This window comes from Flavicella marina, assembly GCF_009193215.1.
GTDB lineage: Bacteria > Bacteroidota > Bacteroidia > Flavobacteriales > Flavobacteriaceae > Flavicella > Flavicella marina.
Genome location: NZ_VYVA01000003.1, coordinates 288,358 through 403,700 on the forward strand (window position 1 = coordinate 288,358; position 115,343 = coordinate 403,700).

The 115,343-nt window shown below is 34.1% G+C and carries 116 protein-coding genes and 2 tRNA genes (2 of these 118 only partly in view); 67 read left to right on the forward strand and 51 right to left on the reverse strand.

The window, feature by feature from the left end:
* The 4 genes from F6P99_RS08220 to F6P99_RS08235 form a co-directional block, all read right to left on the reverse strand.
* A protein-coding gene (locus F6P99_RS08220; protein ID WP_152286990.1) for an SDR family NAD(P)-dependent oxidoreductase crosses the window boundary here: on the reverse strand, positions 1 to 211 show its 5' portion. Its footprint begins 752 nt before the window's first position; only the first 211 of its 963 coding nucleotides appear in the window; the start codon lies at positions 209 to 211; the stop codon falls past the left edge of the window.
* A 344-nt stretch (positions 212 to 555) separates the two neighbouring features.
* The gene (locus F6P99_RS08225; RefSeq protein WP_152286991.1) at positions 556 to 1,146 is read right to left on the reverse strand and encodes an SRPBCC family protein; all 591 of its coding nucleotides are present in this window, start codon (positions 1,144 to 1,146) and stop codon (positions 556 to 558) included.
* A 55-nt stretch (positions 1,147 to 1,201) separates the two neighbouring features.
* Positions 1,202 to 1,813, reverse strand: coding sequence for a TetR/AcrR family transcriptional regulator (locus tag F6P99_RS08230; RefSeq protein WP_152286992.1), 612 nt, complete (start codon positions 1,811 to 1,813; stop codon positions 1,202 to 1,204).
* A gap of 76 nt (positions 1,814 to 1,889) precedes the next feature.
* The gene (locus F6P99_RS08235) at positions 1,890 to 2,198 is read right to left on the reverse strand and encodes an EthD family reductase (protein ID WP_226913048.1); all 309 of its coding nucleotides are present in this window, start codon (positions 2,196 to 2,198) and stop codon (positions 1,890 to 1,892) included.
* Positions 2,199 to 2,470: 272 nt separating this feature from the next.
* Between F6P99_RS08235 and F6P99_RS08240 the strand changes: the two genes are divergently transcribed.
* Both F6P99_RS08240 and F6P99_RS08245 read left to right on the forward strand, forming a co-directional pair.
* Positions 2,471 to 3,322 carry a UDP-2,3-diacylglucosamine diphosphatase gene (locus F6P99_RS08240; protein WP_152286993.1) on the forward strand — a complete coding sequence of 284 codons (852 nt, stop codon included), beginning with the start codon at positions 2,471 to 2,473 and terminating at the stop codon, positions 3,320 to 3,322.
* Between the two features lie 8 nt (positions 3,323 to 3,330).
* Positions 3,331 to 4,356, forward strand: coding sequence for a glycosyltransferase family protein (locus F6P99_RS08245; protein WP_152286994.1), 1,026 nt, complete (start codon positions 3,331 to 3,333; stop codon positions 4,354 to 4,356).
* Between the two features lie 82 nt (positions 4,357 to 4,438).
* Here F6P99_RS08245 and F6P99_RS08250 read toward each other — a convergent pair whose 3' ends face one another.
* The 7 genes from F6P99_RS08250 to F6P99_RS08280 form a co-directional block, all read right to left on the reverse strand.
* Positions 4,439 to 6,835, reverse strand: a complete 2,397-nt coding sequence (locus tag F6P99_RS08250; protein WP_152286995.1) for a glycoside hydrolase family 31 protein — start codon at positions 6,833 to 6,835, stop codon at positions 4,439 to 4,441.
* 173 nt (positions 6,836 to 7,008) lie between these two features.
* Positions 7,009 to 8,922 carry a 1,4-alpha-glucan branching protein GlgB gene (glgB, locus tag F6P99_RS08255; protein ID WP_152286996.1) on the reverse strand — a complete coding sequence of 638 codons (1,914 nt, stop codon included), beginning with the start codon at positions 8,920 to 8,922 and terminating at the stop codon, positions 7,009 to 7,011.
* A 64-nt stretch (positions 8,923 to 8,986) separates the two neighbouring features.
* The gene (locus F6P99_RS08260; RefSeq protein ID WP_152287159.1) at positions 8,987 to 10,258 is read right to left on the reverse strand and encodes a glucose-1-phosphate adenylyltransferase; all 1,272 of its coding nucleotides are present in this window, start codon (positions 10,256 to 10,258) and stop codon (positions 8,987 to 8,989) included.
* On the reverse strand, positions 10,258 to 11,679 hold the full coding sequence (locus F6P99_RS08265; protein WP_152286997.1) for a glycogen synthase: 1,422 nt from the start codon (positions 11,677 to 11,679) through the stop codon (positions 10,258 to 10,260). The genes F6P99_RS08260 and F6P99_RS08265 overlap by 1 nt, the downstream gene beginning before the upstream one ends.
* A 300-nt stretch (positions 11,680 to 11,979) precedes the next feature.
* On the reverse strand, positions 11,980 to 12,723 hold the full coding sequence (locus tag F6P99_RS08270) for an energy transducer TonB (protein ID WP_152286998.1): 744 nt from the start codon (positions 12,721 to 12,723) through the stop codon (positions 11,980 to 11,982).
* 153 nt (positions 12,724 to 12,876) lie between these two features.
* Positions 12,877 to 14,673: a translation elongation factor 4 gene (gene lepA, locus F6P99_RS08275; RefSeq protein ID WP_152286999.1), complete on the reverse strand. Its 1,797-nt coding sequence runs from the start codon at positions 14,671 to 14,673 to the stop codon at positions 12,877 to 12,879.
* Between the two features lie 113 nt (positions 14,674 to 14,786).
* Positions 14,787 to 15,767, reverse strand: a complete 981-nt coding sequence (locus F6P99_RS08280) for a Gfo/Idh/MocA family protein (RefSeq protein WP_152287000.1) — start codon at positions 15,765 to 15,767, stop codon at positions 14,787 to 14,789.
* A gap of 116 nt (positions 15,768 to 15,883) precedes the next feature.
* On the opposite strand from F6P99_RS08280, the gene dusB reads away from it, so the two are divergent.
* Both dusB and F6P99_RS08290 read left to right on the forward strand, forming a co-directional pair.
* Positions 15,884 to 16,879 carry a tRNA dihydrouridine synthase DusB gene (dusB, locus tag F6P99_RS08285; protein WP_152287001.1) on the forward strand — a complete coding sequence of 332 codons (996 nt, stop codon included), beginning with the start codon at positions 15,884 to 15,886 and terminating at the stop codon, positions 16,877 to 16,879.
* Complete coding sequence (locus F6P99_RS08290) at positions 16,872 to 17,594, forward strand: SdiA-regulated domain-containing protein (protein ID WP_193316038.1); 723 nt, start codon at positions 16,872 to 16,874, stop codon at positions 17,592 to 17,594. The genes dusB and F6P99_RS08290 overlap by 8 nt, the downstream gene beginning before the upstream one ends.
* Here F6P99_RS08290 and F6P99_RS08295 read toward each other — a convergent pair whose 3' ends face one another.
* Both F6P99_RS08295 and rbfA read right to left on the reverse strand, forming a co-directional pair.
* The gene (locus F6P99_RS08295; RefSeq protein WP_152287003.1) at positions 17,595 to 18,791 is read right to left on the reverse strand and encodes an ABC transporter permease; all 1,197 of its coding nucleotides are present in this window, start codon (positions 18,789 to 18,791) and stop codon (positions 17,595 to 17,597) included.
* Between the two features lies 1 nt (position 18,792).
* Positions 18,793 to 19,188, reverse strand: coding sequence for a 30S ribosome-binding factor RbfA (rbfA, locus tag F6P99_RS08300; RefSeq protein WP_152287004.1), 396 nt, complete (start codon positions 19,186 to 19,188; stop codon positions 18,793 to 18,795).
* A gap of 152 nt (positions 19,189 to 19,340) precedes the next feature.
* Here rbfA and F6P99_RS08305 point away from each other — a divergent pair, with 152 nt between their 5' ends.
* From F6P99_RS08305 to truB, 4 genes are read left to right on the forward strand one after another with little or no spacing between them, the layout of a single operon-like run.
* Positions 19,341 to 20,219 (forward strand): cell division protein FtsX, encoded by an 879-nt coding sequence (locus F6P99_RS08305; RefSeq protein WP_152287005.1) that lies wholly within the window; start codon positions 19,341 to 19,343, stop codon positions 20,217 to 20,219.
* 23 nt (positions 20,220 to 20,242) lie between these two features.
* Positions 20,243 to 20,482, forward strand: coding sequence for a DUF3098 domain-containing protein (locus tag F6P99_RS08310; RefSeq protein WP_152287006.1), 240 nt, complete (start codon positions 20,243 to 20,245; stop codon positions 20,480 to 20,482).
* Between the two features lie 12 nt (positions 20,483 to 20,494).
* Positions 20,495 to 21,286: an undecaprenyl-diphosphate phosphatase gene (locus F6P99_RS08315; protein WP_152287007.1), complete on the forward strand. Its 792-nt coding sequence runs from the start codon at positions 20,495 to 20,497 to the stop codon at positions 21,284 to 21,286.
* A 1-nt stretch (position 21,287) separates the two neighbouring features.
* Entirely contained in the window at positions 21,288 to 21,983 is a 696-nt protein-coding gene (gene truB / locus F6P99_RS08320; RefSeq protein WP_152287008.1) for a tRNA pseudouridine(55) synthase TruB, read from the forward strand.
* Position 21,984: 1 nt separating this feature from the next.
* On the opposite strand, the gene F6P99_RS08325 is transcribed toward truB, so the two are convergent.
* Positions 21,985 to 22,488 carry an ABC transporter ATPase gene (locus F6P99_RS08325; RefSeq protein WP_226913049.1) on the reverse strand — a complete coding sequence of 168 codons (504 nt, stop codon included), beginning with the start codon at positions 22,486 to 22,488 and terminating at the stop codon, positions 21,985 to 21,987.
* An 85-nt stretch (positions 22,489 to 22,573) separates the two neighbouring features.
* On the opposite strand from F6P99_RS08325, the gene F6P99_RS08330 reads away from it, so the two are divergent.
* Entirely contained in the window at positions 22,574 to 23,227 is a 654-nt protein-coding gene (locus F6P99_RS08330) for a hypothetical protein (RefSeq protein ID WP_152287010.1), read from the forward strand.
* Here F6P99_RS08330 and F6P99_RS08335 read toward each other — a convergent pair.
* From F6P99_RS08335 to F6P99_RS08355, 5 genes are all read right to left on the reverse strand, one after another.
* The gene (locus F6P99_RS08335; RefSeq protein WP_152287011.1) at positions 23,193 to 23,666 is read right to left on the reverse strand and encodes a regulatory protein RecX; all 474 of its coding nucleotides are present in this window, start codon (positions 23,664 to 23,666) and stop codon (positions 23,193 to 23,195) included. The genes F6P99_RS08330 and F6P99_RS08335 overlap by 35 nt on opposite strands.
* An 86-nt stretch (positions 23,667 to 23,752) precedes the next feature.
* On the reverse strand, positions 23,753 to 27,220 hold the full coding sequence (locus tag F6P99_RS08340) for an efflux RND transporter permease subunit (protein ID WP_152287012.1): 3,468 nt from the start codon (positions 27,218 to 27,220) through the stop codon (positions 23,753 to 23,755).
* A gap of 28 nt (positions 27,221 to 27,248) precedes the next feature.
* Complete coding sequence (locus tag F6P99_RS08345) at positions 27,249 to 28,436, reverse strand: efflux RND transporter periplasmic adaptor subunit (protein ID WP_152287013.1); 1,188 nt, start codon at positions 28,434 to 28,436, stop codon at positions 27,249 to 27,251.
* 18 nt (positions 28,437 to 28,454) lie between these two features.
* Positions 28,455 to 29,792, reverse strand: coding sequence for a TolC family protein (locus F6P99_RS08350; RefSeq protein WP_152287014.1), 1,338 nt, complete (start codon positions 29,790 to 29,792; stop codon positions 28,455 to 28,457).
* Positions 29,793 to 29,794: 2 nt separating this feature from the next.
* A complete protein-coding gene (locus tag F6P99_RS08355) occupies positions 29,795 to 30,397 on the reverse strand; it encodes a TetR/AcrR family transcriptional regulator (RefSeq protein ID WP_152287015.1) in 603 nt (200 codons plus the stop codon).
* A 152-nt stretch (positions 30,398 to 30,549) separates the two neighbouring features.
* Here F6P99_RS08355 and F6P99_RS08360 point away from each other — a divergent pair, with 152 nt between their 5' ends.
* Together F6P99_RS08360 and F6P99_RS08365 are read left to right on the forward strand one after the other, a co-directional pair.
* Positions 30,550 to 31,524, forward strand: coding sequence for a polyprenyl synthetase family protein (locus F6P99_RS08360; RefSeq protein WP_152287016.1), 975 nt, complete (start codon positions 30,550 to 30,552; stop codon positions 31,522 to 31,524).
* Between the two features lie 76 nt (positions 31,525 to 31,600).
* Positions 31,601 to 31,674: transfer RNA gene (locus F6P99_RS08365), tRNA-Ile, on the forward strand.
* Between the two features lie 43 nt (positions 31,675 to 31,717).
* On the opposite strand, the gene F6P99_RS13405 is transcribed toward F6P99_RS08365, so the two are convergent.
* Positions 31,718 to 31,861, reverse strand: a complete 144-nt coding sequence (locus F6P99_RS13405; RefSeq protein ID WP_193316039.1) for a hypothetical protein — start codon at positions 31,859 to 31,861, stop codon at positions 31,718 to 31,720.
* Positions 31,862 to 31,980: 119 nt separating this feature from the next.
* On the reverse strand, positions 31,981 to 32,565 hold the full coding sequence (locus F6P99_RS08370; RefSeq protein WP_152287017.1) for a riboflavin synthase: 585 nt from the start codon (positions 32,563 to 32,565) through the stop codon (positions 31,981 to 31,983).
* 62 nt (positions 32,566 to 32,627) lie between these two features.
* On the opposite strand from F6P99_RS08370, the gene pdxA reads away from it, so the two are divergent.
* From pdxA to F6P99_RS08430, 12 genes are all read left to right on the forward strand, one after another.
* A complete protein-coding gene (pdxA, locus tag F6P99_RS08375; protein ID WP_152287018.1) occupies positions 32,628 to 33,671 on the forward strand; it encodes a 4-hydroxythreonine-4-phosphate dehydrogenase PdxA in 1,044 nt (347 codons plus the stop codon).
* A gap of 75 nt (positions 33,672 to 33,746) precedes the next feature.
* The gene (locus tag F6P99_RS08380) at positions 33,747 to 34,319 is read left to right on the forward strand and encodes a YceD family protein (RefSeq protein WP_152287019.1); all 573 of its coding nucleotides are present in this window, start codon (positions 33,747 to 33,749) and stop codon (positions 34,317 to 34,319) included.
* Positions 34,291 to 34,485: a 50S ribosomal protein L32 gene (gene rpmF, locus F6P99_RS08385; RefSeq protein WP_152287020.1), complete on the forward strand. Its 195-nt coding sequence runs from the start codon at positions 34,291 to 34,293 to the stop codon at positions 34,483 to 34,485. The genes F6P99_RS08380 and rpmF overlap by 29 nt, the downstream gene beginning before the upstream one ends.
* Positions 34,486 to 34,663: 178 nt before the next feature.
* Positions 34,664 to 35,659 (forward strand): beta-ketoacyl-ACP synthase III, encoded by a 996-nt coding sequence (locus F6P99_RS08390; protein ID WP_152287021.1) that lies wholly within the window; start codon positions 34,664 to 34,666, stop codon positions 35,657 to 35,659.
* 35 nt (positions 35,660 to 35,694) lie between these two features.
* Positions 35,695 to 36,186, forward strand: coding sequence for an acetyl-CoA carboxylase biotin carboxyl carrier protein (accB, locus tag F6P99_RS08395; protein WP_152287022.1), 492 nt, complete (start codon positions 35,695 to 35,697; stop codon positions 36,184 to 36,186).
* A gap of 70 nt (positions 36,187 to 36,256) precedes the next feature.
* The gene (gene accC / locus F6P99_RS08400) at positions 36,257 to 37,597 is read left to right on the forward strand and encodes an acetyl-CoA carboxylase biotin carboxylase subunit (RefSeq protein ID WP_152287023.1); all 1,341 of its coding nucleotides are present in this window, start codon (positions 36,257 to 36,259) and stop codon (positions 37,595 to 37,597) included.
* Between the two features lie 264 nt (positions 37,598 to 37,861).
* A tRNA-Ser gene (locus F6P99_RS08405) sits at positions 37,862 to 37,948 on the forward strand.
* 63 nt (positions 37,949 to 38,011) lie between these two features.
* Positions 38,012 to 38,737, forward strand: a complete 726-nt coding sequence (locus F6P99_RS08410) for a MotA/TolQ/ExbB proton channel family protein (RefSeq protein WP_152287024.1) — start codon at positions 38,012 to 38,014, stop codon at positions 38,735 to 38,737.
* A gap of 5 nt (positions 38,738 to 38,742) precedes the next feature.
* Positions 38,743 to 39,201 carry a hypothetical protein gene (locus F6P99_RS08415; protein ID WP_152287025.1) on the forward strand — a complete coding sequence of 153 codons (459 nt, stop codon included), beginning with the start codon at positions 38,743 to 38,745 and terminating at the stop codon, positions 39,199 to 39,201.
* A 6-nt stretch (positions 39,202 to 39,207) separates the two neighbouring features.
* A complete protein-coding gene (locus F6P99_RS08420; RefSeq protein WP_152287026.1) occupies positions 39,208 to 39,843 on the forward strand; it encodes an ExbD/TolR family protein in 636 nt (211 codons plus the stop codon).
* 8 nt (positions 39,844 to 39,851) lie between these two features.
* Complete coding sequence (locus tag F6P99_RS08425; protein ID WP_152287027.1) at positions 39,852 to 40,334, forward strand: ExbD/TolR family protein; 483 nt, start codon at positions 39,852 to 39,854, stop codon at positions 40,332 to 40,334.
* A gap of 101 nt (positions 40,335 to 40,435) precedes the next feature.
* Complete coding sequence (locus F6P99_RS08430) at positions 40,436 to 41,095, forward strand: porin family protein (RefSeq protein WP_152287028.1); 660 nt, start codon at positions 40,436 to 40,438, stop codon at positions 41,093 to 41,095.
* On the opposite strand, the gene F6P99_RS08435 is transcribed toward F6P99_RS08430, so the two are convergent.
* Positions 41,092 to 41,697: a hypothetical protein gene (locus tag F6P99_RS08435; protein WP_152287029.1), complete on the reverse strand. Its 606-nt coding sequence runs from the start codon at positions 41,695 to 41,697 to the stop codon at positions 41,092 to 41,094. The genes F6P99_RS08430 and F6P99_RS08435 overlap by 4 nt on opposite strands.
* Positions 41,698 to 41,700: 3 nt before the next feature.
* Positions 41,701 to 43,158 carry an RNA polymerase factor sigma-54 gene (gene rpoN / locus F6P99_RS08440; protein ID WP_152287030.1) on the reverse strand — a complete coding sequence of 486 codons (1,458 nt, stop codon included), beginning with the start codon at positions 43,156 to 43,158 and terminating at the stop codon, positions 41,701 to 41,703.
* A 173-nt stretch (positions 43,159 to 43,331) separates the two neighbouring features.
* On the opposite strand from rpoN, the gene F6P99_RS08445 reads away from it, so the two are divergent.
* On the forward strand, positions 43,332 to 44,456 hold the full coding sequence (locus tag F6P99_RS08445) for a sterol desaturase family protein (RefSeq protein WP_152287031.1): 1,125 nt from the start codon (positions 43,332 to 43,334) through the stop codon (positions 44,454 to 44,456).
* Positions 44,457 to 44,567: 111 nt separating this feature from the next.
* On the opposite strand, the gene F6P99_RS08450 is transcribed toward F6P99_RS08445, so the two are convergent.
* From F6P99_RS08450 to F6P99_RS08495, 10 genes are all read right to left on the reverse strand, one after another.
* Positions 44,568 to 46,904, reverse strand: coding sequence for an efflux RND transporter permease subunit (locus F6P99_RS08450; RefSeq protein WP_152287032.1), 2,337 nt, complete (start codon positions 46,902 to 46,904; stop codon positions 44,568 to 44,570).
* 79 nt (positions 46,905 to 46,983) lie between these two features.
* Positions 46,984 to 47,904 carry a sensor histidine kinase gene (locus tag F6P99_RS08455; protein WP_152287033.1) on the reverse strand — a complete coding sequence of 307 codons (921 nt, stop codon included), beginning with the start codon at positions 47,902 to 47,904 and terminating at the stop codon, positions 46,984 to 46,986.
* 49 nt (positions 47,905 to 47,953) lie between these two features.
* Positions 47,954 to 48,673: a sulfite exporter TauE/SafE family protein gene (locus tag F6P99_RS08460; protein ID WP_152287034.1), complete on the reverse strand. Its 720-nt coding sequence runs from the start codon at positions 48,671 to 48,673 to the stop codon at positions 47,954 to 47,956.
* 3 nt (positions 48,674 to 48,676) lie between these two features.
* Positions 48,677 to 49,132: a FixH family protein gene (locus F6P99_RS08465; RefSeq protein WP_226913050.1), complete on the reverse strand. Its 456-nt coding sequence runs from the start codon at positions 49,130 to 49,132 to the stop codon at positions 48,677 to 48,679.
* Between the two features lie 25 nt (positions 49,133 to 49,157).
* A complete protein-coding gene (ccoG, locus tag F6P99_RS08470; protein ID WP_152287035.1) occupies positions 49,158 to 50,576 on the reverse strand; it encodes a cytochrome c oxidase accessory protein CcoG in 1,419 nt (472 codons plus the stop codon).
* Between the two features lie 60 nt (positions 50,577 to 50,636).
* The gene (locus F6P99_RS08475) at positions 50,637 to 51,503 is read right to left on the reverse strand and encodes a cbb3-type cytochrome c oxidase N-terminal domain-containing protein (RefSeq protein ID WP_152287036.1); all 867 of its coding nucleotides are present in this window, start codon (positions 51,501 to 51,503) and stop codon (positions 50,637 to 50,639) included.
* Positions 51,493 to 51,699: a CcoQ/FixQ family Cbb3-type cytochrome c oxidase assembly chaperone gene (locus F6P99_RS08480; RefSeq protein ID WP_152287037.1), complete on the reverse strand. Its 207-nt coding sequence runs from the start codon at positions 51,697 to 51,699 to the stop codon at positions 51,493 to 51,495. The genes F6P99_RS08475 and F6P99_RS08480 overlap by 11 nt, the downstream gene beginning before the upstream one ends.
* Before the next feature lie 10 nt (positions 51,700 to 51,709).
* Positions 51,710 to 53,893 (reverse strand): cytochrome-c oxidase, cbb3-type subunit I, encoded by a 2,184-nt coding sequence (gene ccoN, locus F6P99_RS08485; protein ID WP_152287038.1) that lies wholly within the window; start codon positions 53,891 to 53,893, stop codon positions 51,710 to 51,712.
* Between the two features lie 3 nt (positions 53,894 to 53,896).
* Entirely contained in the window at positions 53,897 to 54,094 is a 198-nt protein-coding gene (gene ccoS / locus F6P99_RS08490; protein WP_152287039.1) for a cbb3-type cytochrome oxidase assembly protein CcoS, read from the reverse strand.
* Positions 54,095 to 54,294: 200 nt separating this feature from the next.
* Positions 54,295 to 56,691, reverse strand: coding sequence for a heavy metal translocating P-type ATPase (locus F6P99_RS08495; protein WP_152287040.1), 2,397 nt, complete (start codon positions 56,689 to 56,691; stop codon positions 54,295 to 54,297).
* Between the two features lie 188 nt (positions 56,692 to 56,879).
* On the opposite strand from F6P99_RS08495, the gene F6P99_RS08500 reads away from it, so the two are divergent.
* Positions 56,880 to 57,566, forward strand: a complete 687-nt coding sequence (locus F6P99_RS08500; RefSeq protein WP_152287041.1) for a Crp/Fnr family transcriptional regulator — start codon at positions 56,880 to 56,882, stop codon at positions 57,564 to 57,566.
* A gap of 69 nt (positions 57,567 to 57,635) precedes the next feature.
* Here F6P99_RS08500 and F6P99_RS08505 read toward each other — a convergent pair whose 3' ends face one another.
* Together F6P99_RS08505 and F6P99_RS08510 are read right to left on the reverse strand one after the other, a co-directional pair.
* Positions 57,636 to 60,227 (reverse strand): phosphoenolpyruvate carboxylase, encoded by a 2,592-nt coding sequence (locus F6P99_RS08505; RefSeq protein WP_152287042.1) that lies wholly within the window; start codon positions 60,225 to 60,227, stop codon positions 57,636 to 57,638.
* Between the two features lie 118 nt (positions 60,228 to 60,345).
* Positions 60,346 to 60,921 carry a 5-formyltetrahydrofolate cyclo-ligase gene (locus F6P99_RS08510; RefSeq protein WP_152287043.1) on the reverse strand — a complete coding sequence of 192 codons (576 nt, stop codon included), beginning with the start codon at positions 60,919 to 60,921 and terminating at the stop codon, positions 60,346 to 60,348.
* 94 nt (positions 60,922 to 61,015) lie between these two features.
* Here F6P99_RS08510 and uvrC point away from each other — a divergent pair, with 94 nt between their 5' ends.
* From uvrC to F6P99_RS08545, 7 genes are all read left to right on the forward strand, one after another.
* The gene (gene uvrC, locus F6P99_RS08515; protein ID WP_152287044.1) at positions 61,016 to 62,809 is read left to right on the forward strand and encodes an excinuclease ABC subunit UvrC; all 1,794 of its coding nucleotides are present in this window, start codon (positions 61,016 to 61,018) and stop codon (positions 62,807 to 62,809) included.
* On the forward strand, positions 62,787 to 65,081 hold the full coding sequence (locus F6P99_RS08520) for a patatin-like phospholipase family protein (protein ID WP_152287045.1): 2,295 nt from the start codon (positions 62,787 to 62,789) through the stop codon (positions 65,079 to 65,081). The genes uvrC and F6P99_RS08520 overlap by 23 nt, the downstream gene beginning before the upstream one ends.
* 122 nt (positions 65,082 to 65,203) lie before the next feature.
* The gene (locus F6P99_RS08525; RefSeq protein ID WP_152287046.1) at positions 65,204 to 65,572 is read left to right on the forward strand and encodes a toxin-antitoxin system YwqK family antitoxin; all 369 of its coding nucleotides are present in this window, start codon (positions 65,204 to 65,206) and stop codon (positions 65,570 to 65,572) included.
* 206 nt (positions 65,573 to 65,778) lie between these two features.
* The gene (locus F6P99_RS08530) at positions 65,779 to 66,906 is read left to right on the forward strand and encodes a DegT/DnrJ/EryC1/StrS family aminotransferase (protein WP_152287047.1); all 1,128 of its coding nucleotides are present in this window, start codon (positions 65,779 to 65,781) and stop codon (positions 66,904 to 66,906) included.
* Between the two features lie 4 nt (positions 66,907 to 66,910).
* The gene (galE, locus tag F6P99_RS08535) at positions 66,911 to 67,921 is read left to right on the forward strand and encodes a UDP-glucose 4-epimerase GalE (protein ID WP_152287048.1); all 1,011 of its coding nucleotides are present in this window, start codon (positions 66,911 to 66,913) and stop codon (positions 67,919 to 67,921) included.
* A 219-nt stretch (positions 67,922 to 68,140) separates the two neighbouring features.
* Positions 68,141 to 69,112 (forward strand): LamG domain-containing protein, encoded by a 972-nt coding sequence (locus F6P99_RS08540; protein ID WP_152287049.1) that lies wholly within the window; start codon positions 68,141 to 68,143, stop codon positions 69,110 to 69,112.
* 97 nt (positions 69,113 to 69,209) lie between these two features.
* Positions 69,210 to 71,312, forward strand: coding sequence for a thioredoxin domain-containing protein (locus F6P99_RS08545; RefSeq protein ID WP_152287050.1), 2,103 nt, complete (start codon positions 69,210 to 69,212; stop codon positions 71,310 to 71,312).
* Between the two features lie 60 nt (positions 71,313 to 71,372).
* On the opposite strand, the gene fabD is transcribed toward F6P99_RS08545, so the two are convergent.
* The gene (gene fabD / locus F6P99_RS08550; RefSeq protein WP_152287051.1) at positions 71,373 to 72,254 is read right to left on the reverse strand and encodes an ACP S-malonyltransferase; all 882 of its coding nucleotides are present in this window, start codon (positions 72,252 to 72,254) and stop codon (positions 71,373 to 71,375) included.
* Positions 72,255 to 72,377: 123 nt separating this feature from the next.
* On the opposite strand from fabD, the gene F6P99_RS08555 reads away from it, so the two are divergent.
* The 12 genes from F6P99_RS08555 to F6P99_RS08610 all read left to right on the forward strand — a co-directional run bounded on the left by F6P99_RS08555 (position 72,378) and on the right by F6P99_RS08610 (position 81,665).
* Complete coding sequence (locus tag F6P99_RS08555) at positions 72,378 to 73,070, forward strand: queuosine precursor transporter (RefSeq protein WP_152287052.1); 693 nt, start codon at positions 72,378 to 72,380, stop codon at positions 73,068 to 73,070.
* Between the two features lie 48 nt (positions 73,071 to 73,118).
* Complete coding sequence (locus F6P99_RS08560; protein ID WP_152287053.1) at positions 73,119 to 73,820, forward strand: DUF547 domain-containing protein; 702 nt, start codon at positions 73,119 to 73,121, stop codon at positions 73,818 to 73,820.
* A gap of 27 nt (positions 73,821 to 73,847) precedes the next feature.
* The gene (arsS, locus tag F6P99_RS08565) at positions 73,848 to 74,945 is read left to right on the forward strand and encodes an arsenosugar biosynthesis radical SAM (seleno)protein ArsS (RefSeq protein ID WP_152287054.1); all 1,098 of its coding nucleotides are present in this window, start codon (positions 73,848 to 73,850) and stop codon (positions 74,943 to 74,945) included.
* A 111-nt stretch (positions 74,946 to 75,056) separates the two neighbouring features.
* The gene (locus tag F6P99_RS08570) at positions 75,057 to 75,452 is read left to right on the forward strand and encodes a rhodanese-like domain-containing protein (RefSeq protein WP_317162574.1); all 396 of its coding nucleotides are present in this window, start codon (positions 75,057 to 75,059) and stop codon (positions 75,450 to 75,452) included.
* On the forward strand, positions 75,442 to 76,047 hold the full coding sequence (locus tag F6P99_RS08575; protein WP_152287056.1) for a TIGR04282 family arsenosugar biosynthesis glycosyltransferase: 606 nt from the start codon (positions 75,442 to 75,444) through the stop codon (positions 76,045 to 76,047). Before F6P99_RS08570 ends, F6P99_RS08575 begins: the two co-directional genes overlap by 11 nt.
* Before the next feature lies 1 nt (position 76,048).
* The gene (locus F6P99_RS08580) at positions 76,049 to 76,756 is read left to right on the forward strand and encodes a DM13 domain-containing protein (protein ID WP_152287057.1); all 708 of its coding nucleotides are present in this window, start codon (positions 76,049 to 76,051) and stop codon (positions 76,754 to 76,756) included.
* Positions 76,757 to 77,569 (forward strand): purine-nucleoside phosphorylase, encoded by an 813-nt coding sequence (locus tag F6P99_RS08585; RefSeq protein WP_152287058.1) that lies wholly within the window; start codon positions 76,757 to 76,759, stop codon positions 77,567 to 77,569.
* A 75-nt stretch (positions 77,570 to 77,644) separates the two neighbouring features.
* Positions 77,645 to 78,613 (forward strand): arsenosugar biosynthesis arsenite methyltransferase ArsM, encoded by a 969-nt coding sequence (gene arsM / locus F6P99_RS08590; RefSeq protein WP_152287059.1) that lies wholly within the window; start codon positions 77,645 to 77,647, stop codon positions 78,611 to 78,613.
* A gap of 9 nt (positions 78,614 to 78,622) precedes the next feature.
* Positions 78,623 to 79,183 (forward strand): Crp/Fnr family transcriptional regulator, encoded by a 561-nt coding sequence (locus tag F6P99_RS08595; protein ID WP_152287060.1) that lies wholly within the window; start codon positions 78,623 to 78,625, stop codon positions 79,181 to 79,183.
* 63 nt (positions 79,184 to 79,246) lie between these two features.
* A complete protein-coding gene (locus F6P99_RS08600; RefSeq protein WP_152287061.1) occupies positions 79,247 to 79,831 on the forward strand; it encodes an NAD(P)H-dependent oxidoreductase in 585 nt (194 codons plus the stop codon).
* A 25-nt stretch (positions 79,832 to 79,856) separates the two neighbouring features.
* The gene (locus F6P99_RS08605; protein ID WP_152287062.1) at positions 79,857 to 80,735 is read left to right on the forward strand and encodes a sterol desaturase family protein; all 879 of its coding nucleotides are present in this window, start codon (positions 79,857 to 79,859) and stop codon (positions 80,733 to 80,735) included.
* 126 nt (positions 80,736 to 80,861) lie between these two features.
* Positions 80,862 to 81,665 (forward strand): transporter substrate-binding domain-containing protein, encoded by an 804-nt coding sequence (locus F6P99_RS08610; RefSeq protein WP_152287063.1) that lies wholly within the window; start codon positions 80,862 to 80,864, stop codon positions 81,663 to 81,665.
* A gap of 59 nt (positions 81,666 to 81,724) precedes the next feature.
* Here the strand turns inward: F6P99_RS08610 and F6P99_RS08615 are convergent, their stop codons facing one another.
* Genes F6P99_RS08615 through F6P99_RS08625 form a run of 3 tightly spaced genes read right to left on the reverse strand, consistent with a single transcriptional unit; the run spans position 81,725 to position 84,887 of the window.
* Entirely contained in the window at positions 81,725 to 82,990 is a 1,266-nt protein-coding gene (locus tag F6P99_RS08615) for a POTRA domain-containing protein (RefSeq protein WP_152287064.1), read from the reverse strand.
* Positions 82,983 to 84,002 carry a glycoside hydrolase family 113 gene (locus tag F6P99_RS08620; RefSeq protein ID WP_193316040.1) on the reverse strand — a complete coding sequence of 340 codons (1,020 nt, stop codon included), beginning with the start codon at positions 84,000 to 84,002 and terminating at the stop codon, positions 82,983 to 82,985. Before F6P99_RS08620 ends, F6P99_RS08615 begins: the two co-directional genes overlap by 8 nt.
* A gap of 3 nt (positions 84,003 to 84,005) precedes the next feature.
* Positions 84,006 to 84,887, reverse strand: coding sequence for a hypothetical protein (locus F6P99_RS08625; RefSeq protein ID WP_152287066.1), 882 nt, complete (start codon positions 84,885 to 84,887; stop codon positions 84,006 to 84,008).
* Positions 84,888 to 85,092: 205 nt separating this feature from the next.
* Here F6P99_RS08625 and F6P99_RS08630 point away from each other — a divergent pair, with 205 nt between their 5' ends.
* From F6P99_RS08630 to F6P99_RS08660, 7 genes are all read left to right on the forward strand, one after another.
* Positions 85,093 to 86,424, forward strand: coding sequence for an NAD(P)/FAD-dependent oxidoreductase (locus F6P99_RS08630; RefSeq protein WP_152287067.1), 1,332 nt, complete (start codon positions 85,093 to 85,095; stop codon positions 86,422 to 86,424).
* 10 nt (positions 86,425 to 86,434) lie between these two features.
* On the forward strand, positions 86,435 to 88,042 hold the full coding sequence (locus F6P99_RS08635) for a 4Fe-4S binding protein (protein ID WP_152287068.1): 1,608 nt from the start codon (positions 86,435 to 86,437) through the stop codon (positions 88,040 to 88,042).
* Positions 88,043 to 88,082: 40 nt separating this feature from the next.
* On the forward strand, positions 88,083 to 88,529 hold the full coding sequence (locus tag F6P99_RS08640; RefSeq protein WP_152287069.1) for a toxin-antitoxin system YwqK family antitoxin: 447 nt from the start codon (positions 88,083 to 88,085) through the stop codon (positions 88,527 to 88,529).
* A 57-nt stretch (positions 88,530 to 88,586) separates the two neighbouring features.
* Entirely contained in the window at positions 88,587 to 89,276 is a 690-nt protein-coding gene (locus F6P99_RS08645) for a glycosyltransferase family 2 protein (RefSeq protein WP_152287161.1), read from the forward strand.
* Positions 89,276 to 90,826, forward strand: a complete 1,551-nt coding sequence (locus F6P99_RS08650; protein WP_152287070.1) for a cellulose synthase family protein — start codon at positions 89,276 to 89,278, stop codon at positions 90,824 to 90,826. Before F6P99_RS08645 ends, F6P99_RS08650 begins: the two co-directional genes overlap by 1 nt.
* A complete protein-coding gene (locus F6P99_RS08655) occupies positions 90,819 to 92,159 on the forward strand; it encodes a glycosyltransferase family 58 protein (RefSeq protein WP_152287071.1) in 1,341 nt (446 codons plus the stop codon). The genes F6P99_RS08650 and F6P99_RS08655 overlap by 8 nt, the downstream gene beginning before the upstream one ends.
* Before the next feature lie 108 nt (positions 92,160 to 92,267).
* Positions 92,268 to 93,314, forward strand: a complete 1,047-nt coding sequence (locus F6P99_RS08660; RefSeq protein ID WP_152287072.1) for a LacI family DNA-binding transcriptional regulator — start codon at positions 92,268 to 92,270, stop codon at positions 93,312 to 93,314.
* 69 nt (positions 93,315 to 93,383) lie between these two features.
* Here the strand turns inward: F6P99_RS08660 and alaS are convergent, their stop codons facing one another.
* Positions 93,384 to 96,020, reverse strand: coding sequence for an alanine--tRNA ligase (gene alaS, locus F6P99_RS08665; protein ID WP_152287073.1), 2,637 nt, complete (start codon positions 96,018 to 96,020; stop codon positions 93,384 to 93,386).
* Positions 96,021 to 96,177: 157 nt separating this feature from the next.
* Between alaS and F6P99_RS08670 the strand changes: the two genes are divergently transcribed.
* From F6P99_RS08670 to F6P99_RS08695, 6 genes are all read left to right on the forward strand, one after another.
* On the forward strand, positions 96,178 to 97,149 hold the full coding sequence (locus F6P99_RS08670; RefSeq protein ID WP_152287074.1) for a M23 family metallopeptidase: 972 nt from the start codon (positions 96,178 to 96,180) through the stop codon (positions 97,147 to 97,149).
* Positions 97,149 to 97,478, forward strand: a complete 330-nt coding sequence (locus F6P99_RS08675; RefSeq protein ID WP_152287075.1) for a MerR family transcriptional regulator — start codon at positions 97,149 to 97,151, stop codon at positions 97,476 to 97,478. Before F6P99_RS08670 ends, F6P99_RS08675 begins: the two co-directional genes overlap by 1 nt.
* A 112-nt stretch (positions 97,479 to 97,590) precedes the next feature.
* Positions 97,591 to 98,187 (forward strand): LemA family protein, encoded by a 597-nt coding sequence (locus F6P99_RS08680; protein WP_152287076.1) that lies wholly within the window; start codon positions 97,591 to 97,593, stop codon positions 98,185 to 98,187.
* 1 nt (position 98,188) lies between these two features.
* The gene (locus tag F6P99_RS08685) at positions 98,189 to 98,626 is read left to right on the forward strand and encodes a TPM domain-containing protein (RefSeq protein ID WP_152287077.1); all 438 of its coding nucleotides are present in this window, start codon (positions 98,189 to 98,191) and stop codon (positions 98,624 to 98,626) included.
* Positions 98,627 to 98,638: 12 nt separating this feature from the next.
* Positions 98,639 to 99,331: a Bax inhibitor-1/YccA family protein gene (locus F6P99_RS08690; RefSeq protein ID WP_152287078.1), complete on the forward strand. Its 693-nt coding sequence runs from the start codon at positions 98,639 to 98,641 to the stop codon at positions 99,329 to 99,331.
* A gap of 31 nt (positions 99,332 to 99,362) precedes the next feature.
* The gene (locus F6P99_RS08695; RefSeq protein WP_152287079.1) at positions 99,363 to 100,157 is read left to right on the forward strand and encodes a TPM domain-containing protein; all 795 of its coding nucleotides are present in this window, start codon (positions 99,363 to 99,365) and stop codon (positions 100,155 to 100,157) included.
* On the opposite strand, the gene F6P99_RS08700 is transcribed toward F6P99_RS08695, so the two are convergent.
* The 5 genes from F6P99_RS08700 to F6P99_RS08720 form a co-directional block, all read right to left on the reverse strand.
* Positions 100,158 to 100,697 (reverse strand): DUF1697 domain-containing protein, encoded by a 540-nt coding sequence (locus F6P99_RS08700; RefSeq protein WP_152287080.1) that lies wholly within the window; start codon positions 100,695 to 100,697, stop codon positions 100,158 to 100,160.
* Between the two features lie 87 nt (positions 100,698 to 100,784).
* Positions 100,785 to 101,522, reverse strand: coding sequence for a head GIN domain-containing protein (locus tag F6P99_RS08705; RefSeq protein WP_152287081.1), 738 nt, complete (start codon positions 101,520 to 101,522; stop codon positions 100,785 to 100,787).
* A 4-nt stretch (positions 101,523 to 101,526) separates the two neighbouring features.
* Complete coding sequence (locus tag F6P99_RS08710; RefSeq protein WP_152287082.1) at positions 101,527 to 103,110, reverse strand: PspC domain-containing protein; 1,584 nt, start codon at positions 103,108 to 103,110, stop codon at positions 101,527 to 101,529.
* Between the two features lie 4 nt (positions 103,111 to 103,114).
* Complete coding sequence (locus F6P99_RS08715; protein WP_152287083.1) at positions 103,115 to 103,447, reverse strand: PadR family transcriptional regulator; 333 nt, start codon at positions 103,445 to 103,447, stop codon at positions 103,115 to 103,117.
* 9 nt (positions 103,448 to 103,456) lie between these two features.
* The gene (locus F6P99_RS08720) at positions 103,457 to 103,840 is read right to left on the reverse strand and encodes a DUF4870 domain-containing protein (protein WP_152287084.1); all 384 of its coding nucleotides are present in this window, start codon (positions 103,838 to 103,840) and stop codon (positions 103,457 to 103,459) included.
* A gap of 220 nt (positions 103,841 to 104,060) precedes the next feature.
* On the opposite strand from F6P99_RS08720, the gene F6P99_RS08725 reads away from it, so the two are divergent.
* Genes F6P99_RS08725 through F6P99_RS08735 form a run of 3 tightly spaced genes read left to right on the forward strand, consistent with a single transcriptional unit; the run spans position 104,061 to position 105,249 of the window.
* The gene (locus F6P99_RS08725; RefSeq protein WP_152287085.1) at positions 104,061 to 104,519 is read left to right on the forward strand and encodes a DUF4442 domain-containing protein; all 459 of its coding nucleotides are present in this window, start codon (positions 104,061 to 104,063) and stop codon (positions 104,517 to 104,519) included.
* Positions 104,516 to 104,875 (forward strand): hypothetical protein, encoded by a 360-nt coding sequence (locus F6P99_RS08730; RefSeq protein ID WP_152287086.1) that lies wholly within the window; start codon positions 104,516 to 104,518, stop codon positions 104,873 to 104,875. The genes F6P99_RS08725 and F6P99_RS08730 overlap by 4 nt, the downstream gene beginning before the upstream one ends.
* Positions 104,876 to 104,889: 14 nt before the next feature.
* Positions 104,890 to 105,249, forward strand: coding sequence for a hypothetical protein (locus F6P99_RS08735; RefSeq protein ID WP_152287087.1), 360 nt, complete (start codon positions 104,890 to 104,892; stop codon positions 105,247 to 105,249).
* Between the two features lie 19 nt (positions 105,250 to 105,268).
* Here the strand turns inward: F6P99_RS08735 and F6P99_RS08740 are convergent, their stop codons facing one another.
* The 4 genes from F6P99_RS08740 to F6P99_RS08755 are packed head-to-tail and all read right to left on the reverse strand — an operon-like array spanning position 105,269 to position 107,260.
* Positions 105,269 to 105,979, reverse strand: a complete 711-nt coding sequence (locus tag F6P99_RS08740) for a DUF4369 domain-containing protein (protein ID WP_152287088.1) — start codon at positions 105,977 to 105,979, stop codon at positions 105,269 to 105,271.
* Between the two features lie 22 nt (positions 105,980 to 106,001).
* A complete protein-coding gene (locus F6P99_RS08745; RefSeq protein ID WP_152287089.1) occupies positions 106,002 to 106,811 on the reverse strand; it encodes an HAD family hydrolase in 810 nt (269 codons plus the stop codon).
* Positions 106,812 to 106,828: 17 nt separating this feature from the next.
* A complete protein-coding gene (locus F6P99_RS08750) occupies positions 106,829 to 106,996 on the reverse strand; it encodes a DUF4177 domain-containing protein (protein ID WP_152287090.1) in 168 nt (55 codons plus the stop codon).
* A gap of 24 nt (positions 106,997 to 107,020) precedes the next feature.
* Positions 107,021 to 107,260, reverse strand: coding sequence for a DUF1456 family protein (locus F6P99_RS08755; protein WP_152287091.1), 240 nt, complete (start codon positions 107,258 to 107,260; stop codon positions 107,021 to 107,023).
* Positions 107,261 to 107,371: 111 nt separating this feature from the next.
* Here F6P99_RS08755 and F6P99_RS08760 point away from each other — a divergent pair, with 111 nt between their 5' ends.
* The gene (locus F6P99_RS08760; RefSeq protein ID WP_152287092.1) at positions 107,372 to 108,013 is read left to right on the forward strand and encodes a M15 family metallopeptidase; all 642 of its coding nucleotides are present in this window, start codon (positions 107,372 to 107,374) and stop codon (positions 108,011 to 108,013) included.
* Here the strand turns inward: F6P99_RS08760 and F6P99_RS08765 are convergent, their stop codons facing one another.
* A complete protein-coding gene (locus tag F6P99_RS08765) occupies positions 108,014 to 109,120 on the reverse strand; it encodes a DNA alkylation repair protein (RefSeq protein ID WP_152287093.1) in 1,107 nt (368 codons plus the stop codon).
* 2 nt (positions 109,121 to 109,122) lie between these two features.
* Complete coding sequence (locus F6P99_RS08770; protein WP_152287094.1) at positions 109,123 to 110,265, reverse strand: acyl-CoA dehydrogenase family protein; 1,143 nt, start codon at positions 110,263 to 110,265, stop codon at positions 109,123 to 109,125.
* A gap of 113 nt (positions 110,266 to 110,378) precedes the next feature.
* Here F6P99_RS08770 and F6P99_RS08775 point away from each other — a divergent pair, with 113 nt between their 5' ends.
* The 6 genes from F6P99_RS08775 to F6P99_RS08800 all read left to right on the forward strand — a co-directional run.
* Positions 110,379 to 111,443, forward strand: a complete 1,065-nt coding sequence (locus F6P99_RS08775; protein WP_152287095.1) for an anhydro-N-acetylmuramic acid kinase — start codon at positions 110,379 to 110,381, stop codon at positions 111,441 to 111,443.
* Between the two features lie 294 nt (positions 111,444 to 111,737).
* Entirely contained in the window at positions 111,738 to 113,207 is a 1,470-nt protein-coding gene (nhaB, locus tag F6P99_RS08780; RefSeq protein ID WP_152287096.1) for a sodium/proton antiporter NhaB, read from the forward strand.
* A 160-nt stretch (positions 113,208 to 113,367) separates the two neighbouring features.
* The gene (locus F6P99_RS08785; RefSeq protein WP_152287097.1) at positions 113,368 to 114,057 is read left to right on the forward strand and encodes a MotA/TolQ/ExbB proton channel family protein; all 690 of its coding nucleotides are present in this window, start codon (positions 113,368 to 113,370) and stop codon (positions 114,055 to 114,057) included.
* Positions 114,058 to 114,067: 10 nt separating this feature from the next.
* Positions 114,068 to 114,460, forward strand: a complete 393-nt coding sequence (locus F6P99_RS08790; RefSeq protein ID WP_152287098.1) for an ExbD/TolR family protein — start codon at positions 114,068 to 114,070, stop codon at positions 114,458 to 114,460.
* A 4-nt stretch (positions 114,461 to 114,464) separates the two neighbouring features.
* The gene (locus F6P99_RS08795; RefSeq protein ID WP_152287099.1) at positions 114,465 to 115,298 is read left to right on the forward strand and encodes an energy transducer TonB; all 834 of its coding nucleotides are present in this window, start codon (positions 114,465 to 114,467) and stop codon (positions 115,296 to 115,298) included.
* Between the two features lie 22 nt (positions 115,299 to 115,320).
* On the forward strand, positions 115,321 to 115,343 hold the beginning of the coding sequence (locus F6P99_RS08800; protein WP_152287100.1) for a bifunctional folylpolyglutamate synthase/dihydrofolate synthase. The gene runs 1,198 nt beyond the window's last position; 23 of the gene's 1,221 nt are visible here — the first part of the coding sequence; the start codon lies at positions 115,321 to 115,323; its stop codon lies beyond the right edge, outside the window.

Consider the following 115,343-nt stretch of genomic DNA (forward strand, 5'->3'; position numbering starts at 1 on the left):
GCATGTCAAAACCTCCTACAGGATTCAATTCGCAATTTTCAGCTTCTTTTAATGATGTTAATATCTGATGTTTGGTTTGTTTTGCTTTTTCTAAAGTTCGACATCCCAAAGTTATGTTTGTTGCACCTTCTTTAATTAGTGCTTTGATAGTTTCCAATGCTAACCCTCCGTTAGCACCAACTACAAGTATATTTTTTCTTGAAAGTTCCATATTATGAATTTAAATAGGCTTTAATTTTAGAATGAAAGGATAAGAGAATTGATATTGCTGCAACGGCAATTCCTATATATGCTTTGGTAGGTAATGAAATGAGTATGGTTGCAACAAATACGGTTCTAAAGAGCTTTATTTTCTTACTTAGTATTGCGTATATCATCACAATAAAACTGGTTATGTAGCCAATACCGGTGTAGATAAAATAGATTGGTTTTAAGCCTTCGATACTTATATTTTTACTGGTAAAAACATAGTAAAAGATGAATGGTAGTAGTGCTAAAATTGCATTTAGTATAAAGACAATTCTCAATTGGATAGGTTTCTGTATCATCGTTAGTTTATTTAGATTTTTTATAATTTTTTTTGATTTGTTTGAAGTTATCTTTGTTGACATTTTCTCCGGTTATAACATGATGTTCTACGGCAATTAAATAATCCTTGATACCTTTTTTGAATTTACCTTTTGCGAGCCATCCCATGAAGGCAGGAGTAGTTCTGTAGGTCATGTCGAAAAATACTTCTGAATTATTTTGATCAATTTCTTTTACGGTGTAAACGGCTTTTGTGTATTCGGGATTTAATGGAATTCCTTCTGAGTGGAATAGTTGAACTGTAAATGTGTGATTTTCACGGTCAAATGATAGTTGTTTTTCTTTTACATATTTGGTTCCATCTTCATTTAAATTACATATGCGTTCTGCTCCTTCACCACCATAGGTAATGCTTCCTTGATTATAACTTGAGCTAACAATTTGAGGGTGTGAATTGGAGATGGCTCCAAAATCTTCACCTACTACTTGCCATACATTTTCGATGTTTGCTGGGATTACTCTAGATACAGTAAAGGTTTTTACTTTTTTTTGTGCTTGCGCACTTACAGCTAATACTAAAGCTAAAATTACTACTGTTTTGTTGATTTTGTTTTTCATGATTGTTGTATTTAGGATTAATATGACCGTTCGTCATATTTTGAGTAAAAAAATATTATTTTAATATGTTGTTGAAAATTAATGTTCTAAAATCTTCCAATGGCTTGATGTCGGCTGTAGATTTCATTCGTACCAATGCACCATGCCAACTATTTAATATAAAAGCTCCTGTACTTTCTACGTCAAGTTCTGATGAGATTTCATTTTCATCTTGAGCCCTTTTTAAATTTTGTATGATGATGTTTTCTATTTCATTAAATTGTTCATCAAGTAAGTTTCTGAAATTCTCATTTACATCACTTAATTCCGCAGAAAAGTTACTCATCAAGCAACCCTTATCATATAAGTTTTTCATCTTAAAGCTTTCGATCATTTTGTCATACATGCCTTTCAATGCAGTCAGCGCGGAAGTCTGTGTGTCTAATAAATTCATTTTATGAAAACCAATACCTCTATCCGTATAATTTTTAATCATTTCTAATCCAAAATCTTCTTTGCTTTTGAAATGATTGTAAAACGATCCTTTAGGGATTTCAATTTTATCAGTAATTTCTTTAATTCCTGTTGCATTGTAACCATTCACGAACATGATGTCACGCCCGGCTGCTAGAATATCTTCCCTAAATATTTTTCGTTTCATACTACAAATATAATGACCGTTCGTCATATGTAAAAATATTCTGTGCTTTTTTTGTTAATATTTTTTTAAAAACACTGATTACCAGGTAATTAGTCTATGTGTTTTATACAAGTACTTTGCTTACTTGAATTTTCGGTTCAATATTGGTGAAATTTGGTAAATCACCCATGATTTCTTCGGCATGTGGTCCAAAAGCTTGCTCAAATGCCTCTGGTGATTCAAAATACATGTTGCCCATCGCCGCAAAAGGAGCGTCGCTATTCAATCCTTGCTCAACCGTAGCGCCTTTTAAGGCATCGCCAAGTAAATTCCCTACAATTGCCAAATGCTTGTTGCAGTAGTAATCCATATCAAATGTTTTTCCTTCTCCATTTGCATAGAGTACACTAACTTTTGTCATTCCTTTTTTCATAATGTAAAATTAAATTAAGTTGATTTATGGTTTTTCTCAAGTTATGAATTTCTAAATAGTTTTTATATGTTATTTGAATTTAATGTTTAGTAACACCAATCAACCTTTGGGTGAATTTTGTTTTTGCATACACATTAGTTTTGTTTTTTATCCATACATAAATTTAACATGCGTGTATGGTTTGTTGATTATTAATTAATGAAAATCAAATAATTAGTTAAACTACATATCCTTATTTTGCTTTGGGAATTGTATCATCTTACATTAAGCGAATGACAAAAAAGAAAAAAAGGAAAATCGATGTGTTGGTATTATCTGACATTCATCTAGGAACTTTTGGTTGCAATGCAAAGGAGTTGTTAAATTATCTCAAGAGTGTAAAACCTAAAAAAGTTGTTTTAAATGGTGACATCATTGATATATGGCAATTTAAGAAACGTTATTGGCCTAAATCTCATATGAAAATAATCAAGCATATTTTTGGATGGGTTTCAGAAGGTGTTGAAGTTATATACATTACAGGAAATCACGATGAAATGTTGCGAAAATTTACCGGTTTTTCAATGGGTAAATTGTCTATAGTAAATAAAGTTGTGATGGAATTAGATGGAAAGAAAGCATGGTTTTTTCACGGTGATGTCTTTGATGTTACCATGTCACATTCTAAGTGGTTGGCAAAATTGGGTGCCGTGGGATATGATTTTTTAATTCTCATAAATTATGTCGTTAATAGCGGTTGCTCATTTATCGGTAAAGAGAAAATTTCATTGTCAAAAAAAATAAAAGACAAAGTAAAAGGAGCGGTGAAGTTCATCAATAATTTTGAAACAACAGTGACAGATATTGCTATAGAAAAGAGCTACGATTATGTTGTTTGTGGTCATATTCATCAGCCTTTGATCAAGGAATTTAGTAACAATGGTAGAAGAATTATGTATTTAAATTCTGGAGATTGGATCGAGAATTTAACTGCATTGGAATATTCAAATGGACATTGGAGTCTTTACAAGTATGATGCTAGCGAATTCGGCCCAAAAAAACAGGCTAAAAGTGCTGAAGTTGAACCATCTGATCAAAGTGCGAAAGAATTGTTTCAGGAATTATTAAAGGAGTTTAATTTGTAGTTTGTATTATGAAAGTATTGTATGCAATTCAAGGTACCGGAAACGGTCATTTAAGTCGTGCTAAAGAGGTGATACCTGCTCTTATGAGTAGAGTAGAGGTTGATTTATTAATTAGTGGTACACAGGCAGATATAGAACTACCTTATGATGTTAAATATAGGTATCAAGGTTTGAGCTTTATTTTTGGTACCAAGGGAGGTGTTGATGTTTACAAAACGATTTCAAGTAATAGCTTGAGAAAGTTGTATACCGAGATAAAAAATTGCCCAGTAAAAGACTATGATTTGGTTATTAATGATTTTGAACCCATTTCCGCTTGGGCATGTAAGTTACGAGGTGTCAATTGTATTTCGTTAAGCCATCAAAGTGCTTTGTTGTCAAACGGTGTTCCAAAGCCATCATATAACGACTTTATCGGATCAATGATCTTAAAATATTATGCGCCTTCAATTCAGAATTTTGGATTTCATTTTAAAAAATATGATTCTAGTATTTACCTGCCAATCATAAGAAGAGCGATTCGGGATTTACAGGTTCGAGTTGAGGATCATTATACAGTGTACCTTCCCTCTTATTCTGATGTAAAAATAATTAAAGTTTTGTCTGAAATAAAGGGTGTGAAATGGCATGTTTTTTCGAAAAATTGCAAAGTAGCCTACAAAAAACAAAGTATCTATGTGAAGCCCATAGAAAGTGAAACCTTTGAAAAAAGTCTTTCAGGGGCAATAGGGGTTATTTGCGGAGCGGGTTTTGAAACACCTGCCGAAGCCTTGTACTTAAAGAAAAAATTATTGGTGATTCCGATGAAAGGTCAATTAGAGCAGCATTTTAATGCCGAGAGTTTAAAGGATATCGGGGTTCCTGTACTTGCTAAATTGAAGAAAAAAAATATTTCGAAAATAAAAAAATGGGTCAAAAAAGGAAAAGTAATTCATGTTGACTATCCAGATAAAACCCAATTTATTGTAGACGCAGTGTTATCAAAATACATCATTGCTACCGAATTATCGAATAAGTTATTACACGAGATATAGGCATACAATGAAAAATAAAAAGCCATCTAATTATTTAGATGGCTTTTTTTGTACTTCATAAATCAAATATATTGAGCAAGTGTTACCCAAGTATTTGAATGTTTGTAAATTCTTTGGTAACAACTAAAGTTCTGTTTTCAAAGCTTACATCAGCTAAAGAAACTTCTTCGTTATCGATTTTAATAGATTTTACATCAAAAGGCAATCCGAACAAGTTGATTTTAAATGTTTCATAAGATGTAATAAACTTACCTTGTTTGTGTTGTCTAATGATAAGTTTATTATCACTACCTACGATCTTAAAGTTTCTTAAACTAAAACGACCTTTGGTGTAGTCATACCCATCATTTGCATCTTCAAATAAGTCAGACTCTTCTTTACCATTTTTGTAATAAACATCTAAAGTCATCTGAGTAATTTCTTTTTCACCCACGTATTGTTGTACAGGGTATTTAGGGATTACAGCACCTGCTTTGATAAATATTGGCATGTGGTGTAAATCTGCATCTACCCATGTTTCTTTACCTCCAGAAACTAATTCTTTAGACCATTTGTTATACCAGTCTCCTCTTGGAATATACATTCTTCTTCCTTGAGCGTTTGGTTCGTTGATCGGACAAACTAAAATTTTATCACCACAGATAAATTCATCAATTCTATAATGTGTTTGCGTATCTTCTTGATCAAATAATACCAAAGATTTAAGCATTGGTTCTTTGTCAACTGAATACTTATAGAAAGAAGTGTATAGGTAAGGCAACAATTCATAACGAATTTCGATAAACTTACGTACCACGTTTGTAATTTCTTCGTCAAAAGCCCAAGGTTCTTGATCACCATGGTCACCTGAAGAGTGAGTTCTACAGAATGGGTGGAAAGCTCCAAGTTGAATCCATCGAGCATACAATTCTCCATTCGGTTGCTCAGCGAACCCTCCAATGTCAGAACCAGCAAAAGAGAATCCAGACAATGCCAATCTTTGCGCTTGTATATTTGCAATTTGTAAATGTTCCCAAGTTGCAACATTATCTCCCATCCAAGTGGAAGTATAACGCTGTGTACCAGAATAAGCTGAACGTGTAATTACGAAAGGACGTTTTGGGTAGTTAAACCTTTTTAACCCATGGTATGTAGCTCTTGCCATCTGCATTCCATAGATATTATGTGCTTTTCTATGGCTACATGGGTTTCCGTCGTAATCATGTCTCACATCTGGTGGAAATGTTTTACCAGGAACGTCCATAACTGCAGGCTCATTCATGTCATTCCAAACACCTTTTACTCCGATATCTTCAATCAATCCTTTGAACAATCCTGCCCACCATTCTCTAACTTCAGCACGAGTAAAATCAGGGAAATAACATTCTCCTGGCCAAACTTTACCTTTCATATAAGGTCCGTCAGCTCGTTTACAGAAGTAATCTTTATCCAATGCCTCTTTAAAAACACTGTACTCATTGTCAATTTTAATTCCTGGATCAATAATAACAACAGTTTTGAAACCGTCATCAGCTAATTCCTTCACCATTCTTTTTGGTTGCGGGAAGTATTCTTTACTCCAAGTAAAGCATCTAAATCCTTCCATATAATCGATGTCTAAATAGATAGCATCACATGGTATTTTTAAGTCTCTGAACTTTTGAGTAACCTCTTTTACGTTAGATTCAGGATAGTAGCTCCATTTACACTGGTGGTATCCTAGAGCCCACAATGGTGGTAATTCTGGTGTACCTGTTAAATCAGTATAACTGGTAACTACGTCGGTCATATTTGGCCCATAAATGAAGTAGTAGTTCATTTCTCCACCTTGTGCCCAAAAACTTGTTACATTTCTTCTTTCATGACAAAAATCGAAATAGGTTCTGAAAGTGTTGTCAAAGAAAATTCCGTATGATTTTCCACTGTGTAAACCAGTGTAAAATGGAATTGCTTTGTAAATTGGATCAGTGTCTTTTCCGAACGCGTATGAATCTGTAGCCCAGTTTTCAAAACGTCTTCCTTTTAGGTTGATGTGCTGAGGTTTGTCACCTAAACCATAATAGCTCTCTCCGTTTTGAGCTGCTTTACTCATCTTTACGATGTCTCCACCTAATTCATAGCTCTCTTCCCAGTGAAATCCTTTTTCATCTTCACAAATCAACGTGTTGTCGTTCACGTCATAAATTGATTTTCTTAGATCAGATTTATGAATATGACAAATTAGTTTTGAAGTTGTAATGATGTATTTTTCATCATCATCAGATATTTCTAAATGATTGTATCCTGTATTGGCATCATTTGCGATGGCATATGAAAAATCATTGTCGAATTTTCCAACCGTTGTATATCGAAATCTAAGTACACTATCTCTAAGCACCGTAAGTTGTAATATAACGTTGTTAGCAGTAGAAAAGTGCAAGACATCTACGTCTTTTGTATAGTCAGTAATATTAGAGGGAAATAAATCTCCTTTGTATTCTAGTTGCGTGTTTAAAATCATAAGTACTAGTAATTTAATGAGTTGCAAAACTACTTAAAAAAATAAAAGTAGCAGCTTATATTTTCACGAAATTAACCTTAGTTTATTGTTAGCTTCGTAAAGTGTAAAGATAAAATTTCACATCCGAAATTATCATGTGAAAATTCAGATAATAGGATGTGAAATAATAGTTTTTATTTGGTTATTTTAAAGAAAGAAATACCTAAAGGCGCTAAAGTGATTGTAGCCGAGTTAGACTTGAAGTCCCAAGGTTTTTTGCTGATTTTTATTTTCTTCGGGTTGCTAACGCCACTACCTCCGTATTTATCAGCGTCACTGTTAAGAATTTCAACGAGATGTCCAGGTTTATGTACTCCTATTAAATGATTTTCTCTCACAACAGGAGTAAAGTTACAAACGATAACAATGTCGTTTTTTTCATCGTGACCTTTTCTAATAAATGAAATTACAGAGTCTTCATATCTTTCGTAATTGATCCATTCGAAACCTTCAATTCCAAAAGCTTTTTCATACAAAGCAGGGGTGTTTTTGTAAAGTTTGTTAAGGTCTTTAACGAAGTCTTTCATTTTTGCATGCATAGGATCTTCTAATAAATTCCAGTCCAAACTTTTTTCAAATGACCATTCGTTTTCTTGACCAAATTCACTACCCATAAACAATAGATTTGCTCCAGGATGTGCGTACATATATCCATACAATAATCTAAGGTTGGCTAGTTTTTGCCATTTGTCTCCAGGCATTCTTCCCAGAATAGAATGTTTTCCATAAACCACTTCGTCATGTGAGAGTGGTAACATGAAATTCTCTGTAAAGGCATAAGCCAAACTAAAGGTAATTTTATTGTGATGGTATCTTCTGTTGATAGGATCTTCTTTAAAATACTCTAATGTATCGTGCATCCAACCCATCATCCATTTCATTCCAAATCCTAAACCACCTAAGTTTTCAGGTTTGGTAACCATTGGAAATGCTGTGGATTCTTCAGCGATGGTTTGAACACCTTCAAAGCTTGCATATACTTCAGTGTTGAAATCTTTTAAGAACGAAATAGCATCTAAATTTTCACGGCCTCCATATATATTTGGTTCCCATTCTCCATCTTCTCTAGAATAATCTAAGTATAGCATTGAAGCTACGGCATCAACTCTCAGTCCATCAATATGGTATTTATCCAACCAAAAAATAGCATTACTAATTAAGAACGAACGAACTTCATTTCTTCCATAGTTAAATATCAAACTTTTCCAGTCTTGATGGTATCCTTTTCTTCTATCAGGGTGTTCGTATAGATGAGAACCGTCAAAAAATCCTAATCCATGATCGTCAGATGGAAAATGCGATGGTACCCAGTCTAAGATAACACCAATATCATTCTGATGCAGCTGGTCTACTAAAAACATAAAGTCTTTAGGACTTCCAAATCTTGAAGTTGGAGCAAAATACCCAACCAATTGATAACCCCATGATGGGTCAAATGGATATTCCATAATAGGCATAAACTCAACATGGGTAAATTCCATTTCTTTTAGATAAGAAACTAATTTATCGGCAAGTTCTATGTATGAAAGTGGTCTGTCTTCTTCTACGTTGTACATCCATGATCCAAGGTGCACTTCTAAAACCGCATAAGGTTTGTCGAGTCCGTTTTTATCTTTTCGATACGAAAGCCAGTCTTTGTCTTTCCATTTGTAATTTTCTATATCATAGGCTACAGATGCCGTTCTTGGTGGTTGCTCGCAAGCAAAAGCATAGGGGTCTGCTTTTTCTGTAATAATACCACTATTATTGCTGTGAATTTTGTATTTGTATTGTACACCCATTTCTAAACCGGGTATAAATCCTTCCCAAATACCAGAACTATCCCAACGAACATTTAATAAGTGATCTTGTGAGTCCCAGAAGTTAAATTCTCCAACGACATATACTTTGCTCGCAGTTGGAGCCCAAACAGCAAAATAAATCCCTTTTACGCCATCAACTTCGGCAGGATGTGCTCCAAATTTTTCATAAAGTCTAAAGTGTTTACCAGCTTTGAATAAGTTAATATCAAATTCTGTAAATAGACTAAAATCTTTTACATTACTCATACATTCAGAGGTTTTATTAGATTAAAACAGCAATTGAGGTCTTCAATTGCTGTGTTTTTATTTTTTAAATTACAGTTCCGTTTGGTATTGTTGCTTTGCTTTTTATCACAACAATTCCATCTCTGATCGTGTAAGTATCGGTGTCGGTATCCTCTAAATGACTTCCTCCATTGATGCGCACATCGTCACCGATTCTCGCATTTTTATCGATGATACATTTGTTTATGTAACAACGTTCACCTATTCCAACATAAGGTTTTTTCTGAGCACGACATTTTTCTAAATCTTCAATAGATTGATAGCTGTCTGCACCCATCATATAAGAGTTTGAGATGGTTGTTCCAACTCCAATTCTACTTCGGATTCCAACTATGGAACGTTCGATTCGACTTGCGTTGATAATGCTACCAGCCGCAATCAAAGTTCGTTCTAGTGTGGTTCCCATTATTTTTGATGGGGGCAAAATTCTTGCTCTTGTAAGTACACTTTGTGACTTGTCAAAAAGATCAAAAGCAGGAACAGGATCTGTAAGACCTAAATTGGCATCAAAGAAAGATGAGATCGTTCCGATGTCTGTCCAGTACCCTTCATATTGATAGCTTAAAACTTTCTGTTTATCAATGGCTTGAGGAATTATTTCTCCTCCAAAGTCCATGGTAGTTGTGTCGTCTAAAACTTTTTTAAGGAAGCTTCTACTAAACACATAGATCCCCATTGAAGCAAGGTAGTTTCTACCTTCGTTTTTCATTTCGTCGGTTACTTCAGAATTCCAATTTGAAAGTTCTGAAGCATCTGGTTTTTCTACAAATGACTTGATGATGTTATTGTCATCAGTTTTTAAAATTCCAAAACCTGTAGCATCATTGGCGTTTACTGGTAGTGTTGCAATTGTTACTTGGGCTTTGTTTTTCTCGTGTTGTTTGATCATGTCTGTGAAATCCATTTGATACAATTGATCTCCAGATAATATCAAAGCATAATCCCACTCATGATTTAAAAAGTGATGCATAGACTGTCTTACTGCATCTGCTGTACCTTGAAACCAGTTTGAGTTTCCAGGAGTTTGTTCTGCTGCTAATACATCAACAAATGCATCGTTAAAAAAGCTAAAGCTATAGGTGTTTTTTATGTGTTTGTTAAGTGAAGCAGAGTTGAACTGCGTAAGTACAAACATTCTGTCAATTCCAGAGTTTAAACAGTTTGAAATTGGAATATCTACCAATCTGTATTTACCTGCGATTGGAACAGCTGGTTTTGAACGACTTGTAGTAAGTGGTTGTAGTCTAGATCCTTGCCCACCACCTAAAATAATTCCTAAGACTTTTCTTTTCATAATTATTTGTTGATTAGTTTGTTGTATAATTCTATATAGTTGTTTGCAGCTTTGTCCCAAGAATGGTCAATTTGCATGATTTGTTTTCTGATTTTTTTGAATTTTGGTTGGTCTTTGTATAACTCACAAGCTCTTTCGATAGCAATGCAAGCTTCATCAACTGCCGTATTTTCATGGCAAATACCAAAACCATCTTCTTCAGAAATGTCGGTTATAGTGTCTTTTAAACCTCCGATACTTCTTACAATTGGTATGGTACCATAGCGCAACGAATACATTTGATTGAGACCACAAGGTTCAACTCTAGAAGGCATTACCAAAAAGTCGGCTCCAGCATAAATAATATGAGACAATGTTTCGTCGTATCCAATAAATGCATTGTAATTACCTTTGTGTTTTTCTTTGATACTATTCAAACTGTATTCAACCCCAGGATCACCCGATCCTAAAACAAGTACGTTTGCGTCTAACTCTGGATTAGAAAGTATGGTGTCGAATATTTCAGGCAATAACTCAGCACCTTTTTCACCTACCAAACGACCGATAAAAGCGAAAAGCGGTTTTTCAGGATTTAAATCGAATTTATCGCACAAGAACATTTTGTTGTTCTTTTTTCCTGATAGAGAGTTTTGCTTGTTAAAATTTTTAGATATCATTGGATCGGTTGCAGGGTTCCAAACCTCTGTGTCGATTCCGTTCAGAATTCCGATGGATTTTCCTTTTTCGTTGTCTAACAACCATTCGAGTCCATTTGCAGCACTTCTCAGTTCGATTAAGTAACTTGGGGAAACTGTAGTAACCGCCCAAGCACACTTTACGGCAGCAGCTAAAGGATTGATCATTTGAGCCCATTCAAGCATTCCAGAGTTTGATAAGTCGTATTCTGGAAAATAATACAATTTATCAAAAGAAAATTGCCCTTGATATTGAGCATTATGAATGGTTAAGATTGTAGGTATGTCTTTAAGAGATGCATACTGATGTGCGTATAGCATCATAAAAGGAATCAAACCCGTATGATAGTCGTGGCAGTGAATGATCTCTGGTTTGTCATGAAATTGTACAATCCAATTCAATGCAGCTTTTTGAAATGCTAAAAAGCGTTCGGTATCGTCACTATATCCATAAACATTTTCTCGGTCCATTAAACCTGGAATCTTTATCAGGTAAAGTGGGTAACCTAAATCATCGTTTTCCAAAATCAATACTTCAAAATCATAAAGTAAGTCACCGAGTGATACTGTATTTCTATGATCTATTTTAAAACTATTGTTTTGAGTGAATTTTGTGTTGAAATAGGGCATAACAACACCTGTTTTTTTACCAACTTTATTCTGGTATTTTGGCAATGCACCGACCACATCTGCAAGACCACCTACCTTCGCAATAGGGTAACATTCGGCGCTTATATGTATGATTTCCATTGTTAGATTAATTTGATGTTTAAACTTACGTATTTTTTTTATAAAATTCTTTTAATAGAAGTGGTTTTTCTATGCATTTGTTAATGTGTTTATAAATGTTTGATATGTAGTGCTTTGTGTTGGGTTTTTGAGTGTGTTTTGTTATATAACAGGCAGTTTTAGGTTTAATTGCATGTTTTTTATTGCTGAAAGGTATCGCTATGGGTTTAACATGGTAGTTTTTTTAAAATGTGTTGTTAGACAATTCTTAAAGAGGTATTATTTTGTTTTTTTATTGTCAAACAAACACCTCTTTTTATGTTAATTGACCACCTCAAAAGTGATGGGTAATGAATAGCGAACCCTAACCGGTTTACCGCGTTGTTTTCCAGGAGTCATTTTTGGTAATGTTTTTACCACTCTTTTTGCTTCTGTTTGCAAACGCGGATGTGGTGCTCTTGATTGAATATCTGCTACACTGCCGAATTCGTTTATCGTAAACAAAACATAGATTCTTTTTTTTCCTTCAGAGAGTCCTAATTCATTGGCAAGCTCTGAGTCAAATTCTCTGTTGACATGATTTCTTATTTTTTTTGAAAAACATGCTTTTTGTTCTTGTTGAGATCCTTTTTCACATCCAGGAAAAACGGGTATATCTTCAATGATTGCAAATGGCACATCTTCGGTGATTTCTTCATATTCAGCACTCTCATTTATACTTTCTATGTCTATACTAGTTACAACGGCCTCTTTCTCGTCAGTTTCTGTAGATTCAATGATGGATTCAGGCAATTCTACTGTGTTTTCTACAACTTTGATTACTTCAATAAGTTTTGGTGGAGGTGGTGGCGCTATTTTTATTGCAGGCGGTTTTCTATGAGTGATGATTAGTTTTACCACATCTTCTTCTTGTAAAACAACCGTCGTATGGGAAGTTGTCTTTTTAGTATAGGTCTTGTGCTCAAGTGCAACGTTGATGCTAAATAGTGTTAATACCAATCCTATTAGCATGAATTGCATGCTGTAATTTTCTAAGCGAGCATGAGGATTTTTCTTTGTTTCCATGACGCGAGTTTTTAGGGTTTGACATGTATCTAATGTACGATATATTCTATTGAAAACCTAATAAAAAGACTAAATAGTATTTTTATTGTTTTTAGCCTAAAAAAGAACCTTGCGTAAGGCAAGGTTCAAGAATATGATTTCGAAAAATAAGTACTAGTCGTTTAGTTTTAAAACGGCCATAAATGCTTCTTGAGGTATTTCTACATTTCCCACTTGACGCATTCGTTTTTTTCCTTTTTTCTGCTTTTCCAAAAGTTTTCTCTTACGAGAAATATCACCACCATAACATTTGGCGGTAACGTCTTTTCTAAGTGCTTTTGTTGTTTCTCTCGAAATTATTTTTGCTCCAATAGCAGCTTGGATAGGGATGTCAAATTGTTGGCGAGGAATTAATTCCTTTAGTTTCTCACACATTTTTTTACCAATCGTGTAAGCATTGTCTGCATGTAATAAAGCTGATAATGCATCCACTTGCTGACCATTTAATAAAATGTCTACACGAACGAGTTTAGAAACTTTCATTCCGATAGGGTGGTAGTCAAAAGATGCATAACCTTTCGAAACAGTTTTCAATCTGTCGTAGAAGTCAAATACAATTTCTGCGAGTGGCATTTCAAAGATCAATTCTACACGTTGTGTTGTAAGATAAGATTGGTTTACAATTACCCCTCTTTTTTCTATACACAAACTCATTACTTGACCAACAAAGTCAGATTTGGTAATAATTGAGGCTTTAATAAATGGCTCTTCGACGCGATCTAGACTTGAAGGGTCAGGTAAATCGGTTGGGTTGTTTAACTGAATCGTCGCGTCAGGATTCTTTTTCGTATAGGCATGGTAAGATACGTTGGGTACGGTTGTAATAACAGTCATGTTGAACTCACGTTCTAAACGTTCTTGGATGATTTCCATGTGTAGCATTCCTAAGAATCCACATCGAAAACCAAAACCTAAAGCTGCAGAACTTTCAGGTGCAAATACCAAAGAAGCATCATTCAACTGCAATTTTTCCATTGAATATCTCAATTCTTCGTAGTCTTCAGTGTCTACCGGATAAATACCAGCAAATACCATAGGCTTTACATCTTCGAATCCGTCAATGATTTCTGTTGTCGGTTGAGCCGCATCAGTAATCGTATCACCTACTTTTACTTCTTTTGCTGTTTTGATACCTGTAATAAGGTATCCTACATCACCGGTTTTAACAGATTTTTTTACAACTTGTTCTAGTTTTAATGTTCCAACTTCATCAGCAAAATATTCTTTGTCTGTAGCCATGAACTTGATACGTTGTCCTTTTTTTATTTCTCCGTTCAGTACTCTAAAATACGTTTCAATTCCTCTGTATGAATTGTAAACAGAATCAAAAATTAAGGCTTGTAACGGCGCATCAGGATCTCCTTCAGGAGCCGGAATTCTATCAATAATTGCTTCTAATATATTGTCAACTCCAAATCCTGTTTTTCCACTGGCATGTATGACATCTTCAGGGTCGCAACCCAATAAATCTACAATGTCGTCAGTAACTTCTTCTGGATTGGCACTAGGTAAATCTACTTTGTTCAGTACAGGAATGATTTCAAGATCGTTTTCTAAGGCTAAGTATAGGTTAGAAATCGTTTGTGCTTGTATGCTTTGCGCAGCATCAACAATTAACAACGCGCCTTCACATGCAGCAATAGATCTGGAAACTTCGTACGAAAAATCTACGTGCCCCGGAGTGTCAATTAAGTTTAAAATATAATCTTCTCCGTTGAATTTATAATCCATCTGGATCGCGTGACTCTTTATGGTAATACCACGTTCACGTTCCAAATCCATATTGTCAAGTAATTGATCTTGTTTTTCTCTTTCAGTCACGGCTCCCGTGAAATCTAAAAGACGATCTGCCAAAGTACTTTTACCGTGATCAATATGTGCAATGATGCAAAAATTACGTATGTTTTTCATGCTGTGTGTGTTCTTTCTTCTGAATAGTTTGCAAAGATAGTTTTTTTGAGGGAAAGAAAGTTCACTCAATCTTTATATTCTATGTATAGAAGTATCAAATTTTGTAAAAAAAATCAATGATCATCATTCGGATAGTGAATTGATGTAAGATTTCGAATTTTGTCTAGAGCTTTTATTAAGTCTAAGCTAAAAGATAACGGTAACATCGGACTTTCTATTAGATTTTGGTCCAAGCAATCCATTACATGCTCTGCTTCTAATTGATATCCATTGCCTTGTTCTTTTTCAATATGAATTTCATCAATTTGATATCCTTTTTTATACAACATTGGTCGATTCAATTCTCTAGAGATTCTCACGGCACCATTTTCAAAATAAAATTCGCTGTCGTTGAATGCTGTACATTGAAAACCAGATGAAAGTTTTGCTGATGCACCGTTTTTGTATTTGAATGTGATTTCAATATTCTCATCGATTTTGGTCATGCCGAGGTCTGCATCTACATCTATTGTATCAGGTAGGCCTAATGTCATAAGTGCAGTAAAAACCGGGTATATGCCTATATCAAGTAACGAACCGCCACCGAGGTCTTTATTGAATAATCTATGTTGATCATCGAAAGGAGCAAAAAACTTAAAATCACATTTGACATGTTGTAGTGTACCGAGTTCTTTCGATTTTATAATGTCTAAAACCTTCAAAAAATCAGGATTGAATCTCGTCCAAAAAGCTTCCATTAAAAACACGTTGTTCTCTTTTGAAGATTGAATCATCTGTGCAACTTCTTTTTGATTGATTGCAAAGGCTTTTTCACATAAAACAGCTTTTTTATGTTGCATACATAACAATGCATGATCTTTATGAAAAGAATGTGGAGTTGCAATATAGACAACATCGACATTTGGATCTTGCAACATTTCGAGATAAGAACCATAGGCTTTCTCAAAGTCAAGTTCAGCTGCAAATTCGGTTGCTTTGTCTAGGTTTCTAGAAGTAGCCGCATAGAGGTTTGCATTTGAAAGTAATTGTAAGTCTTTCGAGAATTTTCTGGCAATTTTTCCGCATCCTAAGATCGCCCAGTTGTAGGTTTTCATGATTTTTTAATTTACGTGAGAAAATTACAATTTTGTTTTGGAAATCAAATTACTTTAAGAACAATTCATAAGAAATAGAAAATTGTATCTTTGCAGCTGAAAAAAACATAGATATTTTGGTAAAGATAGGCGATATTGAATTGAATGATTTTCCGTTGTTGTTAGCACCTATGGAAGATGTGAGTGATCCACCTTTTCGTGCTTTGTGCAAAGAGCAAGGAGCTGATGTTGTGTACACTGAATTTATTTCTTCTGAAGGATTGATTCGTGATGCAGCAAAAAGCGTTAAGAAATTAGATATTTACGAAAAAGAACGCCCAGTTGGAATTCAAATTTTTGGAGCCAATTTAGAATCTATGTTGAAAACGGTTGAGATTGTTGAAAAATCGAAACCAGATATCATTGATATCAACTTTGGCTGTCCTGTGAAAAAAGTGGTGAGCAAAGGGGCAGGAGCAGGTATCTTAAAAGATATCGACTTGATGGTTTCTTTGACTGAAGCTATGGTAAAACACACAGATTTACCTGTAACAGTAAAAACAAGGTTAGGATGGGATGAAGATTCTATTCGTATTGTTGAGGTTGCCGAACGCTTACAAGATGTTGGTTGTGCCGCTATTTCTATTCATGGTAGAACCCGTGCACAAATGTACAAAGGAGATGCGAATTGGAAACCAATAGCTGAGGTGAAAAACAATTCAAGAATGCATATTCCTGTTTTTGGAAATGGTGACGTAAATACCCCTGAAGCAGCTGTAAAAATGCGAGATGAATATGGTTTGGATGGTGCTATGATAGGAAGAGCCAGCATTGGAAACCCGTGGTTTTTTAAAGAAGTAAAACACTTTTTTGAGACAGGAGAGCACTTGCCACCAGTTACTATTGCAGAACGTGTGGCCGTTGCCCGTCGTCATCTAGAAATGGAAATTGCTTGGAAAGAAAAAGAAATTTTGGCTGTGTTAGAAACAAGACGTCATTATGGAACTTATTTTAAAGGAATTCCGAATTTCAAGCAATATAGAATGAAAATGGTTACATCTGATTCTGCAGAAGAAATGTATGCAACTTTCGATGAAGTGCTGGCTAAATTTGGAGATCAGACCTATGTATAAAACATCCGTTTTGTTTGGAGTTTTACTGCTGGCTTTGGCTTGTGGTAATTCAATTCCGTCAAGCAAAATAGAGTTTGTTTCCAAAACAAAAATAGTTGTTCCAGAAACATCTGGACTTACTTTTTATAATGGGAGTTTGTTTGCTGTAAGTGATGCAAAATCTTTTTTATATCAAATGTCTTTGGTAGGTAAACTTGAGTATAAATATGCTGTTCCGGTCAATGGAATGGAAGGAGTTGCTTTTGATGAGAAGAAAAAAGCTTTCGTACTACTTAGTGAAACGAAAAGAAAAATGACCTACTATTCATTGAAAGATGGCGTGGGGGCTTCCTTTAAAATAAAAGGAAAACAAAATTCTGATAATGATGGTTTGGAGGGAGTTTGTTTCAACTCGAAAAAAGAGTCTTTGTATTTGCTAAATGAAGCGAAACCTAAAAAATTTCTTAAGATTTCTTCAAAAGGAAAAATAAAAAAGGATTATGATCTTTCTTTTAGTAAGGATGTTTCAGGAATCGTTTATGATGATGTATTAGATGTGTTTTGGATATTGAGTGATGCCTCCAAAGCTTTATATAAAGTAGACGATAAAGGAGAGTTATTACAAGAATTTCCTTTAAATATTGAAAAACCAGAAGGTATTGCTTTAGATAATCAACGTAGATTGTACATTGTTAGTGATCAAACAGCTGATCTTTTTATTTTTCAAATAAAATGACTACTCTAAGAGTTCTTTAGAAATTCTACTACTAGCAATAATTGAGGCGAAATAACCAAGAAGAGTAATTGTAACACAAACAATTGCAAAATTGGTAAATCGAAATTCTATAGGGTATGCTATGGTTGGTGTGATCATAAACAAATGGAATTTGTTTTGTAAAAGAATTAACAAACTTCCGAGTCCAACTCCAACAAACAAGCCTCCTACACTAATTAAAAATCCTTGGTAAATGAATATTTTTCGAATCTCATCAACCGGTGCTCCAAGATTAAATAAGGTTGTCAAGTTTGATTTTTTATCCAAAATCATCATAATCATAGATCCGATTACATTAAAGATGGCAATGATTAAAACTAAGGTGAAAATTAGGTATGCAACCAGTTTTTCAGTATTTAATATTTTGTAAAAAACGGCATTGAGTTCGTCTCTGGATTGAATTTTATAGGATTCCCCTAGTGCTGACTTTAAGCTAGAAATCGCAGACGCTTCTGTGCTTTCTGAAGTTTTGATATCCAACGCTGATATTTTATTGCTAGGATAATTTAACAAGAGCTGTGCATCTGTTAATGAGGTAAAGACAAATTTCTGATCGAGCTCTTCAGAAACAGAAAAAATACCTGTTGGTTGCACGTTGATTTTTTGAAATGCTTTGCTTGGATTCGATACGTAGCCTTTACCAGGTTTCGGTACCAATACGGTTAAAGGATCTCCATAATTTAGTACTCCTAATGACAATTTGTTTGCAATTTTACTACCAACAACTGCAGTTTTTTTAGAATAATTTAACCAGTTTCCAGAATAAATAAGCGTGTCAATTCGAACCACATTGGTGTAGTTTCTATCGATACCTTTTAGATAGGCAATTTGTATTTTTTCACCGCGTTTAAAAAATGCACGTTCTTCAATAACCTTAGAAAAAGCTTCAATACCTTTTGTAGAAAGTAAGGTGTTTTGAATACTATCATTGAAATAAAATGCTTTGCCTTGCGCAGCGGTAATACGAATATTAGGGTCGGTGGCGTTTAAGAATTTCGCACTGAATGTCTTTAGTCCAGAAAATACCGATAAAACTAAAAACAAAGCCAAAGTTCCAACTACAATTCCAATGCTCGCTATTTTGGTAATAATGTTGATTGCATTATTACTGCTTTTAGAAAATAAATAGCGTTTGGCAATGTAGAGTGAAAAATTCAAATTACGATTTTTTCCTTTTTGGTAAAATATCTGGGTTTTTGATAGGGTTGATGTCTTCCCCACGAAGTGAAGCATTGATATTCTCTATATAATCTAAAGAATCGTCGCCGTAAAAAGTTAAATTCGGAACTCTTCTCAATTGATTTTTTGTTCGTTTTGCTAATTCATGTCGAATTGCTTTGCTATTTGATTGAATGGCTGGTACCAATTCATCTCTTTTGTCAGAAGGGAAAATACTCAAAAACACTTTGGCTTGACTTAAGTCGGTTGTAACACTAACCTTTGTTACAGAGATGATTACACCTCTCATGCCTTCTTGGGCTGCACTTTGCAATACGTCTACCAAATCTTTTTGGATAACGCCACCAATTTTTTTCTGTCTGTTTGTTTCTTCCATGCTGCAAATTTAAGGTAATTATTTAAGATGTATCTAGTTTTTTCGAGGTGATCTTTTGCGAAAGACAACTGATATTTTTCATTTCTTTATGAAAAAGAAGCATGGTGACTTACAATCTATTTTAGTAACTTGCCACATTAAATTTTATACCTATGTCTAATTCTTTCGAACGTTACCAAAAAAGACGTTTGCGGTCTTCGTATTTTTCTGTCATTCTAAGCATTGCTTTGGTCTTGTTTGTGTTAGGAGTATTAGGGGTAGTGGTGCTAAAGTCATCAAAAATTGCAAACCATTTTAAAGAACAGGTTGCAGTAACGCTATTCTTGAAAAATAGTGTTTCTAAAAGTCAGTCTGAGAAACTGGTAGCAAGTATCAAAAAGAAAGAATATGTTAAGTCTGTGGTGTTTGTTTCTAAAGAAGCTGCTGCGAAAGAATTTAGCAAAGATATAGGAGAAGATTTTATGGAGTTTTTAGGAACGAATCCTTTGAAAAATTCAATAGATATTCATTTAAATCCAGAATTCATCACTCCTACTAAAATGAAAGCGATACAAAAAGAGATGTCTGAAAATGCTTTTGTTGTTGAGGTATTGTACGATGCTCCTTTGATAGAATTGCTTACACAGAATATTCAGAAAATTAGTTTTTGGGTGTTAGTAATCGCTGGGTTCTTTACCTTGATAGCTGTTGTACTGATCAATAGTTCGATTCGTTTATCTGTGTATTCAAAACGATTTACAATAAAAACCATGCAAATGGTGGGTGCAACTAAAAGATTTATTCGTTGGCCGTTTATTCTCAATAGCATAAGATTAGGAATATTCGGAGCTATTATTGCGAGTGCTGGTTTGACTGTAGTCTTGTATTATGTAGCACAACAAATACCTGAACTAGAATTGCTAGCGAACAAAAATGATCTTGGGATTGTTTTTTCAGGGGTTTTATTGATGGGTATATTTGTTACTTGGATTAGTACGTTTTTTGCAACACAACGTTTTTTAAACTTAAAAACAGATCAACTTTACGCATAAGGTTGCTAGTATTATAGAATATTATGAAAGAATTGAAATCAAAAGAAGAATTTTTATTCGGTAAGAAAAATTACAAATGGATGTTGATCGGTTTGGGAGTAGTGGCTCTAGGCTTTATTCTTATGGCTGGTGGCGGAAGTGATGATCCAGAAGTTTTTAACGACTCGATTTATAATTTTAGACGTATTCGTTTAGCACCAACTTTGGTGTTGATTGGTTTTGGAATAGAAGTCTATGCTATTTTAGCTAACCCTAACAAATAAGAACAACTTTAGATGGGAATAATTGAAGCTATAATTCTTGGAATTATACAAGGACTAACTGAGTTTTTACCAGTTTCGTCGAGTGGTCATTTAGAATTGGCAAAATTTATTTTAGGTGATGAAGCATTGCCAAAAGAAAGTTTGACATTTACAGTAGTATTGCATTTTGCAACCGCCTTGAGTACGTTGCTAATCTTTAGAAAAGAGGTGCTTCAAATTTTTAAGGGGTTGTTTCAGTTTTCATGGAATGAAGAAACACAATTTTCATTAAAAATCATTATTTCAATGATTCCTGCGGTGATCATTGGGTTGTTGTTTGAAGAACAATTAGAATACTTTTTTAGTGGTCAGATTTTATTAGTAGGAGCGATGTTATTATTGACAGCGGTTTTATTGGTATTTGCCGACAAAGCCAAAACAACTGACGTCGATACAAGTTATAAATCGGCACTGATTATTGGTATAGCACAAGCGATTGCAATGTTGCCTGGTATTTCTAGATCGGGAGCAACTATTTCTACTTCGGTTTTGTTGAAGATTGACAGAACCAAAGCGGCACGTTTTTCATTTTTAATGGTGGTGCCTTTGATCGTAGGAAAAATAGCGAAAGATGTATTAGGCGGAGATTTAAATGTACAAAGTGCAGAAATTCTTCCAATGTTTATTGGATTTGTCGCTGCATTTTTATCTGGTTTGGTAGCTTGTAAATGGATGATGGCTTTGGTTAAAAAAAGCAAATTGTATTATTTTTCAATTTATTGTGCAGTTGTAGGTCTTATTGCAATTGTGTACTCACTGTCGTAATATGTTAACAGAAGAACAGTTTAAAGAAGGGCAAGTGGTCTTAATCGACAAGCCTTTGACATGGACCTCTTTTCAAGTGGTGAATAAAATACGATGGGAGATTCGTCAGAAATTCAATATTAAAAAAATAAAAGTAGGTCATGCGGGTACCTTAGACCCATTAGCGACAGGGTTACTTATTTTATGTACAGGTAAGTACACCAAAAAAATAGAACAATACCAAGCACAAATTAAAGAATACACTGGAGAAATTACGCTTGGAGCCACGACCCCAAGTTACGATTTAGAATCAGACATTGATGCCGAGTATCCGACGGCACATATTACTGAAGAAATGATTCATGCAACTACTGAGACATTTATTGGGGAGATTTATCAAAAACCACCCATTTTCTCTGCACTGAAAAAAGATGGGAAGCGTATGTATGAACTGGCAAGGGCAGGAGAAGAAGTAGAGGTAACCGCAAGAAAAATTTCGATCTCAGAATTTGAGATTACGCATATAGATTTTCCGAAAGTTTCGTTTCGAGTTGTGTGTAGTAAAGGAACTTATATTCGTTCTTTGGCATATGATTTTGGAAAAGCACTAGAGTCTGGCGCACATTTGTCAGCATTGCGACGCACAAAAATTGGTGAGTTTTCTGTAGAAGATGCTGCAACACTTGAAGGGTATATTTCAGCATTAAAAGAAGACTAGCTTATTTAAAAAGATTTCCATACCAGCTTTCAGAAGCAGGTACTTCCCAGTAGTTTTCAAATTCAAATTTGTTGGTAATCGTATTGTCAAAAACAATGTTTTTTTTGTTAACCGCTTTGTCTTTGATCAATTTTTTAAATTCTTTTAAATCTTTGTATTGTACATATTGACCTTGTTTGAAACAAGGATTCATTTTGTCCATCAATTCAGTTTCGTATTCGGTTTGAAGTGAAATAATAAAGTTGATCAACTCATTCGTTGTTTCGGTGCTAATCGTTATTTCTGACGAAGCGAAAATTACAATAAAACGATTGTATTGAATGGTAAAAGTAGCTTCAAAGTTCTCCTTGTTTTTTGTCCATTTCGAAATAAACGCAGTGAGCTTTTCTTCTAGTTCTTCAATTTCGTGTTTGTATATTTTTTTTTCAGAGGGAAACACCCAGACTTTTGCATCCTCTGGAAATGTTTTATAATCGGTCACCATAATTTCTTTGTTGAGGCGCAAAGATATTTCTTTTTTATCGAAATAATATTTTCCAATTTTCTTGGTTACCTTGCGCTTGATTATTGTTTATATTTGCTGTTATCAAATGAAAAAACACACACCATTGGTTTTAAGAAATCTTTTTGTTCTATGTTTAGTATGTATGCTGTCTGTGGTGGCATGTAAGAAAAAAGCGAAGCCATTAGTTGTTGTTGAAGAAGTACCTGCTGAAGGTTTGTCTTTATTTGACGAAAAAAGCACTTTTATTTTTAATGAAGATCTAGATGTCACTGTTGCGAAAGAAATTTCCGGTTGGGATGAATACAGTAGTCTGTCAAAATTCTTAAAAAAAAATTACTCGATAATTTCTCCATCATTGGCTTTAGAGATGTCGAAAGAATTGGTTGATTTGACAAAAAAAATGAATGATTCTTTGCAGATAAAAGAATTGAATAATCGAGGTGTTTTTGCGCGATTGTATACTTTTTATTCAGAGGCTTTGCGTTTGCAAGATATGTCTGAGATAAGCTCTATCAAAGCATCAGAAGTTGTAGATCAGGTTCAGAAAATTGCAACTGTATACAATTCAATTAATTTAAAAATTAATTCGGTTTACATGCAGAAAAATTTTGATGAGAATGTCGATTTTGATGAGTCTATTTTCAACTTCAATGAAAACGGCGAAACTCCTTATTCAGTGCCTAAGAAAAGTAAACGAAAACCGGTCAATCAAAATAAGAAGCCAGCAATTCGTAAATAAGGTTGCTTTCAAAACCTTGACGCAATAAATAGTCGGTTATTTTTTTTCTTTTTTTATACGGATTTGTTTCAAAAACAGTTTCCATTTTTTTTTCAATCAAGTGTTCTAACGTAGCAAAATAGGCTTCGCCGTCTATTTCTTTCAAGGCTTGTTTGATATTGTATTCAGTGATGTTTCGTTGTTTTAACTCTCGAATGATTCTGTTTTTACCCCATTTTTTTATTCTAAATTTTCCGCGTGCGAAGCTTTGTGCAAATCGGGTTTCGTTTAAAAAATTCTCAGCTATCAAATGCGTAATTACAATTTCAATTATCTCTGGAATCAACCTCATTTTACTGAGTTTATCTTCTACTTCTTTATGACATCGATCTTGGTATACACAATAGTGTTCGAGAGCCCGTTTGGCTTCTTCTAGCGTATATGTTTTGACACTCTTCATTTAAAATCAAATGTATAAAATATTACTACATAAAAAAGCGGTTGCATCTAAAATGCAACCGCTTTTTTACTTGATAAATCAGTTAATTAAATAAGTGCCTTTTTATTGTGCCACCACATTTTTAATTGGGTAATCAATAAGAATAAAATAGGTACAATAATTAAGGTAAGGAAGGTAGCAATGACCAACCCATAAATTACGGTCCAGGCCAATGGTCCCCAGAAAATAACATTGTCTCCACCAAAATATACATGAGCATCAAATTCACTAAAGAATGTAAAGAAGTTGATGTTGAGTCCGATTGCCAATGGAATCAAACCTAAGATGGTTGTTATGGCCGTTAACAATACTGGACGTAATCTAGATTTACCTGCTCTTACAATACAATTAAACAAATCTTCAGCACTCAAATAGTCTTCATCGACAATACTTAATTCAATTTTCTTTCTATCGATAAGAAGCTGTGCATAATCTAAGAGAACCACACCGTTGTTTACTACAATACCAGCAAGTGAAATAATTCCCATCATGGTCATCATAATAACGAATGAACTTCCTGTAATAACGATCCCACCGAATACTCCAATTAGACTTAAGAAAATAGCGATCATAATAATTGCTGGTTTCGAAACGGAATTGAATTGTAGAATCAAGATCAAAAATATCAATCCTAGACCAGAGAAAAAGGCACCCATCAAGAAATTCATCTGTTTTGTTTGCTCTTCAATCTGTCCAGTGTAATCTACTTTAATTCCTTTAGGAAGACCTTTGAAGTTTTCCATTTCTTCTTGGATTTTTGATACGATGGCTCCTGCATCGGTATAACCCGGAGAAAGAGCAGAATATACAGTAACTACACGTTTTTGGTCTTTGTGCTTGATGGCACTAAAACCAGAATTGTTCTTTTGCTTGGCTACTGCAGAAACAGGGATCTCTTTGATCTGACCTGTTGCCATATCTCTAAACGTAATTTTTTGATTGAACAAAGCACTTTTGTTGTAACGATCTTCTTTGTTGAAACGAACGTAAATGTCGTAATCTTCACCATCGTTTTTATATACCCCAGCTTTGCTACCAAAAATTGCATTACGTAATTGTTGACCCACTTGACCTGCGCTTACACCCAATTCTCCAGCTTTTTTACGATCTACAACAACTTGCATTCCTGGTTTGTCTCTGTTTACGTCGATTTTTAATTCGTCAATACCTGCAATACTTCTTGTGTTGATAAAGTCACGCATTTTTTCAGCAGTTTCAATCAGCTCAGCATAATCTTTACCTTCAATTTCAATATTAATAGGAGGCCCTGCAGGAGGTCCGTTTACATCTTTTTCAACAGAGATCAAGACTCCAGGGTAAATCCCAACCAAAGCAGTTTGTACTTTTTGTCTTAGAATTTCACTGTCTTCACCACGTCTGAATTTGTATTCGCGCATTGAAGCTGTAATTTTACCTTTGTGTGGCATCTCTGCAGCTGAACCACCATCAGTTTGCGGATTACCAGCTCCTTCACCCACTTGCGAAACCGTACTCTCAACTAAAAAGTTGTAATCACCGTCCATGTATTCATCTCCGTTCAGTACTTCAAAAACACGTTTTTCAATTCTTTTGGTAATGTCGTTTGTCTTTTCAATATCTGTACCCTGAGGGTATTCGATGTATACAATAATTTGGTTTGGTTTGTTGTCAGGGAAAAATTCAATTTTAGTTCTTTGTGTTGCTACTGAAGCTCCAAAAGAAATAAACGCCGCTATTAACAAAATAAAAGTACCGATACTATACACACCACGTCTCCATCCTGTCAAGGCAAATTTCAATTGTTTTTCGTAGAAGTTTTCAAGTCTGGTAAGTATTTTATCTTGAAATGCGTTGGCAAGTTTACGCAATACCAAACGGTAGAACCAAAGCATTGCTGCAGTAAATACCATTAAGGTACCTAAAGCATTATAGCTCCCGCCTGTGAAATATATAAAGACACCAATTACGGTCAAAATAGATGAGATTAACACCATTCTTTTGATCGGCATCTCTTTGTCTTCTACACTCATAAATTGAGATACCAATACAGAGTTGAAGAATATGGCAACAAATAATGATGAACCTAAAACTACAGATAATGTAATTGGGAAATAAATCATGAACTGCCCCATTAAACCAGGCCACATTCCTAAAGGAATAAATGCTGCTACAGTTGTTGCTGTTGATATGATAATTGGAAACGCAATTTCGCTGATTCCTTTTTTCGCCGCTTCTTTACGTGTCATCCCTTCTTCATCCATCAATCGGTATACGTTTTCAACAACCACAATACCATTATCTACCAACATACCAAGTCCCATAATCAATCCGAAAAGAATCATGGTGTTCATAGTGTATCCTAACATTTCAAGGATCATCAATGACATAAACATCGACATTGGAATTGCAAATCCAACAAACAACGCGTTTTTGAATCCTAAGAAAAACATCAATACTGTTACCACTAAGATAATACCGAAGATGATGTTGTTAACCAGGTCATCAACTTGGCCAATGGTCTTCGAAGACTGATCGTTTGAGATAGTGATTTTTAAGTCATTCGGGAAATAATCTGCTTGTGCTTTAGTCACAATTTCTCTCACCTGATCTGCAGCTGCAACCATGTTTTTTCCGGCTCTTTTCTTAACATCAAGCATCACTACTTTTTCACCAAATTCTCTGGCATAAGTAGTTTTGTCTTTGTCTTTAAATGCAATTTTCGCAACATTTTTTAGATAAATCGGATTGTTACGTTCGTTTTTCACAACGAAATTACCTAGTTCATTCGGATCAGAAATCTCTCCGATAATTCGAATGGTACGTCTTTGTCCACTCGTAATTAAATTACCCGCAGACATGGTGGCATTTCCGTTGTTGATCGCAGAAACAATATCGTTAAAGCTTACCTTAGCAGCCATCATTTTATAAATGTCTACTGCAATTTCTACTTCTTTTTCTTGTGCACCACGAATGTCAACTTGTTTGATTTCGCTTAGGTCTTCTATCTCATCTTCTAAATACTCACCAAATTCTTTTAATTTGTAAACTGGGTAATCACCAGATAAGTTGATGTTCAGAATCGGCATCTCTTCAGACATACTTAGGTCAAACGCATTTGGTTCAACCTTCGCACCGTTAAACGTAGGCCAGTCTTCACTAGAAGTTTCGGTGTCTATTTCGTCTTTTACTTTTTGTTTCGCTTGATCTACTGTAATGTTTTCGTCGAACTCAACAATAATCATTGAATAATCTTCTTGCGATGTAGAAGTGATTTCTACGACATTACTCACCGTTTTTAGTTTGTCTTCTAAAGGTGTTGTAATCAGTTTTTCGATATCTTCGGCAGTATTACCTGGGTACAAAGAACTGATGTATATTTTGGTTTCCTTAATTTCAGGAAAACTTTCCCTTGGCATGTTGAAGTAGGCTGATGTTCCTAAAAAGAATATCATCACCATTGCAACATAGATGGTAGTTTTATTGTTGATCGCCCATGAGGACAAACCAAACTCTTTGTCAACTTTTTTCTCAGTCATCTTTAGGTTGTTTAAATTGATTTGTCAATTATAGTTTTAACGCTTCGTTGCTTAAAATTTTTACCGACTGACCGTCTGTAACACTTCTTGCTCCTTCATCGATGATTTCTAAACCATTCGGAAACTTTGTAATTACTTCGATTACATCACCCTGAGTTTTACCTGTTTCGATGATCTTTCTTTTCACAACAGCTTCACCATTTGTTTTTTTGTTGGTGGCGATGTACACATATTGCTGCCCATTTGCATTTTCAGAAATGATGCTTTGAGGAATTAAAATTGCGTTTTCGTTTTTGTAGTCATTGATTTTCAAACGAGCCGTAAGGTTAGGTTTGATATCTTGATCAGGATTCGGTACGTTTATTTCAACTTTAAACGTTCTGTTGCTTGGGTTTACGTAGCTAGCAGCATGTCTAACAGAAGCCTGAACCGTTTTGTTTAGAATAGGGAAAAAGACTTCAACGTGTTTTCCTTTGGTTACAGAAGTAATATAACTCTCAGGAATCTCAGCATCTATGTACATGTTTGTCAAATTCACAATTCGCAATAATTCAGATCCTTGTCCAGGAGCAATTACCATACCTTCTTCTTTAAAAACATCATCGATAATTCCAGAGAACGGAGCTGTAATTCTAGTCTTTTTTAGTTGTTTTTTTAATTGCTTGATGGCATTGATATTTGCGAAATAGTTGGTTTCTGCGCGTAGGTATTCTATTTCAGAACCAATTTTTTGTTCCCATAAGCTCTTTTGTCTTTCGTATGTAGTCTTTGCCAATTTGGTTTGTGTTTCTAATTGTGCAATTTGATCGTCAATTCCGCCGTCACTTAAAACAGCAAGCAATGCCCCTTTTGAAACTCTTTGACCTTCTACTACATGAATACTTTTGATGATCCCTGGAACTTCTGGGTATACCAACACATTTTTCTTAGTACTTACATTACCTTGGATGTCTAAATGATGGTTAAAAACAGTTTCTGTCGCTGTAATCGTTGTAACCAAAGGCAGTCTTTTTACAGTATCATAAATGGCTATGGCATCTACTAGTGCTTCTAATTTTTGATTGATCTCTTTTTGGTTGGCTTCGATTTCTTTTTTCTTAGCTCTTAATTGAGAAATGTCTCCTGAATCGATAACAGCTTCAACTGTCGTCGTTGTTTTTTCAGCACAAGAAGTTAGGATAATTGTGCTAGCAATAATTGCGTAAATATATTTCATGGTTTATTTTTTTGGAAATTATTTTATGTTTAATAAATTTTTCAGTTCTACTTTTTTGTTGATAACATCAATAATAGATTCGATGTATTGTTGTTGACTGTCGTACAACTGAACTTGTACGGTTCTTAAGTCGATACTACTTGCAAGTCCTTCTCTAAATTTGATCGAATTTTTTCGTTCAATTTTTTCTGCTAAGGCTAAGTTTTGTTTTCTGTTTTCGTAAGTCTGAGCAGCAAGAATGTACTCGCTTTTTACTTTCTTTAAATCGAGTTGTAGTTGTTGTTCAACATCTTTCAAAGTGTTTTGCGATATTTCCCAATTTATTTTTGCTCTTCTTTTTTGCGAACGAATGTTGAAAGAAGTAAAAATTGGAATGGTAAGAGAAACACCTGCCGAAGTTGATGTTAACCATGTTTGTTCGCTTTCAAACAAACCTCCAAACGATTCGTTTAATCCTTGTGCATTTGTGTTTAGAAATGCTGAGATAGAAGGCATGTATTTCGATTTTTCTAACTTGTATAGCAATTCTTTACTTTCTGTTTCGTTTACAGCTATTTTGTAATCTATGTTGTTGAAAATAGAATTTTGCGAGTATTCAGATTCAAGTGTTACATATTGATTGATCAAGTTTTCAAGATCGTCACTCAATGTAATCGCTATGGTAGAATCTATTCCAAGCAGTAGTTTTACATAACCATTTGAAACCTCAGATAAAACTTCGTAGTTACGCATCGAGTTTTCAAGATTTGTTAAGGTCAATTGCAATTGTTCAACGCTTTCTTCCTCTGCCAAACCATTTGCTACTACAGCGCCAGCTTCTTTTAAGTTGTCTTCAATATTTTTGATGTTTTTTTCTAATATCAAAATACTTTCATCAGTCAATAATGAAGTCATATACGCGTTCACCACAATTTCTTCGATTTCATTGTCTGTTTTTTCTTTGTAGTTTTTAGAAATGTCTAAAAATACTTTTGAAGCTTGTAAACCTACAATATAACTACCATCAAAAATTAATTGGGTAACTGTTAAACTCGGAGATAAACTGTTCTTCGGAAAAAAGAAGTTTACCGGATCTGCTGGGTTGTTTGGGTCTCCTTGAATCGGTGCTTTGATGTTGGCTTGGTAATCGATTTTACCATTCAACTGTGGCAAACCTACAGAGATGGCTTCCCATTTTTGTTCTTCCGCGGCTTGAATACTTGCCGTTGCATTCTGAATGTTTCGGTTGTGTACTTTGGCATATTCGACAGCTTCATTGAGGCTAAACGATGTTTTTTGAGGTTCTGTTGCAGGTTCTTGTGCAAATGAACTCAAAACAATTGCCAATAATAAATAAACGATGTTGTTTTTTTTCATCTCTAATTGTATTGATTTTGTACTTTTTCTAGTGTTAGTATTCCTTTTTCGGTTGCGATACCACGAACATGGTATTCTAAATATTTTTCTAACAAATAATTCATAGAAAACAATTCGGTAGGAAAAGTGTCTATGTCTTTGATGCCCATCATTCCTTGAAAATACACCCTTGAAATAAATGAGATGTCGATGTCACTTCTGAAATATGCATCTTTTACACCTCGGTTCAAGTTGTCGGTTACGCACTCTTGCATCACAGCAAATTGTTTGTTTCTTAATTCAGCATGAATTTTCGGGTAATATTTTTGAAGTTGAAATAGGGGTGATGATTTTTCGTCTTTTAAGTTTTCTAAAATGAATTTTTTGATTTGAAATAATTCTTCAATGGGGTTGTAGCTTAAATCACAAATACATTCTATTCCAGACGAAATACACTCGAACATACCAAAAGTGGTTTCTTGAACCAATTTCGTTTTGTTGCTAAAATGCGTGTAAATCGTTTTTTTAGAAATGCTCATTTTCTCAGCAATATCATCCATGGTAACGCTCTTAAATCCGTAGGTTAAGAACATTTCAGTTGCTGATGTTAATATTTCTTCTCTCATCTATTCACTAAATTTAACGCTGCAAATGTAGTAAGGAAACTTTAAATACAAAAAAAGTTTCCAAAGTTTTTTGTGACAAATATCATTTTTTCATTTTTTGAAAAAATTGATTGTAGTCGAATAGCTTTGTTTATTTTTACAAAAAATCTAGAATTTTGAGAATAGAAGAATACAAAGAAGCCTTTTTAGCATATCTACAAAAACAGATAGCGGTTACCGAACCAAAAAATTTATATGAACCTATATCGTATATCTTAGATTTAGGAGGAAAAAGATTGCGGCCAATTTTGGTGCTCATGGGAGCCAATGCTTTTGGAGGTGATCATGAAGATGCTTTAGATGCTGCTTTGGCAGTTGAGGTGTTTCATAATTTTACTTTGCTACATGATGATATTATGGACGATGCTCCTTTGCGCAGAAGTCAGGCTACCGTGCATGAAAAATGGGATGTAAATACAGCCATTTTGTCTGGAGATGCTATGTTGATTCTCGCGTATAAATTTCTTGAAAGTTATGACGGTGCTATCTATAAAAAATTAATGCAATTATTCAATAAAACGGCATTAGAGGTTTGTGAAGGTCAGCAGTACGATATGGACTTTGAAACCAGAAATAATGTTTCTGTGGAAGAGTACATAAAAATGATAGGATTGAAAACATCGGTCTTGGTTGCGGCGGCTTTGCAAATGGGTGGAATCATTGCAGGAGCTTCTGATGAAGACGCTAAAAAAATATATGATTTCGGTTTGAATTTAGGACTAGCATTTCAATTACAAGACGATTATTTAGATGCATTTGGTGATGCTGCTACTTTTGGAAAGCAAGTAGGTGGAGATATTATGGAGAATAAAAAAACCTATTTGTATATCGAAGCATTGAAACATGCAGCTCCGGCTGAAAAAGAAGAATTAGAATATTGGTACGCACAAACACTTGTTGACAACGTTAAAAAAGTGTCACGCGTAAAAGAATTGTTTGTTGCAGTAGGGAGTGATCAGTTGACAAGAAATGCGATTGAAGCTTATACTAAAAAAGCATTTTCGATTTTAGAAACCATCGCTATACCAGAGGCTAATAGTTTGGTCTTAAAACAATTTGGTGAAAACCTAATGACTAGGTCGGTATAAAGAAATATTTTTTCTGTAAATTTCTTTGCAAAAGTATACAGATTTGTAAAATAATGTTATTTTTGCACACGTTTTAGGACTCATAGCTCAGTTGGTTAGAGCACCTGACTCATAATCAGGTGGTCCCAGGTTCGAGCCCTGGTGGGTCCACTTTTAAAACACAAAGCCTTTCATTTAAATGAAAGGCTTTTTTTTATGCCGATACCAAGATTAACTGGTGTTTTGCTTTTCTAAATTTTGCTCTTCGAACGATCGCATCAAAAATACGTTTTGTAATAACGGTGTGTGCAGGTAATTTTGCTACTTCTTTTAGTAAATAGGTGCTGTCTGTGTACATGGCTTTACAATTTAAGTGTTATCAATACTTAAAAGTAGCCCACAGATGTGTTACAATTAGAGAAATAAAGGTGAAGTGACAAAAAGTAACGTTAAAACAAACGAAACCTTCGTTGAACTTTATAAGTTGGTAAGGCGCGCAACATATTTACCAATCACATCGAATTCTAAATTAACTTCTGTACCTGTTTCAAAAGTGTGAAAGTTCGTGTGTTCGTAGGTATAAGGTATGATGGCTACGCTAAAGCTGTTTTGTTCAGAATTCACAACGGTCAAACTGGTTCCGTTGATAGTAATCGATCCTTTTTCAATAGTGATGTTGTTTTTTGCAGCATCGTAATCAAAAGTAAAAAACCAGCTTCCGTTATCATTTTTAATGTCGGTACAGTGTCCTGTCTGGTCAACATGCCCTTGAACGATATGTCCATCCAAACGATCACCTAATTTCATGGCTCTTTCTAAGTTTACCTTGTCGCCAACTTTTAAAGAATTTAAATTGGTTTTTTGAAGCGTTTCTTTGATAGCTGTAACAGTGTACGTGTCTTCATCAATGGCAACTACCGTCAAACAAACTCCATTGTGAGCAACACTTTGATCAATTTTTAGCTCGTCGGTAAATTCTGAGGTAACAGAAATGTGTAAATTATCTGCTTCTTTAGTTATTTTGCTTACTGTACCTAGTTTTTCAATAATACCTGTGAACATAAAATTGTCAATTTAAATGATTACTTTTGATGCTTCAAAAATAAGAATAATATAGTACTTGAATGGAGAAAGAGAGAAAAATAAAAGTTGGAATTTCAGTGGGTGATATCAATGGAATCGGAATTGAAGTTATTTTAAAAACTTTTGCAGACAAGCGTATGTTAGATTTTTGCACTCCGATTATTTTTGCCAATGCGAAAGTGGTTTCTTTTCATAAAAAAACCTTCCATTCAGATGTACAGGTTCAAGGAGTAGCTTCTATAGATGCTGTTATAGATGGTAAGATAAATTTAGTAAGCATTAGCAAAGAAGAAGTAAAGATAGAGTTAGGTGTTGCAACCAAAGAGTCGGGTGCTTTTGCCTTGAAGTCTTTAGAAGCAGCAACGACCGCATTGAGAGATAAAAAGGTGGATTTGTTGGTGACAGCTCCAATAAATAAAGATAGCATTCAGTCAGATGATTTTAAGTTTGCGGGACATACAGAGTTCTTAGAAGATAAATTAGATGGTAAGAGTTTGATGATTTTGATGACGGATACCTTAAGAATGGGGTTGATCACAGGTCACATACCAGTTGCGGAAGTGTCGAAAACTATTTCAAAAGAATTGATTGAAGCTAAAGTTGAAACCATGTATGATACTTTGGTAAAAGATTTTGGAATCGACAAACCAAAAATAGCTGTTTTGGGCTTGAATCCGCATTGTGGAGATAATGGTGTGATTGGGAATGAAGATGAAGAGTTGATTCGACCGACATTAAAAGAGATTCAAGAGTCTGGAAAGTTAGTATATGGGCCTTATGCGGCGGATGGCTTTTTTGGTTCAGGTAACTATCAAGGTTTTGATGGTGTTTTGGCGATGTATCACGATCAAGGATTGGTTGCTTTCAAGACTTTGGCTTTTGGTAATGGTGTTAATTTTACTGCAGGTTTGTCTGAAGTACGTACTTCTCCAGATCACGGAACGGCGTTTGAAATTGCAGGAAAAAACAAGGCAGATGAGTCGTCTTTCAAAGAAGCTTTGTTTGCTGGCTTAAAAATAGTTAAGACGAGAAACGGTTACAAAACCCTCACAGAGGATCAGTTAAAAGTGAGAAAAAAATATTAATGTGTAAAATTTTATTTCTTTTGTTTAATATAAAATGAAATTTTATATCTTTGCACGCTCAAATTGATGTTCGTTATGAAAGAGTTGAAAGAGTTTGACATTTCTTTTATTGGATTAAAGGAAGGAGAACACAAGTTTGAATATCAGATTGATAAAAAGTTCTTTGATGCATTTGAATTCGATGAGTTTGATGATGCAAGTATAAAAGTTGGGTTGGTATTTGTGAAAAAAGCAACCATGCTTGAATTAGAGTTTTCTTCAGAAGGTACTATTAATGTTCCTTGTGACCAGACCGGAGAGTCTTTTGACATGCCGATAGAAGGTAGTTTGTCATTGATTGTGAAATTTGGTGATGGTTATGATGATGGAAACGAAGAGATTATATATGTACCTCATACAGAGCATAGAATCAATGTAGCGCATTCTATTTTTGAGATGTTGGTTTTGTCGGCACCGGCAAAAAGAATACATCCAAAAGTTTTAGATGGCACAATGCAATCTGAAGCACTGAATAAGTTAGAAGAACTAAAAGTAAAAAAGAGTACAAAAAACACAGAAGATACAACCGACCCGCGATGGGGAAAGTTGAAAGATTTATTAATAGATAAAACACAGCGTAATGGCACATCCAAAGAGAAAGATATCTAAACAAAGAAGAGACAAAAGAAGAACTCATTATAAAGCAGTAGCTCCTCAGGTAGCTGTTGATCCAACAACTGGAGAAGCACACTTGTACCACAGAGCTCACTGGCATGAAGGAAAACTTTACTACAAAGGACAAATCGTAATTGATTCAGCTGAGTCAGAAGCATAGTCTTTTATTAGAATTATTACAAAAAACCCTCTTGATTAGAGGGTTTTTTGGTGTTTTGGGGTGAAAAATGCAATTTAGCGTTGTTTTTTTGTTCCATGTAAAATAATTTTCATTAATTTGAACTCTAGATTTTTTTCTATTTTTTTTTGAAAAAATAGGCCAAATAAAATACATTATTATGACTAAAATCACTGCAGCTATTACAGCAGTAGGAAAATATGTTCCTGATTATGCTCTTACCAATAAAGAGTTAGAATCTTTGGTTGAAACTAACGATGAGTGGATTTTTACCAGAACAGGGATCAAAGAAAGAAGAATTTTAAAAGATGAGGATAAGGCCACATCTTATTTGGCTATCAAAGCTGCAGAAGACTTAATCGCTAAAAGAAATTTAGATCCAGCAGAAATCGACATGGTTATTATCGGTACTGCAACTCCAGACATGAACGTTGCTTCTACAGCTGTGCATGTTGCTACAGAAATAGGAGCGGTAAATGCTTTTGGTTATGATTTACAAGCTGCATGTTCAAGTTTCTTATATGCCATGTCAACGGCATCTGCTTATATAGAGTCTGGAAGGTATAAAAAGGTTTTGGTGATTGGAGCAGATAAAATGTCTTCGATTGTCGACTATACAGACAGAACTACATGTATTATTTTTGGTGATGGTGCTGGTGCAGCGCTTTTTGAGCCAAATGAAGAAGGATTAGGTTTTCAAGACGAATATTTAAGAGGTGACGCTGTTGGACGCGAATTCTTACGTATTGAAGCTGGAGGTTCTTTGAAACCAACATCGCAAGAGACTTTAGACAAACGTCAGCACTATATCAAGCAAGAAGGTAAAACAGTATTTAAATATGCTGTTTCAAATATGGCTGATGCAAGTGAAAAAATATTGAAACGCAATAATCTTACCAATGAAGATATTGATTGGTTAGCGCCACATCAAGCAAATCAACGAATTATTGAGGCAACAGCAAGACGTATCAATTTAGATATGGATAAGGTGTTGGTGAATATTCAACACTATGGAAATACGACTTCTGCTACATTACCATTGTTGTTAGCAGATTACGAAGAAAAATTAAAAAAAGGAGATAATATTGTATTTGCTGCTTTCGGTGGTGGATTTACATGGGGAGCCCTTTATTTAAAGTGGGCTTATAACTCTTAATTATAAAACTAAACATTACTTACAATTAACATATTATGGAATTAAAAGACATTCAAAATTTGATAAAATTTGTAGCCAAATCTGGTGCAAGTGAAGTAAAATTAGAAATGGAAGACATTAAGATTACTGTAAAAACGGGTGCTGGTAAAACAGAAACTACGATTGTACAGTCTCCTATGGCTCCAGCACAAATCCCGGTTGTATCACAAGTTGTACCTCCAACAGAAGCTCCAGCTGCACCTGCTGCTTCGGCACCAGCTGCTGAGTCTGCGGATGAAGATTCTAAATATGTAACAATTACCTCTCCAATTATCGGAACTTTCTACAGAAAACCATCTCCGGACAAATCTAATTTTGTAGAGATAGGTGATTCAGTTTCAGCTGACTCAGTAGTTTGTGTAATTGAAGCAATGAAATTATTCAACGAAATCGAATCAGAAGTATCTGGAAAAATCGTTAAGATTTTGGTAGAAGATTCTTCTCCAGTTGAATTCGGTCAACCATTATTTTTAGTAGACCCATCTTAATCTACAGAGCATAATTACTAACACTATTTTGTTTGTTTAGATACAGACGAACAGTATAAAAAAAACTATTATGTTTAAAAAAATATTAATTGCCAATAGAGGTGAAATAGCTTTGCGTGTTATCAGAACATGTAAAGAAATGGGGATTAAAACGGTAGCAGTTTATTCAACTGCTGATGCAGAAAGTTTGCATGTGAAATTTGCTGATGAAGCTGTTTGTATTGGACCACCATCAAGTACAGATTCGTATTTGAAAATGTCAAATATTTTGGCTGCTGCTGAAATTACAAATGCTGATGCAATTCACCCAGGATATGGATTTTTATCTGAAAATTCTAAGTTTTCAAGTCTTTGTGAAGAGCACGATATCAAATTTATCGGAGCGAGTGCTGAGATGATTGATAGGATGGGAGATAAGGCAAATGCCAAATCTACCATGATTGCTGCTGGTGTGCCATGTGTACCAGGTAGTGAGGGTGTGATTGAAGATTTTGCCGAATGTAAAAGATTGGCTGAAGAAGCAGGTTACCCTGTGATGTTAAAAGCTTCTGCCGGTGGTGGAGGTAAAGGTATGCGTGCCGTATGGAAAGAAGAAGAGCTGGAAGATGCTTGGGATTCTGCTAGATACGAATCAAAGGCAGCCTTTGGTAATGATGATATGTACTTAGAGAAATTGATTCAAGAGCCAAGACATATTGAAATTCAAATTGTAGGAGATTCTTTTGGTAAAGCATGTCACTTGTCTGAAAGAGATTGTTCTGTACAAAGACGTCACCAAAAGTTAACTGAAGAAACACCTTCACCATTTATGACGGATGACCTTCGTGAAAGAATGGGGGAAGCTGCAGTTAAAGCTGCTGAGTATATCAAGTACGAAGGAGCAGGTACAGTTGAGTTTTTGGTTGATAAAGACAGAAACTTCTATTTCATGGAAATGAATACACGTATCCAGGTAGAGCACCCAATTACAGAAGAGGTGGTGAACTATGACTTGATTCGTGAGCAAATATTAGTAGCGGCAGGAGTGCCAATTTCGGGTAAGAATTATTTGCCAAAGATGCACTCTATTGAATGTAGAATTAATGCTGAGGATCCGCATAGAGGATTTATGCCAGCTCCAGGAAAAATTACTACGTTCCACGCTCCAGGAGGACATGGAGTAAGATTAGATACGCACGTTTATGCTGGTTATACAATTCCACCAAACTACGATTCTATGGTTGCAAAGTTGATTACCACAGCGCAAACAAGAGAAGAAGCAATCAATAAAATGAAAAGAGCTTTAGATGAATTTGTGGTTGAAGGAGTAAAAACGACAATCCCTTTCCATAGACAATTGATGGATCACCCGGATTATGTAGCAGGTAATTATACTACAAAATTCATGGAAGATTTTGAAATGGAGAAATAAGAAATTCGATAAGTTATTGAAAAAGAGGAAACAACATTGTTTCCTCTTTTTTTTGTTTCATAATGAACGTTGATGTGTGGGTTCAGTCTTCAATGTTAAATTAATTTTAAGAAAAATACGTTTTAAATGTTGTCTTGGTTGAAAAACGGTATGATTCGTGATTAATGGATAGAAAAACACATGAATTAGTTAAATAAACACATAATTTTTTTTACAGATTCAACAATTTTTTGTTACTTGCTGAACCTAAGAAGGCATGTCCACGGAGAGGTGGCCGAGCGGCTTAAGGCGCACGCTTGGAAAGCGTGTTTACAAGAAATTGTAACGGGGGTTCGAATCCCTTTCTCTCCGCAGTGTTTTTTTAGGTTAACTAGTTTAAAACCTTAATTATATTAATAAATTAATTTTATCACAATGAAAAGAGTATTTACAATCCTTACAATTACAGGTGCTATGTTTTTAGGAGCAACACAAAGTGCGTTTGCGCAGGCAGCAGAATCTGTAGAAACAGAAACATTTCACCAAATATTAAAACAACGTTTTATTGAAGGTGGTCCATTTTTTATGGGAATCGTTTTGGTAGCTTTAATTTTAGGTTTAGCAATTGCTATTGAAAGAATTATTTATTTAAACATGGCTACTACAAATACTAAAAAATTAGTAGCTAGTATCGATGAAGCTTTAACTTCAGGTGGTGTTGATGCAGCAAAAGAAGTTTGTAGAAACACGAAAGGACCTGTAGCTTCAATCTTTTACCAAGGATTAGATAGAGCTGATGAAGGAATCGAAGCTGCTGAAAAAGCGGTAGTAGGTTACGGAGGAGTTCAAATGGGACTTTTAGAGAAAAACATTTCTTGGTTATCTTTATTTATCGCACTTGCACCGATGCTTGGGTTTATGGGAACTGTAATCGGGATGATTGGAGCCTTTGACTCGATTCAAGCAGCAGGGGATATTTCTCCAACAGTAGTAGCAGGAGGTATTAAAGTAGCCTTATTGACAACTGTATTTGGTTTGGTTGTAGCGATTATTCTTCAAGTATTTTACAACTACATTATTTCTAAAGTAGATGGAATCGTAAATGATATGGAAGATGCTTCTATCTCATTAATTGACCTATTGGTAAAAAATAAAAAATAAGAAGAATGAATCAGAAATTAACAAATATATTAAAAGGTCTTGTTGGCTTGATAGCTATCGTTGCTGCTTATTTCTTTATTAAGATTGTAAGTACTGGAGATGAAGCTATCGTAGAAGGAGGAGGATCTTTAGGAATCGTAGGACCTATGGTTACTTTTTCTATAGGATTGTTTATATTGGTATTAGGACTTTCAGTTTTATTCTCAATTATCAGTTTATTTAAAAAGCCAGAGGCATTAAAGAAAACTTTATTAGGATTGGTTGTTTTGGGAATTTTCTTAGGAGCAGCTTACGGGTTGGCACCAGATGATGCTGTAACCAATGTAAACGGTGAAGTTTTAGAAGGTGGAGAACAAGGTGCAAACTCTAAATGGGTAAGTACAGGTATTTGGTATACTGTTTTACTAGGAGCAACTGCAATTGTTACGATCGTATTAGGTGGTGTGAAAAAAATCATTAAATAAGAATCTATGGCAAGAAAAGAACTCCCTGAAATTAATGCAGGATCGATGGCCGACATCGCGTTCTTGTTGCTGATATTTTTCTTGGTAACAACAACGATGGATGTTGATTCTGGAATTTCTCGTAAATTATCAGAAAAACCGCCAGAAAATTACACTCCGCCTGTAATTAAACAAAAGAACATTCTTGAAATCAACTTGAACCGTAACAATGAAATGTTGGTTGAAGATGAGAGAATGGAAATTGAAGACTTAAAACAATACACAATCGACTTCTTGGATAACGGAGGAGGTGTTGGGAAACCAACTGAATACGGACCTGGAACGGCTTGTGACTATTGTAATGGTAAAAAAGCAGATGATTCTTCTGATCACCCGAACAAAGCAATTATATCTGTACAAAGTGATAGAGGTACTTCTTATGGGATGTATATTACAGTTCAAAATGAATTGTTAGCAGCATACACAGAATTGAGAAATCGTTATGCGAAAAAATACATTAAAGGTCAATATGCTGGTATGAGTTACGACGAATTATTGTTGCTTTCTGGTAATGATAAAGAAAACGAAGCTTTGAAAGCAGTGATTAAGAAAGTAAAAGAAGCTTATCCTCAGATTATATCTGATGCTGAACCAACTAAATAATATAATATATGTCTAAATTCGGAAAAAAGAAAAAAGGGTTACCAGCTGTGAATACTGCTGCATTACCAGATATTGTATTTATGTTATTGTTCTTCTTTATGGTTACAACAACAATGAGAGAAACCGATTTGTTGATCAAACCACCAAAGTTGCCTAATGCTTCTGAAGTAAAGAAATTAGAACATAAAAGTTTGGTAAGTACAATATATGTTGGTAAAGCCAAGCCAGAAGATCAAGCCAAATATGGATCTGGAGATAAAATTCAGTTGAATGATAAAATTTCTCAAGTAAGTGAAATTCCTAATTTCATCTATTCAGAGCAAGAAAAACATAATCCTGAAGAGATTCCATATATGACTACTTCTATCAAGTCTGATATCAATTGTGGTGTTGGTACCATTCACGATATTAGAATTGAATTAAGAGATATCAATGCTCTTAAAATCAGTTATTCTACTCGTAAGGGAGATTTATCTGAAAACATGAAATAATATTTATTAAATATTTTAAGTTAAAGGCATTCGTTTTACTAACGAATGCCTTTTTGTTTATCTTTGTTTTAACGCTCTTCTAACCTGTATAGATTTACTGAATGTTTCAAAAGTATTATTCGTATTTATTTTTCTTTCTATGTTTTATAGGATCTGCGCAAAAAGACTCTATTAGTATCGATCCTCGGTATTTAGAAGATCAGTTGTATCTAGGGTTGACCTATAATATTTATGATAATACACCAGAGGGGTTTTTAAAAGATGGATTTGCTTATGGTATATCAACGGGTTTTATTCGTGATATTCCGTTTAATAAGCGAAGAAATTTTGGTGTTGGTTTGGGATTAGGGTATTCTTTTAACACATACATTCAGAATGTAGTGGTCACAGAATCAAATCAAGATGTATTTGCAACTGAAACTTTTGACCAAACATATACTATCAAAACAAATAGCATTGATATTCCTTTTCAAATACGTTGGAGGACATCAACCTTGCAAGATTATAAATTTTGGAGGATATATACTGGAGTAAATTTTTCATATATACTTAATTCAAGTGCGATTGGTACAACCGACAATCAGATTGTTAATTTGACCAATGTTTTGCATGTAAAGCCTTGGCAATATTCATTCGCCATTTCAGCTGGATATGGAACTTGGAATGTTTATTTTGATTATGCTTTGGTTCCTTTCTTCGAAGGTGATAACGATTTGCGCATGAATACGATGCGTTTGGGATTGATGTTTTATATATTTTAATGGAAATATATAAACAGTAATTGAGGTAGGAGTCCTACAATAAATCCAAGGTTTATTTCTTGTAAACTATGTGCTTTCAATTGTATTCTTGCAGTTGCAACTAGCCCACTAGCAATAAACAGTAATGCCGTTGCCATTAATAAATTGACTTGCATGTAAATACTCATTATGAGCGTGAACGAAATAAAACTAGCCATGCCTAACATATGGATGCTAAGTTTTAATTTTTTCACGAATAACATGTAACAGATAGCAAGTGAAATTGCACAGCCGATAAATAAGTTCGACAAAAGAAATAAAGGATCTATTCTTCCCAGTGTTTTACCGAGTACATAAAATAATACTGTCATAAATAGTATCGGTATTTTTCTCTCATCAATGTTTTTTACTTCAATTGATTGAATGAGTTTTTTCCTTTTTAAAATGATTAATAGGATTACAGGTGATAAATAGGTACCAATGCCAACGAGCAAAATGATTTTTAATTTGACACTATCGATGAGGTTGCTATTACCTATTACAAAAAAACTGAGCGTAGCTACAAGAGGAAGTAATATTGGATGAAATACGATGGAAATTAGTTTGTAAACGCGCTGCATCATGGGTTAAATTTCTTTTCTTAAACGCGCTACAGGTAAGTCCAATTGCTCTCTATATTTAGCTACAGTTCTTCTTGCGATGATGTACCCTTTTTCTTTGAGTTTTTGCATTAGTTTGTCATCAGTCAAAGGTTTTCGTTTGTCTTCTTCGTCTATGACAGTTTTTAAGATGTTTTTTATTTCTTTGGTAGAAATATCTTCTCCTTGATCGTTTTTCATTGATTCAGAGAAGAAATCCTTTAGTAATTTGGTTCCGTAAGGTGTTGCAACATATTTGCTGTTTGCGACTCTAGAAACCGTTGAGATATCCATTTCTATTTTATCTGCGATATCTTTTAAAATCATCGGTTTTAGTTTTCTTTCATCACCCGAAACAAAATAGTCGTTTTGATAATCCATGATAGCATTCATGGTCAGTAGAAGCGTTTGTTGTCTTTGTTTTATTGCGTCGATAAACCACTTGGCAGCATCTAATTTTTGTTTTATAAATAAAACAGCATCTTTTTGAGACTTAGTTTTTTCTTTAGACTCTTGATACCCTTTTAGCATATTGTTGTATTCTCTAGAAACATTTAATTGAGGTGCGTTTCTTGAGTTTAAACTCAGTTCTAAATTTCCATCGATAATTTGAATCGTAAAATCTGGTACGATCTGGTCAGTTATTTTTGACGTAACGGTATAGGTTCCTCCCGGTTTTGGGTTTAGTTTTTCTATTTCAGAGATCGCATCTTTTAATTCGGCTTCAGAAATGCCGTATTTAGAAAGTAGTTTTTTGTAGTGTTTTTTTACAAAATGTTCAAAACTGTTGCTTAATATTTCTATAGCAAGATCTATGGATTTTGTTTTTGGTTTGTTTTCTAACTGAATGATCAAACATTCGTTTAAATCACGCGCACCAACACCAATAGGATCCATATTCTGTATGATCGCTATTAATATTTCTTCAACCTCATCTTCTGTGGTGTAAATATTTTGTGTGAAAGCGAGATCATCAACCAAGTCAAGTATATCTCTTCTTAAATAACCGCTTTCATCTAAGCTACCAACTAAAAATTCTGCAATTGAAAATTTATGATCGTTTAATGAAAATGTATTGAGTTGGCTTTTTAAATTCTGATGAAAACTCACGCCACCTGCATAGGGAATTTGGCTGTCTTCATCATCAGCACTGTAATTATTGCTTTGTAATTTGTACTGAGGTATCTCATCATCGCTTAGATACTCGTCAATGTTTATTTCGTCTGCATCAATATTTTCATTGCCGGTATCTTCATATTCATTTTGAAATTCATCCTCATAAGAATCTTCCGTCTCTCTTTCAATATCTAATGCAGGATTTTCTTCAATTTCTTGTTTTAATTTTTGCTCAAAAGCCTGTGTAGGAAGTTGAATTAGCTTCATCAGCTGAATCTGCTGTGGAGATAATTTATGTGATAATTTTAATTGAAAATTCTGTTTAAGCATGTAAACAAAGATACTAATTAGGTTGGATTCTTACTATAAATGAATTTTAGTTTCGTTTATTGTTTTCAACAAAGACACAAATAATTTTTAAAATTAACGAATGTTCATATTTATATCAAAAGGTATTTATTCAAATGAAGTTTTTATCTTTGCAAATGTAAAAAAATATAAAAGTGAAAGGGGATAAGCATCTTTGGATAGCAGCGGCAATCGTTTTTTTTGTACTAGGTATTGAATATCTGTATGCACGCTCGAAAGGAAAAAAAATTTTTAGATTTCAAAATACGATATCAAATTTATTGATGGGGGTTTTTGATAGAATTGCTGGTCTGTTTATGGTGCCATTGATTTTCTTCTATTATCAGTTTTTGTATGATTATGTGTCAATTTTCACGGTTCCAAATACGATTGCTTGGTTTATTTTTGCAGTGTTGATGTCCGATTTTATATGGTATTTTTATCATAAATCTGGACACAGAATTAATTTGTTTTGGGGTGCGCACATCATACACCATCAAAGTGAAGATTATAATTATACCGTTGCATTAAATTTAACTCCTTTACAAGTATTTGTGAGAGTGTTGTTTTGGTCTTTAATGCCAATTCTAGGTTTTACTCCAGAGGTTGTTCTAGGAACGCATTTGGTGATTGGATTGTATCAGTTTTTGTTGCACACTACATTAATTCCGAAATTAGGAATTATAGAGTATTTTTTCGTAACACCTTCGCATCATAGAGTGCATCACGGAAGTAATGAAGAGTATTTAGATAAAAATTATGGAGGTGTATTGATTATTTGGGATCGTATTTTCGGAACTTTTGCCGAAGAGAAGGCTGAAGTGGTATATGGAATTACAAAAGACATCAACTCAAGAGACTTTTTAACTTCAGTGTTTCATTATTATAGGAATTTAGGTTACCAAATGAAACAACTACCATCAATAAAAGAAAAATTATTGTTATTGGTTAGTGGTCCGGATTGGGTACCATCATCAGGAGAACTTTCTTTGATGCCTTTGTATATCGACAAAGGAACTTATAAATACACGAAATTTTCTGCCTTGACAAAAACGTATATCTTATTCAATACGATTGGATTGTTTGTAGTGATTTTAGTGTTCGCTTACTTTATGAGTCAATTGTCAATTTTAAATATGGCGGCTATTGGTGTGTTTGTTATGCTAACACTTATCATCACAGGTCGACTTTTGGAAGGAACTAAAACTACGATACTAGAAATTGTGAGGTTGGTGCTCACTGGTTTTATTTTATATAATTTCTATTTCCTACAAATGTAAATTTGTTCGGTTCTTATTTTTTCGCTTAAGAGAGTTGGCTTCAACTGGCGTCACACCTCTTGCTTCGAATGCTCCTATTGTATCATTTAGAGACCATCTTTACAGGTAAGATTATCCTTTTTTTCTATTGTCTCTTGCCATTTTTCTTTCTAAAGAAAGTAACAGCGCAGGTAATAACAATAAGTTAGATACCATCGCAAAAAGAAGCGTTATCGAGACCAATCCACCCAAAGCTTTTGTTCCTCCAAAACTAGAAACTAAGAACACCAAAAACCCAAAGAATAGAACGATAGAAGTATAAAACATACTCACTCCCGTTTCTCTTATAGCTTTGTAGACAGACTTTCTAATTTTCCAATTACTAGCAATCAATTCTTGTCGGTATTTTGCCAAGAAATGAATAGTGTCGTCAACAGATATCCCAAAGGCGATACTAAAAACTAAAATGGTTGATGGTTTGATTGGGATTCCTAAATACCCCATAATACCACCAGTAACTAACAGTGGTAATAAGTTGGGAATTAATGAGATAAAAATCATTTTAAGCGATTTGAACATCCATCCCATAAAAATTGAAATCAACACTATGGCAAGACCTAAAGAAATGATAAGGTTTTTTATCAAGTAATTGGTTCCCTTTAAAAACATAAGAGATTTACCTGTCAACATTACTTCATATTTGTTCGAGTCAAATTCTCTATCTACAAGTCGTTTGATGTCTTGTTGGATTTGTTCCATCTGATCGGTACCTACGTCTTGCATATAGGTTGTAATTCGCGCATAACGACCATTTGGGTCTACTTTATTAAGTACCGCTCCAGAACCTGAATTTTGATCAGAGTTTTTAATGTAGTTTAGCAAGAATGCTTTTTCTTGAGAAGTAGGTAATTGATAGTATTTAGGATTTCCGTTGTAAAAGGCCTGCTTCGAATATTTTACTAGGTCTACAATAGATGTAGCTCTAGATAGACCGGGTGTTTCTCCAATCAATTTAGAGAGCTTGTCAACCTTTTTTAGAAAAGATAATTTGTAAACTCCTCCTTCTTTTTTAGTGTCGATCATAATTTCTAGAGGCATGATGCCTCCGAATTCTTGCTCAAAAAATACGATGTCTTTGTAGAAAGTTTTGCTTTTTGGCATGTCGTCGATCAAACTACCTGAAACTTTTATTTTGTAGACTCCAATGATGCTTGTGATAACTACGATAAAAGCAACGGTATAAATCGTGTTTTTTCGATTTCGAACCATAAAAATCATCCAATCAACAATTCTCGAAATCCATCTTTGTTCTAAATGTTTTAAATGCTTTTTCTTCGGAAGTGGCATAAAACTATAGATCGAAGGAATAATTAAAATAGACAATACAAAAATTGCCATGATATTGATAGAGGCGATCACACCAAATTCTCTCAATAAAGAACTGTTGGTAAAGATAAAAGTTGCAAAACCAGCAGAGGTGGTAATGTTTGTCATCAATGTAGCATTTCCTACTTTTGATATTACACGGTGCAATGATTTTGTTTTATTGCTGTGTTTCTTTATCTCTTGTTGGTATTTGTTGATAATAAAAATAGCATTCGGTACTCCAATTACAATGATTAGTGGAGGGATCAACGCAGTCAATACTGTAATTTGAAAACGAAACAGTCCAATAAAACCAAAAGCCCAAATTACACCTATACTTACTACGAGTAGTGTGATGAACGTAGCACGATATGATCGGAAAAACAGAAAGAAAATCAAAGCTGTTACAAACAATGCCAAGCCTACAAAAATGGCCATTTCAGATTTGATATTTTCTGAATTCATCGAACGAATGTAGGGCATTCCAGAAACGTGTAAATCTACTTGATTGTCCTTTTCGAATTTGTAGATTAGCGGGTTAAATCGTTCAAATATTAATTCTTTTCGAGCCCTTGTGTTTACAATTTCTTTGTCGACAAAAACCGCAATTTGCATGGTTTGAGTTTCCTTGTTAAACAACAAGTTGTCGTAAAATGGCATTTCGTTAAAAAGGTGATTTTTCAACGAGTCGACTTTTGCTTGTGTGTCTAAGTTCTCAATAGATATATCGGTGAGTTCAAACTTTTTTAATTCTTTGTTTTTTGTTAGTTCTTTTAAATCACCAATTGAAATAGAGTACTCGAATTCTGGAAAAGAATCTAATTGTTTTGCTAGGAGATTCCAATTGTAAAATTTTTCTGGCGTGAAAAGGGTGCTGTCTTTTACTCCAACAACAATTAAGGTTCCTTCTTCTCCAAAAACATCTAGAAATTTATCGTATTTGATGTTCTCGATATGGTCTTTCGGAAGTAAGTTTGCTTCGGTATAAGACAATTTTATGTACTTCATCTGTGTAGCAAGAAGAACCGTGATGATCGCAATTACAGATAAAATTGCATATTGTTGTTTTAAAACAAAACGAGAAGTCTTTGACCAAAATTTCATGAAAAAATAATTTTGTCAAAAGTAAGAAATCCAAACTACTTACGTAGGGTATTATTGAAGGATAATGTTTGCTGAACTTTTAGGCGATTTCCTTTTTCTTGAAAATTACAGTTACTGTTGTGCCTTTGTTCGGCGCTGAGTCTATCTTAAAAGCCCCATTACAAATTTTTAAATATTGCAATATTGTTTTAATACCAAGTCCTGTTCCTTTTTCTTTATGAGTCCCTTCTGTCGAAAACCATAAATTTTCATCGTAAATTTTTTCGATGTTTTCTGGTTGAATCCCAATTCCATCATCTTGAATGCTGGTGTAAATTTGGTTGTCAATCTCTTTGATTTGAATATGAATAGCTCCTCCAATATTTGTGAACTTTAAGGCATTTTCATACAAATTTCTCAGGATAAAAGAATATATTTCTTTATCGGAAAGAAGTTCTTCTACTTCGATTGATGTTGTAGTTGTAATTTCTTTTTGCTTTCCGATTGAAGCATATCTATCGATAATGGTATCAATAGTTTCTTTTGTTGAAAAAGGAGTAAGCTGCACCTCGCAGGTGTGTATTTGGTTTTTCGACCAACGTAAAAGGTCGTTTAAAAAAAGCAATAAATTATCGATTCGTGTTGCAACTTTGTCTAATTTGTTATGAATCTCAAAGGTGTCTTTGTTATTTGCATCCTCATAGATCATTTCAGAATACCCCTTTACGATTCCTAATGGACTTCGAATGTCATGCGCGATAATAGACATGAGTTTCTTGTTGGTATTATTCAATCGTTCTAATTCTTCTTTTTGGGTTTTTATTTTTTGATGGTATTTTTTTGAATAAAGAGAAATAGGCAATGCAATTGCTATCGGGATAATGATTGCTTTTGCCAATCCAATTTCGAAGTTTTCGTCGTGAAGAAATGCGTAAGTAATACTAAATAATAGCACAGACACAATAGTAGAGAAGCTTACTACACTAAATGGAGTGAAAAGTTTTTCACGTTTCAATTTCATCTTTTTTTACAAAGATACGTAGGTAACGTTGTTATTTTATTGACATATGTTAATTAACTTCAATAGGTGCACAAGTTGCTCCGTTGTTTTGAAGTTGTAAACTTGCATCTGAAGGGGAGAGGTATGGAATTCCTGCTCCTAAACCTCGAAGAATAAATAGCACTCCAATTAGAAAAACAAAATAAGGGATGGCTTTTTGAATGTTGTTTCTGAATTTTATAGAAAAAAGATGCTTGAAATAAATAATCATCGTCATTAGTGGAATGGTTCCCACGCCATACAATAGCATGTATAAAAATCCTTGCTGAGGTGTTGCCATGGCAATAGCACCAACTACTGCCATATATACCATTCCACAGGGCAAGTATCCGTTTAAGAAGCCTATTACAAAGAGAGAAGAAAAACTGTTTTTTTTCAAGCGACTTCCTAACCCTGATTTTATTCTACCTACAATTTGATAAAGAGGAGTCGTTACTTCAATTTTTCGAATCCAGTTTTTGGGCAACAGTATATAACCGACAATAATAACTCCAATGATTATCGATAACCTCTGTTGGAACCCAGATAAGAAAAGACCTTTTCCAAGAAAACCAAACAACAGACCAATGCTTCCATATGCAAGAATTCTACCAATATGATAAAGTGAAATTTTTATAGTTTTGGAGGCTCTCGTGTCTTTGTGTACCGGCAAAACCATTGCAATCGGACCACACATGCCAATGCAATGAAAACTCCCTAGTAGTCCTAACAGAAATGCTGAATATAACATGTATTAATAATTAATACTGTGTTGAAATAAATAAGTTTCATCTGAAACATTCCACTCTATTTTTAAGTCCCAACGGCCACTGATTAATACCTCATCAGAGATAAATTGGCTGTGTGAATTTTTGAGTGAAATAGGGATGATTACATCGAGTATTTTATCTGATGGCCTGTATAAATAGATGGTTCCTTTTATCTTTTCAGATGAAAAATTTGTTGGGAAATTGACTGTAATTCCTTTCTCGACTCTATCGACATTGATGTTCGTTTCTAGTTTTTTTGCATTGTTTAATTTATCAATGCGCTGTTGGTATTCTAACTCATCTTTATAATAATCCTTGGCAACCAAATCGTACTCATAATTGCTGTCTGTCGTTGTTTTGATTACAAAGTACAAGATAAAACCAATAAACAGTACAAATGCAATTACGATTCCCGTTCCCCAATTAATTTTTTTCATCATCTTCTTGTTTTTGCGAATGGTAAAGTTATCTAAAACTTCTTGGTCCCATAAAGTTTGTGGTGGTAGTTTCTATCAGTTTTCCTTTTGAAAAGACTCCTATTTTTAAATTCTCTTTTGAGTCTTTTAAATGTTGACGTGGAATCTCAATAAACAAAGACCCTCCATAAAAATTTTCTTTGTCGATATCAAAATCATCTTTTCCAATTAGCTGTATCGTCCCTTCATGTGAAATTAATTCAAAATGAATGTCTTCAATTCTTTGTGAGGTTTTATTTATCAATTTATAGGTGTATACATTGCTAATAATATTGTTTTCTTTGGTTTTGTAGAGTTCACCTGGTAAACGTAAAATAGTAGCTTCCACATCGTTTCTCAAAAATAACATGGTAACCAGTACTGCTATCAAAATAGAAAGCACAGCTGTATAGCCTTTAACTCTTAAATTAAATTCAAAGGGGGTGTTGTTTTCAATTCCATCTTCAGAGGCATATCGAATCAAACCTGTTGGCAAGTTTACGTTTTCCATCATCAAGTCACAAGCATCAATACAAGCGGTACAGTTTACGCATTCTAATTGTGTTCCGTTTCTGATGTCGATTCCCGTTGGGCAAACATGTACACATTGTCCACAATCAATACAATCGCCTTTTCCTGTTGACTCTCTGTCTTCGTTTTTCTTAAATTTGGCTCTACCTTCTTCCTTTTCACCACGTTTGTAATCGTATGCTACATTGATAGATTTGTTATCTAGTAATACACCTTGTAGTCTACCATAAGGACACGCAATGATACATACCTGTTCTCTAAACCAAGCGAAAATAAAATAGAATACCCCTGTGAAAATCAAAAGTAACGAAAGGCCTTTTACATGTTCTTTTGGTGGATCGGTAATAATTTCAATCAGGGCATCACTACCGATAAAATATGCCAAGAATACATTAGAAATTACAAAAGAAATTAAGAAATAAACGAACCATTTAAGGAGTCGCTTTCTGATTTTTTCTGCATTCCATTTTTGTTTGTCTAGTCGTATTTGTGCACCTCTATCACCGTCAATCAAATATTCTATTTTTCTGAAAACCATTTCCATAAAAATGGTTTGCGGACAGATCCATCCACAAAATATTCTTCCATAGATTACGGTGAATAGAATGATAAAGACCACACCTATTATCATTGATATAACCATCAAATGAAAATCTTGTGGCCAAAAAGGAATTCCGAATATATTGAAACGTCTCTCAAGGATGTTGAACATCAAAAATTGATTGCCGTTAATTTTAATAAACGGCGAAACCAACAATAATGTTAACAGAAGCCAACTTACATAAGTACGATACTTGTAATACCGACCTGTAGGTTTTTTGGGGTACACCCACTTACGACCACCGTCGTCTGTCATGGTACCTAAGGTATCTCTAAAAGCTTCTTGTTTTTGATCCATATAACTCTATAAAAACGAAAAAAAATCGTTGGTATTCAGTAACACCAACGATTAAGAAATTTATTCTCCTTCCCATTTGTCTCCTTCTGGAGCTTTTGCATTCTCTGGGTTGGTGCCTTGTAAACTTATAACGTAGTTTGCAATTTGTTGAATTTTTTCTGGGCTAAAACTGTTTTTCCAAGCAATCATCCCTTTTCCATCACGTCCTCCATTTGAAATGGTGTTGTATACATTTTTGATACCACCACCAAGAATCCAGTATTCATCTGTAAGGTTTGGTCCGATAGAACCACGTCCATCTACCATATGACAAGCGGCACAGTTTTGCTTGAATAATTTTTTTCCTTTACTCAAAGCGCCAGCATCTGCACTAGCTTCCATATTGCTTAGGTCAATAGTTTTTACTGTTTTTTTGTACGCTTCAACTTCAGCTTTTGCGATGGCAACTTGTTCTATGTATTCTTCTTGAGTAGATTGGCCACCTAGTAGTTCGTAGTACCCTAAATAAACTCCTGCAAATACAATCGTTGCATAGAACATATACAGCCACCATGGTGGTAGATCGTTGTCAAGCTCCTTGATACCATCGTAATCGTGTTCAAGAATAATGTCTTTCTCTTCACTTATAGGTTTGGTTTTTGAGAGTGCTTGTACTAAGCTTTTCCAATCTTTTATTGAATTCGCTTCTTTTTTTGCATAATAAGCAGCTCTTTCTTCTTCAGAAATATGATCTGTGTAAAGGTTCTCTGAAGCGACTTTTATTTTTTCAATCACCACCAAAGCTAAAATCACGATTAAGTAAAATGCTGCAATTGAGGGGTGAGTAAATCCAAGTTCATCGCCAGGGGTCATGAGTTCGGTTATAACGAATACTACCAAAAATATTGAGAATATTCTAAGAAACGGAGCTGGTAGTTTAGTTTTCATATAGATTGTTTTTTGTGTTTTGTAATGCGTCTTTTTCGAAAGGAATTTGACTTACTTTATCTAAATATTCTTTTTTTGAACTGAATACCCACCAAAACAAGGCAGTGAAGAATATAAAGAAAATCAAAAGTGATATGATAGGATATATTTCGATTCCTTCTATTTCAGTCATATGGTGTTTTATAAATTTCAACATGTTCTAAAATTTATTTTTGTGAATCTTTTACTTTGATATCTGTCCCTAATCGTTGCAAATAAGCAATCAAAGCAACAATTTCTCTTTTGTGAATTGGTACAAACTCTTCACCTGCAGCTAAAGCAGCATTTTTCTCAGCTTCGTAATTTTCGACAAAAGAAGGGTCTTGGTGCAAGTTTTTTTCAACTTGTTGCGCTTGCGCCAATAAATTTGCTTGTGCTTCAGAAATTTCTTGTTCAGTGTAAGGAACTCCTAATGTGACCATAGCTTCCATTTTACTTTCTGTAGCTGAAGTATCAAGTGTGTTGTTTGTCAACCATTGATAACGTGGCATAATAGAACCTGGAGATGTAGACTGTGGATCGTACATATGGTTGAAATGCCAGCTATCTGAATATTTCAATCCCTCTCTATGTAAATCTGGCCCCGTACGTTTAGAACCCCATAAGAATGGATGGTCGTACACAAATTCACCTGCTTTAGAGTATTCTCCATATCGTTCAACCTCAGAACGGAAAGGTCTTACCATTTGTGAGTGACAACTCACACAACCTTCTCTAATATATAAATCTCTACCTTCAAGCTCTAATGGTGTATATGGTTTTACACTTGTAATGGTAGGAATGTTTGAATCTATCATCAAGGTTGGAATGATTTGTACCGCTCCTCCGATTAAGATAGTAACAGTTGCCAATAACGTTAGCTTTACTGGTTTTCTTTCTAGAACCTCGTGCCAACCTTCACCAGCCATTCTTGCTTTTCCAACTTTTTTCAATGCAGGTGCTTCAGCCAAATCATCTTCAACAGCAGATCCGGATTGGATTGTTTTTACAATGTTAAATAACATTACAAAAGCACCGGCGATATACATAGAACCACCAATAGCACGCATCCAATACATTGGGATGATTTGTGTAACCGTTTCTAAGAAATTACCATACATTAAAGTACCATCTGGGTTGAATTGTTTCCACATAGAAGCTTGTACAAATCCTGCAACATACATTGGTAACGCATATAAAATGATTCCTAATGTACCGATCCAAAAGTGTGTGTTGGCAAGTTTCGTTGAGAATAATGTTGTCTTAAACATTCTTGGCACCAACCAATAAATCATACCAAAAGCTAAGAAACCATTCCATGCTAAGGCGCCTACGTGTACGTGAGCAACAATCCAATCTGTAAAGTGCGCTATTGCATTTACATTTTTTAAAGATAGCATAGGTCCTTCGAAAGTCGCCATACCATATCCGGTAATCGCAACTACCATAAATTTTAAAACAGGGTCAGTACGAACTTTATCCCATGCACCACGCAAGGTTAACAACCCATTGATCATACCACCCCAAGATGGAGCAATTAGCATTATTGAGAATGCAACACCTAAGTTTTGTGCCCAGTCTGGCAATGCAGTATATAATAAATGGTGTGGTCCTGCCCAGATGTAAATAAAAATCAATGACCAGAAGTGAACTATAGACAATCGATAAGAGTATACTGGTCTGTTCGCCGCTTTCGGTACAAAATAGTACATCAGTCCTAAGAATGGTGTCGTTAAGAAAAAGGCAACAGCATTATGTCCATACCACCATTGTACTAATGCATCTTGAACTCCTGCATAAACAGAGTAACTTTTCATAAAAGAAATCGGAAGCTCTAAACTGTTAAATATGTGCAAAACAGCAACGGTAACAAACGTACCTAAATAGAACCAAATTGCCACATACATATGACGTTCTCTACGTTTGATAATTGTACCAATTAAGTTGGCACCAAATGCTACCCATACCAACGCGATCGCAATGTCAATTGGCCATTCTAATTCGGCATATTCTTTACTTGTAGTGTAACCTAAAGGAAGCGTAATGGCAGCAGCAACAATAATAGCTTGCCATCCCCAAAAATTGAATTTACTTAAAAAGTCACTCCACATTCTAGCTTTTAATAGACGCTGAGAAGAATAGTAGACTCCGGCGTAAATCGCATTTCCGACAAAGGCAAATATCACTGCGTTTGTATGCAGAGGACGTAAACGACCAAAACTAAGCCAAGATATTCCGTTTGTCATGTTCGGAAAAAGAAACATAAGTGCTAAAAGCAGTCCGACGGTCATTCCAATAATACCCCAGAATATGGTAGCATAGATGAAATTCTTGACAATTTTGTTATCGTAATAAAACTGTTGTACTTCCATGAATTAAGAATTTGTTAGTTGTTTTTTTGTATTAGAATTTTTTTGTGAAGATTTTTGAACTGGTTTGTCATCAAATAAGATTCGAACCGAGGGAGTATAAGAATCATCGTATTGCCCAGATTTCACCGCTTTTATAAAGGCTGTAAAAAAAATCAAGGCTACAATAAGGCTGATAGTTATCAGTAAATAAATGATACTCATATTCGGGATTTATATAGATGACAAAAGTATCGTGGGCACCGTTTAGTAAAAATGATAAATATCATGTTTTTACTTTATTTGAAGGTGCTAGTTTTCTTTTGTTAATTTTTTTAACATTTACCCAAATATAGAGAATAATAGTTTCTTTTCAAAGATGTAAATATTTCGTTTGCAATAACTTCAAGTTAAATGAAGAATTTTCAACGCTTGCGATTGTTTAATGGTGTAGAAATGATATTTGTAATCACTGTGACAAATACAACCACAGAAATAGAACTTAATGGCATTAATATCGCCGCAATTACTGGAGATAGTTGCCCGGTAGTTGCAAAATAAAGCCCTACAAAATTGTATAAAAACGAAAGGATAAAGCTAGCTTTTATCGTTGTGATTGCCTTTTTTGAAATTTTTAGAAACAAAGGCATTTTATTCAAAACATCAGCGTCGATAATGGCATCACAGGCAGGTGAAAAAACATTTACATTTTCAGAAACAGCAATACCCACATTACTTTGGGCAAGTGCTCCTGCATCGTTCAGTCCATCTCCAAACATGACAATTTTTTCTTGGTTTAGTTGTTGTTTTTCAATGTATTTTAGTTTGTCATCTGGTTTTTGATTGAAAACAAAACTAGTTTCAGAAGGAAGGTTTCGACTCAAAAATTCTTTTTCTCCTTCGTTATCGCCAGATAAAACTGTTAGTTTATAGTGTTTGCTTAGTTTTTTAAACATTGCGAACATTCCTTTGCGGTAGTTGTTTTTAAAGATGAATTTTCCTTTGTATTGATGGTCAATATTGATGTGCACAGCCGTTTCGTTGACTTTGTCTTGTTGGGGTGCTTTGGCAAAACTAGCAGATCCAATCATAATTTGTTGGTTACCGATTTTTGCTGTAATTCCTTTTCCGATCTCTTCTTTGAAAGAAATTAGTGCTGGTGAGCTAGTTTTGGTTTTTAAAGCCGCGTATAGCGCTCTACTTAGTGGATGATTTGAGTTTCGTAAAACAGCCGTAATGTTGGTCTGTTCTGTTGCTTCTAATTCAGTTCCTACAAAATTTATTTTTTGTTCTTCAGGTGAGGTGATTGTTCCTGTTTTGTCAAAAATAAGCGCATTGATTTGAGCTAAGTTTTCAATGACACTCGCGTTTTTTAGATAGAATTTATGTTTTCCAAAAATTCGTATAACGTTTCCTAATGTGAATGGAGCGGATAAGGCTAAGGCACACGGACATGCAATGATCAATACTGCACTAACCACGTTAACAGCAATTGTTTTATCTATGAAAAACCAATAACCACCTGAGATCATTGCTATTGCAAGAATCGCATAGGTGAAATATTGACTGATACGATCGGTTATATTTTTGAATTGTTCATTTTTGTCTTTGTTGAAGACATCATTGCTCCAAAGTTGAGTGAGATAACTTTGAGAAACTGTCTTTATGGCTTCAATTTCTATAACGCCAGACAGTTGTTTTCCTCCAGCAAATATTTTGTCGCCCGAGTTTTTAACTACAGGGTTGGCTTCACCTGTAACAAAGCTATAGTCTATAAGCGCATTTCCTGAAATCATGATTCCATCAATCGGAATGAGCTCTTGATTTCTTATCAATAAACGATCCCCTTTTTTTACATCATATATTTGAATCGATGTTTCATTGTCGTTTTTGATGCGAGTTACGGCTATTGGAAAATATGAAGTATAGTCTCGTTCGAAAGACAAAAAGCTATAGGTTCTTTGTTGGAAGAACTTTCCGAGAAGTAAGAAGAAAACTAATCCTGTTAAACTATCAAAATAACCTTGTCCTAGATCAAAGAATATTTCAATAACACTTCGAACAAACAATACCAAGATTCCTAATGATATCGGTACATCAATATTTAATATACGATGCTTTAAGCCCTTGTAAGCTGAAGAGAAATAATCTTGGGCAGAGTATAAAAGCACTGGAAGTGCCATGAAGAACATGATCCATCTAAAAAAAATTTTGTATTGATTGAGCCAGTATTCATCGACTTCAAAATATTCTGGAAATGACAAAAACATGATGTTTCCAAAAGCAAAACCCGCCACGCCTAATTTGTAAATAAGGTCTTTGTTCGTTTTTTTATTTTTGTCTTTTTTTGTGTTTTCAAGACTGATGTATGGTTCGTAACCGATAGAGCTTAATAACAGTACAATCTCTTTGAGGGATATGCTATTTTTATCAAATACAATACGTACCGTTTTTTTAGGAAAATTAACCTGTGACGATTGTATTTTCTCATTCAAACGATGCAGGTTCTCTAAAACCCAGATACAAGAGCTACAGTGTATGTGTGGGATGTTTAATGTAATGATACTTGTTGTTTCAGTATCAAATTCAAGTAGTTTTTCGGCAATCGTTTGATTATCGAGGTAATCGTATTTCCCTTGAATGTTTTCAGGGATTTTACCTGGTGACTGTTCGAAATCGTAATAAGAAGTTAGTTCGTTCTCATTTAAGATTTCAAAAACAGTTTTACAACCATTGCAACAAAAGTTTTTCTCATCAAAAAAAACAGCAGTTCGGTCGGTACATTCGGTACCACAGTGATAACAATTTTCTGTTTTATTCATGACTTTTATCGCGATTTATTCGAATTAGAAACTTCTTTTTATTCTAGAAAGAACAACGTATGATTCGTGTTTTTCTGATCAAATATCAGTTTCAAATTTATGACAAAAATCATAAGAATCTCTTTTTACTAGAATGATAATTATCAGTATTAATGATTATCTTTGTTAGAGAAATAATTATTAATATTATGGGCAACTGTCAGCAATGTATTATCAAAGAATTTAATTCACTAAGAGCGCTTTCAAATGAAGAATTGAAATGTGTGTCAAGTCATAAAAATGAGTTGAATTTCAAAAAGGGTGACGTTATTTTCAAAGAAGGAATGATGTTAAATGGTGTTTACTGCATTCGTGAGGGTAAGTGTAAGTTGACAAAATTAAGTCCGAATGGAAAAGAGCAGATTGTAAAGTTTATTAAAAACGGAGATATGTTAGGGTATCGTTCTGTTTTAGGAGAAGAGCCTGTTAATTTATCAGTGGTTGCTTTAGAAGATATGTCGGCTTGCTTTATTCCGAAAAAAGATATTTTCGATTCGATTCAGAAAAACAAAGATTTTTCTAAAGATATGTTTAAAGTAGTGTGTCACGATTTAAAAGATGCAAACGCAACGATTGCTAATATGGCGCAGAAAACGGTTCGAGAGCGTCTGGCAGATACTTTGTTGTTTTTAGATGAGACATTCGGAGAAGACGAATTAGGTAATATCAATATCAAATTATCGCGTGAAGAAATAGCGAATGTTATTGGTACGGCTACGGAGTCTGCAATTCGTTTGTTATCTGATTTGAAGAAAGAAAATATTATTTCTTTGAGTGGGAAAAAAATAAAAATCGAAAACGCAACAGCTTTGAAAAAAATCGGAAATGGATTTTAATTAGATAGATTTAAAATAAAAAAAACCTGCTAATATTAGCAGGTTTTTTTATTTGTGTTCAATTTACAATTATGCAGAATTTCTACTTGCATTGGTGTTACCGAATAAAGATCGAGTAATGATTTTTTCAAAAGTCTCTAATCTTTCTTGGTCAGAAATGCCTTCTTTGTGCATGTTTTGAACTTCTTTTAAAGCATATTGTTGTAATGTTAATAATGGCAATACGATTGAGTCACGACATGCGATAGAAGCTTTTCCGTCAGGATAGTTTTCCATCAATTCTTTGTGACCTGTTAATTTTAGTAACAAACGCTTCGTTAATTCGTATTCATCATGAATCATATTCCAGAAAGGTCCGAACTCTTCATCTTTCGCCATATAAGACGTCAATTCGAAGAACGATTTGCTCAATGACATTACACTGTTTTCTAATAAGGTTTTAAAGAAGTTAGAGTGGTTGTAAAAGTTCTGTACTTTGTCAAACTCTCCTGCATCTTCGTATTTCTTAAGTGCTGTACCTACACCATAGAAACCAGGTACGTTTTGTTTCAATTGAGACCAACTTCCCACAAAAGGAATTGCTCTTAAGTCACCAAAATCTAATTGTGTTGACTTAGATCGTTTCGAAGGTCTTGAACCAATATTTGCTTTACCGTAATACTTTAATGTACTCATACGTTCTAAATAAGGTATGAACATTGGGTGTTCTTTGAAGTCTACGTAAGCTTTGTAACTTGTTTCTGCTAAATCAACCATTACTTCACGGTCGTCATCTTGCATGGCACCGTTTTTAGGATCGTTAAAGATATCATTGATGATACCAGCTCCTAACATTTGTTCCATGTTGTATTGTGAAGAATCTAAGTTACCGAAATTAGAACTAATTGTTTGTCCTTGAATTGTTAATTGGATTTCTTGATTCTCAATATTAGGCCCTAAAGAAGCATAGAATTTAGAAGTTTTTCCACCACCACGTGCAGGAGGTCCTCCACGTCCGTCGAAGAAAATTACTTTAATTCCGAATTCTCTAGAAACTTTACTAAGTTCTTCTTTGGCTTTGTAAATTCCCCAGTTAGCCATTAAATACCCACCATCTTTAGTTCCGTCAGAGAAACCAAGCATGATGTTTTGTTTGTTGTTTCTTTTTTCAACGTGCGCGCGGTATTCAGGGTTGCTGTATAATTGACGCATTACTTGTGGTGCGATTTCTAAATCATCAATTGTTTCGAATAAAGGAGCGATGTCTACATGTAAACCGTCTTCAAAACCAGACAAGTTTAACATAGCAAAAGTTTCCATTACGTTCAAAGCAGTTTGGTTGTTACTAATAATGTAACGATTTGCTCCACGAGAACCATTTTCTTTTTGAATCGTACGAATAGCTTGCATAGAACTTAAGGTTCTTTGCGCCATTTCTTCGCTCAATTCATCTGGATTGATGTATCCTTTTACTTTCGCTAGTACTTCAATTTGTTCGTCTGGAGTTAATTCTAAATAATTCTCAGGGAATATAGTGTCTCCTTTTTCTTGCAATTCTTTTACGATGTTTGTGAAAACATTGTGGTGAACACGACTATCTTGACGGATATCCATTGTTGCAAAATGATACCCAAATATTTTTACTTTATTGATAAATGTGTCAACTTCTTCTAAGAACAAACCATTGTATTGATCTTTGATTGTCTTTTTGATAGTCAACAATTTTTCTAGTAATGCTTCTTGAGAAATTTTGATAGGAGCATCTTCAGAAATACAACTGTCATACAAGCGAACTTCAATATCGTGTATAATGTCGTAAACACCTTCAAAAGACAATCTTCTTTTGATTTCACGAGCATCACGGTAGTAATTTTTTAAGATAGTTTGACGTAACTTTCTAGCAACTTTCAATGTTGTTTCAGTAGTTACAAATGGGTTTCCATCTCTATCTCCACATGGCCAAAATCCTAAATTGATGATTTCATTGTCGATTGATTTCCCATCAAAAATTTGCGTCTGAATATAATCGTAAATTTTACTGATAGAATGGTAAAAAACATTTTCTAAGTACCAAATCAAACTAATAGCTTCGTCATAAGGAGTTGGCTTCGTTTGTGTAAAGAAAGTTGTTTTTCCTAATTGAGAAAGTAATTTTTTTATAAATGGTAAGTCTCCATTTTTGATAGCACCTTGTAAATCTGTTAAGATCGTAAGTACCGTACCAGGGTAAAACTGAGTAGGGTGTGCTGTAAGAACTAAACGCGTTTTAAAATCTTCTAAAAATTTCTGTAAATCTTTTTTAACTCGTTTAGAAGTTGCTTCTTCTTTTATGTTACGTAAGGTACCAATACCATTCATGTTATTGACATCTGCAAAAGCAGAATCTTCAATAGCATCAAACAAAACTACTTGACGCTCGATGTATTGGATGAATTTGAATATTAAACTAATTCTCTCTTCTTCAGAACTCTCAGATTTGTAAGAATTGAAAAATCCTTCAACAATTTCAGTTGGTGTTTTTCCTTCGTTAAAACCTTCAACACAAGTTTCATTGAATAGAGGAAGTAATGTTCCCGTTTTACTTACCTCGTCAAAAGGTAAGGTCATAAAAACACTATTATATACTTGGTATTTGGCGAGAACGTTATTATTAAATCTTGATAATTTCGTGTGTTTCGACATAGTGGAATAATTTTCGTGCAAGATACAAAACGCTGTTTAAAAAATACTTTTTTATCTGATTTTTAAACAAAAATTAATGTTTTGAAAGAAAAAATAACAAGTCGTTAAAAGACAGGGATTATCGTTCAAAAGAATGGATGTTTTTTGGGGTAATACAGTAGTCTAATGCAATGTCGTTTGAAGAGATGTCTTCTATTATGTCTTCGGGTTCGAAAAATGAAAGTCCAATTTTTATGGCATTAGTTTCCGAAAGAAAATTGTCGTAAAACCCTTTACCATATCCAACGCGATTTCCTTGTTTGTCATATGCCAACAAGGGAACAAAAACTACATGTAGTTTGGAAATTGGAACCTCAATACCATCAATTGGTTCAGGGATTCCATATTTGTTCGTCTTCAATCTGGTATTCTCTGTTAACAAGTAGTTGGTTAGTGTGTTGTTTTCAAAATTTGATTTAGAAACGACTATTTCTTTGTTTTTGGCAAATAAGATGTTTAAGAAATGTTCTGTATTGATTTCTTTTTGTTGCTCGATACTAAGAAAAAGATGAAAATATATTTTCTCTTCCGAAAGAATATCTTGTTTTAATTTTAAAAATTGATTGGCAATAGCAATGCTTTGTTCTTCAATAGCAGCATCATTAAGGGATGCTCTTTTTATTTTGTACGCTTTTCGGGCTTCGGTCTTTAACATGCTGTATTTTATAGATTGGCAAATTAAAGAATAATAGGATTTCTTTTCAATAAAAATTTTAATTTCTTCATGTATTAATGGTTATTTTTGTGGGATGACTGAGGCGTTAAAAATCCAACTCAAAACATTACCTAATTCTCCTGGGGTGTACCAATATTACGATAAAGATGATCAGTTGTTGTATATCGGTAAGGCCATCAATTTAAAAAAGCGAGTATCTTCTTATTTCAATAAAACACAAGAAAACGGAAAAACCAGAGTATTGGTTTCTAAAATACGAAGTGTCAAACATATTGTAGTAGCTACTGAGACAGATGCCCTGTTATTAGAGAATAACTTGATAAAAAAATATCAGCCTCGTTATAATGTGATGCTGAAAGACGATAAAACCTATCCTTGGATTTGTATTAAAAAAGAACGTTTTCCAAGAGTGTTTTTAACTCGTAGAGTAATTAAAGATGGTTCAGAATATTTCGGGCCTTATACAAGTGTAAAAACTGCAAAAGTATTGCTTGACTTGATTCAAGAATTGTTTCAATTGCGCAGTTGTAACTTTGATTTGTCCAAAGAAAATGTTGCCACAAAAAAATACAAAGTCTGTTTGGACTACCATATAGGAAACTGCAAAGGACCTTGTGAGGGGTTTCAAACTGAAAAAAATTACGATGAAAATATCAAAGCGATACGCAATATTGTCAAAGGTAATTTTAAATCTTCTTTGGATAAGTTTAAAAAAATGATGCAATTGTTCTCTGAAAATTTAGAATTTGAAGAAGCGCAGAAAATCAAAGAAAAATTAGACTTGCTTGTGAATTATCAAGCAAGATCAACAGTGGTAAATCCAAGTATTAATAACGTTGATGTGTTTTCGATTATCTCAGATGAAAGTTTTGGGTATGTGAATTTTTTTAAGATTGCAAACGGAGCTATCATCCAATCACATACAACAGAGATAAAGAAAAAATTGGACGAATCTGATAAAGAATTATTGGAATTGTCGATTGTAGAAATTCGACAACGATTTAATTCGGTATCAAAAGAGATTTATGTTCCTTTTGAACTTGATTTGGGAAATGACATCAAAGTTACCGTGCCTAAATTAGGAGATAAAAAACGAATTGTTGAATTGTCTCAGCGAAATGCCAAATATTATAGACAAGAACGATTCAAGCAAATAAAAATTGTAGATCCAGATCGTCATGTCAAGCGGATCATGGCACAAATGAAAAAAGATTTGCGACTGTCTGTTGAACCGAGGCATATCGAATGTTTTGATAATTCAAATATTCAAGGAACCAACCCAGTAGCAGCATGTGTTGTTTTTAAAAATGGGAAACCAAGCAAAAAAGATTACCGCCATTTTAATATTAAAACCGTAGAAGGCCCAGATGATTTTGCATCGATGGAAGAGGTGGTTTTTAGGAGGTACAAACGGTTGCTAGAAGAAGATGAACCCTTGCCACAGTTGATCGTTATTGATGGTGGAAAAGGACAATTATCCTCTGCATTGAAAAGTCTCGATGTGTTGGGACTACGAGGGAAAATTGCAATTATCGGTATAGCAAAACGTCTGGAAGAAATTTATTATCCTGGGGATCCAATACCGATGTATCTCGATAAAACTTCAGAAACCTTAAAGATTGTACAGTTCTTAAGAAATGAAGCACATAGGTTTGGAATTACACATCATAGAAATAAAAGAAGTAAAGGGGCAATTCAATCAGAACTAGAGCAGATTCCAGGCATAGGTAAACAAACCGTTGAGATCTTGTTGCAGTATTTTAAAAGTGTAAAAAGAGTAAAAGAAGCTAGTTTGGAAAATTTATCCAATGTAGTGGGGCCAGCAAAAGCTAAAAAAATCTTGGATGAATTATCTTCAAATAAATAAACCTGAGATAAACGCCGAAACTAGAAGTTCATTATCTTTGGGTAAAAGTAAGACTATGAACATAAGACCGTTACTACTTTTTATTATTTTATCGATAAATAGTGTTTTTTCTCAAGAAGCTAAAGACCAACAAGTACCTAAAGTTGGATTGGTGTTGAGTGGAGGTGGAGCAAAGGGATTTGCCCATATCGGTGTGTTAAAAGTGATAGAGCAAACAGGTGTAAAAATCGATTATATTGCAGGAACCAGTATGGGAGCAGTAGTAGGTGGGTTGTATGCTTCTGGCTATTCTTCGAGAGAAATCGACTCTATTATCAACTCCTATAACTTTATGAATCTTCTTCAAGATGTAGTTCCGAGAAGTGAAACCGCTTTTTTTGAAAAAGAACATGGAGAAAAGCATTTGATCAGTTTTCCGATAACAGAAAATAAAAAAATCAATCTGCCAAAAGCTATCGCGAAAGGGCAATCGGTATATAATGAGATGAATGCTCTTTTTGAACATGTGCACACGGTTACAGATTTTAGTGAATTACCAATACCATTCTTTTGTATGGCTACAGATATTGAAACAGGTGAGTCTGTTGTATTTGATAAAGGCCATCTGCCAGAAGCAATTCGAGCAAGTGCCTCTTTACCAACGTTACTAGAGCCTTTTGAAGTTGATGGAAGAACTTATCTAGATGGAGGTGTGATGAATAATTTCCCTGTTGATGAAATGAAAGCGAAAGGTGCAACTATTATAATAGGTGTGGATGTTCAGGGGAAATTAGAAAAAAAAGAAAATATTAAGTCGGTATTAGGAGTCTTGAATCAAATCATAGATTTTCAGATGTATGCCAAAGATGATGAGAAGGTTCAAGAACTAACAGTACATATTAAACCGAATACTAAAGATTTTTCAATGACTACTTTCGATAGATCCGTTGAGATCATCACAGAAGGGGAAATAGCTGCTGATGCACATAGAAAAGTATTAGATAGTATTGCTGTTTTACAACGAAAATTGAAGATTGATCAAAATCCCAAAATAGTAAAAGAACGTAAAAAACGAAAAGTTACCCAGATTTCTATCAACGAATTAAAACATTATTCCGGTGCATATATAAGAGGAAAAATGGATCTCGAATTTGGAGACTCTATTTCTTTTGCTGATTTAAACAAAAAAATAGACCGTTTGTCGACGGGAAATGATTTTCAGATGATTAAGTATAAATTTCATGAAATTAACGATGAAGAGAGTGAACTGGAATTGGATGTTAAAGAGAATAAAATTTTGTCATTTGCAAGGTTAGGGTTGCATTATGATCCTTTGTATAAATCTAGTTTGTTATTGAATTTCACCACAAAACATATGCTGATTAAGAATGATATTTTCTCAGTTGATTTTGTCGTGGGAGATAATATCAGGGCAAATCTTAACTATTTTGTAAATAATGGTATTTATACGAGTTATGGATTAAGTTCTCGGTTTAATACTTTAAATACAAACGTGAAATTTCAAGGAAGTCAAGTCAATCAAATCACAAAAAATTATCTAGACTTTACAAATTTGGCTTACATTCAAACTACTTTCAATAGAAAGTTTGCAGTAGGTTTGGGGTTAGAACATAAGTTGTGGGATGTTTCAACTAGGGCTTTTACAAATGAAAATGGAACTAATGAAAAGTTTTATTTTGAAAAAAGTAATTATTTCAATTCATTAGCCTACATCAAACTAGATTCTTACGATAAAAAGACATTTCCTAAAAATGGGTATTATGTGAATGGAGAAGTAAAATATTATATGGCTTCGACGGATTTTAATAATAACTTTTCTCCGTTTTGTCAGTTGAAGTTAAAACTATCTGCCGTTAAAACGGTGATTAATAAGTTTACATTTCATTTTACAGCTGAAGGAGGGACTACTTTTGAATCAAATACTTCGAATCAATTTTTATATGCCCTTGGAGGGTATGGCGAAAATATGATTAACAATCATATTCCTTTTTTTGGGTATAGATATGAAGACAATGTAAATCATTCTTATTTGAAAGGTATGTTTGAAGTGAGATATGAAATACATAAAAAGCATAATATTGCGTTTATTTCGAACTATGGAAAGACAGATTTAGACATATTTAATGGTGGTCAAGTCTTTCAAGATGTATTATCAGGTTATGCTTTTGTGTATGGTTATGATTCGTTTTTAGGCCCTGTAAAGCTTGTAAGGGACTGGAGTCCAGATGTTAGTGTGTCTAATTGGTATCTGAGTGTTGGACTCTGGTTTTAGCTCCAATGTTAAATTTTAGCTCCAATGTTAAATTAATGTTATGTAATTGTGTTTTTAATGTAAATGTTTTTATATATTTGTTGTATAGAAACAAAGTATTAACAACATCAAAGATATATATTATGAAAAAGTTACTTATGACAGCGTTATTATTTACGTCACTTGTTTTATCAGCTCAAAATGTTGTTGCAACCGAGACTCCAAAGCCAGTATATGAAGTTGAAGATGGATTAGTGAAGGTTACAAACTTTTATGAGACAGGTGAAATAAGAGAACAAGGATTTTACGACGCAGAAAAAAAATTAACTGGCGAATGGGTTCAGTTTGATAAAAACGGAAAGAAAACTATTGTTGCTAATTATTACAAAGGGGCAAAGGTAGGAAAGTGGTTAGTATGGCAAGGAGACAAGCTTTTACAATTAGATTATGAGCAATCAAGGATTGCAAATGTTAGTGAGTGGAAAGACACGAGTACTCTAGCAGATAATTAAGATCGTTGTATTAACTTTTTGTTAGCAAACCAGAACGCATTAAATGTATTGTTTACATTTAATGCGTTTTTTTTATTACCTTTGTTTCGGTAAGATTGATAGAGACAAAGAAGGGGAAAATGAAGAGCAATATGTCTTTAATCTACTTTCTTTTCATTGATTAAATTGTATTTTTGTCAGGTTAATAAATCTAAAAATATCTTCAAATGAGAAAACTTCAAATGGTTGACTTAAAGAGTCAATATGAAAAAATAAAAGAGCAGGTTGATAATGCAGTAATCAATGTATTTGATTCTACGGCTTTTGTAAATGGTCCTGAAGTTAGACAGTTTCAAGAAGACTTAGAGAAATATTTAGATGTAAAACATGTGATTCCTTGTGCAAATGGGACAGATGCCTTACAAATTGCAATGATGGGATTGGGCTTACAACCAGGAGATGAGGTAATCACTACAGATTTTACTTTTGCAGCCACTGTTGAAGTAATAGCATTGTTGAAATTAACACCTGTCTTGGTAGATTGTGATATCAATAATATGAATATTTCGATTGATGCCATCAAAAAAGCCATTACTCCTAAAACCAAAGCTATTGTTCCTGTTCATTTGTTCGGTAGAGCTGTGGATATGGATGCGATTCAAGAGATCGCTGAAGCGCATAATTTATTTGTGATTGAAGATAATGCACAGGCAATTGGAGGGGTGTATTCAGGAAAAAAAGGAAAGCAAAAATTAGGGACTATTGGTGATGTTGGAACAACATCATTCTTTCCATCTAAAAACCTTGGATGTTACGGAGATGGTGGAGCTATTTTTACAAATAACGACGAATTAGCACATACCATTCGAGGAATTGTAAATCATGGTATGTACGAACGTTACCATCACGATGTAGTTGGTGTTAATTCAAGATTAGATAGTGTTCAGGCTGCTGTGTTAAGAATAAAATTACCGCATTTAGACACTTATAACAAAGCACGTCAAAAGGCAGCAATGTATTATTCTAATGCACTTGGTGTGAATGAAAATATTATTGTTCCGGTAATTTGTGACGACTGCGATTGTCATGTATTTCACCAATATGTAATTAGAATTACAAATGAAAAAAGAGATGGTTTGTTAGCACACTTACAAGAAAAACAAATTCCTTGTGCGATTTATTACCCAATTCCTTTGCATCGTCAAAAAGCTTATGTAGACGAAAGATACAATGAAGAGGATTTTGCAATTACCAATCAATTGTCAGATGAAGTTATTGCTTTACCAATGCACACCGAATTAGATTCAGATCAACAAGATTTTATTATAAATACAATACTTAACTATATAAATTAATAACATGGCTAAAATACTTGTCACAGGTGGACTTGGGTTTATCGGATCACACACCGTAGTAGAATTACAAAACAAAGGATATGATGTAGTTATCATTGATGACTTATCAAATACTACAATTGAAGTTTTAGATAATATAACTGCAATTACTGGTATAAAACCTGAGTTTGCTCAAGTTGATTTAAGAATAAAAAGCGATGTAAAAGCTTTTTTTGACAAGTATGAAGTAGATGGGATTATTCATTTCGCTGCATTTAAAGCAGTGGGAGAAAGTATGCACAAACCTTTAGACTATTACGAGAATAATCTGGGATCTTTGGTGTATTTATTGCAAGAAATGAGAGATCGTAAATTGGATAATTTTATATTCTCTTCTTCTTGTACTGTTTATGGACAAGCAGATGAGCTGCCTATTACAGAAAAAGCACCTGTGAAAACAGCAGAATCTGTATATGGTAATACCAAACAAATAGGAGAAGAAATTATCAAAGATGCGAGTTCTGCTCATGGAATCAATACTATTGCATTGCGTTATTTTAACCCAATCGGGGCGCATCCTTCAATCAAAATTGGAGAATTGCCATTAGGTGTACCTCAAAATTTAATTCCGTTTATCACTCAGACTGCAGCTGGTATGCGTGCAGAACTATCTGTTTTTGGAGATGATTATGATACTGTAGACGGAACAGCGGTTAGAGATTATATCCATGTAGTTGATTTGGCAAAAGCACATATTGCAGCCTTGCAGCGTTTGACTAATAAAAATAACAAAGAGTCTTTTGAGTACTTTAATGTTGGTACAGGTAAAGGAAGTTCGGTTTTAGAAATAATCAATGCTTTTGAAAAAGTAAATGATTTAAAATTAAATTATAAAATTGTAGAAAGAAGAGCAGGAGATATTACTGCAGCGTATGCAGATACCACCATTGCCAATAAAGAATTAAATTGGAAGACAGAATTGTCTCTAGAGGATGCATTGAGTTCTGCATGGAAGTGGCAACAAGCTCAGAAATAGTTTTAAAAAGAACTAGAAAAAATAAAAGAGGCTGTTGTAAAAACAGCCTCTTTTTTTTGTGTCGAAGCATTTTTGATGTTTCTGTTTATTTATTGTACATAGACAGTTTTAAATAGTAGAACGATATGCATAGAAAAAAAATAGACAAACGTTCCTTTTGCGGATTGGAGGGTTTTGTTTGAGGTATATTTGTTGTCCGGATTAAATTAAAATAGAAGGATGATGAAAAAAAGTAATGTTTTTGAAAAGTTTTTATTAGGACTTTTGGTTTTTGTAACGGTTTTAATTAGCTGTGCAGGAAGTAATGAAGAAGAGGGGCAAGTAGGTGAAGAAAAAGAAACGGAAGAAGAGAAAGAAGAAGTCGTTGTAATAGATGTAAACGAAGCAGATGAAGCTTACCCTACTTTTGTGTCTTTTGACGATACTACTCCAGAAGGTAAGTCATGGGTCAAAGTTGCTAATTTGTCTGATGAATTTAATGACGGATTCAATTCAGCTAAATGGATCAAAACAAATTGGAATTACGGAGGTACTCCGGTCAATATGGTCAATAAAAACTCTGGGGTGTCTGATGGTAATTTATGGATCAAGGCAACATTAGATGCTACAAGTGAAACGCAATGGTTTGAGACCTCTCGTGTTAGATCTATCGCCAAAATAAAATTCCCAATGTATACTGAATGTCGTATCAAAACAGCACATATATCAGCGTTTAATACTTTTTGGTTGAATAATGGAGATATCAACAATCGAGACGAAATAGATATTATTGAAAACAACTCGAAACCATCTGGACAAGCAACACCAAGTTTTAATTTAGATGAGTATCCATGGCAAATGAATTCTCAATATTTTATTGTTAAAAACGGCGTGACTGAAAGAGCAAAAGGAAATTCGAGTAACAAAAATTTATCAGATGGAAATACCTTGAAAGGTGTAAGATGGAACGAAGCATATCATGTAGTCGGTGCTTGGTGGAAAGATGCGCATACGGTTCAGTTTTATTTGGATGGAGAACCTTCTGGTAATGTTACAACTGTACAGGCCTTTACATTAGAGCAACATTTAATTTGGGATTTGTGGACTCAAGACTCTCCTTGGGTGGGTGGATTGGCAGTTAAAAATGATTTGCTAGATGAAAGTATCAATACAATGAAAATTGATTGGGTTCGAACCTGGAAATTAGAATAATTCGAAATAGTATAACACTTTCTTAATCATAAGAAAGTGTTTTTTTTAACTCAAATTTATTATGATAATCCTTTATCTTTGGTGAAAACCAAACCACATGTCTAAATCTTTACCGTTTTCATTTTTATTAATTTTATTTTTGATAGGGTGCAAAAAGGAAGAACAAAAATCATATAAGTTTACCAATAGTTTAATCAAAGAAACGAGTCCGTATTTATTGCAACATGCACATAACCCGGTGAATTGGTATGCTTGGAATGAAGAAACCTTAGAGAAAGCAAAGAAAGATAATAAATTATTGCTTATCTCAGTCGGTTATGCAGCTTGTCACTGGTGTCATGTGATGGAACATGAAAGTTTTGAAGATGAAACTGTTGCAAAATTGATGAATACCCATTTTATCAATATAAAAATTGATAGAGAAGAGAGACCAGACATCGATCAAGTGTATATGAATGCCGTTCAATTGATGACTGGAAGTGGTGGTTGGCCATTAAATTGTGTTGCGTTGCCAGATGGAAAACCTTTTTGGGGAGGCACTTATTTTACAAAAGATGATTGGATGAATACTTTGACTCAAATTATTGAAGTATACCAAAATAATCCTGAGAAAATAGTTGAATATGCCGCAAAACTTACCGAAGGTATCAAACAATCTGAATTGTTAGAATTCAATAGTTCACAACCCGTATTCTCAAATGATACTATCAAAAAAGCCATTGCAAAATGGAGTACTCGTTTCGATCGAGATTTAGGAGGCATGATGGGGGCTCCAAAATTTCCGATGCCTAATAACTATAACTTCTTAATGAGATTTGCTAAACAAAGTAATGACTTAGCTTTGGAGAAATATGTTTTTAAGACGTTGGATAAAATGGCTTTAGGTGGGTTGTTTGACCATGTAAATGGCGGGTTTTCAAGATATTCTACTGATGAAAAATGGCATATTCCACACTTTGAAAAAATGCTGTACGACAATGCACAACTCGTAAGTTTATACAGTGATGCCTATTTAATTACCAAAAACGACCTTTATAAAGATGCTGTTCAGAAAACATTGAAGTTTATCTCTAGAGAATTGACCAGTAGAGAAGGAGCATTTTATTCATCGCTTGACGCAGATAGTAAGAATGAAAACGACGAATTAGAAGAAGGTGCCTATTATATTTGGAAAGAGGATGAGTTAAGAAATTTGATTCATATCGATTTTGACTTGTTTGCAAAATATTACAACATCAATTCATATGGTTTATGGGAAAACAATAGTTATCATTTGATTCGAAAGGAGTCTGCTAAAGAATTTGCGGTAAATAACAATATTTCTCTTGCTGAACTTTCTTTAAAAGTAGAAAAGTGGAATAAAATTTTATCTAAAGCGAGGGAAGAAAAAACACGTCCAAGATTAGACGATAAGACGCTGACTTCTTGGAATGCATTGATGTTGAAGGGCTATATTGATGCGTATCGCGTATTTGGCAAAGAAGAGTACTTAGCCTGTGCAATAAGAAATGCTGAGTTCATAGAAGAAAACCAATTTTTTGAAAAGAAACGACTGAATCATAATTACAAAAATGGGGTAAGTAATATCAATGGTTATTTAGAAGATTATGCCACAGTAATTGATGCATTTATATCTTTGTATGAAGTGACTTTGGATCAAAAATGGTTGTTTCATTCAAAAGCGTTGGCGGATTATTGTTACCAGCATTTTTATGATCCAGATTCAAAAATGTTCTTTTTTACCTCAGATTTGGATACCGAACTAATTACCAGAAAAATGGAGATTACAGACAATGTAATTCCGGCTTCAAATTCAATGATGGCCAAAAACCTTTTTAAATTAAGCCATTATTACCACAACAATACCTATCGAAAAACAAGCGAACAAATGTTGCATAATGTTTCTAGTCAGTTTTCTGAATACCCTTCAGGTTATTCTAATTGGCTGGATTTGTATTTGAATTTTGCAGAAAATTTTTATGAAGTTGCGGTTGTAGGTGATCGCGCTTTAGATAAAATTTCAGAAATCAATCAAACATACCTTCCGAATAAATTAATAGCAGGAAGTGTTGCTGAAAATGCCATGCCTCTTCTTCAAAATCGTTATGTAAAAAACAATACACTGATTTATGTGTGTGTTGATGGAGCGTGTAATTTACCTACGGATGAGGTTCTTGTTGCCTTGAAACAAATGAAATAATTCAACAAAAAAATCCTTTCTATTTAGAAAGGATTTTTTTGTTGAATGTCTGTCTGTACATTATGCTTCTGCACTACTTCTAGCTACAGAACGGTCTATTTTAGCAAACAAACCTTGTAATACTTTACCAGGTCCTACTTCGATAACTTCAGTTGCACCATCAGCAATCATTGCTTGAGCACATTGTGTCCACTTTACAGCTCCTGTTAATTGAGCAATCAAGTTCTCTTTTATCTCAGATGGATTTGTTACCGCTTTGGCAACAACATTTTGATATACAGGGCATGAAGGTTCGTTAAATTGAGTCGCTTCAATAGCAGCAGCAAGTTCTTCTCTTGCAGGAGCCATTAATGGTGAGTGAAACGCACCACCAACAGGTAATAATAAAGCTCTTCTAGCTCCTTTTTCTGTGGCTAATTCACAAGCAGCTTTTACGGCATCTAATTCACCAGAAATAACCAATTGTCCTGGGCAATTGTAGTTAGCAGCAACAACATCACCTTCTACAGCTGCACAAATTTCTTCTACAGCGGCATCCTCTAGTCCTAACACGGCTGCCATAGTTCCGGCTTGTAATTCACATGCTTTTTGCATCGCATCAGCACGTTTAGCAACTAGTTTCAAACCGTCTTCAAAAGAAAGTGTTCCATTGGCAACCAATGCAGATAGTTCACCTAAAGAATGACCAGCTACCATGTCTGGTGTAAAGTTGTCACCTAAAACTTTTGCTAAAATTACAGAATGTAAAAAGATAGCAGGTTGCGTTACGTTTGTTTGTTTTAAATCTTCAGCAGTTCCTTCAAACATAATTTTAGTGATATCGAATCCTAAAATTTCATTTGCTTGTTGGAATAATTTTTTTGCCAACTCAGAATTTTCGTACAAATCTTGTCCCATTCCAGAGAACTGAGCTCCTTGTCCAGGAAAAACATATGCTTTCATAAATGTTAATTTCAAATTTGATAGCAAAAATACACATTGTTTGTCAAAAACAATATTTGTTAGACTACAATCTGTGTTTCTTTGAAAGCTTATAGCTTAGATGTTTTGTTTATATTCGTAATTATGAACGAAAAAGACAAGCATCTTGCATCCTCCATTTATATGGTTTTGGCAACTTTATTTATCACATCGTTAGTGGTTTCAAATTTAATTTTTCAGAAGTTTTTTTATTGGAATCCGTTTGGGTGGTTTCAATTTGAAGTTTCTGTTGGAATATTACCTTATCCAATTACTTTTTTAATTACTGATATTATTTCTGAAATTTATGGAAAGAAAAAGGCAAATCAAGTTGTTGTTACGGGTATTTTTGCATCGTTCTTTTCAGTACTTATTGTATTGATCGCAAATTATTCTCCTGCTACAGAATGGTCACCGGTAAACGATGGTTTGTTTACAAAAGTTTTTGGGTTGTCACCTGTGGCTGTAATGGCTTCAATGATGGCCTATCTTTTTGCACAGTTTATCGATATAAAAATTTTCCACTTTTGGAAAGAAAAAACGAATGGGAACCATTTATGGATGCGAAATAATTTTTCTACCTTCAGTTCTCAATTTATTGATACGTTTACCGTAGTCTTACTATTGACTTTATTTGATGTGTTGTCTTGGGATGTTTTCGGTAGTTTGTTGTTAAGTGGTTTTTTGTTTAAAGTAATTGTTGCTGCATTCGATACTCCTTTGTTATATCTGGCGGTTTATTTCTTTAGAAAGAGATTTGGTTTGGCAAAAGGAGAAGAAATAAAAGAGTTTTTGTAATGTAACCACAACTTCTGCTACTAAGAAAAAAAATTAAATCTAAAATTTATGAAATTTAAAAGTATTGTTGTTGCGTTGATGTTTGTTGCCACTTCGTCATTTTCGCAAGTTGAAACTTTTGACAGTTTGTTAAAAAAGTATGTCACTTCTGATGGAGTTGTTGATTATAAAGGAATTTTGAGTGAAAAGGAATCATTGACAAGCTATATTAACTATTTGAAAAACACGAAGCCTGAAAAAACTTGGTCTGCTAATAAGACGAAGGCTTTTTGGATCAATGCATACAATGCTTATACAATCAATTTAATTCTTGAAAACTATCCTATTTCGAGTATTATGAAAATAAAAAATGGAAAAGCATGGGATGTAAAAATGGCTGAAGTCGGTGGTGTTACATATACATTAAATGAAATAGAGCATGAGCAGTTACGAGCTGTTTACAAAGATCCTAGAATTCATGTAGGTGTAAATTGTGCCTCATTTTCTTGTCCTCCATTGGCAAACTTCGCCTTTACAGAAACTAATGTAGAAAGTGAGCTAGAGCAGTTGATGAAAAGATTTGTAAATGATCCGAAAAGAAATGTCTTGACACCGAAAAAAGTATCACTTTCTAAAATTTTCGAATGGTATCAAGGAGATTTTGCTACAGAGGGTAAACTTATTGATTATATAAAAAAATATGCTACGATTGAGTTAGCGAAACAAACAAAAGTTCGTTATTTAGAGTACAACTGGAATTTAAACGAATAATTTACCTCAAAGAAAGAATAGAAATTTATGGAAGCTTATACCCTTGCTGACCAAGAGAAACTGTATGCAAAAGTTCAAGAAACTTTAGCAAAAGCAAAAACGAATCCGATATCAGAAATTAGAAAAAAGAAATCTGAAGAAGATGTTTTGTTTTTAGAGCAATTGCCTGTTCAAGGGTTCTCTAAAAAATTACATCAATATTCAAAGTTGCCTTTTCAAGCGAATGGATTGGATATTTTGCAAATCAATGTAGGGTATTTGTGTAATCAAGTTTGCAACCATTGTCATGTAAATGCTGGACCTTCTAGAAGAGAGTTGATGTCAGTTGAAACGATGAAGCACTGTTTAGCTGCGATAGATTTAGGTGGGTTTTCTACGGTAGACCTTACAGGTGGAGCACCTGAAATTCATCCTGATTTTAAATGGTTTGTTCAAGAAATTGCCAAACGAAATGTAAAGATTATTGTTCGAAGTAATTTGACCATATTAACGTTTGCAAAAGAATATGAATATTTGCCTTTGTTTTTTAAAGAACATAAAATTGAAGTGGTAGCGTCGATGCCTTGTTATACTTTAGAAAATGTTGATAAACAAAGAGGTGAAGGAGTTTTTGATGCTTCAATTAAAGGGTTACAGCTTTTAAATTCGATTGGGTATGGTAAAGAAAAAGATTTGAATTTGCATTTGGTGTACAATCCCGGAGGACCTTCGTTGCCAGGTTCTCAAGAAGGTCTTGAAAAAGACTATAAACGTATGTTGAAAGAAAATTTTGACATTGTGTTCAATCAATTGTATACCATTACAAACATGCCTATTAGTCGTTTTTTAAACGATTTAAAAACTCAGAATAAGGTTGAAGAGTATATGAACCTTTTGGTCGATAATTTTAATTTGTCGGCGGTTGAAAATGTAATGTGTCGCGATACAATTTCTGTACGTTGGGATGGTACTATTTATGATTGTGATTTCAATCAAATGTTGCATTTACCTGTTTTGGATAAACAACTTCAAAACATCAAAGATTTTAATGCAGAAAAGTTGAAGAATAGAACGATATCTCTTAAAAATCATTGTTATGGATGCACAGCAGGTGCTGGTTCTAGTTGTCAAGGAGTAATATCGTAACATAGTATGAAGAAGTTTAGCTGTATTTTAATTTTACTTATTGTGTCATTTTTTTCGAATGCTCAAACCAAGAAATTCAATAAATTGCTCAAACGAAACCTCAAAGAGACTGTGCCCATTATAAAAGTTTCAGAAATTTCTTCCTTAGAGAATTATATTTTACTAGATACTCGTGAAAAAAAAGAATACGACACGAGTCATCTTAAAAATGCAGAATGTGTAGGTTTTGATTATTTTCAAATAGATAAAGTACTGCAAAAATACCCAGATAAGTCCCAACCCATTTTGGTGTATTGTTCCATAGGAATGCGCAGTGAAATGATTGGAGAAAAACTGTTACAATCTGGTTACATGCATGTCTACAATTTGTATGGTGGTATTTTTGAATGGAAAAATCAAGAAAAAGAAGTAGTTGATAAAAATAACGTACCCACGGAAAAAGTGCATACTTTTTCCAAAGAATGGAGCAAATGGTTGATCAAAGGCGAAAAAATTTATGAAAAATAAAAATTTGCTTATCATTTTTACTCGTAATCCTGAGTTAGGGAAAGTTAAAAGCAGACTTGCAAAAAGCATTGGTAACGAGAAAGCATTGCAGATTTATAAAGAACTTCTAGCACACACACGCAAAATTTCTGAACATTTAGATGCAGACAAGCATTTGTATTATACCAATGAGATTTCAAATTCTGATGCTTGGGATGCAAGTATTTATGAGAAAAAAATTCAGGTTACTGGAGATTTAGGTATAAAAATGGGGAACGCGTTTGAATCGGCGTTTTTACTAGGGTATGAAAAAGTAATTATTATTGGATCTGATATATATGATTTGACCCAATCTCATATCGAATATGCTTTTTCATGTCTTGATAAAACAGATACAGTAATTGGACCCGCACTAGATGGAGGCTATTATTTGTTAGGACTAAAAATGTATATACCTTCTGTTTTTAAAAATAAAAATTGGGGTTCGGATTCTGTTTTAAAAGATACGGTTGAAGATCTAGATACTAAATTTTCTATTTCGTTTCTTGAAACTTTAAACGATATTGATGTAATTTCTGATATAAAACACGACTCATATCTCGTAAATTATTTATGATATGAGAAACCTACTTATTTTATTTATTCTATCCGTTGCATTTTTGGATGGCTCGTATGCCCAATGTTCTAGAATCGCCCCCTTTTCAGGAGGACCTTTTGGTGACTATGCTATAAGTGGCAATGCAACTCTAAATTTTCTGTTGAACGGAACAAAGACCTTAAGTTTTGATAGCAATTTTGCAACGACTTCAGGCCCAGATTTACATGTGTATTTATCAAACGAAACAACTGTTTCAACACCAGGAGGCGTTTTGACAACCCCAAATACCGTTGAAGTTGGTTTGTTGCAAAGTGCTTCAGGAAGTCAGAGTTACGATTTGTCTGCGATTAGTCCGGCTATTGGATTAGATACCTATACCTATGTACATATTCATTGTAAAGCATATGATCATTATTGGGGAGCAGGTACTTTTGGAGTAGCATCAGGAGTAGATTGCGCAACGCTATCTGTAGATGATGATGTTACGAATGTGCCTTTTTTAATATATCCTTCTGTGATCACCAATGATGAAGTTTCCATTCAATTGGTGAAGGATGAAGAAATCACTATACATTTTTATTCTGTGCTAGGTGAGTTGGTACAAAAACCATTACTTTTAAATAATGAAATGAATCGAATTGATGTTTCTAAATTCCAAAAAGGAATTTATATTTTAAGAGTTACCTATAGAAACCAATTCAAAACCCAGAAAATTATCGTTCAGTAAATGTTAGAACAAGTTAAAGAAACAGTTGCTTTTTTAAAAAATAAAGGATTTCTTGAAGCCGAAGTGGGTATCGTTTTGGGTACTGGTTTAGGAAAGTTAACCGAAGCAATTGAAATCATAGAAACAATATCTTATAAAGAAATACCAAATTTCCCTATTGCTACTGTAGAATCTCATGCCGGAAATTTGATCTATGGAACCCTTGGAGGAAAAAGGGTTGTTGCGATGCAAGGTCGGTTTCATTTATACGAGGGGTATTCATTTTCAGAAATCACATTTCCTATTAGAGTATTGAAGTTATTAGGTGTAGAAAATTTGTTAATTTCGAATGCGGCAGGAGCCATTAACTTAGACTATAAAAAAGGAGAGTTGATGTTGGTAGAAGATCATATTAATTTACAAGGTGGATCTCCTTTGGCAGAGAAAAACATCGAAGAATTTGGTCCTAGATTTGTAGATATGATTGAGCCTTATTCGAAAGAACTGAATCAAAAAATTAAAGCTTGCGCAGAAAAACTTAAAATCAAACTATTTGAAGGTGTATATGCTTCCGTAGTTGGTCCACAATTAGAAACTCGTGCAGAATATCGTTATTTAAAAATTATAGGAGCAGATGCTGTTGGTATGTCTACTGTACCAGAAGTAATTGTAGCGAACCAGATGAATTTGCCTTGTATTGCTGTATCTGTGTTAACAGATGAATGTGATGCAGACAACTTAAAACCGATTAATATTCCTGAAATACTGGAATTAGCAGCAAAGGCAGAGCCAAAGCTAGTTTCGCTTTTTACTGAGTTGATAAAAACAATATAAAACAGTCAGAAGTGTAAAGTCGTACTTGATGAATTGCGACGAATCACTTAAGACATTAGATTTAATAAAGAATATATGAGTTATTTAGATACTACACATAATGTTTACAAAGAAGCAGCATTAACACCAGATGTTGGTTTGTGTTGTACTACAAATCCGATATGGGAATTACCAGGTTTGAAAATTCCTAAAATCATGCAAGAAATGAATTATGGTTGTGGAAGCACAGTGAATGCAAGAGATTTGACAAATTCCCCAAAGATACTGTATGTCGGTGTTGGAGGAGGAATGGAGTTGTTGCAATTTTCGTATTTCTCACGTCAGAAATCAGGTGTGATTGGAGTCGATGTAGTTGACGAAATGTTAGAAGCATCTCGAAAGAATTTTTTAGAGGCAGAAAAACAAAATTCATGGTTCAAAAGTGAGTTTGTAGACTTGGTAAAAGGTGATGCGCTAAACTTGAATGTAGAAGATAGTAGCATTGACGTAGCAGCACAAAACTGTTTGTTCAATATTTTTAAAGCTGACGATTTAAAAAAAGCCATTTCAGAAATGTATCGAGTATTGAAACCACATGGTCGATTGGTTATGAGTGATCCAACATGTGAACAGCCCATGAATGATACACTAAGAAACGATGAACGATTGCGTGCACTTTGTTTGAGCGGAAGCTTACCGATAGCTGAATACGTAAAAATGTTAACAGATGCAGGTTTTGGTACAATTGAAATAAGAGCAAGAAAACCTTATCGAATACTAGATCCTAAAAACTATCCTGCAGATGAATTGATTTATATTGAATCGATTGAAGTGGCTGCAATAAAAGATCCAATGCCAGAAGATGGTCCTTGTATATTTACTGGAAAGGCGGCTATTTATTATGGAGATGAAGACTTTTTTGATGATGGAAAAGGACACACACTTTTGAAAAATCAACCGCTAGCTATTTGCGATAAAACTGCTGGAGCATTGAAGTCTTTAGGTCGAGATGATATTTATTTTAGTGAATCTACTTTTCATTATGATGGTGGAGGATGTTGTTAAGAAATTTTAATGATTAGAGAATTTTTTAAATCCTTTGGTGTTTTTTCGGAAGAAGAAATTGATGAAATCGAATCTTATTTTACAAAAAGATCCATCAAGAAAAATGAAGTTTTTTTACAAGAAGGCACAAAATGTACTGAAATAGCGTTTGTTGTAAAAGGTATTTATAGATCGTATTATACAGGTTCTGATGGAGTGGAAACTACTTATTGTTTTTGTTTTCCAGGGAGTTTAATGTCTTCTTATTCTGCTTTTATAAGTGGAGAACCAAGCTCGGAAACGCTTCAGGCCTTGACCGATGCAGAGATTTTAGTCGTGAAGAAAACTGATTTAGATCAATTGAGTGAAAATTCGTTTAAATGGATGCATGTTTTAAAAACAATTGCAGAGCAGCAATATGTAGCTCTAGAACAAAGAATATTTCAGTTACAACGAGAAGGAGCTAGTGAAAAATACAATACATTGCTAGAACGGCAACCTATTTACATTCAAAAAATTCCTTTGCATTATTTAGCTTCTTATTTGGGAATATCTCAAAGGCATTTGAGTAGAATTCGTAAAGGAGTTTGATTTATAGACAAATGTCCTCTTTGACAAAAGTTCAGGGTTTTATTTTTGAGAAAAAATATAACAATGAAGAAAATACTTTTGATCAATGGACACCCAAACAAAGAATCTTTTAATTACGGAATTTTTAAGGCTTTTAAGGAAGGAGCTACTTCTCAACATACACAGATAAAGGAAATTCAAATAGGAGAACTAAATTTTGATCCTAATTTGGCTTTTGGTTATCAGCAAAGAACTGAGTTAGAACCGGATTTGAAAATGGCTTGGAAAAAAATAAAATGGGCTGATCATTTGGTTTGGATGCACCCAGTATGGTGGGGCGGATTACCTGCCATTACTAAGGGATTTATAGATCGTTTGTTTTTACCCGGTATGGCTTTTCAATACAAAGAGAATTCGATTTGGTGGGATAAATTACTTACAGGAAAAACCGCGCAAATAATTACAACCTTAGATCAGCCAAAATGGTTTTATAGATTTATCAATAAAAGACCAAGTGTGAATCAATTAAAGAAAAACACATTAGAGTTTTGCGGAGTCAAAAATATCAAAGTGCATTATATTGAAATGATCAAGAATTCTGATGAAAAGAAAAGAGCATTGTGGTTATCAAAAATCGAAAAGTTAGGGAGAAAACATATTAATGTTTAAATTTAGTCAAAATATAATGGGATAAATGAGTTCGATTTGGGGCATTTTTAAAGATTCGTTTTTAGGGTATTGGAATTATCTTGTCCATGAAATTTTGAATCCGTCTTGGGATAATTATTTCTATGCGCTGATTTTTATATCGGTTGTTGTATGGATGTTAGAAATTTTCTTTCCGTGGAGAAAAAAACAAGGTATATTCAGAAAAGACTTTTGGTTGGATTTGTTTTACATGTTTTTCAACTTTTTTATTTTTAATCTAATTGTCTTTATAGCGTTATCTTCAGCAACTGAAAAATTGTTTTTAAACTTTTTGTCATTTTTTTCTTTAGAGCTAACTACTTTACAACTTGTGAATCTCAATGAATATCCTTTGTTGTTGCGATTGTTTTTGTTTTTTGTAATTACAGATTTTGTACAATGGGGAACGCATGTACTGCTGCATAGCACACCTTGGTTGTGGAATTTTCATAAAGTACATCATTCTGTAAAAGAAATGGGATTCGCTGCACATTTACGATATCATTGGATGGAAACACTTGTGTATCGAACTACTTTATACATCCCTTTAGCAATTATTGGAGGGTTTCAAGTAGATGATGTGATTTTTGTGCATTTAATAGCATTGACTATCGGTCATCTCAATCATGCTAATGTCAAGTTGCATTACGGACCACTTAAATATATTTTGAATAACCCTGAAATGCATATTTGGCATCATGCGAAAGCATTGCCTTCTGACCATAGCAACGGAGTGAATTTTGGAATTTCTTTGAGTATTTGGGACTATTTTTTTAAAACAAATTACCAACCTAAAAGTGGGAGGGATATTGAACTTGGTTTTGAGGGTGATGAAAATTTTCCGAAAGACTTTGTGCACCAAGAGATGTATCCAATAAAAACTTAAAACAGTGATTTTTGAGCTTGAAAGATGTATTTTTTTTAAATATTTACGAACTAGCTAGCGTTTAAAATAAATTATATTAAATTTACGCAAATAAGTAAAAATACATATACTAAAACTATAAAAACTATGAGGAAAGCTTTTACCGCCCTAAGTCTATTATTTGTTGCGTGTACCATGTTCTTGACATCTTGCGCTGATCAACCAAAAAAACAGAAAGCCTTAGACAGAATTTTAGCTACAAAAACACTAATTGTTGGTACAACTGCAAATCAATTCCCTTTTACTTTCAAAGATGAAAGTGGGAAACTAGATGGGATAGATATTCGCATAGCAAATTATCTAGCAAATGATTTAGGAGTTGCTGTTAAATATGAAGTGATGGATTTCGATAAATTAATTCCTTCTGTAGAGAATGGTTCAGTTGATATTGTTTTTTCAGGAGTATCTATTACTACAGAAAGAAATGCTAGAGTGGCATTTCCAGGAGTCTACTATAAAAGTGGTAAATCTATTTTATCTAAAAGTAAAACCCTTTCTAAAGGTAAAGCTGAGGATGTAAATAAAGAATCAGTTACGCTAGTAACTGTTAATGGAACTACAAGTGAGGAATTTGTGAAAAATAGATTTCCAAATGCAAAACTATTATTGGTTGAAAACAATACGTTAGCCCTTGAGTTATTAGGAGCTGATAAAGCAGATGGTTTGGTAGCAGATTTCAATACTTGTGAAACAATGGCGTTTTTATATGAGAATAGTTTCTTGTACTATAAAAACATTTCTAAATCTACTGAAAAAGAGTTTATTAGTCCTGTTGTAGCAGCAGGAGATAACCATTTTATCAACTTAATTTCAAATTATATAGATAGAATCAATGCTATTGATAAGTCTGAAGCTATCGATAACTTATGGTATCAATATGCGAAGTTCTAAAAAGAATTTCTCAATAAAAAAGCTCCTTTATAAGGAGCTTTTTTTATGTCTTATTTTTATTAAAAATACTGGCCTATTCCAAACACCATTCCATGTGTGTTTTCTGTAAGACCAAAGCCATAGTCGATTCTAAATACAGCATTCACAATTTTTTTGTGGATAAATCGTACTCCAAGCCCTGAAAAAACAACAATATTATCTTGATTGATAAAGTCATTGATACTTCCTCCAGGTGTACGCCAAGATCCTGAATCCACAAAAGCGTTTCCTTGTAAGCAAAAGATTGAAGTATCGATTAATGAATGTCTGTACTCTGCATTCCAAACAATAGACCCAGTACCACGGTCGATTATATTTCCAACACCTCTAATATTTACGTTGTTATCCAAGGCAAAAGGTGCGAATGGAGAATCATTGTTTGTCGCAAGTCCGACTCTTAATCTCGTAGCAAAATTACCGCGTTCTTTGATGCGTTTATAGTAAAGAATATCATTCCATCCAATCAAAAAGTTTGGCGAAGATACGTTGGTTTCAGAAGTCACATATTGAAAATTAAAAATGTCTTTGAATCCAGAAACATATTGATAATGGTACTTTAAATTATCGTGTTGGAAAATAAATTTATAAAGTATTTTGTCTTCGATTAAATCAAATACAGGAGGTAGATTATCCCCTTCTTTTGGTACGTATTGATAATTTTCTCTAAAAATATTTACCCCTGCACTGAATCGATTTTTACCGTCTATTTCATACAGAGCTAAAACTTCATATGAGACATTGTTGTATTTATAATCCACGGCACCTTGTTCGAAAAAAACCGGTTCTAAAGAAGTGAAATTTTGATAGCTAAGTCCGAGTCCGAATTTTCGTGAAAAAAGATAGGGTGCTTGAAAACTTATTCGGTACGAATCGTAAATGTCTTTTTGGTAAAATCCACCTATGACCATTCCATTTCCCAAGAAATTATAATCTGAAAGCCCAATGCGATATGCGACTTCTTCGTTGTTTGAAGTATACACATTAAACAATGGAATTATGGTGAAGTTCTCTTCCACTGTATATTCAATTTTACATCTGTTGTTGGTTTGTGGAATTATTTTTGATGTTGCATTTGCGACTGCTGGCAATCGAATTAAGAATACAAGGTCTTGCTCTATTTGTGCAGAATCCAAAACCTGATTTTTTTTTACAGAAACAATTTTTTCTAAAAATTTCGTGTCTGTTTTTTTGTTTCCGACAAATGAAACTTCGCTAATTGTTGTGGTTTGTGATGTTACAGGTAAACTTAAAAATCCAATGAGTAAAAGGAATAAAATTCTATTCATATGATTGATTGCTTTTGTAAAATTCTCTTACAAAATGTTCAGAGTTTTTGTTTTGTACCGTATAGCCATGATGGTTCAATCCACCAGATGTTTCGTGTTTATCAAACCATTTCCATAGAAAACCACCCTCGAACCATTGTTCATCCCAAAAAGTTGTATAAAGTGCTTTAAGTGCATTTATTTGTGCTGTTGGGTTGTGAGGTGAAGGGGTGTCAGATACCCAGGGTTCTTTTGTTGAATAATCTGCACTTCTATAACCATATTCGGTAAAGATAATTTTTTTTTGGTGTTTTTTACTGAAGCTTTTTAGTTCGTTTTTAACGGGAAGCCATTTCCTAAGTAATTCGTTTACTTCAGGCGTTTGCTTTGTTGATAAAGGGAAGTATGCATCTATACCAATGCAATCTAGTGCATCCCAAAAAGTTGGAGTTTTATATGAATCCCAGTTTGCAGCATAAGTAAGTTGTCCTTTGTAAACCTTTTTAATTTCAATAATGAGCTGCTCCCAAAATATTGGTCGGTGTTTAACGAAAAGTTTTAATTCAGTTCCTATACAAAGCATGTCAATGGATTCCTTTTCTGCTAGGTTTGCATAAAAAACTAAAAAATCACGATAGTTTTGTTCAAATGATTTCCAATCACGCTCGCTTTTCATTTCAATGAAACCCGTGAAAACACCTTTTTTTACCCATATTTGAGGTTTGAGCATTCTTTTGATGTGATGCTGATGAAAGAGATCTGAGGTTAATTGAATGCCTTCTGCAGTTTCTCCTTTCCACTGCCACTTGTTATTGAAGCTAAGGTCGGGTTTTGTTGCAGAAGGCATAAAGCCAAAGGGCATGAGCGCCACCCAATTGGCATGCATGTTTTTGACAGAAAGTACGTCTTTCGTGTTTGGTATTTTATTTGATGCAACGAAGCTTAGTCCATTGATTTTTAAAATGTTTTTTTGTTGCCCCGTCATGTGAAAACTCATGAATAGAATAACTATAAAAACACTTCGATAACTCATTTGTTAATTTGATATAAATCGCAGGCCTAAGTTAAGGGTTTCTCCAAAACCTGTATCACTTCCTCTTACAAAATTTGTGTAAGATAGTTCTAAGTTTAAAGTTTTGGTTACTTGGTATTTTCCTCCAATACCCAATTGCGTATATTCTTGGCTAAATTTATTTCCTAAATCGATCAATATATATTGTTGAGTTTGCAGGTATACTGTAGATTTTGATGTTGGAAAGTAACTAACAAATGCACTTACAGGTACTCCTAAGCTATTGTTTGCAAATCCTCCTTCCGAGGTTCCGTTGTCATCATAGGTGTCTTCTTCACCAAAGTTGAACTGAGTATCGATTTCTGTAAACAACTGCCATTTTCCACTTGGAAAAGTATAATCGTAAAAGAATTTTGTCTCCCATACATAACTCTTTTTGTCTAGGTATACTCCATTTTCTGTTTCATGATCAACCAACGGAATAAACACTCCTGTTCGAATTGAAAAATTACCAACATTTTTTAAGGGTTGAAAACTTATACTTGGAGCTATAGAGGTAAAACCAGCTCTAGAACCACCTTCTTCATTAGCGAAATTCAAAGGAGAAAACCAACCTTTTCCTCCAATGTTATTTGATTTTACGTTAAAAACTAATCCAATATTGAATCTTGAGTTTTCACTAACTCCATAAAAAGTTTCGAAGGTTGCTGTAAAGAAGTTTTCTCTAGGATGGTCTCCTCTGAAGGTGTCTTCGGTTTGACTGTAAAAGTTATTAAACCATTTTACATCCACTTGTCCTTTGCGTAATAGTTTTGAAGGCGTGTAGGTTTGAATATTGCTTTCTTGTGCATAAGTAACGCACGAAATAAAAAGCGTTAACAATATAATTTTTGAAATTCGAGTCATCGTTAATTTTAATTAAGTTCTTCCTAAAAGTGTTTCATTTGAAGATTTCCTTACAAGATTGGTTTTATTTATATTGATTCTAAATTGATGCTCGTGATTCTATTTCTTTTAAGTTTTTAAAATTTGTTTCGACCTACGGAAAGTAAAATCTTAATTTAGAGAACGAACCAGTTTATCATATTCTAATTTAAGCAAACCTAACTTTATGAAACATATAGTAATTATTGGAAATGGAGTTTCGGGAGTGACAGCAGCACGTCACATCAGAAAATTAAGTGACCATAGGGTCACAATTATTTCTGCTGAAACCAAGTATTTTTTTTCTAGGACAGCTTTGATGTATGTCTTTATGGGACATATGAAATTTGAAAACACGCAACCCTACGAAAATTGGTTTTGGAAAAAAAATCGAATTGATTTGGTAGAGGGTTTGGTTGAATTTATTGATACTGAAGGGTGTAAAGTGGTATTGAGAAACGGTACGGAAATACTTTTCGACGATTTAATTTTAGCTACGGGCTCTAGGCCAAATAAATTTGGTTGGCCTGGTCAGGATTTAAAAGGAGTGCAAGGAATGTATTCTAAACAAGATTTAGAAACCTTAGAAGAAAATGCTAAGGACTGTAAACGAGCTGTGATTGTTGGTGGAGGTTTGATCGGTATTGAAATGGCTGAAATGCTGCATTCAAGAAATATACCCGTTACTTTTCTAGTTAGAGAAACAAGTTTTTGGAATGGGGTTTTACCAAAAGAGCAATCTGAAATGGTGAATAGAGAAATACTTGAAAATCATATCGATTTGCGTTTGTCGACGAACTTACAAGAAATAATTTCAGATGAAAACGGAAGGGCAAAAGCAGTGCTAACTGATAAGGGAGAAACGATAGAATGTTCCGTCGTTGGTTTGACCGCAGGTGTAAGTCCTAATATAGAATTTGTTAAATCTTCTGCTATTGAAACCAATCGTGGTGTGTTGGTAAATGAGTTTTTAGAAACTAATATTAAAAATATTTATGCGATTGGTGATTGTGCTGAACAACATCAAGCAATTGATCAACGAAGACCAATCGAGGCAGTATGGTATACCGGTAGAATGATGGGAGAAACTGTTGCCAGAACGATATGTGGAAATCGAAAAGCATACAAGCCAGGACATTGGTTTAATTCAGCGAAATTCATCGACATCGAATACCAAACCTATGGATGGGTTTGGGCACAACCTAAGGAAAATGAAAGCCGTTTTTATTGGGAAGATGCAACTGGTAAAAAAAGCATCCTTCTCAACTATGATACTAAAACTAGAGAGTTTATAGGTATCAATACGTTCGGAATTCGTTTGAGACACGAACGTTTTGATGCATGGCTTAATGAAAAAGCATCTGTTGAAAAAGTTTTGGTGCATTTAAAAGATGCCAATTTTGATCCAGAGTTTTTCAAGAGCTATGAAGCTGCTATTATCAAAAAATTTAATCAAGAAAATAATACTTCGTTAAAAGTGAAGGCAAAAAGTTGGAAACGAATTTTCTTAAACGCTTAAAAATCTACAGATGAAAACAGTTAAAAATATAGGGTTACTAATTAGTCTGCTAGGTTTCATTTTCTTCACTGGCAGTGTATTCACCGGAACCAATAAAGTAACTCAAGAAACCTTTAATGCTTGGTCTACTTCACAAGTAAAAAGTGAGTTTTTTATAGAAAAGGCACAGCGAGAAATTGTTGGTCAAGAGATGTCTGCGTTTGACTTATCAAATAAAATTATTGCTATAGCTAAGGCTTCAAATGCACACTATATGGAAATGGCCGAAATTCCATGGGATAAAATTATTTGGTTAAAATGGAACAAAAGCTCTAAAGATTTTGTTTATCCATTGGTAAGAGAATCAGCTACAGGTTGGGTAGTAGAAAACCAATTGCTATTCTTCTGGTTGACCTTTGGTTTGGCAATTTTTGGTGGAGTGATAGCATTTGGTTCGGAATATAAAATATTAGGACCTGCAGGTATAAAAAATAACGGAATTTTTCAGCATGCTGCCACAAACAGAGGCTGGATGGGGATGTTTGCTTTTGCTTATTTTGTTGGTTTTTATGTTTTGTTGTATTTTTTTCCAAATTATTTGGTAAACCCAATATTAGCAGTCAATCCTGTGAGTTTAGGCTTGAGTGGTAACCCGGCTAGCCAATGGTTTTTATATGGGTTTATGTACTGCTCGGTCATGACAGTTTTTGCGATCAGAATGTTTATCAAATATCGCCATAATGCGTACCAACTAGTAAGAACTGCGGTTGTTTTGTTTTTTCAAGTGGCATTTGCTTTTTTAATTCCTGAAATATTAGTTGCATTCAATAAACCTTGGTTTGACTTTAAAAATGCATGGCCTTTAAATTATACGTTCTTTTTTGATTGGAATATCAATACCTTAATGAATAGTGGGAATTTAGGCTTGTTTATGTTGATCTGGGGAATCGTATTGACGCTAATTATTGTACCTGTGATGGTGTACTTTTATGGTAAACGATGGTATTGTTCTTGGGTTTGTGGTTGTGGAGGATTGGCAGAAACACTCGGAGATCCTTATCGTCAATTATCAGATAAATCGTTGTTTTCATGGAAAGTAGAACGCTGGTTGATACATGGGGTCTTGGGCTTCGCTATATTCATGACAGCCCTTACATTGTATACGTATTTTGCGGAAATAGAAACTTGGCGTGAACTTGCCTTCGGAATTACTGCTTATGATGTACAATCGAGTTATGGATTTTTTATAGGCTCTATTTTTTCAGGTGTAATTGGTACTGGGTTTTATCCAATCTTAGGAAATCGTGTTTGGTGTCGTTTTGGGTGTCCATTAGCAGCTTATATGGGCTTGGTTCAAAAATTCAAATCTAGATTCAGAATTACTACCAACGGAGGACAATGTATTTCTTGTGGGAATTGTTCTACCTATTGCGAACAAGGAATAGATGTTCGATCTTATGCACAAAAGGGGCAAAATATTGTACGTTCTTCATGTGTGGGATGCGGGATTTGTTCTGCAGTTTGCCCAAGAGGAGTGTTAAAATTAGAAAATGGACCTACCGAAAATAGAATAGATCAGAATCCAACGCTGCTTGGAAATGATGTAGATTTGTTAGAACTCATAAAAAATAATAAATAGTGTGAATCGGTTTTTTAGTTGCCTAATTGTATTTTTTGTTATGACTGTAGCCTATGCTCAGCAAGAAAAAGTGTATCAAAAAAACACGAATGAACGAGGTGAGTTAGAATCAAAAGGATGGATCCTAAATGGTGAAAAATCAGGGTATTGGTACACGTATCATTCAAATCAACAAGTAGCTTCAAAAGGTCATTATGGTAACGGTCGCAAAGAAAAATATTGGTACTTTTACGCGCCGAGTGGAATGCTTTTGAAAGAAGGTCACTATAAGTTAGGGAATATGGAAGCTTGGTGGGTGTTTTATGCAAAATCAGGTCAAGTTGAATGTAAAATTCAGTATAGAAATAATGCTAAAAATGGATATTGCTTGCGATACGAAAATGATAAAATAGTGAAGATAGAAAAGTTTGAAGCCGATACAAAAATTGGTGAGTGGGACAATCTCAAAGAATTTGAATCAGAAAATAATTTGAAAGACTTGTTGTAGTCGTATTTAAATATCATGTCAAAACAATTAGATTCAAAAAATAGTCAAACGAATGAGATGCCGTTAATAAAAGTTATTATACCAGCTTATAATGAGGCAGATGCAATAGGCAATGTGATAGCCGATATTCCGAGTAGTGTATCAGAAATAATTGTTGTCGACAATGACTCGTCAGATCAAACATCAGCTATTGCTGAGAAAGCTGGTGCGACTGTCTTATTTGAAAAAAACAAAGGTTATGGATTTGCATGTTTGAAAGGAATGGAACATATCGCTCAGCAAAAGGCACTTCCTGATATTGTTGTGTTTTTAGATGGAGATTATTCAGATTATCCTGAAGAATTAACAAAAATCATACAGCCGATTGTGAAGAGTGATATTGATTTAGTTATTGGAGCTAGAAGTGCAGCATATAGAGAAAAAGGAGCAATGACTCCACAACAAGTCTTTGGTAATTGGTTGGCGACTTCGTTGATGCATTTGTTTTTTAATGCAAAATTCACAGATTTAGGGCCGTTTAGAGCCATCAAATACGATAAGTTGTTAGCGTTACAGATGCAAGATAAAACCTATGGCTGGACGGTTGAAATGCAATTAAAAGTACTGAAGGCAAAAATGAAATATACAGAAGTACCAGTGAATTATAGAAATCGAATAGGTGTTTCTAAAGTATCTGGTACACTAAAAGGAACAATTATGGCAGGATATAAAATATTAAGTTGGATTTTTAGATATAGTTTTAAATAATGGAAAATATTTTTTCTGAAAAAGTACTCTATTCTATAGGATTAGTGTTACTAGGAGTTTATTTGGTTTCATTAGTGATGATATTTTTGTTTTCACTAGCACAAGTAAATCTGTTATATAATTTTTTAAGAGCTAAGAGAAGAAAAGATACCTCTGAAAAATTTGATCTTTCTAATCCGAACGAAGTGCCTTTCGTTACGATTCAATTACCAGTATACAACGAGTTGTATGTAATGGAGCGTTTGCTAGATACTATTGTAAAATTAGAATATCCGTCTGATAAAATAGAATTTCAAGTGCTTGACGATTCTACAGATGAAAGTGTTGTGTCTACAAAAATACAAATCGAACGTTTGCAAAAAGAAGGCCATAACATTCAATACATTCACAGGACAGACAGAAAAGGATTTAAAGCGGGTGCCTTGAAAGAAGGTATGGAAGTGGCAAAAGGTGAGTTTATTGCTATTTTTGATGCCGATTTTTTGCCAAATTCTGATTGGCTACAAAAAACAGTCCCTTATTTTAAGAACAATGAAGTAGGTGTAGTGCAAACAAGGTGGGGGCATATCAACAGAGATTATTCTTTACTGACAAAAATTCAAGCCTTTGCATTAGATGCACATTTTACGTTAGAACAAGTTGGTAGAAATAGTCAAGGACATTTTATCAATTTTAATGGTACTGCTGGAATCTGGAGAAAAGACTGCATTTTAGATGCCGGTAATTGGGAAGGTGATACACTTACAGAAGACCTAGATTTAAGCTATCGAGCACAGTTGAAAAACTGGAAATTCAAATATTTATGTGAGGTTGAGACTCCTGCCGAGTTGCCGGTGGTTATTTCTGCTGCAAGGAGTCAACAGTTCCGTTGGAACAAAGGGGGTGCTGAGAATTTTCAAAAAATGATTAAAAAAGTTCTTTCATCTGAACAAATCTCGAAAAAGACAAAGTTTCACGCGGTGCTGCATTTGTTGAATAGTACCATGTTTTTGAATGTGTTTATTGTGGGGGTGTTGAGTGTTCCGATGTTGTATCTGAAAAACTATTTTTCTGATTTGAAATTCTATTTTATTGCATTGAGTTTTTTCGTGTTGAGCACTGTCTTTTTCTTTATTTGTTACTGGTTTATGTACAAAGAAATTAAAGGAGGTGGTGTTAAAAAATTTGGTGGATATACTGTCATGTTTTTTCGATTCTTTTCAGTGGCAATGGGCTTTTCTTTACATAATTCTTTGGCTGTTGCAGAAGGCCATGCAGGGAAAAAGAGTGAATTCGTACGTACTCCTAAATTCAACATGCTTTCGTTAAAAGATAAGTGGAGCAAAAATAAATACCTACAGAAGAAATTGCCGAAAAGTGTTTTTGTAGAAGGTTTGTTAGCGTTGTATTTTGCTTTTGGAATGTTAAGTGCTGTTTTTGTTGGGTATATTGGCGAAGGGAAGACAGAGCCAAGTGAACATTTTGATTTTGGATTGTTTCCTTTTCATTTGATGTTGTTTTTTGGGTTTAGCTATGTTTTTTATCACTCGATTCGTTCTGTAAATGAGTAATCTTTTTGTAAATATTTCAAAAAAAAGTCTGATTTATATTTTAATCAGTAGTATTGTTTATTGGGGTATTTCATATGGAATTGATAGAACTGCTTTCCTATCATTGATTTCGATGTACACAATTTGTTTTGTACTGTTTTTGTTATTGATCAAAGAAAACAGAAACAACTCGAATGAGCTTTTTTATATCGGTCTTTTTTTTAGAGTCATTTTACTGTTTTCAATACCGAATTTGTCGGATGATTTTTATCGTTTTATTTGGGATGGACGGCTTTCGTTTTTAGGACTTAACCCGTATTTATATTTGCCAGAAAACAATACGGATCTTGTAGCTGAAGGTGCGTTTTTGTACAGTGGTATGGGAACAATGAATGGAAGTCATTATACCTGTTATCCACCAGTCAATCAACTTTCATTTTTAATACCTGCCCTTTTTTTTTCTAAAAATTATGTAGGTGCAACAATTGTGATGAGAGTGCTTATTATTCTAGCAGATATCGGAACGTTTATTTTTGGAAAAAAAATAGTGCAGTTGTTGAAGCTACCCGTAAAAAATATATACTATTATTTTTTGAATCCATTTGTAATTTTAGAGTTAACAGGTAATTTACATTTTGAAGGAGTCATGATTTTTTTCTTGGCACTTTCTCTGTATTATATCATTAAAAACAAATGGGGAAGGTCTGCATTATTTTTTGCTATTTCTGTTTCTGTAAAATTGATCCCTTTGCTTTTTCTTCCTGTTTTTATTAAAAAATTGGGTATCAAAAAAAACTTCTTGTTTGTGGTTTTAGTCCTGCTATTGAATGTGTTGTTTTTTGTTCCTTTTATGAGTGTTGAAATCTACGATAATTTTATGAAGAGTATTCATTTGTATTTTCAGAATTTTGAATTCAACGCGAGTATTTATTATGTGATTCGTGCAATCGGATTTCAAGTGAAAGGATATAACATAATTCACTCTGTCGGAAAAGTTACACCAATAATTATTGTGGTGTTGGTTTTGATATTGTCTGTTGTTAGAAATAACAAAAAATCAAAAACGATGATAGCAACAATGCTTTTTAGTATTTGTATTTATTATAGTTTCGCTTCTATTGTGCATCCATGGTATATCGCAATTCCTTTGTTTTTGTCGATCTTTACAAATTATACTTTTCCATTGGTTTGGAGCTTTCTCGTGATCTTAAGTTATGCTGCTTATCAAGATACAACTTATCAAGAAAATTTATATCTTGTAGCTGTTGAATATGTAATTGTATATGCCATTGCGTTTTTAGAATTGATAAAATCAAAACGATTTATCGAGCTCAAACAACGTTTCTTGGTGTGAGGAAATCATTTATATAAGGTTACCGAACTATTATATAATTTCGTTTTCATGTTTTTTAGATTAAAAAATCTATTTTTGCAATCCACGTTATTAAATTAACTTTTTACAATGAAAAAAATAACTATTAAAGATATCGCTGCGAAATTTGATGTTTCAATTTCAACTGTGTCAAAAGCATTGAATGATAGTTATGAGATTAGCGATAAAACGAAAGAAAAAATTCAAAAGTACGCAAAGAAGAAAAAGTACAAGCCGAATTTTAATGCTTTGAGTTTGAAAAACAGACGTACCAAGACAATTGGTGTTGTCATCCCAAATATGTTGAACTATTTTTTCGCTCAAGTGTTTCAAGGAGTAGAGAAAAAAGCAAACGAAAAAGGGTATAAAATAATTACATGTATTTCTAATGAGTCTTTTGATAAAGAAGTAGAAACGATGGAGATGCTTTCGAACGGAAGTATTGATGGGTTTTTGGTTTCTATGTCGAAGGAAACAGGGATGAAGAATTGTGTTAATCACTTTAATGAAATGATCGCAGACGGTACACCTATCGTTATGTTCGATAGAGTAGCGAAGGATGTTGATTGTGATAAAGTAGTTGCTGATGATTATGAAGCAGCCATCAAAACAGTAAAACATTTAAAAAATACAGGTTGTAAAAATATTGCATTTATTTCTACAATTAGCGATTTAATTGTTGGAAAAGATCGTTACAAAGGATATTTAAAAGGAATGGAAATTGAAGGTTTACCAGTAAATGAAAACCTGATATTGAACATTCAAGAAAATGACTACAAAAAATACGAAGAGATTATATCTCCACTGTTTGAAAACGGCCCAATAGATAGTGTTATTGCATCAAGTGAGCAATCTGCTATTGCTGCGATGAAAATAGCTCAATTAAAGGGATATAAAATTCCGGAAAACTTTTCAGTTATAGGTTTCGCAAATGGATTGTTGTCTAGGCATTCAAGTCCTAAATTAACAACAGTTAGTCAGCATGGTGAGATCATGGGAGAAACTGCTGCCGAAATGCTTATAGACCGATTAGAAAATGCTGAAGGACAAATTCTTCCGACAGTTACCAAAGTAATAAAAACAGATCTTGTTGAGAGAAATTCTACCAAATCTTATTTAGAGTTGACGAAAAATTAAAGCTCAATAGTAGGTTTAAAAAAAGGTTCTGAAAATTCAGAACCTTTTTTTATTGAGTAAACTATTATATTATAAAATATAGTCTTTTGATTTAGAAATGGCTTCTGCAATTCCGGCAGGATTTTTACCACCAGCGGTAGCAAAGAATTTTTGACCACCACCACCACCTTGGATGAGTTTTCCTAATTCTCTAACTATTTTTCCAGCGTCTAAAGCTTTATCTTCAACTAAGTTTTTAGATATGTAGCTTGTTAGCAATGCCTTTCCATTGATTTCTGTACCCGCAAAGAAAAATAAATTTTCAATTTCACTTCCCAACTCATGAGCGATGTCTTTCAGTGCAGCGGCTTCCATATCAATTTGAGTAGCTAAGAAATTAACGCCATTCACTTCAGTAATCTCGTTTTTTAATTGTGTTTTTAAGCTTTTGATCTTTTCTTTTACCAACGACTCAATTTGCTTTTTTAATGCAGCATTTTCATCTTGTAACGAAGTAATCGCTTTTATAGGATCTTTTGCATTTTTTAAAGTGTTTTTTACATCTGTAAAAACGGCATCTTGTTCGCTATAGTATACTTTTACGGCATCAGAACTGATGGCTTCAATTCTTCTAATTCCTGCTGCTACTGCAGATTCACTTGTGATTTTAAAGTGCCATATTTCTGAAGTGTTTTGTACGTGAATACCACCACATAACTCCATTGATTCTCCAAATCTAATAGATCGAACTGTATCTCCATATTTCTCTCCAAACAAAGCGATAGCTCCTTCAGAGATAGCATTGTCATACGTATTGTTACGATTTTCTTCTAAAGGTAATTGTTCGTGAATACGAGCGTTTACAAAATTCTCGATCGCTTCAAGTTCATCAGTGGTTACCTTTGCAAAATGAGAAAAATCAAAACGTAAGTTTTTCGGACTTACCATAGAACCTTTTTGCTCAACATGCGTTCCTAAAACACTGCGCAATGCTTGATGTAATAAATGTGTTGCCGTATGGTTGCACGAAGATAATCTTGCATGTTTTTCATCGACTACAGCTGTAAAAGTGGCTTCGATGTTCTTTGGCAATGTCTTGGTCATATGAATGATCAAGTTGTTTTCTTTTTTTGTGTCTAAGATGTATACAACATCTCCGTTTGTTGCTTCTAAATAACCAGCGCTACCAACTTGTCCACCTCCTTCTGGATAAAATGGTGTTTGATCGAAGACCAATTGAAACAATTCTCCGTCTTTTTTACTAGCAACTTTTCTGTATCGTGTAAGATTTACTTCAGCAGTTTTAGTGTCATATCCAACAAATGTTTCTCCTGCATTTTCTGCTAATATTTGCCAGTCACCTGCAGTTACTTGTGCCGCAGCTCTTGAACGGTCTTTTTGTTTTTGAAGTTCGGTTTCAAACCCAGCTTCGTCTAATTTCAGTCCTTTTTCACTTAAAATAAGCGCTGTCAGATCGATAGGAAATCCAAAGGTGTCGTACAATTCAAAAGCCTTCTCTCCAGAAACAATGTCACCAGAAGTTTGTTTGATTACCTGATCTAATAATTGTAATCCTTGATCTAATGTTTTTAAGAAAGATTGCTCTTCTTCTTTGATAACATTTTTGATAAGGAATTGCTGAGAAACCAACTCAGGAAATACTTCTCCTAATTGATTGCAAAGCGTTTCTACCAGTTTAAAGATAAAAGGTTCTTTGGTGTTTAAAAAGGTGAAACCATAACGGATTGCTCTACGTAAAATTCTTCTTATTACATAACCAGCACCATTGTTACTCGGTAATTGTCCATCAGCAATAGAAAAAGCTACGGTACGAACATGATCTGCAATCACTCGGATAGCGACACTTACTTTTCCACTTTCTTCAGTTGCAATTGAGTCTTTATCGTAAGTTGAATTTGTGATCGTTTCTATTTCTCTAATTAACGGTGTGAATACATCAGTATCGTAATTAGATTTTACATTTTGCATGGCCATACACAAACGTTCAAAGCCCATACCTGTATCTACATGTTGTGCGGGTAGTTTTTCTAAAGATCCATCAGCTTTTCTGTTGAATTGCATGAATACCAAATTCCATATTTCAACAACTTGAGGGTGGTCCATATTAACCAAATCACGTCCAGAGATTTTTGCTTTTTCTTCTTTCGATCGAATGTCGATATGAATTTCAGAACAGGGACCACAAGGACCTTGTGCTCCCATTTCCCAAAAATTATCTTTCTTGTTCCCCATGATAATTTTGTCTTCAGGAACAATACTTTTCCATAAATCAAAAGCTTCTTGATCTAATTCAAGATTATCGGCATCAGAACTACCTTCAAAAACACTAACGTACAAAGAGTCTTTGTCGATTTTTAAACGATCCGTTAAGAACTCCCAAGCCCATTCGATAGCTTCTTTTTTAAAGTAGTCTCCAAAACTCCAGTTTCCTAGCATTTCAAACATCGTATGGTGGTATGTGTCCATTCCAACCTCTTCTAAATCATTGTGCTTACCAGAAACACGAAGACATTTTTGAGTGTCTGCAACTCTAGAATTGGTAATCTCTTTTTGACCTAAAAAATATTCTTTGAATTGATTCATCCCTGCATTGGTAAACATCAATGTTGGGTCGTTTTTTAAAACGATAGGTGCTGAAGGAACAATTTTATGATTTTTCTCTTTAAAGAAATTTAAAAATTCTTGTCTTAATTCTAGTGATTTCATGCGTTGCGCTACTTTGTGTTGACAATTAAATAAATGCTAAAAAACCTCTTCATAAGAGTAGTTGTAAAACATTTTGTAAATTTGCAATTGTCTAATGAATTTATCAGCTCATTAAAGGGCTTGCAAATGAGGATACAAAAGTACTATATTTACTAATATGGCGAAAGTAAAATTTTACTACGATTCTGATACGCTTTCGTACCAGAGAATAACGGTAAAAAGAAGCACAAAGATTAAAAAAGGTTTGTTGTTTGTAACAGCCGTGTTTTTGATTGCTTTTTTAGGATTTATTGGATTCAGTTATATCGTAAAGTCTCCTAGTCAGTTAGAGCAAGAACGTGAGCTTGAAAATTTAAAATTACATTACGAATTATTGTCGAAGAGAATTGATGAAGGAACCGAGGTTTTGAAAGAAATTCAAGACAGAGATGATAATATTTACCGTGTGTATTTTGAGGCAGAACCCATTTCGAAAGAAGAACGAATGGCTGGGTTCGGTGGTATCAATCGATACAAATCTCTCGATGGTTTTGAGAATTCTACAATGATCAAAGAGGTTACCAAAAAAATTGATGTATTGTCAAAACAATTGGTAGTACAGTCCAAGTCGCTCGATGATATTATCGAAATGGCAAAAAATAAAAAAGAAATGCTCGCCTCAATCCCTGCAATTCAGCCTGTTGCAAATAAAGAATTGAAGCGTATGGCTTCAGGTTTCGGATATAGAATCCATCCGATTTATAAAACTAGGAAATTCCATTGGGGAATGGATTTTTCAGCTCCCAAAGGAACTCCGATTTATGCCACCGGTAACGGAAAAGTTGAAAAGGCTGTGCGTTCGAAAAGAGGTTTTGGTAATTATGTGAAGATCGACCATGGTTTTGGATACAAAACTTTGTATGGACATATGGATAAATACATTGTTCGTAAAGGGCAAAAGGTGAAAAGGGGTGATTTGATTGGTTATGTTGGGACATCAGGTACATCTACTGCACCACATTTGCATTACGAAGTAGTAAAAGGGAATAGAAAAGTAAATCCTATTTATTACTATTTTAATGATTTAACACCTGAAGAATACGATATGATGTTGGATATGGCATCAAAAGAAAACCAATCTCTTGACTAATGAATATCGACCTACCTGAAAAGAGATATTATAAAATTGGAGAAGTAGCCAAAGCCTTTAATGTAAATACATCACTCATCCGTTTTTGGGAGAAAGAATTTGACGTCATTCAGCCCAAAAAAAATGGAAAAGGCGATCGCATGTTTACACCTACCGATATTAAAAATTTTAGATTAATTTATCATTTGGTTAAAGAGAAAGGTTTTACCTTAGACGGGGCAAAAAATAGGTTAAAATCGAATCCAGATGGTACGGTCAATAACCATGAGATAATAGCAAGTCTTGAAAAGGTAAAGGCAGAATTATTGAAGATAAAGAACGCTTTGTAAAGTCGTTTTGTCTTGATAACGAGCCTTTTTTGTCATTAACTCTGACAAAATATCAGCATTTGTACATTGGTATATATATTGAGCTAGAAAAACTAAACGTAAAAAATAAGATATGAATAATTTAAAAAAATGGTTGCCATATGTAGTACTAGGTGTTGTATTGTTATGGGGCTACAGTACATTCAAAGGTTTTAACAACACAGCAGTTACGTATCAAGAAGATGCAAAAACAGCTTGGTCTAATGTTGAGAGTTCTTATCAGAGAAGAGCAGATTTGATTCCTAATTTAGTGAATACGGTAAAAGGGTATGCTGCGCATGAGAGCGAAACCTTAGAAGCTGTGATCAAAGCAAGAGCTGCGGCAACGAGCACAAAAATAGATGCTAGTAACCTAACAGAAGAAAATATGGCTGCTTATCAAAAAGCACAACAAGGCTTGGCAGGTGCTTTAGGAAAATTGATGGTGGTTGCTGAAAAATATCCAGATTTAAAAGCAAACCAAAACTTTTTAGAATTGCAAAGTCAGTTGGAAGGTACTGAGAATAGAATCAACGTTGAGAGAAATCGTTTCAACGGTCTCGTGAATACATATAACAAGCATATCAAAGTATTTCCAAATTCATTGTTTGCTGGAATGTTGAACTTTGGAGAGATGAGCAGATACAAAGCTGCTGAAGGAAGTGAAAAAGCACCAGAAGTACAGTTTTAAGATGTTAAATACAGAATATCATTTATCAGAAAAAGAAGAACTTGCTGTAGTAGATGCTATAAAAGCAGCCGAAAAAAATACTTCGGGTGAAATACGTGTGCATATCGATCCAAGTTCTGATAAGGATGCGTTTGAACGTGCAAAAGAAGTTTTTTTTGAATTGAAAATGAATGAAACAGAAGCAAAAAATGGTGTTTTGTTTTATTTAGCGATCAAAGAACACAAATTTGCGATATTGGGTGATGAAGGAATAGACAAAGTGGTTCCAGATGATTTTTGGGATACTACGAAAGATTTGGTCATTAGCGAGTTTAAAAAAGGAGATTTTGCTTCAGGTTTGCAATTAGGAATAACAGAAGCAGGGAAACGTTTGAAAGAATTTTTCCCATACCAATCTGACGATGTAAATGAATTGTCAGACGAAATATCAAAAGGTTAAAAAAAATACATTATGAATACAGAATTATCATTACAAAGAGAACAATTACAAGCGGCATTTATTTCTAAAGTATACGGTTGGATGAGTGTAGCACTCGTTATAACAGGAGTGGTTGCTATGTGGGCTGCATCAACACCTGCTGTGTATAACGCTATTTTTCCTGGTACAACCATGTTGCCATTTTATTTGCTAATCGGTGCTGAAATCGGAGCGGTTATTTACTTGTCGGCTAGAATTAACAAAATGTCTGCTGAAACTGCCGGAGTTGTGTTTTTAGTATATTCTATTTTAAATGGATTGACATTGTCAATGGTGTTTTTAATTTACACAAGTTCGTCTATCGCTTCTACATTTTTAGTGACGGCAGCTACTTTTGGAGTAATGAGTGCTTATGGTTATATGACTAAAAAAGATTTAACCTCTATTGGGAATCTTGCATTTATGGCTTTGATAGGATTGATTATTGCTTCGTTAGTAAATATGTTTTTACAAAGTGAAATTATGTATTGGGTAATAACGTATGCAGGAGTTTTAATTTTTGTTGCGTTGACAGCTTATGATACTCAAAAAATAAAAAGAATGGCTTCTTACGATGATTCTCAAGAAGTATCAAAAAAGAAATCTATTATGGGGGCATTGACTTTGTATTTAGATTTCGTGAACTTGTTTTTGTACTTGTTACGTTTCTTAGGGGATAGAAGATAAAAAGTAATACCAACAGATAAATACCATTGATTTGAAATCAAAACATAATTTTTACTTTTTTGTGTTGTTTTTGTTCGGAACGTTGACAACGGTTTTTGCGCAATATGGAATTCCTGATGCTCCAAAAAAACAGACAAGTTTGTACGATCGAGCAAATTTGTTAACTAAGCAACAACAGCAACAATTAGAGCGAAAGTTAGTTCGGTATTCAGATTCTACTTCTACGCAAATAGTAGTGGTAACAATGACCTCAATAGGAACCAACAATATAGCAGTGTTTGCTGCTGAGCTTGGTCAGAAATGGGGAATTGGTCAAAAAGGTAAAGACAATGGTGTGTTGATATTGGTTGCAAAAAACGAAAGAAAAGTCAATATTTCAACTGGTTATGGGGTAGAGCATTTGCTAACAGATGCGCTTTCAAGAAGAATTATTGAAAATATCATTACTCCAAATTTTAAATCGGGTAATTTTTATGCTGGATTGAATAAAGGAACCGACGCTGTATTTAAAGTGTTGACAGGAGAATTTAAAGCCAACCCAAAAAAGCAAAAGAGCAAAACTTCTTCAAAACTCAAAGGTTTCTTTATTTTTATCGTAATCCTGTTGTTTTTTATTTTTAGAAATAGAAACAATCGTGGAGGGGGTAAAGGAGGTCGAAGAAGAGATATGTCATCAGATATATTAACTGCCATTTTATTCAGTAATATGGGTAGAAGCAGCGGTGGTTTCGGAGGAGGAAGTTCCGGAGGTTTTGGTGGTGGTGGTTTTTCTGGAGGCTTCGGTGGAGGAGGCTTCGGTGGAGGTGGTGCTAGTGGAAGCTGGTAGCTAACATTTCTCTACTAAGTTCAGCATCTTTTGCATGGTGTTCCAATTTCGCGTTGTGGCTTTTATCTTTAATTTGTTTTCAAAAAAATTATTGTGAAGCTTCGTTTTTCCATAACCATTTTTGCAATGAACATAAATGCAAGAGCCTTGTGTTGAAAAAGTATCTTCGTTATAATCATTCTTAGAAAGTTCAGAAATCAATTGATTTTGAGGTTCGTTTTCTAGAAATACAAAATAATTTTTTTTGGTGTCCTCTATAGAAAAAGGATAGAGATCGATTGTTTTTTTGATGCAGTTACTTGTGTAGATAAAGGCAATTGTTTCTATTGAGAACAAATCAAGTAAAAGTTTTTCGATACTCTTTTTAAGAGCATCAGCTGGTAGATTCGAGTTCGGAATAACAATATTTCCACTTTGGATATAGGTCAGAGCATTTGGAAAGTTGTTTTCATGTAGTGCCTTTTTCAAAGCATCCATTTTGAGAATGTTTTTTCCAGAAACATTGATTCCTCTTAAAAATACTATATAGTGCTGCATCATTATTTTTTTATAAAGATAAAAAAATGCCTATAGCAAAAGCTATAGGCATAAAGAATCAATCTAAACCAAAGATTGCTTTCCGCGGCTCTACCCAGCAGATACGTTTCCACCCGAAGATGTTTTTATTTCTATGTTTTTTGGATTTCCTTTATGTGTAATGCTTGCTCCGCTACTAGCTTTTCCTTTAAGATGTTCTCGTGCAGTAACACTGATGTGCGACCCGCTACTAGCTTTTGATTCAACGAGGTTGGCTTCTAATTCGTAGGCATCAATTGAGCTTCCGCTACTTGATTTTGCTGAAAGGTTATTTGTGGTGCCTTTTATCATTAAATTACTTCCACTGCTTGTACTCAAGTGAATGTTTTTGCATTTCACTTGTAGGTTCATTGAAGACCCACTGCTACAAGTTGCGTTTAGGTTCGCAGATAGTAGCGAGTTTTCAGAGATAATTCTTCCTCCGCTACTAGTTTCTAATTCGTTTATTCCATCTATAGATACATAGATGTTTCTAGCTTTAGATTTACGAATATTTGGTTCGCAATAAACTTTTAGTTTTCCGTTTTTAATACTAGTTTGAATAGAACTATGGGTATTTTCATCAGCTTCAACAGTTAGCTTTTTATCGCTACTATGTGTTAAGTAAAGGGTGATACCTTCTTGAACTTCAATGCTAGAAAAAGATTCAGAAATGACACGTTCTTCCGTCGTTACCTTGTTGTTTCCGGTTACACTGTTTTTTTGATTGAAGTCTACACGACAACTGGTCAAGGATATGGTAGTCACTGTCGCAATAAAAAAGAGTGTTAAGTTTGTCTTTGTTTTCATGATGTTACATTTGGTTTTTAAAAAGTCTTTCGTCGCAATCAGTGCATTCTAGTCCCATGTCTCTCATTATAAAATAATGGTTTGGGATATCGTTGTTGTACAAATCTTGCGTGGTTTCTATAGGACCTAAAAAACTTTTGGTTGAATTGGTAAAATAGAGCGTTATGTTTTTTGGAATTGAAATTGTCACCGATACGGATTCATTTTTACTCAAATGTTTTTCAGGGCTTAAAAAATAGCCATTCAGTTCGATAGTATTGTCTTTGACAGCATAATTGTATTCAATGTTTTCGGCATTCGAATTTGCCAATTGCCTGTTTTTACCTTTTGATACTCGTCTAACTTTTATGGTTGCATTGTCTGTATCATTGTAAATAACATCAACAGTTATGTTATTGCAATACAGTTTTTGAACGTCTTTATCGTATACATACTCTTGTGATTTTCCACTTCGTAAGAAGTTTTTAAAGAGCAATTCGTCGTTGTTTACCATTTTAATCTGTAATGTGTCATTTACCTGGTACGCGAATGGTTCTTCTTGTATTTTGGAACCAGAAAACGCTTTTGCTGTACTGTGTTCAATACCGGTAAATATTAAGGCAAGTATGGCAATAATCCAAATTCCTAATAGTGTTAGGGAGGTTGGTTTGCTTAGTTGCTTTACTGATGATGAAATAATTCGTAGTCCGAGTAAAAATAGGATTAAGAAAGGGAATCCAATAGCGACAAAAATTAATGAAGCCAAGGTCCAGTCTGGAATTATTGAGCTATAAATGAAAGAAGGAATATTTGTAAACGAGTTAGAAATACCCATTAATTCAATGCTTCCAAATGAAAAAGCTGCGATTACAAGTGAAATCAAAACTGCTGCGGCAACGAACATAAGAAGCACTCCAATAACCTTTCCGAATATTTTAAATAGGGTTAGTATTATTTTGCCTAAAGTGTCTAAAAAATTTTGAAATCCTGTTTTTGCTTTGCTGTAATCAGCGTTTTTAATTTTGTCACCAACATTGTTGAATTCGGTTCTTATTTTTTTTTCAATATTGTCGATGTTTACAGCTTCACCTTCCATCTCGAGCTTTTCGGCCGTGGTTTTAGCTTCAGGCAACAATATCCATAAGATAATATAAACAGGTACCGCAAAACCAATGGTAATGGTAGTTATGATAAATAACAAACGCACCCATATAAATTCGATTCCCAAATAATGACCTAACCCAGAAGCTACACCACCAAGAAATTTATTTTCTCCATCACGGTATAGTTTTTTAGAATTGGGTTTTGGTCTTTGGTTATTTGTGTTATCGTAACTTTCACCAGCATCTTCGTAATCTTCGGGTTGTCCCATAATTTTGATGATGTCGTTGATGTCTTGCTCGTTTACAACTTGTCGTTGGTCAACTATTTTTTCAGACAGCAATTCGCTTATTCTAGCTTCGATATCGGCGATAATTTCATTTTTTCCTTGTGGGTCATCGCTCAATGAACGTGCTATCGATTCGAGATAGTTTTTTAGGATTTGATATGCAATTTCATCAATATGGAAAAAGAATCCTCCTAGGTTGATATTTATTGTCTTATTCATGTCGTTAATTTTTATTGCTGGTAACTTTGTCTACCGCATTTGTTAGGTTGTTCCAAGTAGTGTTTAATTCCTTTAAAAAGAGGGTTCCGTTTTCCGTGAGTACATAATATTTTCTAGGTGGGCCAGAGGTAGATTCTTCCCAGCGGTAACTGAGTAGGCCTGCGTTTTTAAGCCTAGTCAGCAAAGGGTAAATGGTACCTTCTACAACAATCATTTCTGCTTCTTTTAAAGTAGATAAGATTTCAGAAGTGTAAGCATCGCCTTTTGCGAGTATTGAAAGGATGCAGTACTCTAGTACTCCCTTTCTCATTTGTGCTTTTGTGTTTTCTATCTTCATTAGGAGTGTTTATTTTATAAAGTTGATACTAAAGGGGTAGGTGTAAGCTTCTCCATTTTGAGCTTTAAGAGATGCAATAATTATTAAGGCTAGTTTACTGAGTTCGAGTATGGCAATTGACAAGCCAAAAAGGGCTACACCAAATATTCCGAAAAATAATACAATCCCCAATACACTTATCAAAAGAAAACCAGCTAAGATTAATTCATAGATGCAAATGCTAAGATTAAAATTTACAGCTTCTTTCGCATGGTGCTCTGTAAACGAAGATGGGTTTTTTAATGTTTTCCATAGAATTAATGGGATGATAATACTACCTAGAGGAATAAAATACCCTGCCAAGGCAGAAATATGTATTAAAAAGGAATTTGTTTGTTCACTGTTTTTTTGCATGATACAACTCAATATTAATGTTCTATGGTACAAATATACATACAAACATAGTATTATGCAAAACATAGTACTGTTTATTTTTAAATAGTTTTGTGGATTGATCTGTTTTCTGTAGTGTTTATAGGGGGTTTGGGGTGTGAAAAAAAGATGTGATTATTTGAGCTATTATTAATAAAAGCATTAAAATGGTGAACTCAACTTTTTTTTTTAACTTAGGTAGATGAAGTTTACACCGTCTTTGTTAAATCGATTTGTATTATTTAAAATACCTTCTGCTTATATTTCAGGTGTAAGAGTTAGTGGTGTATATGAAGATAGAATTGTTGTGTCTGTACAACATAGATGGATCAACCAAAATCCATTCAAATCGATGTATTGGGCAACACAAGGTATGGCATCTGAATTGGCTACAGGAGTACTGATGATGAAAAGTATACAAGCAACTGGAAAAAAAATATCAATGTTAGTTGTGGGACAGAGTGGTGTTTTTATAAAAAAAGCCAAAGGAAAAATTGTGTTTGAGTGTAAGGAAAATGATATTATTCAGTCTGCAATAAAAAAAGCCATTGTTTCAGAAGAAGCACAGATACTTGTTTTGTCGTCAAGAGGTAAAGATGAGTCTGGTGATGTGGTATCTGAGTTTGAATATCAATGGAGTATCAAAGTAAAAAAAACATGAAAAAATTATTGCTTCTCGTATTGGTCTTATGTGTAGCGTGTGCTAAAGACAATATAGAAACTTATGAGACGCTGAACGAATACGTTGATTTGAACTCTCTAAACTCAAAAGATCATGTGATTGCTTGTGCTGCCAGTAAAGCTGATAATTCGAATACTGTTTTTGTGTTTTTTTACCCTGTACCAGGTGCAACAGATTTTAAATATTTTGAAACTGAAAATACCGATGTAGAAAAGAGTGATTTAACGTTGTATTCAGAGGTTGATTTGTCTGTTGAGCCTGTTTTAATGGGTATCTGCAACGTTTTGTTAGAAACTCAGAACAAGAAGTATGGTGTACTGTTACGTATAAAGTAGCAGGTGAGTTGAGAATGGCACAACCTATTCGATTGAAACATCAAACATACGAGACCGAATGGTCTGATGAAGTTCAAATCGCATATTCAGAAAATAGTAAACCAACGTTTTCATGGCAAGATGGCTTGATAGATGACAATGCTATTTACTTTCAGGTAGTGACAAATGGTCAAAACGATTTACTGTCTGGGACCTATACCTATGATAAGAGTTTTGCATATTACGACGTATCCAATGTAGTATTGAATGTTACAAGAGAAGAGCCTCCAGCATTAGTATTGAATGATGATTATGGATTTACGATGATGGGCGTAAGTTTGGATAATTGGGTCAATCTAGTAATTCAAAAAGATTTTCAAATAGAGGATAAGTAATTCTATATTTTCAGCAAGATTATTCGTCCTCGGTTGCTGCTTTTATTTTTTCAATGAAAGAGTTTAATTCTTTTCCATATCTAGAATTTTTAATCTCTTCAGTTAGCGAGTTGTTTATCGTATCCAATAATTTGATGTTCGCATCAGCTAATTGTGTCAGTGCTATATATGGTGCAACTTCAGAGTCTTTATTGTGAACAGCAAAATTGGTCGTGTATAAATATTTTCTTCGTAATATTTGTTTCGATTTTTCAGCAAGTTGCTCCAATTTTTCTTGATTTTTTTCTTTTTCAGCTTCAAAATTATCTTTGATCATGTCAAGATTCTGATTTTGGAATTTTGACGATATTTTGTTGTATTCATCTAATATTTCTTGATTTTCTGAACCAGAAATTTTAGCTCTTAGTACAAAGTTGTCAAGTTGCGTATGGATGCTAATTTCACCAGTATCTCCAAAAAACGGAATTGTATTTTCGCTGTTTTTGTTCAAAGAAAGAAAGTAAAGTTCCCCACTGTTTTTTTTAGAGGTTAGGCTGTAATTTGCAGTACCGTCTAAATAAATCGAATCTACAGTAGAAAGAACACCCTCTTCTATTTTTTGTAAATACAGCGTTCCTTTTTTCAAACCAATAATCTCACCTTTAACAATCATGGTGTTTTTGGAATTGTCTTTAGAGCAAGACATTATCAAAAATGTAGAAATAAAAGTTAAGAGAATAAGTTTTTTCATTGTTGTTTAGTTTAATGGTTTGTTATAAGTGTTTTTCGATAGCTTTTGCTACACCATCGTTGTGGTTGGTGTCTGAGATGTCATTTGCAATTGCCAATACTTCTTCTTTGGCGTTTTTTACTGCAACTCCCATTTTTACCGCTTTCAGCATTTCAATATCGTTATAATTATCGCCAAATGCAATACAGTTTTCCAAACTTAATGCATCGTAACTGTTTTGTAGCAGTGTTTTGATTCCTGTAAGCTTCGAGATTTCTTTATTTGCAATTTCTATATAGGTGTCTTTAGAACGGTATAGGTGTAATTGATCGGGGTAAGCGGCAGATAGTTTTTCCATTACAATGTCTAAAGCTTCTTTGTCTCCCATACACATTACTTTATGTGCTCCTTTGTTGTCGTTTTTCCAGCTCGATAATACTTCTTCTATAGGCTTGATAGTAGGAGTTACCTTTGTGTTGTTTTCTTCACGTTTAGCCCAAAAGTCCATGTTTTCTACATACCAATCATCGTTGTTGTATAGACTGATGTGGAATTTTTTATCTGTATTTAAAAGTGCAATATCTTCTAATATAGAAGTCGGGATTTCAGTGGAGTGAATACTTTTGCCATCAACCAATACCAATCCTCCATTGTAACAGATAATAGGTGTGTTTTTGATATTTAAATCTTCTTGAATGTGATACATTGCACTTGGCATTCTTGAGGAAATCAAGATAAATGGTATGTCCTTTTTGTTGATTCTTGCAACTTCGTTTTTTAATGCCGCAGATGGTACTCTTTCTTTGTTTAATAAAGTTCCATCGATGTCGGTAAAAGCAATCTTTAAACTCATAAGTGTTTTGTGTTCTATTAAGCTTTGTCTTTGTCTCTTTCTAATACAGCTTTAACAATTCCTCTGTGAACAAATGTATTCACAACTCTCCAACCTGTTTTAGCATAACTATTTAATAAGTTCTCAAAGTCAGCATCCTTTTTTATTGGCGTGCTTTTCTGCTTAATGAATTTGTATTCTTTCATAAGAGGGGGGTTTTTAAATTGAAATTATTTTTTTTTCGGAGGCATTGGGCCTCTTTTGTGGATGATCAAACCGTTTAAAAAGTTTCGTAAAAACTGATCTTTACATTCCATAAATTTAGGGTGCTCTTCATTGCGGTACAAAGCATTGATTTCACTTTTTGTCACCTTAAAATCAACCAATCCCATAATCTCTACGATATCGGTGTCTTTTAGTTGTAAGGCTACTCTTAATTTTTTTAAGATGTCGTTATTTGTCATGATAATTTCTTGAATTGCAAATATAGTTAATTAGATTTGTTGAGATTAGATTTTAAAGAGATGAAAAATAACAAACTATTTTATGGTCGTTGCCTTTTTTTTGGGCTGCTTTTATTTATGAATTCTATCCTATTTGGGCAAGAAGTTAATAGACCGGATGGCTTTAAAGAAATCAAAAAAGAAATACCCTCGGTGATTTTAGAAATCAGGTATTTTGGGAGCCATAACTTTATAGGAAAGCCGATTGATGGATATCAAAAATCAACGGCTATTTTATCTGATCAGGCAATTGTTGCGTTAAAAAAAGCAGCTGCCGATATAGCATCAAAAGGAATGGTGTTTAAAATTTTTGATGGGTATAGACCTCAAAGAGCAGTGAATCATTTTGTGCGTTGGGCAAAAGATGAAAAAGATACTTTGATGAAATCAGAATTTTATCCTGATGTAGCGAAAAAAGATTTGTTTGAATTAGATTATATAGCTTCTAAATCAGGACATACAAGAGGTAGTACTTTAGATTTGACTTTGGTATACCGCACAACAGGAAAAGAAGTTGATATGGGGAGCCCTTATGATTTTTTTGGAAAAATCTCTTGGCCTTTCGATACATCAATCACTAAAAAACAGCAAGAAAACAGGATGTTGTTGAGAGAAGTGATGTTACAAAATGGCTTCAAACCCTATCAGTGTGAGTGGTGGCATTTTACATTAAATAATGAACCTTACCCTGATACATATTTTGATTTTCCGGTAGAATAATCAAGAAGTAAGTTCAAATGCTTTCGACTCCATTTCGATTCCGTTGATTACAAGACTTATGCCATGTGTTCCAGGATAATATGTTCTCGTACTGATGATTTTAAACGAATGATTCCGTGTATACTCAAGCGTTTGTCCTTGTGTTAGATCTCGTTCAGAAATTTTGAATATTTTTTTAGAAAGTTTTCCGTTTGCCAATAAAAAGTGCACAAAATATTCTAAGCGAACTTTTTGTGATTTTTTTGAAATATTTTGAATTTTAAATTCAAACGTAAGTGCATCTCCGACAGCTACTTTTTGGTTTCGTAAATTAAAAGCACTCGTGTTAAAATTTTCAATTGCTGGATAACCAAATAATTGTAGTGCTTGTGTATTTCCTTTTTTTAATAAAGTTCTCGCAGCATGTTTTACCAGCCAATCTCTTTCATCAGAAAATCCATTCCACTTACTTAATATTTTTAATATTGCTTCTGGATGATCTTTCGAAATGTCGTTGAGGTTGTTTGCTACACTTCTTCTTACATATAATGATGTGTCGTCTTTTAAATTTTCCAATATCGGATAGATAGGTGTAGGATCCTTTTTTAGAAAAGGCAAGCCCATTCCCCATGGCAATCTTGGCCTACAGCCTTCAGATGCCAATCTTCGTACCGATGGGTGTTTGTGTTTGCTCCATGCTACTAATTTTTTAAATGTTTCCGTAGGAAATTTTAATAAATAGGGGCGTATGGCAAATTCACAACTGGCCAAAATGGTTACTTTTTCTATAGCGCGTAATGAATCGTCAAGATGTCCTAGCCCGTAAATTTCTATATAATCACATAAGACCAAATATTCAAATGTATCTTGTTTGTTTTGGTTGATACGAATGTCTTCAGAAATGGCCACAATGCATTTTAAATTTTCTTTGACATCTTCTGTCAACTGCTCGTTTAAGGCATATGCTATATGTTTTATTCTAGGTTTGAGTTCTAAGTTTTTCCAATTTTTGTCGAATACAGTTTTCAAAAACAACTCATGGTTAAAATTCGCAATATGCATAGCACATATTTCTCCAAAGGGAATAACGAAAGTTTCGTTGAATAGATTTTTTAGAGGCTCAGCCATATTTAATCTTTTAATACTGCTCTAGAAATAACGATTTTTTGAATTTCAGAGGTTCCTTCGTAAATCTGGGTGATTTTGGCATCTCGCATCATACGTTCGACATGGTATTCTTTTACGAATCCATAACCTCCGTGAATTTGAACCGCTTCTGTGGTAATTTTCATACAAGTGTCTGCACAGTATAATTTTGCCATCGAACTCGATAAATCATAATTTAATCCCTGATCTTTTTCCCAGGCCGCTTTCATACATAAAAACCTTCCAGCTTCAATTTCTGTTGCCATGTCGGCTAGTTTAAAAGCAATTGCTTGATGTTTGCTAATTTCTTTTCCGAAAGCTTTACGTTCTTTACTGTATTGAAGAGAGAGTTCGTACGCTCCACCAGAAATCCCCAATGCTTGAGCGGCAATACCGATTCTACCTCCAGATAAGGTTTCCATTGCAAATCGAAACCCAAATCCGTCATCACCAATTCTATTTTCTTTAGGTACCTTAACATCTGTGAATAACAATGAATGCGTGTCTGAACCTCGTATGCCTAGTTTGTTTTCTTTTTTACCTATTTTAAAACCAGGCGTGTCTTTTTCAACGATAAAAACATTGATACCTTTGTGGGCTTTTGAAACATCGGTTTGAGCTATAACTAAATAGATACTTGCATTCCCTCCGTTTGTAATCCAGTTTTTAACACCGTTAAGCTCGTAATAATCTCCTTTGTCTATAGCGGTGGTCTTTTGCGAAGTGGCATCGCTACCAGCTTCGGGTTCACTCAAGCAGAAAGCACCTAGTACTTCGCCACTTGCAAGTGGTTTTAGATATTTTTGTTTTTGTGCTTCTGTACCGTATTTTTCTAAACCCCAACAAACCAAAGAATTATTAGCCGACATGGCTACGCCAGCCGACGCATCAATCTTAGAAATCTCTTCAATGGCAAGTACATAAGATATGGTGTCCATACCACCCCCGCCATATTCAGGAGCAACCATCATTCCCATAAATCCCATTTCGCCCATTTTTTTTATTTGTTCATGCGGAAAGGTTTGATTTTCATCTCGTTCAATAACGCCAGGTAATAATTCTGCTTTTGCAAAATCTCTTGCGGCATCTCGTATCATTATGTGTTCTTCAGACAATTGAAAGTTCATGGAATATTTTTTTAGAAATTCAATATAGTAATTTTTAAAAGTGCTTTTTATTTTTAAATCATTTTTTTAAGTCTGTGAAACTAAAAAACTACATTTGTTAAGAATAGAATTGTATGAAGAACACATATTATTGTATCGGAATCATGTCAGGAACTTCATTGGATGGAGTTGATTTGGTATATGCAACACTGACTAGTGATGAAAATTACTCGTATCAGATACTTAAGACCAAAACCTATGTTTATTCGCAAGAATGGCTTGTTGCTTTAAAAGAAGCTTTTCATAAGAAACCGGTAGAGTTAATCGAACTTGATGTTCGGTATGGTAAATATACAGGGGAGCTTGCAAAACAATTTATTATTGAAAATTCTATTGAACAAATAGATTTCATAGCCTCTCATGGTCATACCATTTTTCATAAACCCGAAATGGGCTACACTTTGCAAATTGGCTCAGGAAAAGAAATAGCCAACATAACCCAATGCAAAACAATTTGCGACTTTCGAACGCAAGATGTAAAATTTGGTGGTCAAGGAGCTCCATTGGTTCCTGTCGGAGATAGTCTTTTGTTTTCAGATTTTGATTATTGTTTGAATCTAGGTGGTTTTGCGAATGTTTCTTATCGAAGATGCAGCGAGAGACTGGCCTATGATATATGTCCAGTGAATATTGTGCTGAATTATTATGTACAACAATATGATTTGTCTTTTGATGAAGGTGGGCAGATTGCTAAATCAGGTAAAGTACATGAATCTTTGTTAAAGGCGTTAAATGCTAATTCTTTTTACCAGCAAAAACCTCCTAAATCTTTGGGGTTTGAATTTGTGTCGCAACAAATTATTCCCTTAATCGATACTTTTGACTTAGCGTTAAAAGATATTTTGAGAACCTTTGTTGAGCATGCTGCTATCCAAATTTCTGCAGTTGTAAATAGAAAAGAAAAGTCAAAAACCTTGATTACCGGTGGTGGAGCTTATAATAGTTTTTTGATAGAAAGACTACAGGTTTTATCAATCACAGAAATATCAATACCCGAGAAAGATTTGGTTGAGTTTAAAGAGGCGCTCATTTTTGGGTTGCTTGGCTTGTTGAAAATAGAGGAGAAGGTAAATTGTTTGAAAAGTGTTACTGGAGCAAGTAAAGATCATTCGAGTGGTGCGATTTATTATCCTAATTAGAACTGCATTTTTTCATGTGTTTCTATGTAAATAATCCGAAATTTCTAAGATTTTAACTGTGTGGTTGGGAAATTTTTAGTGATTTGTGTGTTTGCTTCGATTTTTTTTGACTGCAAAAAATATTCAAATGCTAATTTTTAGAGGTAAAAAAATTAAGGAGTATAAAAAACTGGATTGATTTTTAACAGAATCATTATTTCTGTGTGCGAAATCCTTTGCGTAAAGAAATCATGTTAAAAAGGAAGGTTTCTTTCTTAGAATTTAGTAGCTTAGGCGTTCTAAAATTTTATAATTATGTTCAAAAATTTCTTAGGTAAAAGTCCGTCTTGGTTCAAAGTTACGATGCTTTTCTTTTTAGTGATTAATATTCCAATTTATTTTTTAAATCCAACTGTGTCTGCGTGGATCTTTATCGCAGAATTTATTTTTACACTGGCGATGGCATTAAAATGTTATCCGTTGCAGTCAGGTGGTTTGTTGGCCATTGAAGTGTTGTTACTTGGTTTAACAACTCCTCACAATGCATATCACGAAGTTGAGCAAAACTTAGAGGTGATTTTGTTGTTGGTATTCATGGTTGCAGGTATTTACTTCATGAAACCTTTATTGATGTATATTTTCAGTAAGATTTTCTCTAAAATTAAATCGAAAGTAGCTTTGTCATTATTGTTTGTGTTTATGGCGGCCGTATTGTCTGCATTCTTAGATGCATTGACTGTTACTGCGGTTTTAATTAGTGTTGCTGTTGGTTTTTATGGTGTATATCACAAAATTCATTCAAGTGCTTCAGACTACGATGGAGATGGAGTGATTGATAGCAAACAATTAAGTGGAGAGAACCTTGAGCAATTTAGAAGTTTCTTGAGAAGTTTGATTATGCATGGAGTTGTAGGTACTGCTTTAGGTGGTGTTTGTACTTTGGTAGGAGAGCCTCAAAACTTGTTGATTGGAGAAAGAATGGGATGGGATTTTATTGAATTCTTCTTCCAAATGGGGCCAATTACAATGCCAGTTTTATTATGTGGTTTGTTGACAACAGTATTTTTAGAGTTGACAGGTTGGTTTGGTTTCGGAGCCAGAAGACCTCAAATAGTAAATCAAATTATTGATGGTTACACGAAAGCTGAAGATGAAAAAAGAACGGATAAAGAAAAATATGCCTTAATAGTACAAGGTGTTGCTGCGGTATTGTTAATTATTGGATTGGCAACTCATGCTGCACCAGTTGGTTTTATCGGATTAGGTTTGATTGTGTTTCAAACGGCATTTATGGGGATTATCGAAGAACATGCTTTGGGGCATGCCTTTGAAGAAGCATTGCCTTTTACAGGGTTGATTGTTGTGTTTTTTGTGATCGTTGCTATGATTCACGACCAACATTTGTTTACTCCTATTATTGAATGGGCGTTGCACCAAGATCCAGACGCACAGCCAGGTTTGTTCTATATAGCAAATGGAGTTCTTTCAGCAATTAGTGACAACGTGTTTGTAGCTACTGTATATATCAGTGAAGTACAACAAGCATTTGAGTCAGGTCAGATTTCAAGAGAGCATTTTGAGAAATTGGCAATTGCAATTAATACAGGTACAAATTTACCAAGTGTTGCAACACCAAACGGACAGGCTGCATTCTTATTCTTATTAACCTCTTCATTAGCTCCATTGATTAACTTATCATACGGAACAATGGTTAAAATGGCGTTGCCTTATACGATTGTATTAGGTGGAGTTGGTTATATGATGGTAAACTTAGTTTTGCACTAAGCATCAAAAAAACATATAAACTTAAAAGGAGCCTTCGAAAGAATGGCTCCTTTTTTATTGTATACAAGATTCGAAATAATATTTATGAATTAATTAAATCAAAAACAATTTACTATTCGTATTTTCGTTTTCTTTAAATACCTAACAAAATCTATTTCATATGTTATCATTGTTTCAAGAAGCCATCGTCAATACAGAAGAGGTAGTTTCAGAAGAAAAAACATTGTCTATCTATAAATTAATCATGGAAGGCGGTGTTGGTGGTCAGCTCATTATAGCTATTTTATTAGTGCTTTTAGCAGTTACCTTGTACATTTACTTCGAACGTTTTTTTGCAATTAAAGCAGCGACAAAAATTGATAAAGATTTTATGAATCAAATCAAAGATCATGTTGCGAATGGAAACTTAGAAGCTGCGAAGTCGTTGTGTTCGAATGCAGAAACACCGGTAGCTAGTTTGATCGGTACAGGTATTTCTCGAATAGGGAAACCGTTAGAAGATATCAATACGGCTATTGAAAATGCAGGGAAGTTAGAGGTTTACAAATTAGAAAATAATGTGAGTGTTGTGGCTACTATAGCCGGAGCAGCACCGATGATTGGTTTTTTGGGTACGGTAATAGGTATGATTATTTCAATACATGAAATTGCCAATGCTGGAGGACAAATTGATATCAAACTATTAGCTGATGGACTGTATACAGCCATGACAACTACAGTTGGTGGGTTGATTGTAGGAATTATTTCATACATATCGTACAATCACCTAGTGGTTAAAACAGATAAAGTAGTATATCAAATGGAAGCTAAAACGGTTGAGTTTTTAGATCTATTAAACGAACCCGTATAAAAATTGACTTATGAATATACGAGGTAGAAATAAAGTAGATCCGAATTTCAATATGTCGTCAATGACAGATATTGTTTTTTTGTTGTTGATATTTTTTATGTTGACTTCTACTTTGGTTACAGTAAATGCGATTGACGTGTTGCTTCCGAAAGCAGGAGGGAAAACAGAAAATAAATCTTCAATAGCTGTTTCTATTACTAAAGACGCAAAGTTTTATATGGATGGCAAAGAAGTTACAGAAACAAATTTAGAGAGTGCTATCAAAAAAGAGTTTGCTACATCAGAGACTAAAACTTTGGTGATTCGAGGAGATCGAGAAGTGTCTTACAAAAATATTATGTACGTGATTGATATTGCAAATCGCAACAAAATAAAAATGATACTTGCCGTAAAAGGAATGTAGTGCTATGAAATATCTAGAAACAAAACACGAACGAAAATCTGCTGCAATCACAGTATTGTTGATGGCGGCTATATTACTTCTGATGTTGTTTTTTGGAATGCGCTATATGGATCCTCCAGAAGAATATGGAATCGCAATTAATTTTGGTACATCAGATGTCGGTAATGGTTCACCTGTTTTTAAAGAAACGGTAAAATCTACTCAGCAACCAACACAGCAGCAAAGCATTCCCAAACAGCAAGCGAAACCTGTTGAAGAAGTAAAAGAAGAGGTGTTAACACAGAACACAGAAGAAGCTCCGGTAATTCAAAAAGAGAAAGTAGTAAAGAAAGAAACGCCAACGCCTCAAGAAAAACCAAAAGAGATAGAAAAACCTGCTGTAAAGGAAGCACCTAAACCTTCGGAAGCGACACAAGCTGCCTTGTCTAATTTGTTAAACGGTAACCCATCAGAGGGAGATGAAACGAAAGGTGAAGGAGATGATGCTGAGGCTGGTTTGAAAGGAAGTGAGTTAGGAGATCCAAATTCGTCGAAATATTACGGAAATGGAGGTTCTGGGGGTGATGGAAATTATCGATTAGGAAATAGAAAAGCCATAGAAAAACCACAAATACAATCGGATTGTAATGAAGATGGAATTGTTGTGATTAACATTGAGGTTGATAGAAGAGGGAATGTTAATAGAGTGTCATTAAGTCTAAAAGGGAGTAATACTACGTCACCTTGTCTAGTAGAAATTGCTAAAAAAGCGGCTTTAAGCACGAAATGGAGTGCAGATCCAGAAGCCTCACCTGGACAAAAGGGAACAATTATTTATCATTTTTCATTATCTGAATAGCAGTATTTCGGAATCTAAACTTATGAATTATCAAGAAACACTAAA

What these genes read in the sequence shown, in the direction of transcription:
- F6P99_RS08225 (WP_152286991.1), bottom strand. Translation starts at nt 1,146, where the DNA reads ATGAAAAACAAAATCAACAAAACAGTAGTAATTTTAGCTTTAGTATTA.
- F6P99_RS08230 (WP_152286992.1), bottom strand. Translation starts at nt 1,813, where the DNA reads ATGACGAACGGTCATTATATTTGTAGTATGAAACGAAAAATATTTAGG.
- F6P99_RS08235 (WP_226913048.1), bottom strand. Translation starts at nt 2,198, where the DNA reads ATGAAAAAAGGAATGACAAAAGTTAGTGTACTCTATGCAAATGGAGAA.
- F6P99_RS08240 (WP_152286993.1), top strand. Translation starts at nt 2,471, where the DNA reads ATGACAAAAAAGAAAAAAAGGAAAATCGATGTGTTGGTATTATCTGAC.
- F6P99_RS08245 (WP_152286994.1), top strand. Translation starts at nt 3,331, where the DNA reads ATGAAAGTATTGTATGCAATTCAAGGTACCGGAAACGGTCATTTAAGT.
- F6P99_RS08250 (WP_152286995.1), bottom strand. Translation starts at nt 6,835, where the DNA reads ATGATTTTAAACACGCAACTAGAATACAAAGGAGATTTATTTCCCTCT.
- glgB (WP_152286996.1), bottom strand. Translation starts at nt 8,922, where the DNA reads ATGAGTAATGTAAAAGATTTTAGTCTATTTACAGAATTTGATATTAAC.
- F6P99_RS08265 (WP_152286997.1), bottom strand. Translation starts at nt 11,679, where the DNA reads ATGGAAATCATACATATAAGCGCCGAATGTTACCCTATTGCGAAGGTA.
- F6P99_RS08270 (WP_152286998.1), bottom strand. Translation starts at nt 12,723, where the DNA reads ATGGAAACAAAGAAAAATCCTCATGCTCGCTTAGAAAATTACAGCATG.
- lepA (WP_152286999.1), bottom strand. Translation starts at nt 14,673, where the DNA reads ATGAAAAACATACGTAATTTTTGCATCATTGCACATATTGATCACGGT.
- F6P99_RS08280 (WP_152287000.1), bottom strand. Translation starts at nt 15,767, where the DNA reads ATGAAAACCTACAACTGGGCGATCTTAGGATGCGGAAAAATTGCCAGA.
- F6P99_RS08290 (WP_193316038.1), top strand. Translation starts at nt 16,872, where the DNA reads ATGTATAAAACATCCGTTTTGTTTGGAGTTTTACTGCTGGCTTTGGCT.
- rbfA (WP_152287004.1), bottom strand. Translation starts at nt 19,188, where the DNA reads ATGGAAGAAACAAACAGACAGAAAAAAATTGGTGGCGTTATCCAAAAA.
- F6P99_RS08305 (WP_152287005.1), top strand. Translation starts at nt 19,341, where the DNA reads ATGTCTAATTCTTTCGAACGTTACCAAAAAAGACGTTTGCGGTCTTCG.
- F6P99_RS08310 (WP_152287006.1), top strand. Translation starts at nt 20,243, where the DNA reads ATGAAAGAATTGAAATCAAAAGAAGAATTTTTATTCGGTAAGAAAAAT.
- F6P99_RS08315 (WP_152287007.1), top strand. Translation starts at nt 20,495, where the DNA reads ATGGGAATAATTGAAGCTATAATTCTTGGAATTATACAAGGACTAACT.
- truB (WP_152287008.1), top strand. Translation starts at nt 21,288, where the DNA reads ATGTTAACAGAAGAACAGTTTAAAGAAGGGCAAGTGGTCTTAATCGAC.
- F6P99_RS08330 (WP_152287010.1), top strand. Translation starts at nt 22,574, where the DNA reads ATGAAAAAACACACACCATTGGTTTTAAGAAATCTTTTTGTTCTATGT.
- F6P99_RS08335 (WP_152287011.1), bottom strand. Translation starts at nt 23,666, where the DNA reads ATGAAGAGTGTCAAAACATATACGCTAGAAGAAGCCAAACGGGCTCTC.
- F6P99_RS08340 (WP_152287012.1), bottom strand. Translation starts at nt 27,220, where the DNA reads ATGACTGAGAAAAAAGTTGACAAAGAGTTTGGTTTGTCCTCATGGGCG.
- F6P99_RS08345 (WP_152287013.1), bottom strand. Translation starts at nt 28,436, where the DNA reads ATGAAATATATTTACGCAATTATTGCTAGCACAATTATCCTAACTTCT.
- F6P99_RS08350 (WP_152287014.1), bottom strand. Translation starts at nt 29,792, where the DNA reads ATGAAAAAAAACAACATCGTTTATTTATTATTGGCAATTGTTTTGAGT.
- F6P99_RS08355 (WP_152287015.1), bottom strand. Translation starts at nt 30,397, where the DNA reads ATGAGAGAAGAAATATTAACATCAGCAACTGAAATGTTCTTAACCTAC.
- F6P99_RS13405 (WP_193316039.1), bottom strand. Translation starts at nt 31,861, where the DNA reads ATGTACACAGACAGCACCTATTTACTAAAAGAAGTAGCAAAATTACCT.
- F6P99_RS08370 (WP_152287017.1), bottom strand. Translation starts at nt 32,565, where the DNA reads ATGTTCACAGGTATTATTGAAAAACTAGGTACAGTAAGCAAAATAACT.
- pdxA (WP_152287018.1), top strand. Translation starts at nt 32,628, where the DNA reads ATGGAGAAAGAGAGAAAAATAAAAGTTGGAATTTCAGTGGGTGATATC.
- F6P99_RS08380 (WP_152287019.1), top strand. Translation starts at nt 33,747, where the DNA reads ATGAAAGAGTTGAAAGAGTTTGACATTTCTTTTATTGGATTAAAGGAA.
- rpmF (WP_152287020.1), top strand. Translation starts at nt 34,291, where the DNA reads ATGGCACATCCAAAGAGAAAGATATCTAAACAAAGAAGAGACAAAAGA.
- F6P99_RS08390 (WP_152287021.1), top strand. Translation starts at nt 34,664, where the DNA reads ATGACTAAAATCACTGCAGCTATTACAGCAGTAGGAAAATATGTTCCT.
- accB (WP_152287022.1), top strand. Translation starts at nt 35,695, where the DNA reads ATGGAATTAAAAGACATTCAAAATTTGATAAAATTTGTAGCCAAATCT.
- accC (WP_152287023.1), top strand. Translation starts at nt 36,257, where the DNA reads ATGTTTAAAAAAATATTAATTGCCAATAGAGGTGAAATAGCTTTGCGT.
- F6P99_RS08410 (WP_152287024.1), top strand. Translation starts at nt 38,012, where the DNA reads ATGAAAAGAGTATTTACAATCCTTACAATTACAGGTGCTATGTTTTTA.
- F6P99_RS08415 (WP_152287025.1), top strand. Translation starts at nt 38,743, where the DNA reads ATGAATCAGAAATTAACAAATATATTAAAAGGTCTTGTTGGCTTGATA.
- F6P99_RS08420 (WP_152287026.1), top strand. Translation starts at nt 39,208, where the DNA reads ATGGCAAGAAAAGAACTCCCTGAAATTAATGCAGGATCGATGGCCGAC.
- F6P99_RS08425 (WP_152287027.1), top strand. Translation starts at nt 39,852, where the DNA reads ATGTCTAAATTCGGAAAAAAGAAAAAAGGGTTACCAGCTGTGAATACT.
- F6P99_RS08430 (WP_152287028.1), top strand. Translation starts at nt 40,436, where the DNA reads ATGTTTCAAAAGTATTATTCGTATTTATTTTTCTTTCTATGTTTTATA.
- F6P99_RS08435 (WP_152287029.1), bottom strand. Translation starts at nt 41,697, where the DNA reads ATGATGCAGCGCGTTTACAAACTAATTTCCATCGTATTTCATCCAATA.
- rpoN (WP_152287030.1), bottom strand. Translation starts at nt 43,158, where the DNA reads ATGCTTAAACAGAATTTTCAATTAAAATTATCACATAAATTATCTCCA.
- F6P99_RS08450 (WP_152287032.1), bottom strand. Translation starts at nt 46,904, where the DNA reads ATGAAATTTTGGTCAAAGACTTCTCGTTTTGTTTTAAAACAACAATAT.
- F6P99_RS08455 (WP_152287033.1), bottom strand. Translation starts at nt 47,904, where the DNA reads ATGAAATTGAAACGTGAAAAACTTTTCACTCCATTTAGTGTAGTAAGC.
- F6P99_RS08460 (WP_152287034.1), bottom strand. Translation starts at nt 48,673, where the DNA reads ATGTTATATTCAGCATTTCTGTTAGGACTACTAGGGAGTTTTCATTGC.
- F6P99_RS08465 (WP_226913050.1), bottom strand. Translation starts at nt 49,132, where the DNA reads ATGATGAAAAAAATTAATTGGGGAACGGGAATCGTAATTGCATTTGTA.
- ccoG (WP_152287035.1), bottom strand. Translation starts at nt 50,576, where the DNA reads ATGGATCAAAAACAAGAAGCTTTTAGAGATACCTTAGGTACCATGACA.
- F6P99_RS08475 (WP_152287036.1), bottom strand. Translation starts at nt 51,503, where the DNA reads ATGAAAACTAAACTACCAGCTCCGTTTCTTAGAATATTCTCAATATTT.
- F6P99_RS08480 (WP_152287037.1), bottom strand. Translation starts at nt 51,699, where the DNA reads ATGTTGAAATTTATAAAACACCATATGACTGAAATAGAAGGAATCGAA.
- ccoN (WP_152287038.1), bottom strand. Translation starts at nt 53,893, where the DNA reads ATGGAAGTACAACAGTTTTATTACGATAACAAAATTGTCAAGAATTTC.
- ccoS (WP_152287039.1), bottom strand. Translation starts at nt 54,094, where the DNA reads ATGAGTATCATTTATTTACTGATAACTATCAGCCTTATTGTAGCCTTG.
- F6P99_RS08495 (WP_152287040.1), bottom strand. Translation starts at nt 56,691, where the DNA reads ATGAATAAAACAGAAAATTGTTATCACTGTGGTACCGAATGTACCGAC.
- F6P99_RS08500 (WP_152287041.1), top strand. Translation starts at nt 56,880, where the DNA reads ATGGGCAACTGTCAGCAATGTATTATCAAAGAATTTAATTCACTAAGA.
- F6P99_RS08505 (WP_152287042.1), bottom strand. Translation starts at nt 60,227, where the DNA reads ATGTCGAAACACACGAAATTATCAAGATTTAATAATAACGTTCTCGCC.
- F6P99_RS08510 (WP_152287043.1), bottom strand. Translation starts at nt 60,921, where the DNA reads ATGTTAAAGACCGAAGCCCGAAAAGCGTACAAAATAAAAAGAGCATCC.
- uvrC (WP_152287044.1), top strand. Translation starts at nt 61,016, where the DNA reads ATGACTGAGGCGTTAAAAATCCAACTCAAAACATTACCTAATTCTCCT.
- F6P99_RS08520 (WP_152287045.1), top strand. Translation starts at nt 62,787, where the DNA reads ATGAATTATCTTCAAATAAATAAACCTGAGATAAACGCCGAAACTAGA.
- F6P99_RS08525 (WP_152287046.1), top strand. Translation starts at nt 65,204, where the DNA reads ATGAAAAAGTTACTTATGACAGCGTTATTATTTACGTCACTTGTTTTA.
- F6P99_RS08530 (WP_152287047.1), top strand. Translation starts at nt 65,779, where the DNA reads ATGAGAAAACTTCAAATGGTTGACTTAAAGAGTCAATATGAAAAAATA.
- galE (WP_152287048.1), top strand. Translation starts at nt 66,911, where the DNA reads ATGGCTAAAATACTTGTCACAGGTGGACTTGGGTTTATCGGATCACAC.
- F6P99_RS08540 (WP_152287049.1), top strand. Translation starts at nt 68,141, where the DNA reads ATGATGAAAAAAAGTAATGTTTTTGAAAAGTTTTTATTAGGACTTTTG.
- F6P99_RS08545 (WP_152287050.1), top strand. Translation starts at nt 69,210, where the DNA reads ATGTCTAAATCTTTACCGTTTTCATTTTTATTAATTTTATTTTTGATA.
- fabD (WP_152287051.1), bottom strand. Translation starts at nt 72,254, where the DNA reads ATGAAAGCATATGTTTTTCCTGGACAAGGAGCTCAGTTCTCTGGAATG.
- F6P99_RS08555 (WP_152287052.1), top strand. Translation starts at nt 72,378, where the DNA reads ATGAACGAAAAAGACAAGCATCTTGCATCCTCCATTTATATGGTTTTG.
- F6P99_RS08560 (WP_152287053.1), top strand. Translation starts at nt 73,119, where the DNA reads ATGAAATTTAAAAGTATTGTTGTTGCGTTGATGTTTGTTGCCACTTCG.
- arsS (WP_152287054.1), top strand. Translation starts at nt 73,848, where the DNA reads ATGGAAGCTTATACCCTTGCTGACCAAGAGAAACTGTATGCAAAAGTT.
- F6P99_RS08575 (WP_152287056.1), top strand. Translation starts at nt 75,442, where the DNA reads ATGAAAAATAAAAATTTGCTTATCATTTTTACTCGTAATCCTGAGTTA.
- F6P99_RS08580 (WP_152287057.1), top strand. Translation starts at nt 76,049, where the DNA reads ATGAGAAACCTACTTATTTTATTTATTCTATCCGTTGCATTTTTGGAT.
- F6P99_RS08585 (WP_152287058.1), top strand. Translation starts at nt 76,757, where the DNA reads ATGTTAGAACAAGTTAAAGAAACAGTTGCTTTTTTAAAAAATAAAGGA.
- arsM (WP_152287059.1), top strand. Translation starts at nt 77,645, where the DNA reads ATGAGTTATTTAGATACTACACATAATGTTTACAAAGAAGCAGCATTA.
- F6P99_RS08595 (WP_152287060.1), top strand. Translation starts at nt 78,623, where the DNA reads ATGATTAGAGAATTTTTTAAATCCTTTGGTGTTTTTTCGGAAGAAGAA.
- F6P99_RS08600 (WP_152287061.1), top strand. Translation starts at nt 79,247, where the DNA reads ATGAAGAAAATACTTTTGATCAATGGACACCCAAACAAAGAATCTTTT.
- F6P99_RS08605 (WP_152287062.1), top strand. Translation starts at nt 79,857, where the DNA reads ATGAGTTCGATTTGGGGCATTTTTAAAGATTCGTTTTTAGGGTATTGG.
- F6P99_RS08610 (WP_152287063.1), top strand. Translation starts at nt 80,862, where the DNA reads ATGAGGAAAGCTTTTACCGCCCTAAGTCTATTATTTGTTGCGTGTACC.
- F6P99_RS08615 (WP_152287064.1), bottom strand. Translation starts at nt 82,990, where the DNA reads ATGAATAGAATTTTATTCCTTTTACTCATTGGATTTTTAAGTTTACCT.
- F6P99_RS08620 (WP_193316040.1), bottom strand. Translation starts at nt 84,002, where the DNA reads ATGAGTTATCGAAGTGTTTTTATAGTTATTCTATTCATGAGTTTTCAC.
- F6P99_RS08625 (WP_152287066.1), bottom strand. Translation starts at nt 84,887, where the DNA reads ATGACTCGAATTTCAAAAATTATATTGTTAACGCTTTTTATTTCGTGC.
- F6P99_RS08630 (WP_152287067.1), top strand. Translation starts at nt 85,093, where the DNA reads ATGAAACATATAGTAATTATTGGAAATGGAGTTTCGGGAGTGACAGCA.
- F6P99_RS08635 (WP_152287068.1), top strand. Translation starts at nt 86,435, where the DNA reads ATGAAAACAGTTAAAAATATAGGGTTACTAATTAGTCTGCTAGGTTTC.
- F6P99_RS08640 (WP_152287069.1), top strand. Translation starts at nt 88,083, where the DNA reads ATGACTGTAGCCTATGCTCAGCAAGAAAAAGTGTATCAAAAAAACACG.
- F6P99_RS08645 (WP_152287161.1), top strand. Translation starts at nt 88,587, where the DNA reads ATGCCGTTAATAAAAGTTATTATACCAGCTTATAATGAGGCAGATGCA.
- F6P99_RS08650 (WP_152287070.1), top strand. Translation starts at nt 89,276, where the DNA reads ATGGAAAATATTTTTTCTGAAAAAGTACTCTATTCTATAGGATTAGTG.
- F6P99_RS08655 (WP_152287071.1), top strand. Translation starts at nt 90,819, where the DNA reads ATGAGTAATCTTTTTGTAAATATTTCAAAAAAAAGTCTGATTTATATT.
- F6P99_RS08660 (WP_152287072.1), top strand. Translation starts at nt 92,268, where the DNA reads ATGAAAAAAATAACTATTAAAGATATCGCTGCGAAATTTGATGTTTCA.
- alaS (WP_152287073.1), bottom strand. Translation starts at nt 96,020, where the DNA reads ATGAAATCACTAGAATTAAGACAAGAATTTTTAAATTTCTTTAAAGAG.
- F6P99_RS08670 (WP_152287074.1), top strand. Translation starts at nt 96,178, where the DNA reads ATGGCGAAAGTAAAATTTTACTACGATTCTGATACGCTTTCGTACCAG.
- F6P99_RS08675 (WP_152287075.1), top strand. Translation starts at nt 97,149, where the DNA reads ATGAATATCGACCTACCTGAAAAGAGATATTATAAAATTGGAGAAGTA.
- F6P99_RS08680 (WP_152287076.1), top strand. Translation starts at nt 97,591, where the DNA reads ATGAATAATTTAAAAAAATGGTTGCCATATGTAGTACTAGGTGTTGTA.
- F6P99_RS08685 (WP_152287077.1), top strand. Translation starts at nt 98,189, where the DNA reads ATGTTAAATACAGAATATCATTTATCAGAAAAAGAAGAACTTGCTGTA.
- F6P99_RS08690 (WP_152287078.1), top strand. Translation starts at nt 98,639, where the DNA reads ATGAATACAGAATTATCATTACAAAGAGAACAATTACAAGCGGCATTT.
- F6P99_RS08700 (WP_152287080.1), bottom strand. Translation starts at nt 100,697, where the DNA reads ATGATGCAGCACTATATAGTATTTTTAAGAGGAATCAATGTTTCTGGA.
- F6P99_RS08705 (WP_152287081.1), bottom strand. Translation starts at nt 101,522, where the DNA reads ATGAAAACAAAGACAAACTTAACACTCTTTTTTATTGCGACAGTGACT.
- F6P99_RS08710 (WP_152287082.1), bottom strand. Translation starts at nt 103,110, where the DNA reads ATGAATAAGACAATAAATATCAACCTAGGAGGATTCTTTTTCCATATT.
- F6P99_RS08715 (WP_152287083.1), bottom strand. Translation starts at nt 103,447, where the DNA reads ATGAAGATAGAAAACACAAAAGCACAAATGAGAAAGGGAGTACTAGAG.
- F6P99_RS08720 (WP_152287084.1), bottom strand. Translation starts at nt 103,840, where the DNA reads ATGCAAAAAAACAGTGAACAAACAAATTCCTTTTTAATACATATTTCT.
- F6P99_RS08725 (WP_152287085.1), top strand. Translation starts at nt 104,061, where the DNA reads ATGAAGTTTACACCGTCTTTGTTAAATCGATTTGTATTATTTAAAATA.
- F6P99_RS08730 (WP_152287086.1), top strand. Translation starts at nt 104,516, where the DNA reads ATGAAAAAATTATTGCTTCTCGTATTGGTCTTATGTGTAGCGTGTGCT.
- F6P99_RS08735 (WP_152287087.1), top strand. Translation starts at nt 104,890, where the DNA reads ATGGCACAACCTATTCGATTGAAACATCAAACATACGAGACCGAATGG.
- F6P99_RS08740 (WP_152287088.1), bottom strand. Translation starts at nt 105,979, where the DNA reads ATGAAAAAACTTATTCTCTTAACTTTTATTTCTACATTTTTGATAATG.
- F6P99_RS08745 (WP_152287089.1), bottom strand. Translation starts at nt 106,811, where the DNA reads ATGAGTTTAAAGATTGCTTTTACCGACATCGATGGAACTTTATTAAAC.
- F6P99_RS08750 (WP_152287090.1), bottom strand. Translation starts at nt 106,996, where the DNA reads ATGAAAGAATACAAATTCATTAAGCAGAAAAGCACGCCAATAAAAAAG.
- F6P99_RS08760 (WP_152287092.1), top strand. Translation starts at nt 107,372, where the DNA reads ATGAATTCTATCCTATTTGGGCAAGAAGTTAATAGACCGGATGGCTTT.
- F6P99_RS08765 (WP_152287093.1), bottom strand. Translation starts at nt 109,120, where the DNA reads ATGGCTGAGCCTCTAAAAAATCTATTCAACGAAACTTTCGTTATTCCC.
- F6P99_RS08770 (WP_152287094.1), bottom strand. Translation starts at nt 110,265, where the DNA reads ATGAACTTTCAATTGTCTGAAGAACACATAATGATACGAGATGCCGCA.
- F6P99_RS08775 (WP_152287095.1), top strand. Translation starts at nt 110,379, where the DNA reads ATGAAGAACACATATTATTGTATCGGAATCATGTCAGGAACTTCATTG.
- nhaB (WP_152287096.1), top strand. Translation starts at nt 111,738, where the DNA reads ATGTTCAAAAATTTCTTAGGTAAAAGTCCGTCTTGGTTCAAAGTTACG.
- F6P99_RS08785 (WP_152287097.1), top strand. Translation starts at nt 113,368, where the DNA reads ATGTTATCATTGTTTCAAGAAGCCATCGTCAATACAGAAGAGGTAGTT.
- F6P99_RS08790 (WP_152287098.1), top strand. Translation starts at nt 114,068, where the DNA reads ATGAATATACGAGGTAGAAATAAAGTAGATCCGAATTTCAATATGTCG.
- F6P99_RS08795 (WP_152287099.1), top strand. Translation starts at nt 114,465, where the DNA reads ATGAAATATCTAGAAACAAAACACGAACGAAAATCTGCTGCAATCACA.